The organism is Tsukamurella asaccharolytica, from assembly GCF_007858435.1.
GTDB lineage: Bacteria > Actinomycetota > Actinomycetes > Mycobacteriales > Mycobacteriaceae > Tsukamurella > Tsukamurella asaccharolytica.
The window spans coordinates 225624-339253 of sequence record NZ_VIGW01000001.1 but is presented as its reverse complement, the minus strand read 5'-3'; the positions used below and the strand labels follow the sequence as shown (position 1 = coordinate 339253).

The 113630-nt window shown below is 70.3% G+C and carries 103 protein-coding genes, 1 tRNA gene, 2 pseudogenes and 1 riboswitch (2 of these 107 cut by a window edge); of the genes and pseudogenes, 37 read left to right on the top strand and 69 right to left on the bottom strand.

Annotated elements, in window-relative coordinates; genetic code table 11:
- Positions 1-1698 carry the 5' portion of a DEAD/DEAH box helicase gene (locus tag FK529_RS01595; RefSeq protein WP_146558933.1) on the bottom strand. It extends 618 nt beyond the left edge of the window, so only the first 1698 of its 2316 coding nucleotides appear in the window; its start codon is at positions 1696-1698; its stop codon lies off the left edge, out of view.
- A gap of 369 nt (positions 1699-2067) precedes the next feature.
- On the opposite strand from FK529_RS01595, the gene FK529_RS01590 reads away from it, so the two are divergent.
- The 3 genes from FK529_RS01590 (at position 2068) to topA (ending at position 6111) form a co-directional block, all read left to right on the top strand.
- Positions 2068-2271 (top strand): cold-shock protein, encoded by a 204-nt coding sequence (locus FK529_RS01590; protein ID WP_068523077.1) that lies wholly within the window; start codon positions 2068-2070, stop codon positions 2269-2271.
- Positions 2272-2405: 134 nt separating this feature from the next.
- The gene (locus FK529_RS01585) at positions 2406-2984 is read left to right on the top strand and encodes a hypothetical protein (protein WP_146558931.1); all 579 of its coding nucleotides are present in this window, start codon (positions 2406-2408) and stop codon (positions 2982-2984) included.
- Between the two features lie 172 nt (positions 2985-3156).
- A complete protein-coding gene (gene topA, locus FK529_RS01580) occupies positions 3157-6111 on the top strand; it encodes a type I DNA topoisomerase (RefSeq protein WP_146558929.1) in 2955 nt (984 codons plus the stop codon).
- Here the strand turns inward: topA and FK529_RS01575 are convergent, their stop codons facing one another.
- Positions 6112-7641: an adenylate/guanylate cyclase domain-containing protein gene (locus FK529_RS01575; protein ID WP_231702867.1), complete on the bottom strand. Its 1530-nt coding sequence runs from the start codon at positions 7639-7641 to the stop codon at positions 6112-6114.
- Between the two features lie 52 nt (positions 7642-7693).
- On the opposite strand from FK529_RS01575, the gene FK529_RS01570 reads away from it, so the two are divergent.
- Entirely contained in the window at positions 7694-8914 is a 1221-nt protein-coding gene (locus FK529_RS01570) for a DNA polymerase III subunit delta' (protein WP_146558927.1), read from the top strand.
- Between the two features lie 17 nt (positions 8915-8931).
- Here the strand turns inward: FK529_RS01570 and FK529_RS20240 are convergent, their stop codons facing one another.
- From FK529_RS20240 to FK529_RS01555, 3 genes are all read right to left on the bottom strand, one after another.
- Entirely contained in the window at positions 8932-10551 is a 1620-nt protein-coding gene (locus tag FK529_RS20240; RefSeq protein WP_193559647.1) for a serine/threonine-protein kinase, read from the bottom strand.
- Positions 10552-10633: 82 nt separating this feature from the next.
- Positions 10634-12127, bottom strand: coding sequence for a flavin-containing monooxygenase (locus tag FK529_RS01560; protein ID WP_146558925.1), 1494 nt, complete (start codon positions 12125-12127; stop codon positions 10634-10636).
- Positions 12128-12245: 118 nt separating this feature from the next.
- Positions 12246-13481 carry a PucR family transcriptional regulator gene (locus FK529_RS01555; protein WP_146558923.1) on the bottom strand — a complete coding sequence of 412 codons (1236 nt, stop codon included), beginning with the start codon at positions 13479-13481 and terminating at the stop codon, positions 12246-12248.
- Positions 13482-13532: 51 nt separating this feature from the next.
- Here FK529_RS01555 and FK529_RS01550 point away from each other — a divergent pair, with 51 nt between their 5' ends.
- On the top strand, positions 13533-14489 hold the full coding sequence (locus FK529_RS01550) for an arsenic resistance protein (RefSeq protein ID WP_146559511.1): 957 nt from the start codon (positions 13533-13535) through the stop codon (positions 14487-14489).
- Between the two features lie 22 nt (positions 14490-14511).
- Positions 14512-14593, top strand: a riboswitch (ZMP/ZTP riboswitch).
- Positions 14594-14610: 17 nt separating this feature from the next.
- Complete coding sequence (locus tag FK529_RS01545; RefSeq protein WP_146558921.1) at positions 14611-15474, top strand: bifunctional 5,10-methylenetetrahydrofolate dehydrogenase/5,10-methenyltetrahydrofolate cyclohydrolase; 864 nt, start codon at positions 14611-14613, stop codon at positions 15472-15474.
- A 41-nt stretch (positions 15475-15515) separates the two neighbouring features.
- On the opposite strand, the pseudogene FK529_RS01540 reads toward FK529_RS01545, so the two are convergent.
- Positions 15516-16884: pseudogene (locus FK529_RS01540) on the bottom strand (MFS transporter).
- A 106-nt stretch (positions 16885-16990) separates the two neighbouring features.
- On the opposite strand from FK529_RS01540, the gene FK529_RS01530 reads away from it, so the two are divergent.
- Complete coding sequence (locus tag FK529_RS01530; RefSeq protein ID WP_146558917.1) at positions 16991-17398, top strand: MarR family winged helix-turn-helix transcriptional regulator; 408 nt, start codon at positions 16991-16993, stop codon at positions 17396-17398.
- Between the two features lie 217 nt (positions 17399-17615).
- On the opposite strand, the gene FK529_RS01525 is transcribed toward FK529_RS01530, so the two are convergent.
- The 5 genes from FK529_RS01525 to FK529_RS01505 all read right to left on the bottom strand — a co-directional run bounded on the left by FK529_RS01525 (position 17616) and on the right by FK529_RS01505 (position 20563).
- Positions 17616-17691 (bottom strand) — tRNA-Thr (locus FK529_RS01525).
- A gap of 70 nt (positions 17692-17761) precedes the next feature.
- The gene (locus tag FK529_RS01520; protein ID WP_146558915.1) at positions 17762-18262 is read right to left on the bottom strand and encodes a DinB family protein; all 501 of its coding nucleotides are present in this window, start codon (positions 18260-18262) and stop codon (positions 17762-17764) included.
- 48 nt (positions 18263-18310) lie between these two features.
- Entirely contained in the window at positions 18311-19303 is a 993-nt protein-coding gene (locus tag FK529_RS01515; RefSeq protein WP_146558913.1) for an ABC transporter substrate-binding protein, read from the bottom strand.
- Positions 19304-19367: 64 nt separating this feature from the next.
- Entirely contained in the window at positions 19368-19643 is a 276-nt protein-coding gene (locus FK529_RS01510) for a type II toxin-antitoxin system antitoxin (RefSeq protein ID WP_146558911.1), read from the bottom strand.
- Entirely contained in the window at positions 19643-20563 is a 921-nt protein-coding gene (locus FK529_RS01505; protein WP_146558909.1) for an SPFH domain-containing protein, read from the bottom strand. The genes FK529_RS01510 and FK529_RS01505 overlap by 1 nt, the downstream gene beginning before the upstream one ends.
- Positions 20564-20837: 274 nt before the next feature.
- Between FK529_RS01505 and FK529_RS01500 the strand changes: the two genes are divergently transcribed.
- Together FK529_RS01500 and FK529_RS19920 are read left to right on the top strand one after the other, a co-directional pair.
- Complete coding sequence (locus FK529_RS01500) at positions 20838-21320, top strand: SgcJ/EcaC family oxidoreductase (protein ID WP_146558907.1); 483 nt, start codon at positions 20838-20840, stop codon at positions 21318-21320.
- A gap of 162 nt (positions 21321-21482) precedes the next feature.
- The gene (locus tag FK529_RS19920; RefSeq protein ID WP_158635016.1) at positions 21483-22223 is read left to right on the top strand and encodes a hypothetical protein; all 741 of its coding nucleotides are present in this window, start codon (positions 21483-21485) and stop codon (positions 22221-22223) included.
- 66 nt (positions 22224-22289) lie between these two features.
- On the opposite strand, the gene FK529_RS01490 is transcribed toward FK529_RS19920, so the two are convergent.
- The 5 genes from FK529_RS01490 to FK529_RS01470 are packed head-to-tail and all read right to left on the bottom strand — an operon-like array spanning position 22290 to position 27797.
- Positions 22290-22916, bottom strand: a complete 627-nt coding sequence (locus FK529_RS01490) for a PaaI family thioesterase (protein ID WP_146558905.1) — start codon at positions 22914-22916, stop codon at positions 22290-22292.
- A gap of 3 nt (positions 22917-22919) precedes the next feature.
- Positions 22920-24092, bottom strand: a complete 1173-nt coding sequence (locus FK529_RS01485) for a lipid-transfer protein (RefSeq protein WP_146558903.1) — start codon at positions 24090-24092, stop codon at positions 22920-22922.
- Positions 24089-24505, bottom strand: a complete 417-nt coding sequence (locus FK529_RS01480; protein ID WP_146558901.1) for a MaoC family dehydratase — start codon at positions 24503-24505, stop codon at positions 24089-24091. The genes FK529_RS01485 and FK529_RS01480 overlap by 4 nt, the downstream gene beginning before the upstream one ends.
- Positions 24502-25521, bottom strand: coding sequence for a bifunctional MaoC family dehydratase N-terminal/OB-fold nucleic acid binding domain-containing protein (locus FK529_RS01475; RefSeq protein ID WP_205124345.1), 1020 nt, complete (start codon positions 25519-25521; stop codon positions 24502-24504). Before FK529_RS01475 ends, FK529_RS01480 begins: the two co-directional genes overlap by 4 nt.
- Positions 25518-27797, bottom strand: coding sequence for an acyl-CoA dehydrogenase family protein (locus tag FK529_RS01470; RefSeq protein ID WP_146558899.1), 2280 nt, complete (start codon positions 27795-27797; stop codon positions 25518-25520). The genes FK529_RS01475 and FK529_RS01470 overlap by 4 nt, the downstream gene beginning before the upstream one ends.
- 99 nt (positions 27798-27896) lie before the next feature.
- Between FK529_RS01470 and FK529_RS01465 the strand changes: the two genes are divergently transcribed.
- Together FK529_RS01465 and FK529_RS01460 are read left to right on the top strand one after the other, a co-directional pair.
- Entirely contained in the window at positions 27897-28763 is an 867-nt protein-coding gene (locus FK529_RS01465) for a TIGR03619 family F420-dependent LLM class oxidoreductase (protein WP_146558897.1), read from the top strand.
- Between the two features lie 9 nt (positions 28764-28772).
- Positions 28773-29183, top strand: a complete 411-nt coding sequence (locus tag FK529_RS01460; protein ID WP_146558895.1) for a nuclear transport factor 2 family protein — start codon at positions 28773-28775, stop codon at positions 29181-29183.
- A gap of 145 nt (positions 29184-29328) precedes the next feature.
- On the opposite strand, the gene chsH3 is transcribed toward FK529_RS01460, so the two are convergent.
- The 7 genes from chsH3 to FK529_RS01425 all read right to left on the bottom strand — a co-directional run bounded on the left by chsH3 (position 29329) and on the right by FK529_RS01425 (position 36860).
- Positions 29329-30186, bottom strand: a complete 858-nt coding sequence (gene chsH3 / locus FK529_RS01455; RefSeq protein WP_146558893.1) for an enoyl-CoA hydratase ChsH3 — start codon at positions 30184-30186, stop codon at positions 29329-29331.
- 35 nt (positions 30187-30221) lie between these two features.
- A complete protein-coding gene (locus tag FK529_RS01450) occupies positions 30222-31310 on the bottom strand; it encodes a ferredoxin--NADP reductase (protein WP_146558891.1) in 1089 nt (362 codons plus the stop codon).
- A complete protein-coding gene (locus FK529_RS01445; protein WP_205124344.1) occupies positions 31307-31645 on the bottom strand; it encodes a hypothetical protein in 339 nt (112 codons plus the stop codon). The genes FK529_RS01450 and FK529_RS01445 overlap by 4 nt, the downstream gene beginning before the upstream one ends.
- A gap of 4 nt (positions 31646-31649) precedes the next feature.
- On the bottom strand, positions 31650-32825 hold the full coding sequence (locus FK529_RS01440) for a 3-ketosteroid-9-alpha-monooxygenase, oxygenase component (RefSeq protein ID WP_146558889.1): 1176 nt from the start codon (positions 32823-32825) through the stop codon (positions 31650-31652).
- Complete coding sequence (gene kstD / locus FK529_RS01435) at positions 32822-34543, bottom strand: 3-oxosteroid 1-dehydrogenase (RefSeq protein WP_146558887.1); 1722 nt, start codon at positions 34541-34543, stop codon at positions 32822-32824. Before kstD ends, FK529_RS01440 begins: the two co-directional genes overlap by 4 nt.
- A gap of 174 nt (positions 34544-34717) precedes the next feature.
- Entirely contained in the window at positions 34718-35158 is a 441-nt protein-coding gene (locus tag FK529_RS01430) for a hypothetical protein (RefSeq protein ID WP_146558885.1), read from the bottom strand.
- A 238-nt stretch (positions 35159-35396) separates the two neighbouring features.
- Entirely contained in the window at positions 35397-36860 is a 1464-nt protein-coding gene (locus FK529_RS01425; RefSeq protein WP_146558883.1) for an FAD-dependent oxidoreductase, read from the bottom strand.
- 160 nt (positions 36861-37020) lie between these two features.
- Here FK529_RS01425 and hsaA point away from each other — a divergent pair, with 160 nt between their 5' ends.
- Genes hsaA through hsaB form a run of 4 tightly spaced genes read left to right on the top strand, consistent with a single transcriptional unit; the run spans position 37021 to position 40563 of the window.
- A complete protein-coding gene (hsaA, locus tag FK529_RS01420) occupies positions 37021-38196 on the top strand; it encodes a 3-hydroxy-9,10-secoandrosta-1,3,5(10)-triene-9,17-dione monooxygenase oxygenase subunit (RefSeq protein WP_146558880.1) in 1176 nt (391 codons plus the stop codon).
- 2 nt (positions 38197-38198) lie between these two features.
- Positions 38199-39068 (top strand): 4,5:9,10-diseco-3-hydroxy-5,9,17-trioxoandrosta-1(10),2-diene-4-oate hydrolase, encoded by an 870-nt coding sequence (hsaD, locus tag FK529_RS01415; protein ID WP_146558878.1) that lies wholly within the window; start codon positions 38199-38201, stop codon positions 39066-39068.
- Positions 39069-39085: 17 nt separating this feature from the next.
- Positions 39086-39991 carry an iron-dependent extradiol dioxygenase HsaC gene (gene hsaC / locus FK529_RS01410; RefSeq protein WP_146558876.1) on the top strand — a complete coding sequence of 302 codons (906 nt, stop codon included), beginning with the start codon at positions 39086-39088 and terminating at the stop codon, positions 39989-39991.
- Positions 39991-40563: a 3-hydroxy-9,10-secoandrosta-1,3,5(10)-triene-9,17-dione monooxygenase reductase subunit gene (gene hsaB, locus FK529_RS01405; protein ID WP_146558874.1), complete on the top strand. Its 573-nt coding sequence runs from the start codon at positions 39991-39993 to the stop codon at positions 40561-40563. Before hsaC ends, hsaB begins: the two co-directional genes overlap by 1 nt.
- A 77-nt stretch (positions 40564-40640) precedes the next feature.
- Here hsaB and FK529_RS01400 read toward each other — a convergent pair whose 3' ends face one another.
- The 6 genes from FK529_RS01400 to FK529_RS01375 form a co-directional block, all read right to left on the bottom strand.
- Positions 40641-41555 carry an SAM-dependent methyltransferase gene (locus FK529_RS01400; RefSeq protein ID WP_146558873.1) on the bottom strand — a complete coding sequence of 305 codons (915 nt, stop codon included), beginning with the start codon at positions 41553-41555 and terminating at the stop codon, positions 40641-40643.
- Between the two features lie 71 nt (positions 41556-41626).
- The gene (locus tag FK529_RS01395; protein WP_146558871.1) at positions 41627-42667 is read right to left on the bottom strand and encodes an acyl-CoA dehydrogenase family protein; all 1041 of its coding nucleotides are present in this window, start codon (positions 42665-42667) and stop codon (positions 41627-41629) included.
- Complete coding sequence (locus FK529_RS01390; RefSeq protein WP_146558869.1) at positions 42664-43677, bottom strand: acyl-CoA dehydrogenase family protein; 1014 nt, start codon at positions 43675-43677, stop codon at positions 42664-42666. The genes FK529_RS01395 and FK529_RS01390 overlap by 4 nt, the downstream gene beginning before the upstream one ends.
- Positions 43674-44834 (bottom strand): acyl-CoA dehydrogenase family protein, encoded by a 1161-nt coding sequence (locus FK529_RS01385; protein WP_146558867.1) that lies wholly within the window; start codon positions 44832-44834, stop codon positions 43674-43676. Before FK529_RS01385 ends, FK529_RS01390 begins: the two co-directional genes overlap by 4 nt.
- A complete protein-coding gene (locus FK529_RS01380) occupies positions 44834-45745 on the bottom strand; it encodes an enoyl-CoA hydratase (RefSeq protein ID WP_193559646.1) in 912 nt (303 codons plus the stop codon). The genes FK529_RS01385 and FK529_RS01380 overlap by 1 nt, the downstream gene beginning before the upstream one ends.
- Positions 45742-47268 carry a FadD3 family acyl-CoA ligase gene (locus tag FK529_RS01375; RefSeq protein ID WP_146558865.1) on the bottom strand — a complete coding sequence of 509 codons (1527 nt, stop codon included), beginning with the start codon at positions 47266-47268 and terminating at the stop codon, positions 45742-45744. The genes FK529_RS01380 and FK529_RS01375 overlap by 4 nt, the downstream gene beginning before the upstream one ends.
- 113 nt (positions 47269-47381) lie before the next feature.
- Here FK529_RS01375 and FK529_RS01370 point away from each other — a divergent pair, with 113 nt between their 5' ends.
- Genes FK529_RS01370 through FK529_RS01355 form a run of 4 tightly spaced genes read left to right on the top strand, consistent with a single transcriptional unit; the run spans position 47382 to position 51112 of the window.
- The gene (locus tag FK529_RS01370) at positions 47382-48569 is read left to right on the top strand and encodes an acyl-CoA dehydrogenase family protein (protein WP_146558863.1); all 1188 of its coding nucleotides are present in this window, start codon (positions 47382-47384) and stop codon (positions 48567-48569) included.
- On the top strand, positions 48566-49354 hold the full coding sequence (locus FK529_RS01365) for an SDR family oxidoreductase (RefSeq protein WP_193559645.1): 789 nt from the start codon (positions 48566-48568) through the stop codon (positions 49352-49354). The genes FK529_RS01370 and FK529_RS01365 overlap by 4 nt, the downstream gene beginning before the upstream one ends.
- Entirely contained in the window at positions 49347-49952 is a 606-nt protein-coding gene (locus tag FK529_RS01360) for a TetR/AcrR family transcriptional regulator (protein ID WP_146558861.1), read from the top strand. Before FK529_RS01365 ends, FK529_RS01360 begins: the two co-directional genes overlap by 8 nt.
- Entirely contained in the window at positions 49949-51112 is a 1164-nt protein-coding gene (locus FK529_RS01355; RefSeq protein WP_146558859.1) for an acetyl-CoA C-acetyltransferase, read from the top strand. The genes FK529_RS01360 and FK529_RS01355 overlap by 4 nt, the downstream gene beginning before the upstream one ends.
- A 30-nt stretch (positions 51113-51142) precedes the next feature.
- Here the strand turns inward: FK529_RS01355 and FK529_RS01350 are convergent, their stop codons facing one another.
- Genes FK529_RS01350 through FK529_RS01335 form a run of 4 tightly spaced genes read right to left on the bottom strand, consistent with a single transcriptional unit; the run spans position 51143 to position 54646 of the window.
- Entirely contained in the window at positions 51143-52201 is a 1059-nt protein-coding gene (locus FK529_RS01350) for an NAD(P)H-dependent flavin oxidoreductase (RefSeq protein ID WP_146558857.1), read from the bottom strand.
- Positions 52198-52941 (bottom strand): CoA-transferase subunit beta, encoded by a 744-nt coding sequence (locus tag FK529_RS01345; protein WP_146558855.1) that lies wholly within the window; start codon positions 52939-52941, stop codon positions 52198-52200. Before FK529_RS01345 ends, FK529_RS01350 begins: the two co-directional genes overlap by 4 nt.
- A complete protein-coding gene (locus FK529_RS01340) occupies positions 52938-53807 on the bottom strand; it encodes a CoA transferase subunit A (RefSeq protein WP_146558853.1) in 870 nt (289 codons plus the stop codon). The genes FK529_RS01345 and FK529_RS01340 overlap by 4 nt, the downstream gene beginning before the upstream one ends.
- Positions 53804-54646 carry an enoyl-CoA hydratase family protein gene (locus FK529_RS01335; protein WP_146558851.1) on the bottom strand — a complete coding sequence of 281 codons (843 nt, stop codon included), beginning with the start codon at positions 54644-54646 and terminating at the stop codon, positions 53804-53806. The genes FK529_RS01340 and FK529_RS01335 overlap by 4 nt, the downstream gene beginning before the upstream one ends.
- 105 nt (positions 54647-54751) lie before the next feature.
- Between FK529_RS01335 and FK529_RS01330 the strand changes: the two genes are divergently transcribed.
- Both FK529_RS01330 and FK529_RS01325 read left to right on the top strand, forming a co-directional pair.
- Positions 54752-55549 (top strand): SDR family oxidoreductase, encoded by a 798-nt coding sequence (locus tag FK529_RS01330; RefSeq protein WP_146558849.1) that lies wholly within the window; start codon positions 54752-54754, stop codon positions 55547-55549.
- A 29-nt stretch (positions 55550-55578) separates the two neighbouring features.
- Positions 55579-56484, top strand: coding sequence for an SDR family oxidoreductase (locus tag FK529_RS01325; protein ID WP_146558847.1), 906 nt, complete (start codon positions 55579-55581; stop codon positions 56482-56484).
- An 83-nt stretch (positions 56485-56567) separates the two neighbouring features.
- Here FK529_RS01325 and FK529_RS01320 read toward each other — a convergent pair whose 3' ends face one another.
- A complete protein-coding gene (locus FK529_RS01320) occupies positions 56568-57554 on the bottom strand; it encodes an NAD-dependent epimerase/dehydratase family protein (protein ID WP_146558845.1) in 987 nt (328 codons plus the stop codon).
- 4 nt (positions 57555-57558) lie between these two features.
- A complete protein-coding gene (locus FK529_RS01315) occupies positions 57559-58719 on the bottom strand; it encodes a steroid 3-ketoacyl-CoA thiolase (protein ID WP_146558843.1) in 1161 nt (386 codons plus the stop codon).
- Between the two features lie 244 nt (positions 58720-58963).
- Between FK529_RS01315 and FK529_RS01310 the strand changes: the two genes are divergently transcribed.
- Both FK529_RS01310 and FK529_RS01305 read left to right on the top strand, forming a co-directional pair.
- The gene (locus FK529_RS01310) at positions 58964-60187 is read left to right on the top strand and encodes a cytochrome P450 (protein WP_146558841.1); all 1224 of its coding nucleotides are present in this window, start codon (positions 58964-58966) and stop codon (positions 60185-60187) included.
- A 254-nt stretch (positions 60188-60441) separates the two neighbouring features.
- Entirely contained in the window at positions 60442-61581 is a 1140-nt protein-coding gene (locus tag FK529_RS01305; protein ID WP_231702866.1) for an MFS transporter, read from the top strand.
- Positions 61582-61599: 18 nt separating this feature from the next.
- Here the strand turns inward: FK529_RS01305 and FK529_RS01300 are convergent, their stop codons facing one another.
- The 7 genes from FK529_RS01300 to FK529_RS01270 form a co-directional block, all read right to left on the bottom strand.
- Entirely contained in the window at positions 61600-63084 is a 1485-nt protein-coding gene (locus FK529_RS01300; protein ID WP_146558839.1) for an AbgT family transporter, read from the bottom strand.
- Between the two features lie 64 nt (positions 63085-63148).
- Entirely contained in the window at positions 63149-64120 is a 972-nt protein-coding gene (locus FK529_RS01295; protein ID WP_146558837.1) for a CE1 family esterase, read from the bottom strand.
- Positions 64121-64212: 92 nt separating this feature from the next.
- Positions 64213-64968: a creatininase family protein gene (locus tag FK529_RS01290; protein ID WP_205124343.1), complete on the bottom strand. Its 756-nt coding sequence runs from the start codon at positions 64966-64968 to the stop codon at positions 64213-64215.
- Positions 64965-65657 carry a FadR/GntR family transcriptional regulator gene (locus FK529_RS01285; RefSeq protein WP_146558835.1) on the bottom strand — a complete coding sequence of 231 codons (693 nt, stop codon included), beginning with the start codon at positions 65655-65657 and terminating at the stop codon, positions 64965-64967. The genes FK529_RS01290 and FK529_RS01285 overlap by 4 nt, the downstream gene beginning before the upstream one ends.
- Before the next feature lie 80 nt (positions 65658-65737).
- Positions 65738-66910, bottom strand: coding sequence for a thiolase family protein (locus FK529_RS01280; protein ID WP_146558833.1), 1173 nt, complete (start codon positions 66908-66910; stop codon positions 65738-65740).
- Positions 66910-67989, bottom strand: coding sequence for a thiolase family protein (locus FK529_RS01275; RefSeq protein WP_146558831.1), 1080 nt, complete (start codon positions 67987-67989; stop codon positions 66910-66912). The genes FK529_RS01280 and FK529_RS01275 overlap by 1 nt, the downstream gene beginning before the upstream one ends.
- Positions 67986-68915 (bottom strand): Zn-ribbon domain-containing OB-fold protein, encoded by a 930-nt coding sequence (locus FK529_RS01270; RefSeq protein ID WP_146559497.1) that lies wholly within the window; start codon positions 68913-68915, stop codon positions 67986-67988. Before FK529_RS01270 ends, FK529_RS01275 begins: the two co-directional genes overlap by 4 nt.
- Positions 68916-69077: 162 nt before the next feature.
- Between FK529_RS01270 and FK529_RS01265 the strand changes: the two genes are divergently transcribed.
- Positions 69078-70631 (top strand): AMP-binding protein, encoded by a 1554-nt coding sequence (locus FK529_RS01265; protein WP_146558829.1) that lies wholly within the window; start codon positions 69078-69080, stop codon positions 70629-70631.
- Between the two features lie 71 nt (positions 70632-70702).
- Here FK529_RS01265 and FK529_RS01260 read toward each other — a convergent pair whose 3' ends face one another.
- Positions 70703-71497, bottom strand: a complete 795-nt coding sequence (locus tag FK529_RS01260) for a crotonase/enoyl-CoA hydratase family protein (protein ID WP_146558827.1) — start codon at positions 71495-71497, stop codon at positions 70703-70705.
- A gap of 118 nt (positions 71498-71615) precedes the next feature.
- Here FK529_RS01260 and FK529_RS01255 point away from each other — a divergent pair, with 118 nt between their 5' ends.
- From FK529_RS01255 to FK529_RS01245, 3 genes are read left to right on the top strand one after another with little or no spacing between them, the layout of a single operon-like run.
- The gene (locus FK529_RS01255) at positions 71616-72719 is read left to right on the top strand and encodes an NAD(P)H-dependent flavin oxidoreductase (protein ID WP_146558825.1); all 1104 of its coding nucleotides are present in this window, start codon (positions 71616-71618) and stop codon (positions 72717-72719) included.
- A gap of 4 nt (positions 72720-72723) precedes the next feature.
- Positions 72724-73221 (top strand): pyridoxamine 5'-phosphate oxidase family protein, encoded by a 498-nt coding sequence (locus FK529_RS01250; RefSeq protein WP_146558823.1) that lies wholly within the window; start codon positions 72724-72726, stop codon positions 73219-73221.
- Between the two features lie 47 nt (positions 73222-73268).
- Positions 73269-73916 (top strand): hypothetical protein, encoded by a 648-nt coding sequence (locus FK529_RS01245; protein ID WP_146558821.1) that lies wholly within the window; start codon positions 73269-73271, stop codon positions 73914-73916.
- A 3-nt stretch (positions 73917-73919) separates the two neighbouring features.
- On the opposite strand, the gene FK529_RS01240 is transcribed toward FK529_RS01245, so the two are convergent.
- Positions 73920-74927 carry an LLM class F420-dependent oxidoreductase gene (locus FK529_RS01240; protein ID WP_205124351.1) on the bottom strand — a complete coding sequence of 336 codons (1008 nt, stop codon included), beginning with the start codon at positions 74925-74927 and terminating at the stop codon, positions 73920-73922.
- Positions 74928-74984: 57 nt separating this feature from the next.
- Here FK529_RS01240 and FK529_RS01235 point away from each other — a divergent pair, with 57 nt between their 5' ends.
- Together FK529_RS01235 and FK529_RS01230 are read left to right on the top strand one after the other, a co-directional pair.
- Positions 74985-76565 (top strand): succinic semialdehyde dehydrogenase, encoded by a 1581-nt coding sequence (locus FK529_RS01235; protein WP_146558817.1) that lies wholly within the window; start codon positions 74985-74987, stop codon positions 76563-76565.
- Positions 76566-76666: 101 nt separating this feature from the next.
- The gene (locus tag FK529_RS01230) at positions 76667-78184 is read left to right on the top strand and encodes an ATP-dependent DNA ligase (protein ID WP_146559495.1); all 1518 of its coding nucleotides are present in this window, start codon (positions 76667-76669) and stop codon (positions 78182-78184) included.
- On the opposite strand, the gene FK529_RS01225 is transcribed toward FK529_RS01230, so the two are convergent.
- The 4 genes from FK529_RS01225 to FK529_RS01210 are packed head-to-tail and all read right to left on the bottom strand — an operon-like array spanning position 78170 to position 83692.
- Complete coding sequence (locus tag FK529_RS01225) at positions 78170-79771, bottom strand: AMP-binding protein (RefSeq protein ID WP_146558815.1); 1602 nt, start codon at positions 79769-79771, stop codon at positions 78170-78172. The genes FK529_RS01230 and FK529_RS01225 overlap by 15 nt on opposite strands.
- 1 nt (position 79772) lies before the next feature.
- A complete protein-coding gene (locus FK529_RS01220) occupies positions 79773-81416 on the bottom strand; it encodes a GMC family oxidoreductase (protein WP_146558813.1) in 1644 nt (547 codons plus the stop codon).
- On the bottom strand, positions 81413-82495 hold the full coding sequence (locus FK529_RS01215; RefSeq protein WP_146558811.1) for an acyl-CoA dehydrogenase family protein: 1083 nt from the start codon (positions 82493-82495) through the stop codon (positions 81413-81415). Before FK529_RS01215 ends, FK529_RS01220 begins: the two co-directional genes overlap by 4 nt.
- A 15-nt stretch (positions 82496-82510) precedes the next feature.
- The gene (locus tag FK529_RS01210; protein ID WP_146558809.1) at positions 82511-83692 is read right to left on the bottom strand and encodes an acyl-CoA dehydrogenase family protein; all 1182 of its coding nucleotides are present in this window, start codon (positions 83690-83692) and stop codon (positions 82511-82513) included.
- A 120-nt stretch (positions 83693-83812) separates the two neighbouring features.
- On the opposite strand from FK529_RS01210, the gene FK529_RS01205 reads away from it, so the two are divergent.
- Genes FK529_RS01205 through FK529_RS01195 form a run of 3 tightly spaced genes read left to right on the top strand, consistent with a single transcriptional unit; the run spans position 83813 to position 86169 of the window.
- Positions 83813-84703, top strand: coding sequence for a 3-oxoacyl-ACP reductase (locus FK529_RS01205; RefSeq protein ID WP_146558807.1), 891 nt, complete (start codon positions 83813-83815; stop codon positions 84701-84703).
- A gap of 2 nt (positions 84704-84705) precedes the next feature.
- Positions 84706-85479 carry a glucose 1-dehydrogenase gene (locus tag FK529_RS01200; RefSeq protein ID WP_146558805.1) on the top strand — a complete coding sequence of 258 codons (774 nt, stop codon included), beginning with the start codon at positions 84706-84708 and terminating at the stop codon, positions 85477-85479.
- Positions 85480-86169 carry a nuclear transport factor 2 family protein gene (locus tag FK529_RS01195; RefSeq protein WP_146558803.1) on the top strand — a complete coding sequence of 230 codons (690 nt, stop codon included), beginning with the start codon at positions 85480-85482 and terminating at the stop codon, positions 86167-86169. It begins immediately after the preceding gene.
- A gap of 49 nt (positions 86170-86218) precedes the next feature.
- Here the strand turns inward: FK529_RS01195 and FK529_RS01190 are convergent, their stop codons facing one another.
- Positions 86219-86971, bottom strand: coding sequence for an IclR family transcriptional regulator (locus FK529_RS01190; protein WP_146558800.1), 753 nt, complete (start codon positions 86969-86971; stop codon positions 86219-86221).
- 174 nt (positions 86972-87145) lie between these two features.
- On the opposite strand from FK529_RS01190, the gene FK529_RS01185 reads away from it, so the two are divergent.
- Together FK529_RS01185 and dmpG are read left to right on the top strand one after the other, a co-directional pair.
- On the top strand, positions 87146-88054 hold the full coding sequence (locus FK529_RS01185; RefSeq protein ID WP_146558798.1) for an acetaldehyde dehydrogenase (acetylating): 909 nt from the start codon (positions 87146-87148) through the stop codon (positions 88052-88054).
- Positions 88051-89100, top strand: a complete 1050-nt coding sequence (dmpG, locus tag FK529_RS01180; RefSeq protein WP_146558796.1) for a 4-hydroxy-2-oxovalerate aldolase — start codon at positions 88051-88053, stop codon at positions 89098-89100. The genes FK529_RS01185 and dmpG overlap by 4 nt, the downstream gene beginning before the upstream one ends.
- A 119-nt stretch (positions 89101-89219) precedes the next feature.
- On the opposite strand, the gene FK529_RS01175 is transcribed toward dmpG, so the two are convergent.
- The 13 genes from FK529_RS01175 to rfbB form a co-directional block, all read right to left on the bottom strand.
- A complete protein-coding gene (locus FK529_RS01175; RefSeq protein WP_146558794.1) occupies positions 89220-89408 on the bottom strand; it encodes a ferredoxin in 189 nt (62 codons plus the stop codon).
- A 23-nt stretch (positions 89409-89431) separates the two neighbouring features.
- Positions 89432-90217, bottom strand: coding sequence for a 2-keto-4-pentenoate hydratase (locus FK529_RS01170; protein WP_146558792.1), 786 nt, complete (start codon positions 90215-90217; stop codon positions 89432-89434).
- 45 nt (positions 90218-90262) lie between these two features.
- Positions 90263-92353 carry an acyl-CoA dehydrogenase family protein gene (locus FK529_RS01165; protein ID WP_146558790.1) on the bottom strand — a complete coding sequence of 697 codons (2091 nt, stop codon included), beginning with the start codon at positions 92351-92353 and terminating at the stop codon, positions 90263-90265.
- Positions 92354-92372: 19 nt separating this feature from the next.
- Positions 92373-93455, bottom strand: coding sequence for an MlaD family protein (locus FK529_RS01160; protein ID WP_146558788.1), 1083 nt, complete (start codon positions 93453-93455; stop codon positions 92373-92375).
- Positions 93452-94477 carry an MlaD family protein gene (locus FK529_RS01155; protein WP_158635015.1) on the bottom strand — a complete coding sequence of 342 codons (1026 nt, stop codon included), beginning with the start codon at positions 94475-94477 and terminating at the stop codon, positions 93452-93454. Before FK529_RS01155 ends, FK529_RS01160 begins: the two co-directional genes overlap by 4 nt.
- The gene (locus tag FK529_RS01150; RefSeq protein WP_146558784.1) at positions 94474-95562 is read right to left on the bottom strand and encodes an MlaD family protein; all 1089 of its coding nucleotides are present in this window, start codon (positions 95560-95562) and stop codon (positions 94474-94476) included. The genes FK529_RS01155 and FK529_RS01150 overlap by 4 nt, the downstream gene beginning before the upstream one ends.
- On the bottom strand, positions 95562-96554 hold the full coding sequence (locus tag FK529_RS01145; protein ID WP_146558782.1) for an MlaD family protein: 993 nt from the start codon (positions 96552-96554) through the stop codon (positions 95562-95564). The genes FK529_RS01150 and FK529_RS01145 overlap by 1 nt, the downstream gene beginning before the upstream one ends.
- Entirely contained in the window at positions 96551-97555 is a 1005-nt protein-coding gene (locus tag FK529_RS01140; protein WP_146558780.1) for an MlaD family protein, read from the bottom strand. Before FK529_RS01140 ends, FK529_RS01145 begins: the two co-directional genes overlap by 4 nt.
- A gap of 1 nt (position 97556) precedes the next feature.
- Positions 97557-98588 (bottom strand): MlaD family protein, encoded by a 1032-nt coding sequence (locus FK529_RS01135; RefSeq protein ID WP_146558779.1) that lies wholly within the window; start codon positions 98586-98588, stop codon positions 97557-97559.
- Positions 98589-98596: 8 nt separating this feature from the next.
- Positions 98597-99454, bottom strand: a complete 858-nt coding sequence (locus FK529_RS01130; protein WP_231702865.1) for an MlaE family ABC transporter permease — start codon at positions 99452-99454, stop codon at positions 98597-98599.
- A complete protein-coding gene (locus FK529_RS01125) occupies positions 99454-100272 on the bottom strand; it encodes an MlaE family ABC transporter permease (RefSeq protein ID WP_146558777.1) in 819 nt (272 codons plus the stop codon). The genes FK529_RS01130 and FK529_RS01125 overlap by 1 nt, the downstream gene beginning before the upstream one ends.
- Positions 100273-100400: 128 nt before the next feature.
- The gene (gene kstR, locus FK529_RS01120) at positions 100401-101018 is read right to left on the bottom strand and encodes a cholesterol catabolism transcriptional regulator KstR (RefSeq protein ID WP_146558775.1); all 618 of its coding nucleotides are present in this window, start codon (positions 101016-101018) and stop codon (positions 100401-100403) included.
- Between the two features lie 148 nt (positions 101019-101166).
- Complete coding sequence (gene rfbB, locus FK529_RS01115; protein ID WP_146558773.1) at positions 101167-102168, bottom strand: dTDP-glucose 4,6-dehydratase; 1002 nt, start codon at positions 102166-102168, stop codon at positions 101167-101169.
- A 145-nt stretch (positions 102169-102313) separates the two neighbouring features.
- Here rfbB and rfbA point away from each other — a divergent pair, with 145 nt between their 5' ends.
- Complete coding sequence (rfbA, locus tag FK529_RS01110; RefSeq protein WP_146558771.1) at positions 102314-103183, top strand: glucose-1-phosphate thymidylyltransferase RfbA; 870 nt, start codon at positions 102314-102316, stop codon at positions 103181-103183.
- Positions 103180-103752 (top strand): dTDP-4-dehydrorhamnose 3,5-epimerase, encoded by a 573-nt coding sequence (gene rfbC / locus FK529_RS01105; protein ID WP_146558769.1) that lies wholly within the window; start codon positions 103180-103182, stop codon positions 103750-103752. Before rfbA ends, rfbC begins: the two co-directional genes overlap by 4 nt.
- 61 nt (positions 103753-103813) lie before the next feature.
- On the opposite strand, the gene FK529_RS01100 is transcribed toward rfbC, so the two are convergent.
- The 5 genes from FK529_RS01100 to FK529_RS01080 all read right to left on the bottom strand — a co-directional run bounded on the left by FK529_RS01100 (position 103814) and on the right by FK529_RS01080 (position 111460).
- Positions 103814-105076 carry an RNA polymerase sigma factor gene (locus FK529_RS01100; protein ID WP_146558767.1) on the bottom strand — a complete coding sequence of 421 codons (1263 nt, stop codon included), beginning with the start codon at positions 105074-105076 and terminating at the stop codon, positions 103814-103816.
- A 34-nt stretch (positions 105077-105110) separates the two neighbouring features.
- Entirely contained in the window at positions 105111-105482 is a 372-nt protein-coding gene (locus FK529_RS01095; protein ID WP_231702864.1) for a YciI family protein, read from the bottom strand.
- 136 nt (positions 105483-105618) lie between these two features.
- Positions 105619-106923, bottom strand: a complete 1305-nt coding sequence (locus FK529_RS01090; protein WP_166436365.1) for a M1 family metallopeptidase — start codon at positions 106921-106923, stop codon at positions 105619-105621.
- A 96-nt stretch (positions 106924-107019) separates the two neighbouring features.
- Positions 107020-107496, bottom strand: a complete 477-nt coding sequence (locus FK529_RS01085; protein WP_146558761.1) for a GNAT family N-acetyltransferase — start codon at positions 107494-107496, stop codon at positions 107020-107022.
- 55 nt (positions 107497-107551) lie between these two features.
- Positions 107552-111460: a Pls/PosA family non-ribosomal peptide synthetase gene (locus FK529_RS01080; RefSeq protein WP_193559644.1), complete on the bottom strand. Its 3909-nt coding sequence runs from the start codon at positions 111458-111460 to the stop codon at positions 107552-107554.
- A gap of 151 nt (positions 111461-111611) precedes the next feature.
- Between FK529_RS01080 and FK529_RS01075 the strand changes: the two genes are divergently transcribed.
- A complete protein-coding gene (locus tag FK529_RS01075) occupies positions 111612-112574 on the top strand; it encodes an alpha/beta hydrolase (RefSeq protein ID WP_146558759.1) in 963 nt (320 codons plus the stop codon).
- Between the two features lie 8 nt (positions 112575-112582).
- On the opposite strand, the gene FK529_RS01070 is transcribed toward FK529_RS01075, so the two are convergent.
- Together FK529_RS01070 and FK529_RS01065 are read right to left on the bottom strand one after the other, a co-directional pair.
- Positions 112583-113338 carry an ankyrin repeat domain-containing protein gene (locus FK529_RS01070; RefSeq protein WP_146558757.1) on the bottom strand — a complete coding sequence of 252 codons (756 nt, stop codon included), beginning with the start codon at positions 113336-113338 and terminating at the stop codon, positions 112583-112585.
- Positions 113335-113630: pseudogene (locus FK529_RS01065) on the bottom strand (nucleoside deaminase); it runs 195 nt beyond the window's last position. Before FK529_RS01065 ends, FK529_RS01070 begins: the two are co-directional and overlap by 4 nt.

Sequence of the window (113630 nt, the reverse complement as noted above, 5' to 3'; positions counted from 1 at the left end):
GGGCTCCTCCGCGTGCACCAGCGCCAGCCCGTCGTCGAGGTCCAGCTCGTCGACGACGTAGGACTCGCCCTGATGCACGTGCACCGCGCCCTCGTGCACCGTCGACAGCGCCCGGGTGAAATCGACGGTGCCGAGCAGTCGCCCGGACTCCTCCTCGACGATGAGGATCTCGCTCCCCGCCCCACCCCGGATGTTCACGCCCGCATGGGGATCGATCCCGGCCGCCAGGAAGTAGCCGGCGGGCCGCTCGCGGAGCAGGCCGTCGGCCACCAGCCGGCCCACGACGTCGACGGCGCCGAGATCGGCGACTTCGGCACGGGTGAGGGGGATCTCGCTCGCGGCGCACAGGAGCTGCGGGCCCAGCACGTACGGATTCCAGGGGTCGGTGATCGTCGCCTCCACGGGTCGCCCGAGCAGCGACTCCGGGTGGTGCACCAGGTAGGTGTCCAGCGGGTCGTCGCGCGCGATCAGCAGGATCAGCGAGCCCTGCCCGCGCCGCCCGCTGCGCCCCGCCTGCTGCCAGAACGAGGCGACGGTGCCGGGGAAGCCCGCCATGAGCACGGCGTCGAGGCCCGCGATGTCCACCCCCAGCTCCAGCGCGTTCGTCGTGGCGACCCCCAGGAGCGCGCCGTCGTTCAGCCCGCGCTCCAGCGCGCGCCGGTCGTCCGCGAGATACCCCGCGCGGTAGGCCGCGATCCGTTCCGCCAGTTCGGGTGTGGCCTCGGCGAGTATTCGTCGCGCCGAGAGCGCGACGGTCTCGGCGGACCGTCGGGAACGGACGAAGGCCAGGGTTCGTGCGCCTTCGACCACGAGATCGGCGAGCATCCGCGCGGCCTCGGTGGTGGCGGGCCGGCGTACGGGCGCACCGTTCTCACCCTCCAGGTCCGGCAGGAGCGGCGGCTCCCACAGCGCGACGGTCCGCGGCCCGTGCGGCGACGAATCCTCCGTGACGGCAACGCAGTCCGCGCCGATCAACCGGGTGGCCGCGCCGGCGGGGTCGGACGTCGTCGCCGACGCGCAGATCACCGTCGGGGTGGCGCCGTACTTCGCCGCGACGCGCAGCAGCCGCCGCAGGACCAGGGCGGTGTGCGAGCCGAAGACGCCGCGGTAGTGGTGGCACTCGTCGACCACGACGTACCGCAGACCGCGCAGGAAGCGTCCCCATTTCGCATGCCGCGGAAGGAGTCCCACGTGCAGCATATCCGGGTTGGTGAACACCCAGCGGCTGTCGGAACGCGCCCATCGACGCATCTCCTGGGAGGTGTCACCGTCGTACATGGCGGGGGAGGCGTCGGCGGGGCCGTACGCGGTGGTGAGACGGACCGCGGCCCGGTGCTGGTCGGTGCCGAGCGCCTTCGTCGGGGACAGGTACAGCACCGTCGCCCGCGGGTCCTCCGCGAGCGCCGCGAGCACCGGCATCTGGTAGGCGAGTGACTTACCGGAGGCGGTTCCCGTCGAAATCACGACGTGTCGCCCCGCGTGCGCGTGCTCGGCGGCCTCCGCCTGGTGCCGCCACGGTTCCCGCACGCCCTCGTCGATGAGCCCGTCCCGCACGCGGGGCGGGACCCATGCCGGCCAGGGGGCGAATTCCGCTCGGCGTGAGGGGATGTCCGCCACGTGGGTCAGGCACTCGGCGGCAGGGCCGGAGCCCGCCTGGACGCGGGCCAGCAGTTCTCTGCCGAAGGTGTTGTGCTCCAACGTGATAGCCCCCGCTTCCACCCGGCGTACGTGCGGCCGGAACGGGCCGTGGACCCGCCGATCATCCAGTCTAGCGGCGGATCGGGAAGGCTGACGCGCGGTAGGACGGAGGGTGAACGGAAGACGAAATCGCTCTGCCCGCTGTCGCTCGACCGGAAATCGTGCTTCACTGTATGCGGTCGCAGCTCCCGCCGGGGGTCCGAGAAGGACCATCGGGGGATCGATGTTGCGGGCGTGGTACTGAAGGTTTTTGTGTGCGGGCTCCGCAAACGGCTCCAGAAAGTATGGCGGCCGGAACCGGCCAGGAGTCGCGCCCCACTCGGGGAACGGTTCCTACACCGGTAGGTAGACAAGTTAGGAAACATCTCAATGGCACAGGGAACTGTGAAGTGGTTCAACGCGGAGAAGGGCTTCGGCTTCATCGCACCCGCCGACGGCTCGGATGACGTGTTCGTCCACTACTCGGAGATCCAGGGCAACGGCTTCCGTACCCTCGAGGAGAACCAGCTCGTGGAGTTCGAGGTCGGCCAGGGCACCAAGGGCCCGCAGGCCACCGGCGTCCGCGCTCTCTAAGAAACCCCGCACCACGCGATAAGAGTTTCTCGCAGCACCCCTCCGTCTTTCAGGTGGAGGGGTGCTGTGCATTTCCCGGGTCGTTCGACGTGTCGGCGATACCCATCCGCACCACGGCCCACTAGGCTCATATCGTGTCCCAACTGTCACTCTTCTCCGCGGAGCAGACCGAGCCGTCGCCCCGCGACCTGGCGGGCCTGCTCGCGTCGACGGGGCAGATCGTGCAGTTGGGTGGCAGCGCGCGCGTCTCGGTGGTCGTCGCCGACCAGTGGCGGGCCGACGCGATCGCCGTGCTGATCGAGGAGGCCGGGCTACGCGCGCAGTTCGACACCTCGGAGGAGGGGAATCCTCTGGTCCGGACCCTCGCGGCGCCGGAACTGCAGCCGATGGCCATCGCCTGGACGCGCGGCGCGGCGAAGACGGCTCCGTCGACCTGGGTACCCGGCCCGCGGGCCCTGCGCGCCTGGGCGTTGGCCGGCGGCGACGTCGACGGCGTGCACTACCTCCTCGCGCTCGACCCGCACGCCCCCGAGAGTGCCCCCGTCCTCGCGACCGCCCTCATGCGCGCCGGCGTCGCGCCCACCCTGGTGGGCACCCGCGGGACGAAACCCGCGCTGCGGGTCTCCGGGCACCGTCGGCTCCTGCGTCTGCGGGAGAGCATCGGCGACCCGCCCGCGCACCCGGACGCGGCCGCGCACTGGCCGCGACCATGATCCCCCGGATCGGGCGCTTCCCGCATAATCCGTGAGCCGTGCAGTGGACCCTGTATATAAGGTGGGGCGAACGGTGCGGCAGAATGAGCACCGGAGTGACCACCGACGTCGCAAGTGACGCGAGGGGTCGAGGTGGTGACGCAGGCGCCACCGGAGCAGATCAGGAGGGTCGATGGCGGCACGAGGGAAGGCAGCAGCCGGAGACGGTCTGCACCGTCTGGTGATCGTGGAGTCCCCCGCCAAGGGCAAGAAGATCGGCGACTTCCTCGGCCCGGACTACACCGTCCGCGCGTCGATGGGACACATCCGCGACCTGCCGAGCCGCGACAACCCGCTGCCCGAGTCCGACCAGGGCAAGCCCTGGGCGCGGCTCGGTGTCGACGTCGACCACGAGTTCGAGGCCCACTACGTCACCTCCGCCAGCAAGCGCTCCACCGTCTCCGAGCTCAAGTCCCTGCTCAAGCAGGCCGACGAGCTCTACCTCGCGACGGACGGTGACCGCGAGGGCGAGGCCATCGCGTGGCACCTGCAGGAGGTGCTCAAGCCCAAGGTCCCGGTCAAGCGGATGGTCTTCCACGAGATCACCCAGCAGGCGATCCAGGCCGCCGCGGAGGAGCCGCGCGAGATCGACATGAACCTCGTCGACGCGCAGGAGACCCGGCGCATTCTCGACCGCCTCTACGGCTACGAGGTCAGCCCCGTGCTGTGGCGCAAGGTCAACCAGGGACTTTCCGCCGGTCGCGTCCAGTCGGTGGCGACGCGCATCATCGTCGACCGGGAGCGCGAGCGCATCGCCTTCCGCACCGCCGGGTACTGGGACATCGCCGCGCAGCTCGACGCCGGTGCCGAGGCGACCCCGCGCACCTTCGGCGCGCGCCTGGTGACCGTCGACGGCGATCGCGTCGCCACCGGCCGCGACTTCGACGCGCAGGGACAGCTCAAGAAGCCGGCCGGCATCACCGTGCTCGACGGCGCCCGGGCGAACGCCCTGGTCGAGGGCCTGCAGGGTGCCAACCTGACGGTGACCTCCGTCGAGGAGAAGCCCTACACGCGCAAGCCCTACGCGCCCTTCATGACCTCCACCCTGCAGCAGGAGGCGAGCCGCAAGCTGCGGTTCAACACCGACCGCACCATGCAGATCGCCCAGCGGCTCTACGAGGGCGGCTACATCACCTACATGCGTACCGACTCGACCACGCTGTCGGAGACCGCCATCGCCGCGGCCCGCGAGCAGGCGCGGCAGCTGTACGGCCCCGAGTTCGTGCACGCCACGCCGCGGCAGTACACCCGCAAGGTCAAGAACGCGCAGGAGGCGCACGAGGCGATCCGGCCCGCGGGCGAGACCTTCCAGACCCCGGGCGCGCTCGCGTCGGTGCTGGGCAGCGACGAGTTCCGGCTGTACGAGCTGATCTGGCAGCGGACCGTCGCCTCGCAGATGGCCGACGTCAAGGGCACGACGCTGAGCCTGCGGATCGGCGGCGCCGCCTCGACGGGCGAGAGCGTCGAGTTCGCCGCCTCGGGCCGCACCATCACCTTCCCCGGCTTCCTCTCCGCCTACGTGGAGACCGTCGACGACCAGGCCGGCGGCGAGGCCGACGACGCCGAGTCGCGGCTCCCGCAGCTCACCAAGGGCCAGGCGATCACCGCGGCCGAGCTCAGCGCGGCCGACCACGTGACCAGCCCGCCCGCGCGGTACACCGAGGCCTCGCTGGTCAAGACCCTCGAAGAGCTGGGCATCGGCCGACCGTCGACCTACGCCTCGATCATCAAGACCATCCAGGACCGCGGCTACGTCGTGAAGAAGGGCAACGCCCTCGTCCCGCAGTGGGTGGCCTTCGCGGTGATCGGCCTGCTCGAGGGCCACTTCGGCGGCCTCGTCGACTACAACTTCACCGCGTCGATGGAGGACGATCTCGACGAGATCGCCGGCGGGCGGGAGGGCCGCGTCGACTGGCTCACGCGGTTCTACTTCGGCGACGGCGGGCCCGACGGTGACGGCGCCGCGGTCTCCGGCGCCGACGGCCCGGGCCCCGACAGCCCCGGCCTGAAGAACCTCGTCGCCGCGAACCTGGACGCGATCGACGCCCGCGCGGTCAACTCGATCCCCCTCTACACCGACCCCGACGGCAACGTCGTCTACGTGCGCGTGGGCCGCTACGGCCCGTACCTCGAGCGCACCGTCGCACCCGCCGACGGTGCCGGGGAACCGCAGGTCCAGCGCGCCAACATCCTGGCGGCGATGACCCCCGACGAGCTCACTGAGGAGGTCGCGGAGAAGCTCTTCGCGACCCCGCAGGACGGCCGCCCGCTGGGTATCGACCCCGCGACCGGCAACGAGATCGTCGCCAAGGAGGGCCGCTTCGGCCCCTACGTCACCGAGATCCTGCCAGAGCCCGAGAAGGACTCCGAGGCCGAGGACCTGGACGCGGAGGCAGCGAAGCCGAAGACCCGCAAGAAGAAGGCCGACGCGCCGAAGCCGCGCACCGGCTCGCTGCTCAAGACCATGGACATCGAGACCGTGACCCTCGAGGACGCGCTGCGCCTGCTGTCGCTGCCGCGCGTCGTGGGCGTCGATCCGGAGTCCCAGGAGGAGATCACCGCCCAGAACGGCCGCTACGGGCCGTACCTGAAGAAGGGCACCGACTCGCGCTCGCTGGCCACCGAGGAGCAGATGTTCACGGTGACCCTCGAGGAGGCGCTCAAGCTGTACGCGGAGCCCAAGCGACGGGGCCGCGGTGCGGCCGCCGCGCCGCCGCTGCGCGAGCTGGGCAACGACCCGGTCTCCGGCACCGCGATGGTGATCAAGGACGGCCGGTTCGGGCCGTACGTCACCGACGGCGAGACCAACGCCTCGCTCCGCAAGGGCGACGAGGTCGCGACCATCACCGACGAGCGCGCCTCCGAGCTGCTCGCGGACCGCCGCGCGCGGGGCCCGGTGAAGAAGAAGGCCACGAAGAAGGCGGCGGCCAAGAAGGCGCCCGCCAAGAAGACGGCGGCGAAGAAGGCACCGGCCAAGAAGGCGGCGGCCAAGAAAACCACCGCGAAGAAGACGGTTGCGAAGAAGACCACGGCGGCGAAGAAGGCTCCCGCGAAGGCCGTCGAGGCGCCCGCGGACGAGACCGTCTGATCAGTCGTCGATGGGGCGCGCCAGCCGCGTGAGCTGGCCGCGCCCGCGCAACTCGATCGCCTCGCCGAGCACCCACAGGGCCTGTTCGGCGGGCGTCGCGGCCTCGACGGCCCGCCCGGCCGCCAGCAGCGACGAGGGCTCCGACTTCGCGATCTCGGTGATCCGCGCCGCCTCGTTCACCGGGTCACCGATCACGGTGTACTCGAAGCGCGCCTTCGCGCCTATGTGCCCGGCCACCACCTGACCGGCGGAGACGCCGATACCGAAGCCGGTGCCGCCGAGCACGTCGCCGAGCTGGATCCGCATCTCCCGGGCCGCGGCCAGCGCGGCGCCCGCGGCGTCCGGGTGGGGCAACGGGGCGCCGAAGATCGCCAGCGCCGCGTCGCCCTGGAACTTGTTGACGAAGCCGCCGTGCAGATCGACGAGGTCGACGACCACCTTGAAGAAGTCGTTGAGCAGGTCCACGACCGCCGCGGGCTCCTCGGTGACCGCGATCTTCGTCGACCCCACGAGGTCGACGAACAGCACGCTGACCTCGTTGATCTCGCCGCCCAGGTGCGTGCCGTGCTCGAGGGCCTGGCGCGCGACGTCCTGCCCCACGTACCGGCCGAACATGTCGCGCATCCGCTGCCGCTCGGCCAGGTCGTGCACCATGTCGTTGAAGCCGGCCTGCAGCAGCCCCAGCTCGCTGGAGTCGTAGATCTTCACGGAGGCGGTGAAGTCGCCGCCACGGACCTTGCGCTGCGCCTGGAACAGGTCGCGGATCGGGTCGCCGATCGACTTCGCCACCCGCACCGTGCCGAGCAGTCCCGCGCCGAGCGCGACGACCGACAGCAGCAGCACCGGATTGACCAGCGTCGGGGCGTTCGGGTCGATGACGCCCGACTCCTGCGAGATGACGACCATGATGATGCCGAAGATCGGCGTGGCCGTGCCCAGCACCCAGCTGAGCAGGATGCGGGTGGTCACGGACAGGCCCGCGGAACCCTGCGGCTCCTGAGCCAGCGCGGCGACCGTGATGGGCCGCAGCACCCGTTCCGTCTGCATGTAGCTGAGCGCGCACGTCGTGATGGCGCCCAGCAGCACCGTCACCGCCACGACCACCCGGATGCCGCCGGGAGAGTTGTAGTTGATGACGACGAAGATCGCGCCGCCGATGAGCCAGAAGATCGCCTGCATGAGCGCCATCCGCGGCGGAATGGCGAGGGCCCGACGGGAGATGTCGGGGTCGTACGGGGCGCTGCGCCGGTGCCAGCGCAGCACGGGCAGCACCAGTCGCAGCCCGATCAGCATGCCGAGGACGCTGGCCGCCACGAGGTAGGTGATGAAGACGAGCAGGTTGACGCCGCTGATCTCCTGGAGCTGCACGGATTGCTGCACGGGCAGCGCGAACCGGAGGAAACCGAAGACGAAGACCGCGCCCAGGATGTTCGACCGCAGGATGTCCAGCGCGAAAATCGGCCAGGGGGTCTTGGCGAGCCACCGCGCCAGTCGCAGTGCACGACTGAGTCCGCTCCTCGCTGCTGCCACTGCTCCAACTTAGCTTGCACTCGCCGTCGGACGGGAGGGCTAGGGTGTGGGGGTGAGCTCAGTGTTCGATCGCCTGGTGGGCCAGGAAGCGGTGGTGGTGGGCCTGCGGGCCGCCGCGGCCGCCGCGCGGGAGGTCGTCGCGAGCGGGGGCACCGTGGCCGATCTGGCGGGCTCGTCGATGACGCACGCCTGGCTGTTCACGGGTCCGCCCGGCTCGGGGCGGTCCGTCGCGGCCCGGGCGCTCGCCGCGGCACTGCAGTGCGACGATGCCGAGGAGGCCGGGTGCGGCCGCTGCCGCGCCTGTACGACGGTGCTGGCCGGCACCCACGCCGACGTGCGGTCCATCGCTCCCGACGGTCTGTCGATCGCCGTCAAACAGATGCGTGAAGTGGTGGCAGACGCGTCGCGGCGGCCGTCCGTCGGGCACTGGCAGATCGTGCTCATCGAGGACGCCGATCGGCTCACGGAGCAGGCCGGCAACGCCCTGCTGAAGATGGTCGAGGAGCCGCCGGCGCAGACGATCGTGCTGCTGTGCGCACCCACGGTCGATCCGGAGGACATCTCCGTCACCCTGAAATCCCGGTGCCGGTACGTGCCGCTCGTCACACCCTCGGCGCCCGCGATCGCGGCGGTGCTGGAGAAGGACGGGATCGACGCCGAGCGGGCCGCCTGGGCCGCGGGCGTCTCGGGCGGCCACGTCGGGCGGGCCAAGCGCCTGGCCACCGACCCCGAGGCGCAGAAGCAGCGCAAGCAGGCGCTGGGCGTGGCGCGGGCGGCCACGTCGGAGGGGGTCTACGGCGTCGTCGAGCAGCTGCTGCGCGACGCGGAGAACACGGCGAAGGAACTCAACGCCGACCTCAACGAGCGGGAGACCGAGGACCTCAAGACCGCGCTCGGGGCCGGCGGCGTGGGCCGCGGCACCGCGGGCGTGATGCGCGGCTCCGCGGGGCAGCTCAAGGACTTGGAGAAGCGGCAGAAGGCGCGCGGCACCCGCGCGGTGCGCGACGCACTCGACCGGGCCCTCATCGACCTCGCCGCGCTGTTCCGGGACGCCCTGGTGCAGGGCGCGGGCGCGCAGGTCACGCTCATGCATCCCGACGAGGCCGAGCAGACCCGCCGCCTCGCCGGGTACGCCCGGCCGGAGGGGCTGCTGCGCTGCGTCGAGTCGGTGCTGGAGTGCCGCGAGGCGATCGACCTCAACGTCAAGCCCGTCGTCGCGCTGGACGCGATGGCGGCGGGCGTCTCGTCGGCACTGCGCGACCACCGTCGCTAGCAGCTAGCAGCTTGCAGCTAGCTGCCGTTGAGCTGCACGCGCTCGAGGGTCGTGGACCACTGACCGTTGCCGACCTGGACGAGCCCGGTGATCCACACCAGCACGTACTTCGACGACGGTGCTCCCTCGGCCGAGAAGGCCGTTGCGCCGTTGCCCAGCGTGCCGCCCCAGACCTTCGTCGTGGCGTCGACGGAACCGGGCGACGCGGAATCGGCGATCCGGATCTCGACCGTCGAGCCGGAGCTCGGTGACGTGATGGTGCCCGAGGTGATCTTCGTGGCCTTGTCGAGCGTGATGAGTAGCCCCGTGCCCTGCTTGAGGCCACCGAAGCCGGGGCCGGACTTGTAGTAGTCCGTGCGCCAGGACGGCTTGTCCCCGGTGAGCACGTTCTCCGCCGACTTCGATGCCTCCGCACCGCCCTGGAAGTACACCTGCTGGACAGAGGAGGCGGTCACCGTCGAACCGCCACTCGACCCGCCCAGGCCGCCGACCGACGGCGTGATCAGGTAGACGACGATTGCGGCCAGGGCGACGATCACGACGGCGGCGAGCGCGGCCACGGCCCGGCCCCGCCTGCGCGGCTTCTCCGGCGCGGGCGCGGCCGGAGCCTCCTGCCGCGCCGAGGCGGGGAGATGCTCCGCGCGGGTGGGTGCCGGACGGGCCGCGGTGTGCGGGCCGGGGTACTCGCCGGTCGGGACGTACTGCCCCGTCGGCGGCCCCGGGTAGGTCGCGGTGCCGGGACCGGCGTGGGCGCCCGTGTGCTCGCCCGGGTACACGGGCTGCTGGGCCGTGCCGGCCGGCAGCGATGACGGTGCCTCTCCGCGCAGTCCGGCGACGAAATCCGCGCAGGTCGCGTACCGGTCCTCGGGCCGCTTCGCGAGGGCCGTGCGGAAGACCGCGTCGAGGTGACCGGGGAGCGACGGGTTGCGCGCGGTGATCTTCGGCGCGGGCTGGTTCAGGTGCGCGGAGATGACGGCCGCGGGGGAGTCGCCCGGGAAGGGCGGCTCGCCCGTGAGCAGCTCGAAGACGGTGCAGCCGAGCGAGTAGAGGTCGGCCCGGTTGTCGAGGATCTTGTTGTCGAAGGCCTCCGGCGACATGTACGCCATGGTCCCGACGGTGATGCCGGTCGACGTGACGCCCACCGCGTCGCCGGCGGCCTTGGCGATGCCGAAGTCGGCGAGCTTGACCTGCGGCGCACCGTCGGAGTCGAAGGCGACGAGGATGTTGGCGGGCTTGACGTCGCGGTGGGTGATGTTCGCGTGCCGGTAGGCGTAGTCGAGGGCGGTCCCGGCACCGTCGGCGATGTCGATCGCGAGCGACAGCGGCATCGGGCCGCGCTCGGCGACGATGCGCGCCGTGTCCGGTCCGGCGACGTACTCCATCGTGATCCAGAGCCGTCCGTCGACCTCGCCGCGGTCGTAGAGGTGGATGATGTTGCGGTGATTGAGCTGCGCGAGTACGTAGGCTTCGCGGTCGAACCGGGCCTTGTACTGCGGATTGCTGCTGACGGAGGTGTGCAGCAGCTTCAACGCGTCCTGCCGGGGTAGGCGCGGATGCTGGACGAGGTAGACCTCGCCCATGCCGCCACCGCCGAGCTTGCGGACCACCCGGTAGCCCGCGATCTGCTGCTCGATCATCCGCTCCTTCAACCGCGACCGCCCGTCGGCCGCACCGAGTCAACGGTAGCGGTAGACGGGCGGGCGCGGCGATCGTTGCAGGTCAGACGGTGACTTTCGCCTGCTTGCTGGAGCTCAGGCGCAGGCCGGACTCCTCGCCGAAGGAGAGCTCGCTGCTCAGGCGCTTGGCGTCCTCGAAATAGCTCATGGACATGCGCCAGTCGTCGGCCACGCCCTGGCGGGGAAGCTCGTGCAGGGCGCGCGTGACGTAGCCGGCCTCGAAGTCGAGGGCGGGGCGGGTCTCCATGTCGGGATCGGCGACCGCGACCGCGGTGTCCACGCCCTGCGCGTCCATGGTCGCGATCAGCTTGGTGATGTACGTCCACAGCATGCCGACCTTGAGCGTCCACGACGAGTTCGTGTAGCCGATGGCCAGGGCGGCGTTCGGGACGCCGGAGAGCATCGCGCCGCGGTGGATGACGGAGTTCGGCAGGTCCACGTCCCGGCCGTCGACCGACAGGGTCACGCCGCCGAGCAGCTTGAGCTTGAGGCCGGTCGCGGTGACGATGATGTCGGCGTCGAGGTGCTCGCCGCTCGCGAGTTCGATGCCGGTGGCGTCGAAGGTCGCGATCTTGTCCGTCGCGACGTCCGCCTTGCCGGACCGGATGGCCTTGAACAGGTCGCCATCGGGGACGGCGCAGAGGCGCTGGTCCCACGGGTTGTACGGCGGATTGAAGTGCACGTCGACGGGGAAGTCCTTCGGCAGGGCCTTGGCGTTGACGGTGCGGATGATCTTGCGGGCGAGGCCCGGGAAGCGCTGGGCGAAGACGTACACGCCGCGCTGCTGCCAGATGAAGCGCTTGCGGGCGAGCTCGTGGCCCCTCTTGTGGCCGAGGAGCCGGTGGCCCAGGATCGTCAGCGGGTCCTGCTTGGGCACCGGCATGATGTACGTCGGCGTGCGCTGCAGCATGGTGACGTGCGCGGCGGGCTTGTCGCTGGTCAACAGCGACGGGACCAGGGTCACCGCGGTCGCGCCGGAGCCGATCACGACGACCTTCTTCCCGCTGTAGTCCAGGTCCTCGGGCCAGAACTGCGGGTGGATGATCTGCCCGGCGAAGGTCTCCCGGCCCGCGAACTCGGGCGTGAAGCCCTGCTCGTAGTCGTAGTAGCCGCTGCCGAAGAGGAGCCAGTTCGCGGTGAGGGTGATGCGCTCGCCGGCGTGGTCGACCTGCACGGTCCACCGGCCGTCCTCGCTCGACCAGTCCGCGGAGACCACCCGGTGGTCGTAGCGCACCTTGTCGACGAGGTCGTTCTCGACCATCGTCTCCTGGAGGTAGTCGATGATCTTCTGGGCGTCGGCGATGGAGTCCTTGGACTCCCACGGCTTGAACTCGTAGCCGAAGGTGTGCAGGTCGGAGTCCGAGCGGATGCCGGGGTACTTGAACAGGTCCCACGTGCCGCCGAAGGTCGCGCGCCCCTCGAGGATCGTGAAGGTCTTCCCGGGCAGCGCCGTGGTGACGTAGTGGCCGGCGCCGATACCGGAAATGCCGGCACCGACGATGATGATGTCGAGGTGCTCGGGTGTGGTGCTCGTCATGCGTGTTTCTCCTGGTCCAAGGGTTCAGTGGTAGAACCGATGCTTTACTCTCTCGCTCGGTGGGCCCTCGCGGCCAGCGCAGAGTGCACCTGGTTGCCGCCCGTTCTGGTGCAGATCGTCACGCGTCCCCGAGCCAGCGCAGCACGTCGAGCGCCACGGCCACCCCGGTCGGGTTGTCCGCGAGCGGGCGGGGCAGCAGCTCGTCGGCCCTGGCCAGCCGTCGGATCACGGTGTTGCGGTGGGTGTACAGGCGCTCGGCGGTACGCGAGGTGTTGAACTGCTCCTCGACGTACGCCGCGACGGTCTGGCGGGTCTCCTGATCGGCGGTCAGTAGGTCGCCCAGGGTGTCGCGGACGAACTCGTCGGCCTTCCCGGTGTCGCTGGTGACCAGCGAGATCAGCGCGATGTCGTCGTACCGCGCCACCCGCCGGCGGGTGCGCAGGCGCGTCATCAGGCGTTGTGCGGTGCCCGCGTCGAGGTGGCTGCGCCGGAACCCGTCGAGGTCCGCGCCCGGCCGCCCGATGGCGACGCGCACCTCGGGGTGGTCGGCGAGTTCGCGGGCCAGGTCCCCGGAATCGAGCACGACGGTGCCCGGCAGCCACAGCCACAGTGCCGACGCGCTGGCGACGACGGTCAGTGGCCGCGGGGTACCGGCGTGCCGGGCCAGCGCGTGGGCGGCGGCGTCGAGGTCGCCGACAGCGCCGGTGGTCCAGATGACCGCGGCGGTGTGCGGCCCGGTCAGCCGGTAGCCGAGCTGCTGTTCGGCACGGGCCCGGGGGATCGGCGCGCCCTCGAGGATCAGCGAGACCGCCGCCAGACGGTCCGCGTTCGTCCCGGTGGTCAGCTGCTCACGTTCGCCGGCCATGCGGAGGGTGAAGGCGTCGATGGTGTCGTCGACGTAGGTCGACATCGACGCCCACGTCACTGCGAGGAGTTCGCGCAGTTCGGCGGGGTCGTCGGTCAGCTCGAAGCAGACGTTCATCCACAGCGTCCAGGCGGCGTTGAGGCCCTTGCGGTAGGTGTCGATGCCATGCAGCTCGAGGCCCCGTCGGACGAGGTCGCGCGCGACGGCGAGGGCGTCCGCGGAGTCGATGTTCGGCGGCACCCGTCGGCCCGGGTGCGTGACGTTATGCGCGGCCCAGTGCAGCATGACGGCGGTGTCGGAGGTGCGGACCAGGGCGGCGAGCGTCGGGTCCGCAGCGATCGGAGCGAGGATGATGCCCGTCAGCGTGGCGTCCTGCAGCTCGGTCACCCACTCCTCAGGGGGGTCGCTCGCGAACTCCGCGGCGCGCCTGATCAGGTCCTTCACCCGGTCCGAGGGCTCGGGCCAGCTCTGCTCCGTCGGCGCACCCATGGCTGGAACCTTACTGACCGCGGTGCGAACTAAGGTGTGCGCGTGACGGGAATGCGGTCGGCGGCCGACTGGGCGGAGGCCCGGCAGGTCCCGCTGTACTTGGCCGGGCTGGGGCTTGGGGCCGTGCTCGGGCTCGGGGTCCCGACGGTGGCGGGCCCCGCCGAGGCCGTCATCAACCCGGTGCTCGCGCTGCTGCTGTACGCCACCTTCCTGGGGATCCCGTTCGCGCGGATGGGCGAGGCGCTGCGGGATGTGCGCTTCGTGGTCACGGTGCTGGCGGTGAACTTCGTGGCGGTGCCGGTCGTGGTGCTGCTGCTGTCGCGGATCGTCGCGCACGACCGGGTCCTGCTCGTGGGCGTCCTGTTCGTGCTGCTCACGCCGTGCGTCGACTACGTGATCGTGTTCAGCGGCCTCGCCGGCGGTGCGAAGGACCGGCTGCTCGCCGCCGCGCCCCTGCTCATGCTGGTGCAAATGGCGATGCTGCCGCTGTACCTGTGGGTGTTCGTCGGGGCGGACGTGGTGCGGACCATCGACTACGGGCCGTTCCTCGCGGCCTTCGCGTGGGTGATCGCGGTGCCGCTGCTGCTCGCGGGGGTGACGCAGTGGGCGGCGGCCCGGACTCGGTGGGGTGCCGTGCTCGCCGACGGGGTGGTCGGCGCGATGGTGCCGATCATGGTGCTGACGCTGGCCGTCGTGGTGGCGTCGCAGATCGCGGGCGTGCGTGACCAGCTCTCGTCGCTGCTGCTCACGATCCCGGTCTATGTGCTGTTCGCGGCGGTGATGACGCCGATCGGCGCCGCCGCGGGCCGGCTCGCCCGGTTGGACGTGCCGAGCCGTCGGAGTGTGGTGTTCAGCGGCGTCACGCGGAACTCGCTGGTGATCCTTCCGCTTGTCCTCGCCCTCCCGATGGAGTACGAGCTGGCGCCGCTCGTGGTGGTCACCCAGACCCTCGTTGAGCTCGTGGTGATGGTGCTGTTCGTCCGCCTGATCCCGCGGCTGATCCGCTGAGCCGCAGTTCGCGGTATCGTGACGATCAGGTCGTGACTGGCGCGGAAGGTGGAGCACCACCGTGGAACGGCCTCACCGTTCGGCCGTGCGCCTGGGCATATGAGTTGCACCAGGAGGTCACATGTCCCGTTCCCCTATATTGATGCGCGGTATCGAGCTTGCCGCCCGCACCAACGCTGATACCGCTGAGCGAGCGGCGCGACTGTGCGCGCAGGAGGGTGTTCGCCCGACGCTCGCTACAGTCCTCGTGGGCGACGATCCCGCGTCGGTGACGTACGTGCGGATGAAGACCCGAAAGTGTGAACAGCTCGGTCTCGGCGCTCGACACGTCGGACTTCCGGGAGGAACAACGACGAGCGAGCTGGTTGACACAATCGGCGGTCTGTCGAACGATCCCGAGGTGCACGGCATTCTGGTGCAGCATCCAATGGGAACTGGTGTCGACGAACGAGCAGTCTTCGACGCGATCGCTCCTGCCAAGGATGTCGACGGGGTGACCTCAGCCTCCTTCGCAGCGATGGCGCTGGGGCATCCAGGCTTCCGCTCCTGCACGCCAGGGGGCATCATCCGACTGCTCGATCACCATGAAGTCGACCTTGCAGGCAAGAACGCTGTGGTGGTGGGGCGCAGCGCGATTCTCGGCAAACCGATGGCTGCGCTCCTGTTGGGCCGCGGCGCGACGGTGACGGTATGTCACTCACGGACCCGTGACCTGGACGTTCATCTGGCTACCGCGGACGTGGTCATCGCCGCCGCCGGTCGCCCGCTTCTCATCCGAGGCGACGCACTCGAGGACGGCGTGATCGTCGTGGATGCGGGCTACAACGTGGGTAACGTCGGCGATGTCGATTTCGAGAGCGTGGCAAATCGGGCGTCGATGATCACGCCTGTTCCAGGAGGAGTAGGGCCGATGACGATCGCAGTTCTACTCGCACAGACCGTCGACGCCGCCTCCGCCCAGGCGGGCGCGGCTGAGCATCGTTGACGGACTTTCTCGGCCTTGTCTGATCGGGGGTCGTAGCGGTCTCATCGGGCTGTGACCTGAGACGGGGGTCGAGGGATGAATAGCCCGATGGCGAGTCCCAGGCCGATGATGGCAGCGATTGCGGTCATGGCCGTCGTGAGCGCAGGCCCGCTAGTGGCCGCGGTGATGTTCACGAGTACTGCGAGTCCGATTGCGCCCCCGAGTTGCTGGCCGGCGGTCGCGATGCCGCTGGCGGTCCCTTGCTCGGTGTCAGGGGTGTTTGTCGTGGCGGTGGCGAACATAGTGGTGAACACGATGCCCTGGCCGATACTGAAGACGGCGGCCAGCGCGAGGACGATCCCCCAGTCCGTCCTGGTGTCGACGATGATTGCGAACGCGGCGACGCCGATCAGTCCAATGGTTTGGCCGGTCGTCATCGCGGCGCGCAGGCCTGCGCTGGTTGCTAGTCGCGCTCCGACGGTGGTGCCGAGAAGTACACCGATGCAGGGAATCACGAAAGCGAGGCCGGTGACAATTGGGCTTAGTGAACGCGTCTGCTGGAAATACAGGGTCAGGAAGTACGCGGTAGCTCCAAAGCTGGCCATGAATAGGAACGTTGAGGCGGTACCTGTAGCCAGGTGTCGGTTGCGGAAGCGGTGAATGTCGAGCAGCGGGTCTCGGGTGCGTCCCTCCACGAACAGAAGCGCCGCTGCGCTGACGATGCCGGAGCCGAGGGCAGTCAGAGTCGTCGGTGAGTTCCAGCCATTCTCTGCGGCGAACGTGAAGCCCATGACGATGAGGATGGCGGTGGCGGTAGTCAGGACGGCGCCTGGAATGTCGATGCGATCGAGGATTGGACGGCTGTCGTCGGCCGGCACGGCGCGCAGGGTCAACAGGATGATGACGAGCACGATCGGGAGGTTGATCGCGAACACCGACCGCCATCCCAACGCGTCGGTGAGTACTCCGCCGAGGATGGATCCGAGGACCATGCCGGATGACCCTGCAGCTGCCGAGCGCCTTGTTGCGTGCCGCTCCTTCGGCGAAACCGGCGCTGAGGAGTGCCAACGTCGACGGGGCGAGGGCGGCGCCGCCGAGACCCTGAATGCCCCGGCCGACGACGAGCATCCACTCCGAAGTGGCGAACGCGCCCAGGATCGAACCGAGCGCGAACAGAGCCAGTCCGGCAAGGAACATCCTCCTTCGTCCTAGCGCGTCTGTCATCTTGCCGCACAGCAGCAGGAATCCGCCGAACATGATCGCGTAGGCACTGACAACCCACTGGAGTGTCTCCCCCGAAAAGCCCAGGTCTGCGATCTCCGGCAAAGCTACGAACACGATGTTGTAGTCCAGGCCGATGAGCAACTGTGCTGTTGCGAGGGCTGCCAGGAGCAGGGGCGAGGTGGCGACGCGTCGTTGCGGGTCAACCATGAGAGAGCCTCCCGGAAATTATTCGAACTGTAATGATCCGAGTTAGGACTATATACACCGAACTCGGATTGCATCAACTCAAAGTGTCGCGAGGTATGATGTGACCATGAAGCCTGCAGAGAAGAATGTGGAGCTCTGTCGTCTGCTGGCTCGCATGAACCAGCAGATGGATGCGCACGTCAGGGGTGTGGCCGACGAACTCGGAATCACTGCGTCGCAAGCGGTTGCACTCCGGGAGTTGTCGGGGCCGATCACGCTGAAGGAACTCGCCGAACGCATGTGCTGTGAGGCGTCCAATGCTGGCTACGTTGTCGACCGTATGGAAGCTCAGGGCCTCGTCGAGCGTCAGCCGCACCCTTCGGACCGCCGTGCAAAGCTTCTTGCACTCACCGACGCAGGCCTCGGGTGTCGCCGCAATGTTCTCGACGCCTTGCTCCGGGACGCCCCGATCGACGCCCTGTCCGAGGTTGAGCAGCGTGCGCTAGGCGAACTGCTCCGGAAGGCGACCTCCTGACCTGCGTGGTGCGGTCGTCGCATCACCTCGGCCAGCTTCGGGCAGGCAGTACGTCGACGAGCCGTGCAGCGAGGTGACCGAATCCGAATCTACGTCGGTCGGGATGGCGTGGTTCCGGACTCCACGGCGTCCCGACGAGATTTCGACCCGTATCCGTCCCTTGGAGGGGCCGGACACGGCTGAGGCCAGGTCAGAAAGCTATTCTGACCTGGCCTGATGGAGCTGCCTGCGAGAATCGAACTCGCGACCTTTTCATTACGAGTGAAGCGCTCTACCGACTGAGCTAAGGCAGCGTGGTCCCACGCGAACGCCGGACCGAGGACCAAGTGTACTGACCGCCCCGTCGACCACCAAATGCACCGCTCAACTGGGCCGTCTCGCCAGCACCTGCTCCCGCAGGATGTCTGCGTGCCCGAGGTGTTGTGCCAGCTCGCGCAGGACGTGGAGGTAGGCCCATCGGAGGGGGAGGGGGCCGAGCCGGTGTCCGGGGAGGACATGGTTGAGGGCGAGGCCCGCGGTCGCCCGGCGCGATGCGGCGCACGCCTCGGCGTAGGTGGCGCGCACCGAGGCGATGTCGTCGGCGTCGACGAGGACGAACGACTCGTCCGGGGTCTCGGGGATGCCGATCTCGGCGCGCGACCGGCCGCGGAGTGCGGAGTCGAACCACACCTTCTCGACGAACACGCCGTGCTTCACCAGGCCGAGGAGCGTCGTGCGCGACGGCACGAGCGAGACCCGCGCCTCTTCCTCGGTGAGTCCGTCGAGCGTCGCAGCGAGCCTGGCGCGGTGCTCGTCGAGGAAGATCTCGAACTGTTCCGCTATCGGTGCTTCGAGCGTGCTCGGCTCGATCGTGGGCTGGGTCATGCCGTGGAATCTATCGCCCGCAGGGCCGGCCGACCCGGCAGCGTCGACCTACTTCCCCGAGATCCAGGACGGAATCACGGGGCCGGGCACGTCGAAGGCCTTCGCGAGGTCCGCGAGGATGTGGTACGCGCCCTGCACGCTCACGGCGCTCATCCATTCGGCGTCCTTGACCTCCACGGTCCGCGGTTCGAGCGGCGCCCACAGCGGGTTCTGCCGGTAGGTGGTGAGCGAATCGACGCCCTTGCCGCCGTTGGTCGTCACGAAGATCTTCGTGCCGTCGGCCGAGGGGATGCGCTCGGCGCTGATCTCGGTCATGAACTCGTCGATGTTCTGCGAGGCCGGCCGCGCGAGGCCGGCGTCCTGGAGCACGATGCCGGAGAAGGATTTCTTCCCGTACATGCGCGTGGGACCGTCGAGGAAGCGGACCACCGAGATGGTGGTGTCGGGTCCGGACTTGGCCTTCACGGCGTCACCGACGCGACGTGCCTGCGCCTCGTACTCGGACAGGCGCTGCTCGGCCAGGCTCTCCTTGCCGAGGGCCTTCGCGAGCAGGCGGATGTTGTCCTTCCACGTCGGCCCGGTGGTTTCGCTGAAGACCGTCGGCGCGATGCCGGTGAGCTGCGCGTACTCCTTGGCGTGCCGCACCTTGGCGCTCACGATGAGGTCGGGCTTCACCGCGACGATCTTCTCCAGCGACGGGGCCGCTAGCTTGCCGACGCTCTGCGCCTGGGCGCCGTAGTTCGTCGCGGACGCCCCGAGGTAGTCAGGGAGCTTGTCGCCCAAGGTGTTGTACTCGGTGAACGCGACCACCTGGGTGTCGAGCATGAGCGTCGCGTCGGTGAAGGAGGCGTCCAGCGCGGCGACGCGCTGCGGCTGGCTCGGGATGGTCGTGCTGCCCATCGCGTGCTCGACGGTCCGCGGGAACGCGCCGCCGGCGGCGCTGCTGCTGGCCGTCGTGTCCGACGGTGCGCCGCTGCCGCACGCCGTGAGCGCGCCGATCGTGAGCGCGGCGAGCGTCACGCGCGCCAGGGAGAGCTTCATGGGTTCCGGGCTTCCTTCCTCCCCGCGTGCTTCACGAGGATCGGGAAGGAAGGTTACGCTCGCCTTACTCCTCGGGCAACGGTGATGAGCGCTGGTCAGGGTTTGCAGGCGGCCGCCCGGGGCCGCGCATCGGCTGCGCTTTCCGTGGCATCCGCCCGGCATCGTCGAGCGCCCGGCGCAGCAGGACCTCGATCTGCGCGTTGACGCTGCGTAGATCGTCCGCGGCCCATTTCGCCAGAGCCCGGTACACCTCGGGGTCGATCCGGAGCGGGACCGCCTTGCGGCCCCGCTCCGGTCGGTCGTCCGCGGCAGGGCGCTCGGAGGAGTCGGTCGAGCCCACTAGCTGTACAGGCTCCCCGTGTTCACGACGGGCGTGGTGCGGCTGTCGGAGCACAGGACCACCAGCAGGTTCGAGACCATCGCCGCGCGCCGGTCGTCGTCGAGCTCGACGGTGCCGTTGTCCTCGAGCCGCGTGAGCGCGTTCTCGACGATGCCCACCGCGCCCTCGACGATCTTCTCCCGCGCCGCGAGCAGCGCCGAGGCCTGCTGCCGCTGCAGCATCGCCTGGGCGATCTCGGGGGCGTAGGCCAGCGACGAGATGCGGGCCTCGAGGATCTCCAGGCCGGCCAGCTCGACGCGGGCGGCGACCTGCTCGGCCAGCTCCGCGGCCACCTGGTCGGTGGATCCGCGCAGCGACGTCGCGCCGGCGACCGCGTCGTCGGCGTCGTACGGGTGGCTCGTGGTCACGTGCCGGAGCGCGGACTCCGCCTGCGAGACGATGAACTCCTCGTAGTCCTCCACCGCGAACGTGGCCCGCGCGGTGTCCGCGACCTGCCACACGATGATCGACGCGATGTTCACGGGGTTGCCCGTGAAGTCGTTGACCTTGAGCTCGGCGGTCTCGAAGTTGTGCACGCGCACCGAGACCCGCTGCCGGGTGGTCAGCGGCAGCACGAGGCCGAGTCCCTGGCTGCGCACGGTGCCGACGTACCGGCCGAAGAGTTGCACCACGAGAGTGTGGCCGGGCGCGACGACCACGACCATGCTGATGAGCAGCAGCGCTGCGATGACGAGCAGTACGCTCACCGCGATCAGGGCGGGTGTCTTCGTCGAGATCGCCAGCACGACCAGGCCGGCGGCACCTGCGGCCAGCGCCAGGAAGCCGAAGAACGCGGCGACCGCGGCGCCGGCCCCGGCGTGCCACGCCGGCCGCTCCGTGATGGCCACCTGGGTGTCCTCGGGTTGAACGATGCCTGTCATCACCCTCCTTAAACTGATATCACTTATCTAAGTGATATCAGTTTTTCGGCTGCGACGTCAAGGACGCGTCAGGGTCGCATCAACGACCCTTCCGGGCGGAACGGCTCGGCAATAGCGTTTCGAACCATGACCTTCCTGCTGATCGTGATGGGCGTGCTACTGCTGTTGCGCCTGGTCAACGAGCTGTACTACCGCCATTCCGATCGTCTTCCGATCGAATCGCGCTGAACCGAAGGCTTGACCTGAACCGGGGTTGATACGCGAGCCTGGAAGCATGGCTGACGACCTCGCGCGCGATCCCTCCCGCGACCTTCCGGACATCCTCGGCGACGGCGCGCCCGCCGACGCCTCGGCGATCGTGGACTTCGTCGTCGAGGTGCTCGAGGCGCAGCGCGCCGGCAGCGTTCCACGCGTGCGTTCCCTGTTCCGCGACGACGCCGTCTGGACCACGGCGCACGGCCGGCGCCTGCACGGCCGCGCCGCGATCGACGCCTTCCTCGCGCGCACGGTGAACGGCTCGATGGCGCGCGGCGCCGCCGATTACATCGTGGAGCGGGTCCTGTTCATCCGCCCCGACGTCGCCGCGGTCAGCGTCCGCGTGCGGCCCCTCGGTCCCGACGGTGCGCCGCACCCCGCGGTCCCCGACGCCGCGCCGCTGTACGTCCTGTCCAAGGATGACGGTGTGTGGCGCATCGCGGCCGCCCAGTCCACGGCTGTCTTCGACGATCCGGCGGCGCAGCACCGGCGCGCCGGGTAGCCTTCGCTCCGCGCCCCCTGCGGTGGCGTGCCGCACGGGCAATCGTGCGCGAACCGCTCCCGCCAAAAAATGGAACGTGTTACAGTTCTGCCCACGAGACCGTGAGCGTCGAGTTGTCCTACCTGGGCTTTTCCGGCGACGCTGCGCGAGAGGGGTAGCACCATGGCGGCATCACAGCCCGAGATCGACGACGCGACGGACGCGACCGACGAGGCCGTCACGGAGTCCGGCACCGGCGCGGACGAGTCCGCGGCCACCGAGACCACGACCGAGATCACCACCGCGAAGGCTCGGAAGCCCGCGGCGAAGGCGACGCAGACACGCCCGGCGGCGGAGAAGACCGAGAACCAGGCCGCGAGCCGCGGCATCGTCGTCACGCCGCTCATGTTGGTCCTCTCGGCCGTGGTGGTACTGCTCGCGGTGGCCGCCACCGCCTTCGGCTTCCTCTGGCAGTCGGCGGCGTCCGGCCGCGACGACGCGCGGGACCAGCTCGCCGCCGCCACCGCGGCGCAGGAGACCAACGCGCGCGCCGAGGACATCGCGAAGAAGTACGCGATCGGCGCTGCGACCATCGACTACCAGAACCTCGCCGCGTGGCGCACCGCGCTCACCGCCGGCACCACGGACGAGCTCGCGAACCAGCTCCGCGAGGCCTCCACGCAGTTCGAGCAGGTCGTCGTACCGCTCCAGTGGCAATCCACCGCGACCCCCCTCGGCACCATCGTCGCGGACAACAAGGACGGCCTGATCACGCTCAACGTCTTCGTGAACATGATCACCAAGAGCACGCAGCGCCCCGAGGGCATCCCGTCGACGGCCACCTACACGCTGACGATCGATACCAAACAGGACTGGAAGATCAGCGACGTGCGCGGCATGGATGCCGCCCTGTCCGGTAAGTAGCGAGCTCCCACGCGGAACGGCGCGGACCCGAAGGTCCGCGCCGTTTCGTCGTGTCGGGGCCGCAGGTCAGGGCTGGCCGGGCAGAAGCTGCACCATGAGGCCCTCGCCGTCGGCGAGCAATGTGCCGTCCGCGTCGGTGAGGCGGGCGGTGACGAACGTCTTCCGCCCGTCCACACGGTCGACCTTGCCCTCGATGACGAGCGGCACGTCCAGCGGCGTCACCTTGCGGTAGTTGACGTGCAGGTAGGCGGTGCGGCTGATGGGCCGCTTCGCCGCGTAGACGACGTTGCCGAAGTTGTCGTCGAAGATCAGCGGGAGCACGCCGCCGTGCGCGACGCCGCCGCCGCCCAGGTGGTAGCGCCGCAGCATGCCGCGGGAGACGACGGAGTCCGCGTCGAACTTCTCGACGTAGAAGGGAGGGATCAGCAGACTGCCGCGCCCGGGCAGCGACATGCTGCGGTTCGCAGGCCCCTTGCCCTCGCCGGCAGCATGGGGCGCGAGCAACTCGACGAGCTCGGCGGCCCTGTCGCGTGCGGCGGCGTACACCTCCTCGGGGGCGTCGACGCACACCGCAAGGTCCTGCAGGCGACGCATGTTCTCGACGAACTCGCCGAACGAGGGCGGGGGTGTGGCCTCCCGGAATCGCGGAATCTCGCTCCGCAGGTCCAGCTTGTCCGGATCCGAGTCATTCATTCATCAGACTTTACTCAGTATCAATCCGCTGGTCGGAACCCCGGTCCCGGCAGTGACCACGGCCCGCTCGGCGTCCGGGATCTGGTTGGCCGCCGTCCCACGAAGCTGCCGCACCGCCTCGGCGATGCCGTTCATCCCGTGGATGTACGCCTCGCCCAGCTGTCCGCCGTGCGGGTTGAGCGGCAGGGCCCCGTCGAGCTCGCAGGTCCCGACCGCCAGGAAGGCTGGTGCCTCGCCCCGCCCGCAGAAGCCGAGCTCCTCGAGCTGCATGAGCACGTAGGGGGTGAAGTGGTCGTAGAGCACGGCCAGGTCCATGTCCGACGGTGCCATCCCCGCCTGCGCCCACAGCTGCCCGCCGACGACGCCCATTTCCGGCAGGCCGGTGAGCCCGTCGCGGTAGTAGCTGGTCATCACGTACTGGTCGGGACCGCTGCCCTGGGCCGCGGCGGCGATCACCGCGGGCGTCGCCTTCAGGTCGCGGGCGCGCTCGACGCTCGTGATCACCAGCGCCACCCCGCCGTCCGACTCCTGACAGCAGTCCAGTAGGTGCAGCGGCTCGGCGACGAACCGCGACGCCTGGTGCTCCTCGAGCGTGATCGGCTTGCCGAAGAACCACGCCTTCGGATTGGTCGCGGCCCGCGCGCGGTCGAGCACGGCGACGCGGCCGAAGTCCTCGCTGGTGGCGCCGAAGTCATGCAGGTACCGGCGCGCAGCCATCGCGACGGTGGCCGCCGGAGTGGCGATACCGGCGGGGTAGTGGAAGGCGTTGTCGATGCCGTTCGTGTTCACCTGTTGCGCAGCGGCGTTCGAGACCTGCCCGAATCGGTGGCCGGACCGCTCGTTGAAGGCGCGGTAGGCCACCACCACGTCGGCGACGCCGGTCGCGACGGCCATCGCCGCTTGCTGCACGGTCGCCGCCGCGGCGCCGCCTCCGAAGTTGATGCGGCTGAAGAACTTCAGCTCGGGGATCCGCAGCTCGCGGGCCACCGCGATCTCCGAGTTGGTGTCCATGGTGAAGGTCACCAGCCCGTCGACGTCCTGCGGAGTGAGGCCGGCATCGTCCAGCGCCGCCCGGACGCACTCCACGGCCAGGCGCAACTCGCTGCGCCCGGAGTCCTTGGAGAACTCGGTGGCGCCGATCCCGGCGATCGCGGCCTTTCCGCTCAGCCCGCTCATGCCGGCAGCACCACGGTCGCGGTGCCCGAGATGTGTTCGCCCAGGCCGCCCTTCGCGGTCACGGCGATGGTGACGGCGTCCCCCTCGACCGCGGTGACCGCGCCCGAGAAGTGCAGGGTGTCGCCGGCGTAGCAGGGCGCGCCGAGCCGGATGGAGATGGTGCGCACGAAGGCCTCCGGGCCCGCCCAGTCGGTCACGTACTTCTGGACCAGGCCGTTGTCGGTGAGGATGTTGACGAAGATGTCCTTGCTGCCCCGCGTGTGTGCCGCGTCGCGGTCGTGATGCACGTCCTGGAAGTCGCGGGTCGCGATGGCAGTGGTCGCCACGAAGGTCGTGCTCGCGTGGACGGTCATGGGCGGCAGGGCGGTGCCGACGGTGACCGCCGCGGAACGCAGCGTGGTGGGGTACGTCATCGAACCTCCCAGGCGGGCAGGGTCAGGTCGTCATCGACCCGGAGAAACACACTACGGACGGGCATGCCGATCTCGACGGTCGCGGGGTCCACGTCGATCAGCTCGCCGAGCACGCGCACGCCCTCGTCGAGCTCCACCAGTGCCACGACGAAGGGCAGGCGCTTGCCGGGGACCTTGGGGTGGTGGTGCACCACGAAGCTGAAGACGGTGCCGGTGCCGGGGGAGACCACGTAGTCGGGGACGAGGCCCAGGTCGCCGCCCGGGTCCATCGGTCCCGGCGGGTGCCGGAGCGTCTCGCCCCAGCGCTGGATCCGCAGCTCGCCGACCTTCGCGCCCTCCCAGTAGAAGGCGGTGTCGCGCGAGATCACCGGCCGCAGCACGCCGCCGGCGTAGGCGGACGCGTCCACGATGCGGCCGCTCGGCCCGGCATCGGGTACGACGGCGTCGGGGGCAGCGGGCTGTTCCGCGGCGGGGGGACGGAACTTGAGGATGCGGAAGACCATCTCCGCCACCACCTCGTCGCCCACGCGCCACAGCGTGCGCGTGGTGAAGAACCACCCCTCGCCGAGGGCGGTCTTCTTGGGCCCCACTACGTCCTCGAGCCGCGATGACGCGGTGATCTCCTCACCCGGCCGCAAGTGCCGGTGGTAGGTCTGGTCCGAATTGGTGGCGACGACGGAGGTGAAGCCCAGCTCGTCGAGAGCTTCGGTCATGAGGCCCAGCGGGTCGTCGCCCGCGCGCGCACCGTGCAGGCCGCGCATCGACCACACCTGCGCCATCGCGGGCGGCGCCACGGGCCCGCCGAAAACCGACTGCTCCGCGAACGCGGCGTCGGAGTAGAGCGGGTTGGTGTCGCCGATGGCCTCGGTCCAGTTGTTGATCATCGGCTGGTTCACCGGGTCCCGCCCCGCGCGCGGCGCGGAATCACCGAGCGCGCGGATCCGCTCCGCCGCGGCAAGCACGGCCGCCGTCGTCTCCGCGTCCGTCGTCTCCGGGCCCGCGCCCGAGGCGGTCACCGGGGCACCCGCGGCAGCTGCAGGCCCATGAGGGCGATGAGTTCGCGCTGGATCTCGTTGACCCCGCCGCCGAAGGTGAGTACCAGGTTGCGCTTGGCCTGCACATCGAGCCACTGCAGCACCTCCGCCGTCGAGGACTCCGCCGGGTCGCCGTGGGTTCCGACGGTCTCCTCGAGCAGCGCGGTCAGGCCCTGGATCCGGTCGGAGCCGAAGACCTTGGTGGCGGAGGCGTCCGCCACGTCGACGGGCCCGCCCGCCTCCGCGGCGGCGACCTGCCAGTTGAGCAGCTCGTTGATGAGTTCCGCCGCGCGCACCCGGGCGAGCGCCTCGACGACGTCGGGCTCGCCGAGTAGCTTCTGCTCGCTCGCCCAGGCGTGTACGCGGTCGTACAGCGCGCCGATCCGGCCCGACGGGCCGAGCATGACCCGCTCGTGGTTGAGCTGGGTCGTGATCAGCTTCCACCCCTCGTTCTCCACCCCGACGAGCATGTCGACCGGCACTCGGACGTCGTTGTAGTAGGTGGCGTTCACGTGGTGCGCGCCGTCGGCGGTGATGATCGGCGTCCAGCTGTAGCCCGGGTCCTTGGTGTCGAGGATCAGGATCGAGATGCCCTTGTGCTTGGGTGCGTCGGGGTCGGTGCGGACGGCTAGCCACACGTAGTCGGCGTCGTGGCCGCCGGTGGTGAAGATCTTCTGGCCGTTCACCACGTAGTGGTCGCCGTCGCGGACCGCCGTGGTGCGTAGCGAGGCGAGATCGGTGCCTGCGTCGGGCTCGGTGTAGCCGATCGCGAAGTGCACCTCGCCCGAGAGGATCTTCGGCAGGAACTTCGCCTTCTGCTCGTCCGTGCCGTAGGCCTGCAGCGTCGGCCCCACGGTCTGCAGCGTCACCGAGGGCAGTTGCACGTCGGCGCGGGAGGCCTCGTTGACGAACAGGTACTGCTCGATCGGTCCGAAGCCCTTGCCGCCGAACTCGGCGGGCCATCCCACGCCGAGTCGGTCGTCGCTGCCCATACGCAGGACGACGTCCCGGAAGACCTCGCCGTGCCGCTGCACCAGCATCGCGGTGCGCTCCTCCGGCGTCATCAGAGTGGAGAAGTAGGCCCGCAGCTCGGCCTGCAGCGCGCGCTGCGCGCCGTTCAGCGCGAGGAACCGGCCGGCCTCGTCCGCGCTCGTCGTGTCGTCGCGGTGCGCGGTCGCCAATGCACGCACGGTCTGCGGGACACCGCCCACGAACCGGGCCAGGTCCTTGATCGTGGAGTAGAACCGGTGCAGCGGGTACGTCGCGTCCACGCCGATACCGCCGTGCAGGTGATGGCAGGTCCGTACCGCCGATGGTGCCTCCGCGGCCAGCCAGTGCGCGGCCAGCGCGGTGGCCTCGTCGGCGGGGGAGCCCGTGCCCACGCGCCAGGTCGCGGAGAGGGCGGCCAGGTGCAGCGTGCGAGAGGCGATGTAGACGTCGGCGATCTGCTGCGCCACCGCCTGGAAGGCGCCCAGCGGCCGCCCGAACTGCTCACGCTTGCGCAGGTGGTCGACGGTGAGCGCCAGGGCACCGGCGAGCGCACCGTCGGCGACGGCCGCCGCACCCGCCAGGCCGCACTCCCGCACGAACTGCGCGACGGTCCCGTCGGTGGAGTCGCCCAGCACGGCGTCGGCCGGCACCTCGACGCCCGCCAGTTCGACGGTGCCTTCCGGCGCCCCCGTCGACGTCGGGCTGGGGGCGACGGTGACCCCCGCTGCGGCGGCGGGCACCACGAAGACGGCGGCACCGTCGTCGGTGGCTGCGCTGACCAGCAGGTGCGCAGCGTGCTGCGCGTAGCCGACGGCCACCTTCCGGCCGGTCAGCGACCAACCGCTCGCGGTCCGCACCGCGCGGGTGGACGGGGCCACGGGCACGGCGTCTCCGGCCTCGTTGAGTGCGCCCACGATCAGCTCGTCGCCGGTCAGGGCGGAGGGCAGCAACTGCTCGCGCTGCCCGGGTGTGCCGTGCGTCGCGACGGGCAGGATCCCCAGGGCGAGCGCGGGCAGCACGGGGGCGGCGATCGCGAGCCGGCCGGCCTCTGTGAGTAGCGCGGCCACCTCCTCTGCGCCGAGCCCGGCGCCGCCGAGGCTCTCGGGGGCCGAGAGGCCGAGGAGGTCGGCGCGGGCGAGATCCGCCCACGTCGCGCGCCAGCCGTCCTCGCCGTCGGCACCTCGGGTATCGCGCGCGGCGGCGTGGCCGAGCACGTCGGCGGCGAGGCCGGCGACGGCCACCTGGTTCTCGTCCGGACGGAAGTCCACGCGCACTCCTGATCTCGATACCGCGTACAAACGGTGAAACGTGTTCTATTTTTAGCAAGTGGGATGAAGGCTCGCAAGCAGTTCGACGAAAGGGTGACCATGCGATTCACGTACGCCGAGGCGATGACGGATCCGTCGTACTACGTCCCGCTCGCGCAGGCGGCGGAGGAGGCCGGCTACCACAGCATGTGCATCGCGGACAGCATCGCGTATCCCGAGGTCTCGGACTCGACGTATCCGTACACCCCCGACGGCAGCCGGGAGTTCCTCGACGGCAAGGAGTTCATCGAGACCTTCGTACTGGCGTCGGCGCTGGCCGCGTCCACGACCACGTTGCGGTTCACGCCCTTCGTGCTCAAGCTGCCGATTCGGCCGCCGGTGCTCGTCGCCAAGCAGGCCACCTCGCTGGCCTCCCTCAGCGGCAACCGCTTCGCGCTCGGCGTGGGCATCAGCCCGTGGCCGGAGGACTTCGAGATCATGGGGGTGCCCTTCGCGCGCCGCGGCAAGCGGATGGACGAGTGCATCGAGATCATCAAGGGCCTCTCGACCGGCGAGTACTTCGAGTACCACGGCGAGTTCTTCGACATCCCGTCCATCAAGATCGCCCCGGTGCCGACACAGCCGTTGCCGATCCTGGTCGGCGGTCATGCGGACGCGGCGCTGCGCCGGGCCGTGCGGCTGTGCGACGGCTGGATGCACGCCGGCGGCGACGGCGAGGAGCTCGACCGCATGCTCGCCCGGATCGACGAGCTGCGCGCAGAGCACGGCAAGAAGGAGTTCGAGATCCACGTGATCTCGCTGGACGCCTACACCGTGGACGGCATCAAGCGGCTCGAGGACAAGGGCGTCACCGACGTGATCGTCGGCTTCCGCCTGCCGTACCAGGTGGGCCCGGATACCGAGCCGCTGCAGCCCAAGATCGACCACCTGCGCCGTTATGCCGATTCCGTCATCAGCAAGTTCTAGGAGTTCGCCATGAAAGACGACCACCCCGCCGTCCTGGCCGGGCGGGCCTCCCAGGCCGCCGCGAGCGGCCGCCGCAAGGAGGAGTGGCTCGACCTGTTCGCCGCCGACGGCGTGGTCGAGGACCCGGTCGGGCCGTCGGGCTTCGACCCCGAGGGCAAGGGGCACCACGGCCGCCAGGAGATCGCGGCGTTCTACGACAAGACCATCGGTGCGGCGGAGTCCCTGGAATTCCGCTTCGGCGACGGCTTCGCCTGCGGCAACGAGGTGGCCTTCACCGGCCTCATCCGCACCGTCATCGGCGGGCACGTCATCGACGCCGAGGGCGTCTTCACCTACAAGGTCGACGACGCGGGGAAGATCGTGGCGCTCCGTGCCTACTGGGAGGTCGACCGCGCCATGGCCACCGCCCGCCCCGTGTGAACACCGGTCCCCGGTCTGTGAATCCACGGCTCAGCTCGACACGAGGTCAGATCTTGTCTTCTGTTCACCTCAGCCGTGGATTCACGGAGCCGGTCATGGCACGGGATGGAGCACTTGCCCTCGTCCGCAGCCGCGGCCGGCGGACTCAGCGCGCGGTGAACACCGCGTCCGCGAGCACCGGGGCGCCGCGCTCGACCGACTCCGCGGTCACGAGCTGACGGTCACCGTCGTGCCAGATCCGCACGCGCAGCGTCTCGCCCGGCAGCATGATCCCGGCGAACTTCGCCGACCACGAGCCCACCGCGGCGGCGTCGCCGTCGAGCACGGCGTCGGTGACGGCCTTGGCGACGATTCCGTAGGTGCACAGCCCGTGCAGGATCGGCGCGTCGAAGCCGGCGGCCCGAGCGAAGGCGGGGTCCGAGTGGAGCGGGTTGCGGTCGCCGCACAGCCGGTAGAGCAGCGCCTGCTGGGGCAGGGTCGGCACCTCGACGGTCACGTCGGCGTCCCGCGTGGGCAGCTCGACCTTCTCCGACGGCCCGCGCTCGCCGCCGAAGCCGCCCTCGCCGCGCGCGAAGATGGACGATCGCGCGGTCCACAGCGGCTCGCCGGCGTCGTCGACGACCTCGGTCTCCTGCCAGATCACCGCGGCCTTGCCCTTGTCGTGCACGTCGCTGATCCGCGTGCGGGCGACCGCCGTGCCGGACACGGGCAGCGGACGGTGCGCCGTGACCGACTGGCTGCCGTGCACCACCTTGGCCAGATCGATCTCGACGCCGGGGAAGGAGACCCGGGGAGCCTCGGTCGCGTGGAAGTTCTGCGCGACGGTGGCGAAGGTCGGCAGCACGACGGTGTCCTGCTCCGTGGAGTACCTCAGCTCGCGGGCGGAGAGCGGGTCGGCGCCCGCGCCCAGCGCCAGCTGGTACAGCAGCACGTCGGAGGTGCTCCAGGAGAACTCGGCGGTGCCGAGCTCGGCACCGATCGCGACCGACGGGTCGATGGGCATGGGACTCCCTCAGCAATGGGGCCGTCGTGGACGGTCTATTCGTAAGTGATGTGCACGGCGGGTGAGCGCCGCAGGGACTGGCAGGCCAGGATGAGGCCGTCGTCGAGGTCCTCCTGATCGAGTACCTCGTTGTGTGCCAGGTCCACCTCGCCCGAGGTGATGCGGCACGCGCACGCGCTGCACGCGCCCTCACGGCACGAGTACGGCGCGTCGAGGCCGGCATCGAGCATCACGTCCAGCAGCTTCTTCTCGGCGGGCCAGGCGAGCTCGGTCGTCGTCCCGTCCAGTTCGACGGTGACGGTGCCCCCGTCGGCCGCGGGTGCGGGTGCGTTCGCGGTGGGCTCGGGCAGGTCCTCCGCCTCGGCGATCGCGGCCTTCTCCTCCGCCTCCTCCTGGGCGGCCTCCACCTCGAAGGGGTTGCGTGGCAGGGAGCGGAACTTCTCGATGTGTACCTCGCGGCGACCTTTGCCGAGCGAGGTCATGGCCTCGGAGACCGCGTCCATGAACGGTCCGGGGCCGCAGACGAAGACCTCGCGGGAGGCATAGGGTGCGGCCAGTGCGGCGAGGTTCGCGGCGCTGGGCAGGCCCTGCACCGATTCGAGCCAGTGCACCACGACGAGCCGCTCCGGGTAGGTCCGCGTGAGCTCGGCCAGTGCCGAGGAGAAGATCACCGATTGTGCGTCGCGGTTGGCGTAGACCAGGGCCACGGATCCGGTGCCGGTCTCGAGTACCGAACGCAGGATCGACAGGATGGGCGTGATACCGCTGCCGCCCGCGAAGAGCAGCATGTCGATATCCACCGACTTCGGGGTGAAGATGCCCGCTGGCACCAGGACGTCGATCTCCATCCCGGGTGTCGCGTTGTCGCACAGCCAGTTCGAGGCGTAGCCATCGGCGGTGCGCTTGACCGCCACGCGCAGCGGACCGTCGTCGTGCGGCGCGCTGCACAGCGAGTAGCACCGCGCCACCGACCCGGTCTGCTCGCTCGGCACGCGCAGAGTCAGGAACTGGCCCGGCTTGTAGGTGAACCGGTCCGCCAGGGCGTCGGGCACCTCGAACTCGATGGAGTGCGCGTCGTGCGTCTCCGCGACCACCTTGGCGACGAGTAGTCGGTGGATGCTCACTTCTTCTGCTTCTCCTGGTCGGTGTCCGGCGGCGCAACGTCCGTCGGGACGGGCACCTCGCCGAGTTTGGCGGCGCGCGCGATCGATGCCATGAGCCGCGGGCAGGTGGCGCGCAGGGCGGACCCGGCACCGTCCGTGGCGAAGACCGTGCACTCGAGCGCAGAGCCGCACCACTGGATCGAGGTGTGCTCCCGGCTGTTCTTGCGGACCTGTACCGCGACGCCGCAGGTGCCGCAGTTCAGCGGTGTGAAGCCGTCCGTGAGGAAGCCCTCGCGGTCGGCCACCGTCGCCGGCTGGGTCACCGGCTCACCGAACATCGTCACCGTGGGGGACATGGGATCAGGCCCCCGGGCCGGAACCGTCGGCGGCGGTGGCCTTCTCGGCCTCCTGCCGGGCGATGTTCTCCGCGACCTCGGCCTCCCACGCCTCCACGGCGTGGGTGGTGTCGATCTCGAACTCGAAGCGCTGCGTCATGTCCTCCGAGACGTCCGCCGCGTCGACGTAGAACTGCTCGTACCACCGGCGGAGCTGGTAGACGGGGCCGTCCTCCTCGCACAGCAGTGGATTGTCGATGCGGGTCTTGTTCTTCCAGATCTCCACGTCCTGCAGGAAGCCCAGGCCCACGTTCTTGGCGAACTTCCCGGCCAGGTAGTCGGACTTCTCGTCGTCGAAGCCGGGCAGCTTCTTGACCTTCACGCCGTACATCAGCTTGAACGAGTTCTGATCGATGGGGTAGTGGCAGTTGATCAGGACGTTCTCGATCTGGAAGCCCTTGTAGTCGTTGTGCAGGTAGTTGATCATGTACGACGGCCCGAAGTAGTGGGCCTCGGACTTGAGCAGCACGTCGTCGCCGCCGGAGAGCCCGATGTCGGTGACGTCGTTGCGGCCCTTGGTGTCCAGGTACTGCGAGGCGATGTGTCCGTCGAAGACGTTCTTGAAGTACGTGGGCAGGCCGTAGTGGATGTAGAAGAAGTGCGGCATGTCGACCACGTTGTCGACGATCTCGCGGCAGTTGCTGTTCTCGATGACGATCTCGTTCCACACCCAGTTGGACCACTCCGGCCCGTCGATGTCGCCGTCGATCTTGGGAATGTCCAGTTCCGCAGGCGGCGTGGAGTTCTCCACGTCGTGCCAGATGAAGAGCTGATCGTTCTCGATCATGGTGGGCCAGGTGCGGGTCCGGGCCCGCAGCGGCACGCGCTTGGCGTACGGGATGGCCTTGCACTTGCCGTCGCCGCCCCAGCGCCAGTCGTGGAACGGGCAGGCGATCTCGTTGCCCTTGACGGTGCCCTGCGTCAGGTCGCCGCCCATGTGCCGGCAGTAGCCGTCGAGGACGTTGACCTTCCCGTCCTCGCCCGCGAAGACCACGAGCTTGGTGCCGAAGGCCTCGACCGAGTGGGGCTCGCCATCGGCGAAGTCCTTGAGCAAGCCGATGCAGTGCCAGCCTCGGGCGTACCGGGTGGGCGCGGTGCCGCTGTCGATGAGACGGGCCGCCGTCTCGGTGTTGGTGCTCATCCGACCTCCTCTTCCGCGCGAGCGGGGGCTGCCGCCGCGGGGGCTGATTCCTGTTTGGCCATGTCCTCGACGGCGAGGTAGGCGAAGACCATCGCGGGGCCGATGGTGGCGCCGGGCCCCGCGTAGGTGTGGCCCATGACGGGCGAACTGGTGTTGCCGGCGGCGTACAGGCCGTCGATCACAGTGCCGTCGGCGCGCTGGACCCGGCCCGCGACGTCGGTGCGCAGGCCACCCTTCGTGCCGAGATCGCCGGGAACCATACGTGCAGCGTAGAACGGCCCGGTCGCCAATTCGGCGAGACTGGGGTTCGGCTTGTTCCGCGGATCCCCGTAGTAGTGGTCGTAGGCGCTCTCGCCGCGGTGGAAATCCTCGTCGCGTCCCGCACGTGCGAAACCGTTGAACTTCTCGACGGTGGCCGTCAGCGCCGCCGGAGGCACGTCCATCTTCTCGGCGAGCTCGGCCAGGCTGTTCGCGCGGACCATGTTTCCGGACTCGTACCAGCGCTTGGGCAGTGGCTGACGCGGCGGCTGGCCCGCGAACATGTACCGGTTCCGGTAGCGCTGGTCGAACACCAGCCAGCACGGCACGTTTTCGCCGGGGCCCTCGCCCTGGCCGTACTCGCCGCCGTACATGGCGTGCACGGCCTCGACGTAGGGCGCGGACTCGTTGACGAATCGCTCGCCGGCGGTGTTCACCATGACGCTGCCTGGCAGGGAGCGCTCGGACAGGGCGAACCACGCCATCTTCGGCAACTGGATGGACGGGCCCCACCAGGCGTCGTCCATGAACTCGAGGGCTCCGCCCGCGGCCGCGCCCGCGCGGATGGCGTCGCCGGTGTTGGCGGGCACGCCGTTGGTCCACTCGGTGCCGATGGGCTGACGCTGGTACTGCGAGCGCATCTGCGCGTTCGACTCGAAGCCGCCGGCGGCCAGGATCACGCCGCGCCGGGCGGTCAGCCGCAGCTGTGCGCCGCCGCGCTCGACGGTGACGCCGGTGATCCGGCCGTCCTCCTCGGTGAGCCCGACGAGGGCGGTGTTCAGCCACAGCGGCACGTTCGCCCGCTGCAGGCCGACGCGCAGCGCGGCGATGAGTGCCTGGCCGCGGCCGAGGAGGTGCTTGCCGCGCGCCCGGGCACTGTAGTAGCGGCCGGCCACTCGCAGCGCGCGCAGGGGCCCCTTGGGGTGGCGCATGATCAGGTTCAGCCACTTGAAGTCGGCCTGGGTGACCACCAGGTTCATGGGGGCCTTCGTGTAGTCGGGCTCGAGGTTCTCGAGCTCGTCGCCCAGCTGCTTGCCGTCGAAGGGCTTGGGCTCGCAGGAGCGCCCGTGTGCCCGCCCGCCCGGCGCCTCCGGGTAGTAATCGGAGTAGCCCGGCACCCACGTCAGCTCCAGCGGACTCATGCGGTGCACCATCGAGATGACCTCGGGGCCGCGGTCGATGTAGGTGTCGATCCGCTCCGCCGGCACCACGTCGCCGATGATGGCGTGCAGGTACTTGCGAGCCTCGTCGGGGGTGTCCTTGACGCCGGCCTTGACCAGCGACTCGTTGCCGGGCACCCAGACCCCGCCGCCCGAGCGGGCCGTGGACCCGCCGTAGTGCGCCGCCTTCTCCACGACCAGGACGCTGAGCCCGGTGTCCGCAGCCTTGAGCGCCGCGGTCATTCCCGCTGCGCCGCTTCCCACCACGATCACGTCGTACTCGGTGGTCTCCGCCGTCATCGACTCTCCTCGCTGATGAAACAAGTTCTCGAGCCTCACCTGCGCGAATAGGCAGCAGGTACGTGCCACATCTGCAGCATAGACTAGAACAGGTTTCACTTGCCAGGGTTCGGCCGGGTTCGGTCCACGGCGCCGCGCGGTCGCGGCGGGCCGGGGAGGCCGGGCGTCACGCGGTCAGCAGGGGAGGGTGATGCGCTCGTAGGCCCCGGTGCTGGGCCGGAAGACCCACTTCGGTTGCGGCGTGCAGCTCGGCACGGTCGTCGTGATCCGCGGCGCGGTCCGTACCGCGGCGGGGGAGGTCGTCGGTGCGGGAGGCTCCACCGTCGTCGTCCGCGGCGGGACGGGGCTCGGCGGCGTGGCCCCGGCGGCGTCGGACGGTGTCGCGCTGCTCGGGGCGATCTCTCTCGACCGGCTCGATCCAGCCGGGATCGAACCCGTCGGGCTCGATCCCGACGGCGCCACGATCGGCTGCGGGTCGGTCGACGGGCCGCTGCACATGCTCGCGCTGACGGCGATCGCGGCGACGCAGAGCGTCATGGCGGCGGCGATGGCGAGAACGCGGACTGTGATGCCGCCGATCCGCGTGGAGCTCGATCTGTCCGCACGGTGGGTCATGCGGAGCACCCACTCCGGTCGGTTGCGGAAGCGGCGGGCGCGGTTGCAGTCATGCCCTCATCTTCGCAGTAGAGGGCTGCTTTCGGGAGGTCCGGTGCCGGTCCGAGTATGTTTGTTGCACAAAGGATTTGATCTTGTGTCCGTGGTCCGCGAGCGTGGATCGACGGATTCGTTCACGATCGCGATAACGGCCAGTTCAGAGCCCACTGGAGCAGGCTGGCTATTGTAAAACCAACACCTACTCGGTCGCGGCGGCAGCGCCGGCGCGACGGCCGAAGAAGCTTCCGTCGCCGAGGCTGGTCCCACTCGCGTAGCCGCCCGCGCACACCCCGGAGGTGCATCGCCCGGCGGCGAAGAGGCCGGGGATCGGCGCCCCGTCGACGTGCAGCACCCGCGCGTGGACGTCGGTGCGCAATCCACCCAGGGTGAAGCCGGCGGTGAATCCGCGCATGTCCCACGCCGCGACGGGTCCCTCGAGCGGCCGGACCCACTGCGGCTTCTTGTGCAGCAGGGGGTCGGCACCCTCGGCGGCGTGCCGGTTGTACGTGTCGACGGTGCCCGTCAGCGCCCCGACCGGCAGGCCCATGTCGGATTCGAGCTCCGCCACGGTCTCCGCCGCCCACGTCGGCGGCTGCCGGAAGAACGGCGTCGAGGTCTCGGTGGCGAGAGCCTCCTCGTGCGCGTCCATGTCCATGACCAGGTAGGCGGCGTTGTCCTGCTGGATCAGCACGGCCTGGCCGATCCGTCCGCCGTAGGTGTCCTCGGCGATGAACCGCTGACCGCGGCCGTTGACCAGAATGCCGCGGGCCATCATCTGCGGGTCGCCGAAGAAGGCGACCTCCGTGGCGTCCATGTGGGCCAGGGCCGCGCCCGCGGCCTGCGCCATGAGGATCCCGGCCCCGTCGTGCTCCTCGATCGCGGCGGCCGGCCGGCCGATCAGCCGCGGCGCGTACGACTCGATCATCGCGGCGTTGTACGCGAAGCTGCCGGTAGCGAGGACCACGCCCCGTCGGGCCCGCACGTGGACGTCCTTGCCGAACCGCCGGGCGACGAGGCCCTCGACGCGCCGGTCCGGACCGGACACCAGAGACTGTGCGCGGACGTCGTACTCGGCGCGCACCCCGAGCTCCTCCGCGGTCTCGACCAGCGGTTTCATCAGCATGTACCCGGCGCCGCGCACGCCGGTCCGCTTGTCGGCCATCTGCGGGACGTGCCCGCGCGGCGCCGGCGTGGCGATCGCGTTGAAGGGGGCGGCGTTCTCGCCGCCGGAGTAGCCGAGGCCCTCGTCGTGCGGCACCTCCCAGCCGGGCTCGCCCCAGAACTCCTCCTTGAAGACCACGCCGCAGCCCGTCAGCCAGTCGTAGTGCTCCGTGCTGCCGTGGGCGTACGCGTGGATCTTCGCCGCGTCGACGCCCGGCCCGAGCGCGGCGGTCATGAAGGCCTCCATGTTCTCGGCGGTGTCCTCAAAGCCGAGCGCGCGTTGGAGTGGGGTGCCGCCCCCGAGGTAGATCCATCCGCCGGAGAGGGCCGCCGCGCCCCCCCACCCGCCGGTGCGGTCGAGCACCAGCACGTCGGCTCCTGCTCGGGCGGCCTCGATCGCGGCGCACACCCCCGCGATGCCGTACCCGGCGATCACTACGTCGGCCTCCAGATCCCAGGTCGGGATGTCGGCGACGGCGACGGGGCGACGACTCTCGGGCATGGCACTCCTCGAACGGTCTCGTAACCGGTGACAACAGCAAGATAGGCGGGTCCGAACCATTGATGTAGCGTTTCGCGCCAGAAAATGAGAACGTGTTCTAGTATCGATCCCAACGGCGGACTTCGGTGTCCGTCGGGGGCTCTCCAGGAGGCGAGGAAAGATGAGCGATCAGAGCGTGGCCGCGGTGCTGGCCGAGGTGGCGGAGCTGCTGCCGACCCTTCGGGACCGGGCGCAGGAGACGGAGGATGCGCGCCGGATCCCGGCGGAATCCATCAAGGAACTGCAGAAGAGCGGCTTCTTCCGTCTGCTGCAGCCCAAGCGCTACGGGGGCTTCGAGGCCGATCCGGTCGAGTTCTACACCGCGGTCAAGATGCTGGCGAGCGCCTGCGGCTCCACCGGCTGGGTCTCCTCGATCCTCGGCATCCATCCGTGGAACGTGGCGCTCTTCGACGACCGCGCGCAGCAGGAGGTGTGGGGCGAGGATCAGGACACGCTGATCTCTTCGTCCTACGCCCCGATGGGTAAGTCGGAGGTGGTCGAGGGCGGCTACCGGCTGTCGGGCAAGTGGAGCTTCTCCTCCGGCTGCGACCACGGCACCTGGGCGCTGCTCGGTGGGCCCGCCTTCAAGGACGGTAAGCCGGTCGATTTCCTGACCTACCTCGTGCCGATCAGCGACTACACGATCAACGACGTGTGGCGCACCGTCGGCCTGCGCGGCACCGGCAGCAACGACATCGTGGTCGAGGACGTCTTCGTCCCGGAGCACCGCGCCCTCAGCTTCCAGCTGGTCAGCAAGTGCAAGGGCCCGGGCCAGGAGGTCAACACCAGCCCGCTCTACAAGCTGCCCTTCGGCTCGGTGCACCCGTCCACGATCACCGCCCCGATCATCGGTATGGCGCAGGGCGCCTACGACGCCCACGTCGAGCACCAGCGCAACCGTGTGCGTGCCGCCTACGCGGGCGAGACGGCGAAGGAGGACCCGTTCGCGATGGTCCGCGTCGCCGAGGCGGGCAGCGAGATCGACGCCGCCTGGCTCCAGCTGATCTCCAACATCAACGAGGAGCACGCGCTGGTCAAGGCCGGCGAGAAGATCCCCTTCAACCTGCGCCTGAAGGTCCGTCGCGACCAGGTGCGCGGCACCGAGCGTGCGATCTTCGCCGTGGACCGCATGTTCGAGAACTCTGGCGGTCGCGCGCTGGCCGAGGGAACGCCGATCCAGCGGTTCTGGCGCGACGCCCACGCGGGCCGCGTGCACGCCGCGAACGATCCCGAGCGTGCCTACAAGATGTTCGGCACCGGCGAGTTCGGTCTGCCCGTGATGGACGGGATGGTCTAGTCGTGACAGGCGCCGATGTGGACGTCCTCAAGGAGGGAAAGTTCGCCACCACCGCAGCCGGTCTCACGTTGCACTATCACGAGGCCGGCGAGGAGAACCGGGCCAACGGCACCGTCGTGCTGCTGCACGGCAGCGGCCCGGGTGTCTCCTCGTGGAGCAACTTCGGGCGCAACATCCCGGTGCTGGCGCAGCGGTTCCACGTGCTGGCCGTCGACCAGCCGGGATTCGGTCGGTCCGACAAGCCGACCGAGCACCCGCAGTACTTCGTGCACAGCGCGACGGCGCTCGCGGGCCTGCTCGACGCGCTCGGCATCACCGAACGCGTGCACCTGGTGGGCAACTCACTCGGCGGCGGCACCTCGGTGCGGTTCGCCCTCGACTTCCCGGAGCGGGCGGGCCGGCTCGTGCTGATGGGCCCGGGCGGGCTCAGCGTGAACACCTTCGCGCCGGACCCCACGGAGGGGCTGCGCACGCTCCAGAAGTTCTATGCAGCGCCCAGCAAGGAGCGGCTGGAGGACTTCCTGCGGATCATGGTCTTCGACCAGAAGATGATCACCCCCGAGCTCATCGAGGAGCGCTTCGAGCTCGCGCTCGATCCCGAGGCGATCGCCGCGTTCAAGGCCATGGGCAAGTCCTTCGCCTCCGCGGACTACGAGAAGGGAATGCTCTGGCGCGACGCCTACACGCTGCGCCAGCCCGTGCTCATGATCTGGGGCCGCGAAGACCGGGTCAACCCGCTCGACGGTGCGCTCCTCGCACTCAAGCAGATCCCGCGCGCCCAACTGCACGTCTTCGGGCAGTGCGGCCACTGGGCGCAGCTGGAGAAGTTCGACGAGTTCAACCGGCTCACGGCCGATTTCCTGGCCGGCTGACAGAGGGATATACGGACATGGCGATCAAGGCGCTCGGGTACATGCGCATCGAGGCCACCGACATGGCGGCCTGGCGCGAGTACGGGCTGAAGGTGCTCGGGATGATGGAGGGGACGGGTAACGACCCCGAGTCGCTCTACCTGCGCATGGACGACTTCGCGGCCCGCCTGGTGATCGTGCCCGGCGAGCGCGACCGTCTCCTGGTCTCCGGCTGGGAGGTCACCGACGCCCTTGGGCTGCAGGAGCTCCGGGACACCCTCACGGCGGCGGGTGTCGCCTTCGAGGAGGGCACCAAGGACGAGAAGGCCGAGCGCCGCGTCGAGGGGCTGATCCGCTTCCAGGACCCGTCGGGGAACACGCTCGAGGCCTTCCACGGGGCGCAGTACCTCGGTTGCCGCTTCGTCAGCCCCTACGGCCACAGGTTCGTGACCGGCGAGCAGGGGCTCGGGCACGTCGTGCTCACCTGCACGGATGACGCTGCGGCGCAGTCCTTCTATCAGGGGGTCCTCGGCTTCCGCCTGCGCGACTCGATGCGCCTTCCCCCGCAGATGGTGGGCCGGCCCGCCGACGGCGATCCGGCGTGGCTGCGCTTCTACGGCTGCAACCCGCGTCATCACGCGCTCGCCTTCCTGCCCCTGCCCAACCCGACGGGGATCGTCCACCTCATGGTGGAGGTGGAGAACTCCGACGACGTCGGCCTGGCCCTCGACCGCGCGAATCGCAAGAAGGTCAAGATGTCCGCCACCCTCGGCCGGCACATCAACGACAAGATGCTGTCCTTCTACATGAAGACGCCGGGCGGCTTCGACATCGAGTTCGGCTGCGAGGGTCTGGAAGTCGAGAACGACGACTGGATCGCGCGGGAGTCCACCGCGGTGAGCCTCTGGGGCCACGACTTCTCCATCGGCTTCAAGGAGCAGTGATGACCGCGGCAGAGGTGGCGGGACCGATCGAACCCATTGAGTACCGCACCGCGATGGGGCACTTCTGCACCGGCGTCACGGTGATCACCGCCGCCGACGAGGAGGGCCCGGCCGGCTTCGCCTGCCAGTCCTTCTCGGCGCTGTCGCTGGATCCCCCCTTGGTCCTGTTCTGCCCGATGAAGACCTCGGGTGCGTGGCGCACCATCGAGCGATCCGGGCGGTTCGCGGTCAACGTGCTCGGCGAGGGTCAGCAGGATGTCAGCTCGGTCTTCGGCTCGCGGCACCCGGACAAGTTCGGGGCGGTCGGGTGGAAGCTCTCCCGCATCGGGTCTCCGCTGCTCGACGGCGCGCTCAGTTGGATCGACTGTGCCGTCGAGACGGTGCACGACGGCGGCGACCACCACATCGTGATCGGGCGGGTGCTCGAGCTCAGCCCGCCGAACGCGGGCCGTCCACTGCTGTTCTACAAGGGCCGGTACACGCAGACGGTGACCGATCCCGGCGAGGCGATCCCGCGCGCCCTGTCGCTGGATTCGTTCCTCACCTGGCCCGTCGGCGACGACTGGATCTGACCTCCGCTCTCGGCACAAGACCGACGACCGACCGTCGGCGCCTCCGCGAAGCGGGTTCACTACCTGGCCACGCCGACTCAGTCGGCGGGGAGCGTCGCGGTGAAATAGCCGATGGTCCCGGAGAGCAGTTCCGCGTCCTCGGGGACAGCGTCCTGGACTCCGTACTTCCGTCCCAGCCCGGCGGGGTTTCCGGCCCGATTCACGACCCACCCGTGCGCGATCAGATCCTCGGCGGGGTCCGCGCGGTCCTCGTCGGCGACGAACAGCGACGTCACGTCGAAATCGCCGAGCGGATTCGCCTCCTGCGAGTACTTGTCGATGATCGCCCGGAAGCCGTCGAGATCGAGCGGGCCGATCTGACCCTCCACCGCGACCCGGCTCCCCGGCACCGAGAGCTCCACGATCCGCTCGAAGAGCAGCGCCTGCGCCGCGGCGGGCAGGTAGGGGAGCAGGCCCTCCACGAGCCACGCCGTGGGGGCCGCCCCGTCGAATCCGGACGACCGCAGCGCGGCCGGCCAGTCCTCGCGCAGGTCGACGGGGACGTGCCGGAGCCCGGCCGCAGGCGTCGCGCCGTGCGCGGCGAGCGTCTCCTCCTTGAACGCCAGGACCTCCGGCTGATCCAGCTCGTAGACGACGGTGCCGGCAGGCAGGTCGATCCGGTAGGCACGGGAATCCAGGCCGGCCGCGAGGATGACCACCTGCCGGACGCCCGCGGCGACGGCGCCCCGGACGAAGTCGTCGAAGTACCGGGTGCGCACGCCGAGGTGGCGGGTCGCGGTCATGGGGTTCCCGGCTCCGTCACCCGCCTCGGCAAGGGCGATGGCGCGGGCATCGCCCGCGGCCTCCAGGAAGACCCGCGCGTACGGGTCGTGGGCGAGCGCGTCGGGACGTTCGTTCTCCACGGCCCGCGCCGCGGCGACCAGGAGTGCGGTGAAGCCCACGCTGGTGGTGATCGTCCAGGTGTCGCCGTCCGTGCGCGTCGTCTCCGTCATACGGGATTCCCTCCGTGAGTAGTTCGTCTACGAAAGTACCGCCTGGGACCGGCAGCCGACAAGAACCTGTTTCAGGAGTGCGTGAGCTCCCGGCGGGAGAGGTGGTGCGCCGGGTCGCCGAACAGCTGCGACGACGAGTGCGCACGCTTGAAGTACAGGTGCGCGTCGTGCTCCCACGTGATGCCGATGCCGCCGTGCAGCTGGATCATCTCCGCCGCCACAGCGCTGAACGCCTCGGAGCAGTACGTCTTCGCCGTCGCGACCGCGAGGGGCGCCCCCGCGTCGCCGCGGTCCAGCGCCTCGCCCGCGGCGAGCGCCGCCGAGCGGGCGGACTCCACCAGGACGAACAGGTCCGCCATCCGGTGCTTGAGCGCCTGGAATGAACCGATCGGCCGGCCGAACTGCACACGGGAGCCCGCGTAGTCGACGGTGATCGCCAGGGCCTGCGCCGCCGCGCCCGCCTGTTCGGCGGCGAGGACCGCGCACGCCCTATCGAGCGCGCGCTGCAGCGCCGCCCCCGCGCCGTCGCCGATCCGGCGGGCCGGCGCACCGTCGACGACGACCTCGGCGAATCGCCGGGTCGGATCCATCGACGGGGTGGGGCGACGGCCCGCGGCACCGCTGTCGACGAGGTACAGCTCCTCCCCGGCGACGACGATCAGGTCGTCCGCGAGGTCGCCGTCGAGGACGAAGCGCGCGGTCCCGGTGAGCGCGCCGCCGGCCGCAGTGATCGGGCGGTCGGCGAAGTCTTCGCCGGCGAAGGCGACCGCGCCGATGCGCTCGCCGCTCGCGAGGCCGGCCAGCAGTTCCGCCTCGCCGGTCTCCGCGAGCAGGGTCGTCGTCAGCACCGCGGAGCCGAGGAAGGGCGACGGGATCAGGTGCCGCCCCAGTTCTTCGGCGACCACCTGGAGCGCGCGCACTCCCGCGCCCACGCCGTCGTGCTCCTCGGGGACGGCCAGCGCGGCGATCCCGACCTGCTCGCACAGCACCGACCACAGGTCGGCGTCGTAGCCCGTGGGGGCCTCGATCGCGGCGCGCAGCGCGGCCGGCGACCAGCGCCGATCGATGACGCTGCGGACCGCGGCCGCCAGATCGTCCAGTTCCGACGTCATCGTGCCGCCTTCCGGATCGCGTCGAGCACCGTCGCGCGATGCTCGGCCTGGGTGCCCCACGCCGACTGCAGCGCCCGGACCTTCGTGATCCACAGGCCCAGGTCGTACTCCGCGGTGTAGCCGATGGCGCCGTGTACCTGCAGCGCCGTCCGCGCCGCCAGGTAGGCCGCGTCCGCGGCCGCGACCCGCGCCGCCGCCACGTCGCGCACGGGATCGAGATCGACTCCCCTCGAGTCGCCTCCGGTGAGCGCCACGGCCGCCCCGCTCAACAGTGGCGCCGCCAGCTCGAGTCGGGTCGCGACGTCGGCGAGCAGGTGCTTGATCGCCTGGTACTCGCCGATCGCCTTCCCGTACTGAGCGCGCGCCTTCGCGTACTCGACGGTGTCGTCCAGCAGGCGTCGTCCCGCGCCGAGCAACTGCCCCGCCACCGCGAACGCCCCGGCCCCCTCCGCCGATTGAACGATGTTTTGGAGAGTCCCACCTGGGGTTTCTTCCTCCGAAACGTCGTTCAATTCCACGGGGAAGAGGCGCCGGGTCCGGTCGACGGACCCGAGCGGGCCCGACGACGGTGCGCCGGCCTCGGCTACGGCGCCGTCGGAACCGACGACGAAGCGCAGGTCGGCGGCGTCGGCGTCCAGCAGGAACGGGGTGCGGGGCGGCAGGGCGACGGTGCCGATCGCCCCCTCCGCGAGGGCCCGCAGCGGTGCGGCCTCGCCGAGTAGGGCGGGCAGCACCGCGATCGACTCCACGACCGGCCCGGGCACGCCGTGGTAGCCCAGTGCCTGGAAGGCGACAGCCAGGTCCACGGCGTCGCCGCCGACGCCGCCGTGCTCCTCGGCGATAGCGAGGCCGGTCACCCCGAGGTCGGCGAGCGCCGCCCAGACCTTCCGGCCGGGCCCGCTGTCACCGTCGGCCCACGCGCGTGCGGCGGCCACGACGCCGGCACCCGAGAGCAGATCGTCGAGCGACTCCGCGAAGGCCTCGTTCTCCTGCGACGGTGCGAATCTCATCGGGCTCCCCGGGGTAGGCCGAGGAGACGCTCGGCGATGGTGTTGCGCTGGATCTGGTCGGTGCCGCCGTAGATGGGACCCGCCAGCGAGAACAGGTAGCCGGCCGGCCAGCGGCCCGCGTCGGGTGCGTCGCCGCCGGTGAGCTCGGCCCGGGGGCCGAGCAGGTCGAGGGCCGTCTCGTGGAGCTCCACATCAAGATGGCTCCAGAACAGCTTGTTCACACTGGATTCCGGCCCGAGCTCGCCGCCGTCCTGAAGGCGGGTGACGGTGCCGAAGGTGTACAGCTGGTAGGCGCGGGCGCCGATCCAGGCGTCGGCGACGCGCTGCGCGGCGGCGGTCGCGGTGTCACCGTCCTCGCGCTCCCACAGCTCGACGAGGGCGTCGGCGGCCGAGAGGAACCGGCCGGGGCTGCGGAGCGAGAGCCCGCGCTCGTTGTTGGCCGTCGTCATCGCTACGCGCCAGCCCTGGCCGGGCTCGCCGATCACGTCGGCGTCGGGCACGAACACCTCGTCGAGGAAGATCTCCGCGAAACCGGGCTCGCCGTCGAGCTGCGGGATGGGGCGCACCGTGACTCCGGGCGCACGCAGGTCGAACATCAGGTAGGTCAGGCCGCGATGCCGCTCCGACCCCGGCTCGCTGCGGAACAGGCCGAAGGCCCCATCGGCGTAGGCGGCGCGGGAGCTCCAGGTCTTCTGGCCGGAGAGCCGCCAGCCGCCCTCGACGCGGGTCGCGGTCGAGCGCAGCGAGGCGATGTCGCTGCCCGCCTCCGGTTCGGACCAGGCCTGCGCCCACACCCGCTCCGAGCGCGCCATCGCGGGCAGGATCCGCTCGCGCTGCTCGTCGGTACCGTGGCTGAAGAGCGTGGGCGCCAGCATGAACAGGCCGTTCTGGTTCACGCGCAGCGGCGCGCCGGCGGCGTAGTACTCCTCCTCGAACACGACCCACTGGAGCAGCGTCGCGTCGCGGCCGCCGAACTCCGCGGGCCACGAGACCGCGGCGAGGCCGGCGTCGGCGAGCTCCGCCTCCCACGCGCGGTGCGCGGCGAAGCCCTCGGCGGTGTCGAACGAGGGGAGGGGCTCGGCCGGTACGTTCGCCGTCAGCCAGGCGCGCACCTCGTCGCGGAAGGCCACTGTCGCGTCGTCGAACTCGAGGTCCACTACTCCGCCTTCCGCGTGGCGCCACCGTCGGTCGCGCTCCGCGCTCCGGACGCCATGGACTTGGCGCTCTGCCCGCCCAGGGAGTCGCCGCCGGAGACCTCGGCGTTGTGCGCGTGCGCGAAATGGTGCAAGCCGAAGACCGAGTCCATGCCCGCCCGCAGACCCATGAGGTCCTCGCACTGGTTGACGGCCTTCTTGGTCAGCGCCAGGCCGAAACTCGGCATCTCCGCGATCCGCTCGGCCAGTGCGAGGGTCTGCTCCTCGAGCTCGTTGCGCGGCACCACGCGGTTGACCATGCCCCACTCCTGAGCCTGCTGTGCCGAGAAGCGGTCGCCCGTGAACAGGAACTCCTTGGCCGCACGCGGACCCATCACCCACGGGTGCGCGAAGTATTCGACACCGGGAATGCCCATGCGCACCACTGGGTCCGAGAAGAAGGCATCGTCCGAGGCGACGATGAGGTCGCAGCTCCACGCCAGCATCAGGGCTCCGGCGATACAGGCGCCCTGCACCGATGCGATCACCGGCTTCGGGATCTCCCGCCATCGGCGGCACATGCCGAGGTACACCTCGGACTCGCGGGCGAAGCGCTGGTCGCCGCCCTCACGTCCCACGTGGTCCCACCAGAGGACGGCCTTGTTCTCGAAGTGCTGATCCACGTCCCGGCCCGGGGTGCCGATGTCGTGACCGGCGGAGAAGTGCTTTCCGTTGCCCGCCAGCACGATCACTTTGACCGTTGGATCCTCCACGGCGCGCACGAAGGCGGCGTCGAGAGCGTAGGTCATCGCCGAGTTCTGCGCGTTGCGGTATTCGGGCCGGTTCATGGTGACCACGGCAACGGGGCCGCGGACCTCGTAGGTCACCACCTCCGCCTCGGGTGTCGCGTCGGACGCGGGCGTGGTGTCTGTCATCGTTTCTCTCCTGCTGCAGGGTCGGGCTCGCCGCGCAGGACGCGCTTGAGCACCTTTCCGGTCGCGTTGCGCGGTAGCTCGCTCACGAAATCGACGCTCCGGGGGACTTTGAAATTGGCCAGGAACTCCCGGCAGTGCTCGATCACGGCGTCCTCGGTCAGGTCGTAGCCGGCTTTGAGTACGACGAAGGCCTTGCCGACCTCGCCGAGGCGAGGCTCGGTCACCCCGACCACGGCGCTCTCCGCGACGCCGGGGATCCGCGCGATCACCTGCTCGATCTCCGCGGGGTAGACGTTGAAGCCGCCATTGGTGAACATGTCCTTGATGCGGTCGGTGATCCGCAGGTTCCCGGCCTCGTCCATCGATCCGGCATCGCCGGTGTGGAACCATCCGTCGGAGTCGAAGGCCTTGGCCGTCGCCTCGGGATCCTCGAAGTACTCGGCGATCACGTTGGGTCCGCGCACCAGGATCTCGCCGTCGTCCGCGATCCGCACCTCCATGTCGCGCACAGCGCGCCCGGAGGTCGTGGCGATCACCTCGGGGTCGTCCTCCGCCCGGCACATCGTGACGACAGGGGCCTCCGACAGGCCGTAGGCGGTGAGCACCCGTTCGTACAGTTCGGCCCGCATCCTCTCGATCAGGACGACGGGGATCGTCGCGGCCCCGGTGGTCGCGGCGCGCAGGCTCGACAGGTCGTACCGGCCGCGATCCGGGTGGTCGAGCATCATCTGATGCACCGTGGGCACCCCGGGGAGGACGGAGATCCGTTCCCGCTGGATGAGCTCGAAGGTCTGGATCACGTCGAAGGTCTGCGCCGGATGGATCGTGGCGCCGGACTGGAGGGCCGCCAGGATCCCGGCTTTGAAGCCGAAGATGTGGAAGAACGGACTCAGGATCAGGTAGCGGTCCGCCTCGGTGAGACCCACCAGCTCGGCCCAGTTGGCGGCGTTCGCGAGGGTCTGGGCGTGGGTGCTCATCGCGCCCTTGCTGCGGCCGGAGGTGCCGGAGGTGAAGAAGATGTCCGACGGGTCGTCGGGCGTCACCGCGGCGGCCGCCCCGTCGAGCTCGGCGTCGGTGATCCGCGCGCCACGCGCAGCGACCCCGTCCCACTCCGGCAGGCGAAGAACCGAGACGATCTCGGGCGGCAGGCCGCCGGCGGTCTCGACGACGAGCTCGAGCCGGTCGATGCCGAGGAACGGGCCGGCCACGACGAAGGCCCGCGTGCGGGTCCGCACGAGCAGGTCGACGATCTCGGGGCCGGTGTATCGGGTGTTCACGGGGACGAGGACGGCGCCGAGGTAGGCGGCGGCGAGCGCCGCCTCGATCCACTCGTGCCCGTTCGGCGCGCAGATGGCGACCCTGTCGCCCCGGCGGATTCCCTCCGCGAGCAGCGCTCGGGCGACATCGCGGGCGCGGTCGTGCAGGTCGGCGTAGCTGATCCGCAGATCGCCGTCGACCACGGCGAGGTGCTCGCCGAACCGGTCCGCGCCGTCGCGCAGAGCCGCTGCGATGGTGCGTGACATGCGCAAACCCTTCCGCCTAGCAAGTGCTTGGTAGAACACGTTACAGTGCGAGTCGAGTCTGTGTAACCTGATTCCACCAAGCAATTGCTTGGTGGAATGGCGAAGGGAGTGCCGTGGCCACGGCGAGCGGCGAGACGGACGCGGAATTCCGGGCGCGGATCCGCGACTGGCTCGAGACCAACCTGTCCGGCGAGTTCGCCGGGCTCCGTGGCGCTGGCGGCCCCGGGCGCGAGCACGAGTTCTTCGACGAACGGATCGCCTGGGAGCGGCACCTGGCCGCCGCCGGACTGAACTGCATCGGCTGGCCGGCGGAGAACGGCGGCGGCGGGGCCGGCATCGCGCAGCAGGTGATCTTTCACGAGGAGTACGCCCGCGCCGGCGCGCCGGCGAAGGTTTCGCACCTCGGCCAGGAGCTGCTCGGCCCCACTCTCATCGCGTTCGGCACCGACAAGCAGAAGGCACGCTTCCTGCCTCCCATCCGCGACGTCCGCGAGCTGTGGTGCCAGGGCTACTCCGAACCCGGCGCCGGCTCGGACCTCGCGAACGTCAGCACCACGGCGCGCCTCGAGGGCGACGACTGGGTCATCTCCGGGCAGAAGGTCTGGACCTCCCTCGCGCACGTCGCCGACTGGTGCTTCGTGGTAGCCCGCACCGAGCCCGGCTCCGCACGGCACAAGGGCCTGTCGTACCTGCTCGTCCCCATGGACCAGCCGGGCGTCGAAGTCCGGCCGATCGTGCAGCTCACCGGCACCTCGGAGTTCAACGAGGTGTTCTTCGACGGTGCCCGCACCTCCGCCGCCAACGTGGTCGGGGAGCCCGGCGAGGGCTGGCGGGTCGCCATGGGGACACTCGCCTTCGAGCGCGGCGTCGCCACCCTCGGCCAGCAGATCGGCTTCCGCCGCGAACTGCAGACCCTTACCGACCTCGCCCTCGATACCGGCGCGGCCGACCGCCCCGAGGTGGCCGACGCGCTTCGACGCGCGTGGACCGAACTCGACGTCATGCGGGCACACGCCCTCCGCACGCTCGGCTCCGCCGAGACCGGCACTGCGGAGGTCGCGAAGCTGCTGTGGGCCAACTGGCATCGCCGGCTCGGCGAGATCGCGATGACGGTGCGCGGCGCCGCCGGCCTGCTCGCCGACAGTCCCGGATCGGGCGCCTCCGGCACCGTTGAACTCGACGACTGGCAGCGCCTCTACCTGTTCACCCGAGCCGACACGATCTACGGCGGCTCCAATGAGATCCAGCGCAACATCATCGCCGAGCGCGTGCTCGGCCTGCCGAGAGAGGCCCGCCCGTGAGCGCCATACCCGCACCCTCGTACCCACAGGGACGCAACCTCGTCGACGACAAGGTCGTCGTCGTGACGGCCGCCGCCGGCACCGGCATCGGCTCCGCGACCGCGCGGCGCTGCCTCGAGGAGGGCGCCCGCGTGGTGATCTCCGACTGGCACGAGCGGCGCCTGGGGGAGAAGCGGGACGAGCTCGCCGCGGAGTTCGGCGACCGGGTGTACGCGATCACCTGCGACGTCACCGTCGAGGAGCAGGTTCAGGCCCTGCTCGACGGTGCCGCCGAGCGCTACGGGCGAATCGATGTGCTGGTCAACAACGCCGGTCTCGGCGGCAGCGTCGCCGTGCAGGACATGACCGACGAGCAGTGGTCCCGCGTGCTCGACGTGACCCTCACCGGCACCTTCCGTGCCACCCGCGCCGTCATCAACCGATTCATCGCGCAGGGTGGCGGCGGTGTGATCGTCAACAACGCCTCGGTGATCGGCTGGCGCGCGCAGGCGGAACAGGCGCATTACGCCGCCGCCAAGGCGGGTGTCATGGCGCTCACGCGCTGTTCTGCCGTCGACGCGGCACCGCACGGCGTGCGGATCAACGCCGTCTCGCCGAGCATCGCCATGCACGCCTTCCTGGCGAAGGTCACCTCCGACGAACTCCTCGACGAGCTCTCGCGCCGCGAGGTCTTCGGCCGGGCCGCCGAGCCCTGGGAGGTCGCGAACGTGATCGTCTTCCTGGCCTCCGACTACAGTTCCTATATGACCGGAGAGGTGGTCTCGGTGAGCAGTCAGCATGCCTAAGCCGGACCCGTCCGCGCGCCGCGCGGAGGTCCTCGCCCTGAGCGCGAAGCTGTTCGCCGAGAACGGCTACCGTGCGACGACGGTGCGCGACATCGCCGACGCCGCGGGCATCCTCTCGGGGAGTCTCTACCACCACTTCGACTCCAAGGAGTCGATGCTCGACGAGGTCCTGCAGGACTTCCTCGACCGGCTCTTCGGCGAGTATCGCGCCGTCCTCGCCGCGGCCGACGGGCCGCGGGACCAGCTGCGCGGCTGCGTCATCGCCTCGTTCGCCGCGATCGACGCGAGCCCCGACGCCGTCGCGATCTACCAGGCGGAGGCGCGCGGACTCGCCCAGCAGACGCGTTTCGGCTACCTCGCCGACTTCGTGCAGGAGTTCCGTTCCATGTGGCGCGGCATCATCACGCGCGGCATCGAATCCGGCGACTTCCGTGCGGATCTCGACGTGGACGTCACCTATCGCTTTCTCCGCGACACCGTCTGGGTCGCGGTCCGGTGGTACCGGCCCGGCGGGCAACTGTCCGTCGACACGGTCGCCGATCAGTACCTCACGATCCTCGAGCACGGGATCGCCAGCCCCCAGAAGGAGCATCCATGACCGACCTCGCCCCCGGCGCCTACATCCTCGACGCCGTCCGCACACCGACCGGCAAGCGCGGCGGTTCCCTGTCGACGGTGCACTCCGCCGACCTCGGCGCGCACGTCCTGCGCGCCTCGGTCCAGCGATCCGGCGTCGACCCGGAACTCGTCGACGACGTGATCATGGGCTGTTGCGACACGATCGGCCCGCAGTCGGGCAACATCGCCCGCACGTCCTGGCTCGCCGCCGGCCTGCCGGAGCAGGTCCCCGGAGTCACCGTCGATCGGCAATGCGGCTCGAGCCAGCAATCCGTCCACTTCGCGGCGCAAGCCATCCTCTCCGGCACCGCGGATGCGGTCGTCGCCGCCGGCGTGCAGAACATGAGCGCGATTCCGATCAGCGCCGCCATGCTGGCCGGCCGTGAGTACGGCTTCGACGACCCGTTCTCCGGCTCGGTAGGCTGGCGCGAGCGCTACGGCGACGTCGAGGTCTCCCAGTTCACGAGCGCCGACATGATCGCCGCCAAGTGGGGCGTCTCCCGCGCCCGGATGGAGGAGTTCGCGCTCGCGAGCCACGAACGGGCGATCGCCGCGATCGACGAGGGCCGGTTCGAGGCCGAGATCGCACCGGTGGAGGACTTCGCTGTCGACGAGACGCCCCGGCGCGGTACGACTCTGGAGAAGATGGCCGGACTCGCCCCGCTCGCCGAGGGCTCCGCCATCACCGCCGCCGTCGCCAGCCAGATCGCCGACGGCGCGGCCGCGGTCATGCTGGCGTCGGCGGACTTCGTGCAGCGCCACGGGCTGCGGCCCCGGGCGCGTGTCCATCACATCTCCGTACGCGCCGCGGACCCGGTGTGGATGCTCACAGGCCCGATTCCCGCGACGCAGTACGCCCTGCAGAAGACGGGGCTGACGGTCGCCGACATCGACCTGTTCGAGTGCAACGAGGCATTCGCCTCGGTGCCGCTCGCGTGGATGGACGAGCTGGGATTCCCGCACGAGAAGGTCAATGTCAACGGCGGTGGCATCGCCCTCGGGCATCCGCTAGGCGCCACGGGGGCCAAGCTGATGACGACCCTGCTGCACGAACTCGAGCGACGCGGCGGCCGCTACGGCCTGCAGACGATGTGCGAGGGCGGGGGCACCGCCAACGTCACGATCATCGAGCGGATCTGACAGGTGGGTCGTCGCGGCGGCCCGTGCGGATCACGCGCGCAATCGGGCGAGTTCGTCGATCCGTGACTCCGCGTCGGCGACGATCCGCTCGATCAGGTCGGCCACGCTCGGCAGGTCGTCGATGATTCCGGCCACTTGGCCCGAGGCGAGGACGCCTGCGTCGGTGTTGCCCTCAACGAGGCCGGCGCGCAGCAGCATCGGCGTGTTCGCCGACATCATGAGCTGACTCCACGTGCGGTCGCCGCCCTTCTTCATGGCCAGTCCCTCGCTCACGAGGCCCTTCCAGGACACCCCCGTGAGCGCCTGGAAGCGGACGGTGTTCACCGCCGCGTGGGCTAGCGTCGCCACACCGTGGGAGCGTTCCAGCGCGTCCACCAGCGCGGTGCGCAGGACGCGGTGCGGCATCCCGTCGACCTTGGTGGTGACCACCGTGTCGCCGAGGCCGCGCTGCAGGTACTCCGCCTTCACGGAGTCGGGGACCCGACTGTCGCGGGTGAGCAGGAAGCGGGTGCCCATGGCGACCCCCGACGCGCCGTAGGCGAGCGCCGCAGCGAGGCCGCGACCGTCGAAGAAGCCACCCGCGGCGACGACGGGGATGTCCACGGCGTCGAGCACCGAGGGCAGCAGCAGCGTGGTGGCGACCCCGCCGGTGTGGCCGCCGCCCTCGCCGCCCTGCACGATCACGGCGTCCGCGCCCCACGAGGCGACCTTCTCCGCATGCCGTGCCGCACCGACCGACGGGATCACCACGAGTCCGGCGTCCTTGAGCTTGGCGATCATGTCCGGCTTCGGTGCAAGCGCGAACGAAGCGACCTTCACTCCCTCGCGGATGAGCAGGTCCACGCGCTGTTGCGCGTCCTCCGCGTCGGCCCGCAGGTTCACTCCGAAGGGCTTGTCGGTCCGCTCCTTGGTCCTGCGGATCGCCGCCTCGAGTTCGGGGTAGGTCATCGTGGCGGAGGCCAGGATCCCCAGGCCGCCCGCGTTCGCGGTGGCCGCCGTCAGGTGGGCGCCGGACACCCAGCCCATGCCGGTCTGAACGACGGGGTGCTCCACCCCGACGAGCTCGGTGAAGCGGGTCCGCAGGGTCATGCCGGTACTTCCTTGCTGCGCAGGTTCTTCGGATCGACCACCGTGCGGATCAGGTCGAGCTCCTCGGGGTCGGGCACCCGGGTCTCGGGCACACCGGTGCCGGCCAGGACGAAGCCGGTGGCCTCGCGGACCTGGTCCTCGGTGACGCCCGGGTGCACGGACAGGAGCCTCATCGCGCCGTCGTCGCCGAAGCCGAGCACGGCGAGATCGGTGACCACGCGATGGATGTCGTGGAACCGCGAGGCCGACGGTCCCGCCGCAGCGGCGCGGTCGTAGCCGACGCCGCTGACCACGTCGACCGACTCCACGAAGACGCGCGTGGAGTGCTTCGGGATCCAGTACGACGTCCGGTTGTTCACGGTGTTCCCGGGCCCGCCGCGCACGCCCAGTAACTGGCGCGTCGGTGCGCGGTGCTCACCGATCGCGGAGATGTTCTGGTTGCCGTACCGGTCGATCTGGCTGGCGCCCATGATCACGTGACGCTTGCCGTTCGGAACCACCACGTCGAGCACCTTCTTGAAGGGCTGCCACCCCTCGATGCCCGCGGACGGGTTCGCGGCGTCGGCGACGAGGTAGGCCTCGCCGTCGGAGAGCAGGAGATCGGGGGCGCTCGTGAGGCGGGCGAGGCGCCCGCCCAGCGACGGGATCAGGCCCATCGGGCTCGCGGTGATCTCGCCGTCGCCGCGGAACAGGTCGGCGATCGCGGTCACGCAGACCTCGGCGCGGGTGATGTCTGTCATTTGGTCGTCTCCTCCGCCGCCCACGCGGCCACTTCAGCCTGGTAGTGCGCCTCGTCGCCGGAGAGGAAGCGCTGCTCGAACGCGGCCCACGCCGCAGGGTCCTTTGCGCTCGCGGCGTAGTAGCGCTGGAACTTCTCGTCGCGCCCGTAGTCGGGCGCGGCGGTGGTGAAGTGCGCGCCGTTCGGCGTCTCCACCACGCCGGTCACGGCGCTGCGGTTGATGAGCAGCGACTGCACGGGTCCGCCCGCTGCCAACTCCTCGGTCGAGACGATCCGCTCGCACGAGACGTAGCAGCGATCGGCGGCGAGGGCGAAGTCGTCGTCGAAGTACGGATCGGGTCCCAGGTACTGGGCGTTGCCACGCGCGTCGGCGCGGTTCAGGTGGACCAGTGCGGCGTCGAGGCGCAGCGCCGGCACGGCCACCAGCTCCTCGCCGTCGGCGTAGGGCGAGGCGACGGTGCGCAGGTCGGGATTGACGTCCATCACCGTCGAACCGAGGCCCGCGCGGATCGGCAGGAAGGGCAGGCGCTGCACCGCGGCCTTGAGGCCCGCGGCGAACATGCCCTCGTCCCACTCGGCGACCTCGATGGCGCCGGATTGCCGGGCGCGCGCGAAGTTCGGGTCGATGGGCACGGTGTCCAGGGTGACGAAGCCGAAGACGAGCTTACGGATCTTCCCCGCCGCGGCCAGCAGGCCGACATCGGGCCCGCCGTAGGAGACCACGGTGAGGTCCTTCAGGTCCGAACGCAGGATCGCGCGCACCAGGGCCATCGGCTTGCGCCGCGAGCCCCACCCGCCGATGCCCAGCGTCATGCCGTCCTCGAGTTCGGCGACCACCTGCTCGGCGGTCATGATCTTGTCGGTCATGCGTTCTCCTGTGCTGCGTCGTCGGATACGGGTCGCTCGCTCGCTCCGCTCCCGGCGCTGGACGCGTCACCGACGGTGCGGCCGGTGGCGACGAACTCCCGCCGGTGCTCGTCCGAGTAGCCCGCGAGGTTGAGTTCGAAGGTGAAGCCCTGCTCGAACCGGTAACTCGTGTGGACGTTCACCGGGTCGATCCCGTTGATCGCCTCCTTGGCTTTGCGGATCACGCGGGTGTCCTTGGCGGCGATGGCCCGCGCCACCTCCAGCGCGGCGTCGTCGAGCTCGGCGCGCGGCACCACGCGGTACACGGATCCGAAGTGGTGCAACTGCTGAGCGGTCACCGTGCCGGCCGTGAAGTACAGCGTGCGCATGAGGTGCTGTGGCACTAGTCGGGCGAGGTGGGTGGCGGCGCCCAGCGCCCCGCGGTCCACCTCGGGCAGGCCGAAGGTCGCGTCGTCGGACGCGACGACCACGTCCGCATTGCCGACGAGGCCGATACCGCCGCCCAGGCAGAAGCCGTTCACCGCGACGATCACGGGCACGGCGCAGTCGTACACCGCGGAGAAGGCCGCGGCGCATCCCTGATTGGCGCCGATGAGCGCGCCGTAGCCGTCGCCGGCTGCCTGCGCGGCGTCGATCTCCTTGATGTCGACGCCGGCGTTGAAGCCCCGGCCGGCCGCGCGCACCACGACGACGTGGCACGAGGGGTCGCGGCCGGCCTCCGCGATCGCGTTCGCGAGGTCGAACCAGCCCTGCACGGTGAGTGCGTTGACGGGCGGCGCGTCGACGGTGACCATGTGGATCCCGGGCTCGTCAACGGTAGTAGTGATCGGTGAAGGCACACCGACTCCTTCGAGGTAGACAGGTAGAACGTGATCTAAACCTAGCAATTGCTTGGTACGCTACCACTGAAGCCCGGTCAGCCGGAATGGGAAGTGGTGATTCTTGTGTCGAACGCACCCGCGGGGCGTGATCTCGGACTCGACGGCGCGGTGGTGCTGGTCACCGGCGGCGTTCGGGGGATCGGTGCCGGCATCGCCCGTGTCTTCCTCCGGCAGGGCGCCACGGTGGTCGTGTGCGCACGCCGGGCGCCGGCGAATGCGGTGGAGGCCGACGGTGCCGTTGCCGAGTTCGTTGCCGCCGATGTTCGCGCGCCGGAGCAGGTCGAAGCGCTCATCGCGGGCATCGTCGAGCGGCACGGCCGGCTCGACGTGCTGGTCAACAATGCCGGCGGCGCGCCGTTCTCGGACGCGGCGACCGCATCGCCTCGCTTCCACGAGAAGGTGGTCGGGCTCAATCTGCTCTCGCCGTTGCTGGTCGCGCAGCACGCGAACGCCGTGATGCAGGAGGTGGGCGGCGGCGCGATCATCAACGTCTCGAGCGTCAGCGCCACCCGGCCGTCGCCCGGCACCGCCGCCTACGGGGCCGCGAAGGCCGGACTCGATTCGCTCACCGGGTCTCTCGCGGTGGAGTGGGCGCCCGCCGTGCGGGTGAATGCGCTCGACGTGGGCATGGTGCGCACCGAAGCGGCGGAGCAGCACTACGGCGACGACGCCGGGATCGCCGCGATCGGCGCGACCGTGCCCCTCGGCCGGCTGGCCGAGCCGGAGGAGGTGGGTGCCTGTGCCGCGTTCCTCGCCTCGCCGCTCGCGTCGTACGTCACCGGCGCGACCCTGCTCGTCCACGGCGGCGGCGAGCGCCCCGCCTTCCTGTCCGCGGCGAACGCCGACCGCGACGCCCGATAGATCCGAATCACCAACAAGGAGAACGAATAATGTCAGGAATCGTCGACGGTCGCGTCGTGATCGTCACCGGCGCGGGGCGCGGCATCGGCCGCGCACACGCGCTCGCCTTTGCCGCGGAGGGCGCGTCAGTCGTGGTCAACGACTACGGCGTCGGACTCGACGGTGCGGACGCCTCGTCAGGCCCGGCGCAGCAGGTCGTGGACGAGATCCGTGCCGCGGGCGGCCGCGCGATCGCGAACGCCTCTGACGTCGCGGACTGGGACGGCGCACAGGCGCTGGTGCGCAGCGCCGTCGACGAGTTCGGGCGGCTCGACGTGCTCGTGAACAATGCCGGCTTCCTGCGCGACCGGATGCTGGTGAACATGTCCGAGGCGGAGTGGGATGCGGTGACCCGCGTGCACCTCAAGGGGCACTTCGCGATGCTGCGGCACGCGGCGGGCTACTGGCGCGACGAGTCCAAGGCCGGGCGGCAACCCGACGCTCGGGTGATCAACACCAGCTCAGGTGCGGGGCTGCTGGGCAGCATCGGCCAGGGCAATTACGCCGCCGCGAAGGCGGGGATCGCCGAGATGACGATCCAGGCCGCCGCCGAGATGGGCCGCTACGGGATCACGGTCAATGCCATCGCGCCCGCCGCTCGGACCCGCATGACCGAGGTGACCTTCGCTGACGACATGGCCGCACCCGAGGGCGGCTTCGACGCGATGGCGCCCGAGAACATCTCGCCGCTGGTGGTGTGGCTCGGCAGCACCGAGTCCGCCGATGTCACGGGCCGCGTCTTCGAGGTCGAGGGTGGCAAGATCTCGGTGGCACAGGGTTGGCGACACGGCCCGCAGCGCGACAAGGGAGCGCGGTGGGACCCGGCGGAGCTGGGTGGCGTGGTGCGGACGCTCCTCGACGAGGCGCAGACACCGGAGCCCGTCTACGGAGCCTGATGGCGAACACGACGACGCCGGCCGCGCAGGGATGCGGCACCTTGTGCGGCAGGCGGCGTCGTCAGAGGAAGTGCGGAGTCGGCTCAGGACGGATCGCCGAGACGGCCGGACTCCGCGAAGAAGCGCACCAGGTCGGTGGCGGTCGTCGCCATGGAGCGCGGCGCGTAGCCGAGCTCGTTGCGCGCCTTGCTGATGTCGACCAGGGGGGACGCGAAGAGGGGCCCGAGCGCCGCCTTCGAGAGCACGTCCGAGCCGAGCCGGGCACTGATGGGCTCGAGCAACGGCATGATCGCGGCGAGCGCGCCGATCGGCACGGCGATCCGTGGCCCAGCCTTCCCCGCGGCCTGCGCGGAGAGCCGCATGGCGTCGATGATCGGCGCGAACTCACCGCCGAGCAGGTAGTTCTCGCCCGTACGCCCCTTCTCCGCCGCGAGCATCACTCCTGTCGCCACGTCGCGCACGTCGACCAGGTCGAAGCCGGCCTTGGAGACGAATGCCGGCATCCGGCCGCGGGCAGCGGTGTATGCGAGCCGGTTCAGTCGCGAGAGTGCGGCGCCGTGGTCGACGGGGCCCCACACGCCGGTGGGGTTGCAGATCGTGGCGTCCAGGCCGTCGTCGACGACCTTGCGCAGCTCCTGTTCGCCCGCCCACTTGGACCGGTCGTAGACCGGGATCTCGGTTCGGACCGATCGCGGCGCGGTTTCGTCGATGACGTCGACGAGGTCCTGGTCGAAGGCATGGATAGAGCTGAGGTGCACCATCTTCCGCACGCCCGCGTCCAGCGCCGCGCGCGCCACGACGCGCACGCCCTCCGTATTGAGCCGCCACGCGGCCTCGTCCTGCATCCGCAGTGTGATCATGGCGACCAGGTGATAGACCACCTCGACGCCCTCGAGTGCCGATCGCATCTCGGCCGGTTCGAGCACGCTGGCCTGCACCCAGCGCACGCCTTCGGGGGCGTGCGGCGACGAGGTGCGGTCGATGGCGACCACCTCGTGGCCGTGCTCGGTGAGCTGCTCCAGGAGGTTCCCGCCGACGAATCCGGCCGCGCCGGTGACTGCTACACGCATCCGGTCAGATCCGCTCGATGATGGTGCCGGTCGCCATCGCGCCGCCGCAGCACATCGCGATGAGGGCCGTCGATGCGTCGCGGCGCTCCAGCTCGTGCAGCGCGGTGGTGATGAGGCGCGCGCCGGTGGAGCCCACCGGGTGGCCCAGCGCGATGGCGCCGCCGTTGACGTTGACCTTGTCCGGGTCGGGGCCGATCACCTGCTGCCAGGACAGCACGACGGAGGCGAAGGCCTCGTTGACCTCGAACAGGTCGATGTCGCTCAGTGAGCGGCCGGAGCGCTCGAGAACGCGTTCCGTGGCGCGGATCGGGCCGTCGAGGTGGTAGTAGGGCTCGCCTCCGACGAGGGCCTGCGAGACGATGCGGGCCCGCGGCTTGAGGCCGAGCGCGGCGGCGCGATCGGAGTCCATGAGTAGGACGGCGGCGGCACCGTCGGACACCTGGGAGGAGGTTCCCGCGGTGTGTCGGCCCTCGTCGAGCATGGGCTTGAGCTTGGCGAGCCCCTCCGCGGTGCTCTCGCGCGGGCCCTGGTCCCGGGAGACCTCGATCGTCTCGCCGGTAGGCGCACCGTCGGCCATCGCGGGTGCCTTGAGCGAGACGACCTCGCGATCGAACCTGCCCTCCGCCCACGCCTGCAGGGCCTTGCGCTGCGAGGCGAGGCCGAAGGCGTCGATGTCCTCGCGGGTCAGGCCGCGGCGCTCGGCGATCCGCTCGGCGGCGAGGAACTGGTTGGGCATGTCGATGGTCCACGACGGGGGCCGGGAGTTACCGAGGCCCTCCGGCCGGTTCGCGCCCAGTGGGATGCGGCTCATGGACTCGACGCCGCACGAGACGCCGACCTCGATCGCGTCGGTCGCGATGAGGCCAGCGATCAGGCCGGTAGCCTGCTGCGCGGAGCCGCACTGCGCGTCGATCGTGGTGGCTCCGGTCAGCTCGGGCAGGCCGGCGTTGAGCCACGCCGTGCGCGTGACGTTGCCGGCCTGTTCGCCGGCCTGGGTGACGTTGCCGCCGATGACCTGCTCGACCTGCGCGGGGTCGAGGCCCGCGTGCTCGAGGAGTGCCGTGACGGTGCCTCCGAGGAGCTCGGCGGGATGCAGTCCGCTGAGCCAGCCGCCCCGCTTGCCGATGGGACTGCGGACGGCGTCGACGATGACGGGGATGCCCATATCGATCGTTCCTCACATTCTCGGCTCGACCCAGCGGGTAGAGCGCGTTCTCGATTGTGGCGCGCAACTCCGGCCTTGTCGAGCCTCATGCGGTGGCGCCGCGACGGATTCGTCCTGTGTAACTGCTGTGCAACGAGCGTCCTTCGCAATCTAGCTCACGGGCGGACAGTCTGTGCTTCAATGAGTAGAACATGTTTCAGATACGCCTGGCCAGGGGTCGGGTGGAGACGCTTGAGGAGGCGGCGTGAGCGTGCACTTCCCCGCGGGGTTCGATTTCACCAGCCCCGATCTGTGGTCGGAGCGGCGACCGGAGGCCGAGTTCGCCGAGCTGCGGCGATCGGCGCCGGTGTGGTGGCAGGACATTCCGCCCGGCACCACGGGGTTCGACGACGGCGGCTTCTGGGTGGTGTCCAAGCTGGAGGACATCAAGGCCGTCTCCCGGAACCCGAAGCAGTACTCGAACTGGGAGAACGGCGCCATCGTCCGGTTCGGCCCCGAGATCGAGCGCGAGCAGATCGACATGCAGCGCATGCTGCTGCTCAACATGGACCCGCCGCAGCACACCAAGACGCGACGCATCATCTCGCGCGGTTTCACGCCGAAGGCGGTGCAGTCCCTGCACGACGCGCTGGCGGAGCGGGCCGAACAGATCGTGCACGAGGCCCGCAAGGCCGGCGGCGGTGACTTCGTCGAGCAGGTCGCCAGTGAGCTGCCGCTGCAGGCGATCGCCGAACTCCTGGGCGTGCCCCAGGAGGACCGCAAGAAGCTCTTCGACTGGTCGAACTCGATGATGGCGTACGACGATCCCGAATTCGAGGGCGACTACCTCACGGCGATGACCGAGTTCACGGGGTACTCGTGGAACCTCGCGGAGGAGCGGCGGAAGTGTCCGATGGACGACATCGTGACCACCCTCGTGCAGGCGGACATCGACGGCGACGGGCTCGGCAGCGACGAGTTCGCGTTCTTCGTGCTCCTGCTGGCAGTGGCCGGCAACGAGACCACGCGCAACGCGATCAGCCACGGCATGAAGGCCTTCGTCGACTACCCCGAGCAGTGGGAGATCTACAAGGAGCAGCGGCCGCGCACCGCACCCGACGAGATCGTGCGCTGGGCGACGCCGGTGTCGGTGTTCCAGAGGACCGCGCTCGAGGACGTCCAACTGGGTGAGCAGACGATCAAGAAGGGCCAGCGCGTGGCGCTGTTCTACGCCTCGGCCAACTTCGACGAGGACGCCTTCGAGGATCCCTACACCTTCAACATCCTGCGCGACCCGAACCCGCACGTCGGCTTCGGCGGCTCGGGCACGCACCACTGCGTCGGCGCGAACCTCGCCCGTCTCGAGATGGACCTGATGTTCAAGGCCATCGCGGACGTCATGCCGAACCTGCGCGAACTCGAGCCCCCGCAGCGCCTGCGGTCCGGCTGGCTCAACGGCATCAAGCACTGGAAGGTCGCCTACGAGTAGGCGCTCACCTCTGCGAAGCCCCCGGACGTCCCGGGGGCTTCGTCGTTGCCGGGCGCTGCGTATTCCGGTGGCGCTCGTCGGCGGCCGGGGGCTAGCCTGAGCGACGTGAGCACACCGGAATCGCATGAGGTCGGGGTCGCCGGTCCCGCCGTCGGCCCCGTGCAGAGCCGCGCCGTCGTGCGCTGATCCGCCGGTCCGAGTCGGCCGTGGCGACCGGAGACGATGCCCTCGTTTCCTCGTCCCAGGAGTCCCCCGTGCCTCGGCTCGTCCTGTTCCTCGCCCTCGCGGTCTTCGCGATGGGTACCTCCGAATTCATGCTCGCCGGCGTGCTGCCGGCACTCGCCGCGGACCTGGCGGTCGCTCCGTCCGCCGCGGGGAGCCTCGTCTCCGCGTTCGCGGTCGGGATGGTCCTCGGTGCCCCCGCGACGGCCGCCCTCGCCCGACGGTGGCCGCCCCGCACCGCCCTGCTCGGCTTCCTTGCGGTGTTCGCGGCGGCGCACGTCGTCGGTGCACTGGCCGCGTCCCTCCCCGTGCTGCTCGGGACCCGCGTGGTGGCCGCCGTCGCCAACGCCGGCTTCCTCGCCGTCGCGTTCACCGCCGCGGCCGCGGCCGTCGGTCCCGAGCGGCGGGCGCGGGCGCTGTCGCTGCTTCTCGCGGGCACCACCGTCGCCATGGTCGCGGGCGTCCCCGCGGGCGCTCTCGTCGGCGCCGCCGCGGGGTGGCGGGTCCTGTTCTGGTCGGTCGCGGCACTGTGCGTGCCGCCGTTCCTCGCGATCCTCGCCGCCGGCCCGATCGATTCCGGCGGCGGCGAGCGACCCGCTCTCCGTGCCGAGCTGGTCGCGCTGCGCGGCCGGCGGACGGCGACGCTGCTCGTCCTCACCGCACTCGTGAACGCGGGCACCTTCGGGGCCGTGACCTTCCTCGCCGTCCCGGTGGAGGAGGTGCTGTCAGCGGCGTGGATCCCGCTGGTGCTGATGCTCTTCGGTGCCGGAGCATGCGTCGGCGTGGCGCTCGTCGGTCGGGTCGCCGACGCGAGCCCGTGGGCCCTCCTCGTCGTGTACGCCCCGCTCCTGCTGAGCGCGTGGACGGTGCTCGCCGTCGGTGGTCGGGACTGGCTCGTCCTGCCGGTGATCGTGCCCGTCGCCGGCCTGCTCGCGTTCGCGGTCGGCGGGGCGTTGATCACCCTCGCGATCGGGTCCGCGGCGGAACGTGCGCCCACCATGGCCGGGTCCTACGCCACCGCGGCCCTCAACGTGGGCGCGGTGGCGGGGCCCGTCGGCGCCGGCGTGGCCCTCGACCGGTTCGGTGGGACCGCGGGTCCCGCCGGGTTCGCCGCGGCCGTCGTGGCCGCGGCGATCGTGGGCGGCGGGGTGCTCGGCCGACCGCGGGCCTGAGTGCTCGCCCGCCGCCGGTCAGCGGACGGGAGCGCCCGGGCCGAGCGGGATGCCGAGCCCCCACCACACGAAGAACAATGCGGTCCAGGACACCGTCATGGCGATGGCGAGGGGCAGGGTGTACGACGCGAGGGTGCCGATGCCCGCCTTCTTGCGGTACTGCTGCAGAAAGCCAAGCGCCATGATGAAGTAAGGGCTCATCGGCGTCACCGCGGTCGATCCCGAGTCGGCTATGCGGAACAACGCCTGGGTGGTCTCCGCGGGGATCGAGACCAGCATGAGCATGGGAACCAGGACAGGCGCGGCGATGGACCACATCGCGGAGCCACTCGTGACCATGATGTTGACGACGGTCAGGAGGCCGAGGACGAGAAGGAAGACGACCGCCACGGGGACGCCGCTGTTCTTGATGAGCTCCGCCGCCTCGACGGCCAGCACGTCGCCGATGTGCGTCCAGTCGAAGTACGCCAGGAACTGGGCGATCGCGAAGAACAGCACCAGGACCGGGGCCATCTGCTTGACGCCCTGCGCCATCAGGGCGGGGACGTCGGCGGGCGTGCGGATCGTGCCCGCGACGACGCCGTAGACCACGCCGGTGGCGCCGAAGAGGACCGCCACGAAGCCGGCGATGCCCTCCATGAAGGGCGAGTCGGTGATGGAGCCGTTGTCGCCGCGCAGCGGGGACCCCTCGGGCAGCATGATCAGCGCGGTGATCAGGAGGATGCCGAGAAGGGTGGCTCCCGCCAGGCGCAAAGCCCGCCGCTCGGCGGGTGCGAGCGTGAGCGTGCCCATGTCGCTGAGGTCCGCGTCCGGATCGGCGTCCAGGTCGGGGCGCTTGGCCAGGACGAGCTTGGTGACCAGGGTGATCACGATTGCCAGTAGTAGCGAGGAGCCGATGTTGAAGTACCAGTTGCTCACCGGCGTGACCACGGCGTCGGGGTCGATGACCCGCGCCGCCGCCTGCGTGATGCCCGCGAAGATCGCGTCGTTCGGAGTCGGCACCGGGCTGGCGTCGTAGCCGGAGGCGATTGACGTGTACGCGACGACGATGCCCAGGATCGGGGACTTGCCGACGGCGCGGAAGGCCAGGCCGCCCAACGGCACCAGGATCACGTACGCCGCCGCCGACGCGACGTGCGAGACCGTGCCCGTGAACGCGACGGCGAAGATGACCCACGAGGCGGGGACGCGGGAGACGCCCGCCTTCATCCCGGTGGCGAGGAAGCCGCTCCGCTCCGCGATCGCCACACCCATGATGACCACGACGATCGTCGCCATCGGCGGGAAGCCGGCGAAGTTCTCGACCATCGTCGACGCGGCCATGGCGAGGCCGTCTCCCGAGAAGAGGTTGCGGACCACCACCTCCTTGCCGTCGGCGGGGGAGACGACGCTGACGTCCATCGACGCCATCACGGCGCTGACCACGCCGAGAATCGCGGCGAGGATCCAGAACAACCAGAAGGGGTGCGGCAGTGCGTTGCCCACGCGCTCGATGACACCCATCGCCCGGATGATCCGGGGGAGGCGTTCCGGCGCGACGGGCGGTTGCTCGAGGAGTCGGGCACGGTCATCGGATTCCTCCGTTCGACGGTGCGAGGCGCTTGTTCTCGAAGAACGACCAGGCGAGGGTGGTGGCCCGGACGGACTGGGTGACGTAGCCACCGCCGCTGTAGGCGAGGGCGCCGGGCCAGGTGTGGCCCCCACCGCGCACGGTGATCATCTCGACGGGGGTGTTCCCGCATCCGCGGTACCGGGTGAGCAGGACGTCCTCCGAGAGATCCTCGGACCGGGGCTCCGCTGCGCAGGTGGCCCGCGCGGCCCACTGGCCGGCCCAGGCGTCGATCGCCGGGAGGCCCCGATCGGCATCGCCACCGTACGGGATCGTGGCATCGGCATCACCGTGCATGATGAGGACGGGTTTCGGCGCCGCCCGGTCGCATCCGGCGTTCGCTCCGGGGTACACAGCGGCGGAGACGGGCGCGATCGCGGCGAGCCGGTCGGGCAGTCGGCACGCGAGCAGGTTGACGAGGCCCGCGCCGTTGGACTTACCGGTGGCGTAGATCCGGTCGCGGTCGACGCACGCGCGCCGCTCGATGTCGTCGAGCAGGTCCCGGGTGAAGGCCACGTCGTCGACGCCCGGCGCCGCGTACGGCGCGCCCTGCCAGGCCTGGCGCTCGCCGCCCCCGGTGCCCACGACGCCCTCGGGGAACACGGTGATCGCGGGGAGAGCGGAGAGGCCGGAGTACTCCTGGAGCTCGGCCCCGGTGCTGCCGCGGCCGTGGTAGGCGATCACGACGGGCAGCGGGGTGCGGCCGTCGGAGCCCCGCGGGACGTGGATCCGGTAACTGCGCGTTCGGTCCCCGCTCGCGACGGTCCGCACGGCGGTGTCGCCGGGCCGGACGTCGCCGGCACCGTCGCATCGCGGCGGGTGCGGGGTGCGCGGTGCAGCGGCGGGCTGCGCTCCGGCGGGCGCGGATACACTTGCGAGCGCGGCCGCGGCGAGGAGGGCGGCCCAGCGTGTGGCTCGACGGTTCTGCATGGTCTTCCGTTCCGCGCGACCGGGTCTCGGGCGCGCTCGTCCGACGTCCGGCGGCGGTCGCCGGGCGTGTGGGTGGCTGATCTGGGGGAGGGCTAGGCGCGCCACTCCCGGACGAGACGGGCGAGGGTCGTGACGGACTCGTCGATGATGCGTCGTCCGTCCTCGGCGCTGACGCGGGTCGGGTCCCCGAGGACGCCGTTGGGCGTCAACCTCTCCCAGGCGAGTGCGAGGTTGAATCCGGGCGTGCGGGACAGGCGCGCGACGGGCTCCATCTGGGCGAGGGTCGTGGTGCCGGGCTCGAGGAGTTCGGACCGGACGAGATCGGGTGCCACGTGGAGCATCTGCGCCGTCTCGGACTCGCCGCAGTGGCCGTGGACCTCGCTCACTCCGAGGCGCGCGACCGCGTCCTTCGCCAGAGCGGACACGCCGACCCAGGCGAGTTCGACGTCCGGATGGGTGCCGAGCAGGTCCTGGGCGGTCGTGCCGAGGACGGCGTTGTTGCCGCCGTGCCCGTTGACCACGAGGAATCGGCGGAATCCGTGGTGGGCGAGGCTGCCGACGTACTCCGTGAGGACCGCGGCGAAGGTCGTCGTGGACAGCGTCATGGTGCCGGGGAACCCGCGATGGTGCGGCGAGACGCCGACCGGGATCGTGGGTCCGACGACGACGGCATCGCCCAGGTCGTCCGCCACGCGCGCGGTGACGGCCTCGGCGCGGATCGTGTCCGTGCCGAGGGGCATGGCCGGCCCGTGTTGCTCGAGCGCGCCCGCGGCGAGGAGGACGACGGGGTCGCCGGCCGCCGCGCTGCCCGCCTCGGCGGACGTCATGGAGGCGAGTCGGTTGCTCATCGGCCGGCCTCCTGCGCGGCGAGGGCGTCGGCCACCGCGTCGCGGATGTGCTGCAGGTGGTCCCGGGTGAGGCTCTCCGCGAGCCGCTCGTCGCGGTCCCCGACGGCGTCGACGAGGCCGAGGTGTTCGGCGTGATCCCGGGGACGGTCGGCGTACCGATGGCGGATCTCGACCTGGTCGAGGCGGCGGCTCTCGAGGAGCGACTCGATGGTCTCGCCGAGGAGGCGGTTGCCCGAAGCCTGCGCGAGGACGACATGGAAATGCAGGTCGGGCGAGGCGACGCCGTCCGGGGGGCGGAGAGCGTTGTCGGTCGCCGCGGCCAGTCGCGCGAGATCGGCGTCGGATCGGTGCCGGGCTGCGAGGGCCGCGATCGACGGCTCCAGTGCCAGCCGGGCGTCGGCGAGTTCGAGAGCGGCGCGGAGGTCACCGCGCGGGGCGTGCGGGTTCCCGATCACACGGCGGCGGACGCCGTCGCCGACGTACGTCCCCGATCCGTGCCGGAAGCGCACCACGTCGATGGCCTCGAGCCGCCGTAGCGCCTCGCGCACCGTCGGCGTGGTGACGCCGAAGCGCTCGGCGAGCTGCCGAGAGGACGCGAGCGCGTCGCCCGGTTGGAGCTCCTCCGTGCGGACGATCTCCACGATGCCGTCCGCGATCCGCTCGGACAGGGAACCCGTCGTCTGATTCATAAAGTGACTAAATCACTTAGTCAGATGATGTGTCAAGAGTCACATCGACGAGCTCCGCGCGCGATGGTGGCGCTGGGGTGTCAGACGGGCTTGTCCGCGCCCACCAGCCACATGGAGAAGTACTGTGAGCCGCCGCCGTAGGCGTGACCGAGTGCCTTTCGGGCACCGTCGACCTGGTAGTCCCCGGCGCGGCCCATGACCTGCTTGGCGGCCTCGGCGAACCGGATCATCCCGGACGCGCCGATGGGGTTGGACGAGAGGACGCCACCGGACGGATTCACGGGCAGTTCCCCGCCGATCTCGGTGCCGCCGGATTCCGTGAGTTTCCAGCCCTGCCCCTCGGGGACGAACCCCAGGTTCTCCAGCCACATCGGCTCGAACCAGGAGAAGGGCACGTAGATCTCGGCGGCGTCGACCTCGCGCAGGGGATCGGTGATCCCGGCGTCGCGCCACAGCGCCGCGGCGGCGTCTTGCCCCGCACGGGGGCTGACGTGCTCGCGGCCGGCATAGGCGAGGGGCTCGGTGCGCATGGCAGTGGCGAGGACCCAGCCGACGCGATTCCCGGTCGCCGACTCCGATGCGGCCGCGGCCTCCTCGTCGCCGAGGACGATCGCGCACGCGCCGTCGGACGACGGGCACGTCTCGTCGAAGCGGATGGGGTCCCAGAGCATTCGGGACGCCTGCACGGACTCGAGCGTGATGTCGGGCTGGTGCAGGTGCGCCAGCGGGTTCCGTGCGCCGTTGCGCCGGTCCTTCACCGCGACCATCGCGCCCACGTGATCGGGCGCACCGGAGCGCCGGATGTAGGAGCGGACGTGCGGGGCGAAGTAGCCGCCGGCACCGGCACCGACGGGCACCGTGAACGGGACCGGGATCGACAGCGCCCACATGGCGTTCGACTCCGACTGCTTCTCCCACGCCACGGTGAGCACACGTCGGTGCACACCCGACTTGACCAGGGCGGCGGCGACTGCGGCGGTGGAGCCGCCGACCGAGCCCGCGGTATGCACCCGCAGCAGCGGCTTGCCCACGGCACCGAGCGCGTCGGCGAGGAACAGCTCGGGCATCATGACGCCCTCGAACATGTCCGGTGCCTTGCCGATCACGATGGCGTCGATGTCGGCCATGGTGGTGCCGGCGTCGAGTAGCGCGGCGTCGACGGCCTCGCGGATCATGCCGGCCATCGAGACGTCGGTGCGCTTGGCGCGGTGCCGGGTCTGGCCCGTTCCGAGCACGGCGGTGGGCTGAGCCATCACTTAGCCTCCATCACGGCGATCAGGTTCTGCTGCAGGGCGTGTCCGCCGGTGGCGTGTGCCAGCACGCGGTCGGCGTCGCCGTTCCACACGGCGCGGGCGGCCTCGCCGATCCGGGCGAGACCGGCGGAGAACATCGGGTTCCCCACGAGCGCCCCGCCGGACGGGTTGATCCGGACGTCGTCGCCGAGCCCGATCGCCCTGCGCAGGATGAGTTCCTGGTGCGTGAACGGGGCGTGCAGCTCGGCGACCTGCACGCCGTCCGTTCCGGCGGCGCGCGCCGCGGCGGTGGTCGACGGCGATAGGGTGAGGTCGCGCGAGCCCATGGCGGGGGAGTCGATCCGATGCTCGAGGCCGGTGATGAACGCGGGGTTCTCCCGTATCTCGCGGGCGCGTTCGGCGGAGGCGAGGATCGCGACCGCGGCACCGTCGGTGACGGGCGCGATATCGTGCCGGCGCAGCGGATCTGCCCAGAGCGGCTCGGCCAGGAGTGTCTCGGCGTCGACGGTGCGCGAGACCTGCGCCGAGGGATTCGCGGTGGCGTCGGAGAGGCTGCGGGCGGCGACGGCCGCCATGTCGGCCTCTGTCCACGCGCCGGAATCGATGCCCGCGCGGGCCTGCAGGGCGGCGACGGAGACCGAGTCGGGCCACAGCGGCGCGACGGTGTACGGGTCGAGCTGCATGGTGAGCGTGCGGCGCAGGACGCCGGCGGAGGACTTGCCGAAGCCGTAGACGAGGGCGGTGTCGACCTCGCCGGTGCGGATCTTCACCCATGCCTCGTACAGCGCCCACGCGGCGTCCATCTCCACGTGCGACTCGTTGATCGGCGGCACCGCACCGATGGAGTCGATCGCCGCGATGAAGGAGAACGCACGGCCCGCAAGGTAGTCCGACGAACCGGAGCACCAGAAGCCGATGTCGGACTTGGTGAGTCCGGTCTGGGCGAAGACGTCGGCGAACAGCGGGATCAGCATCTCCACGCCGTTGGTGGTGGTCTGCGCGGCGCGAAGCCACGGGGTGGCGGCATAGCCGACGACGGCGACGGAGCCGTCCGGATCGGTGCAGGTGCGTGTGCTCACAGGTGCTTCTCGTAACTGGAGTAGGGGGCGTCCGGCTCACCGGTCGGTTCGAAATGCGAGATGTTGCCGGGACTCTCGGTCCACTCCTCGCGCGGCTTCCACACCGCCCGCACGCGCATGCCCATCCGCACCTCGGACGGGTCGCAGCCGAGGACGAGGTGCAGGAACGGGATGTCGGCACCGTCGATCAGGACGTAGGCGGCGACGTACGGAGGCTTGATCCGCTGCCCCTGGAAGGGCACGTTGACCACGCAGAAGGTGGTGATCACGCCGGTGTCCGGGAGGTCCACTTCCTCCGTCGTGGGGACGCCGTCGATCGGGCAGGCGTTGCGGGGCGGGACGTAGACATTGCCGCACGTCCCGCACTGCTGACCCAGCAGCCGGCCCTCCGCGAGAGCCCGCAGGTACCGGGTCTCCGGCACGGAGGCCGAGTGCTCGAGCCGCAGCGCGACGGGGGTGGTGAGGATCTCGATCGGCTCGCCCGGCGGTAAGGCGACCTCGGGCACCCCGTCGCCCTCGCCCGGGACGAAGTGCGTGATGTCGCCGATGGCACCGGTCGTCTCCGCGGCCCAGCGGGCGTGCACCCGCATGCCGGTCGTGATGTCCTCGGGACCCGCGACGTCGACGGCGTGCAGGAGGGAGGTGTCGGCACCGTCGAGCCTGATGAGGGCGTAGGCGAAGGGTCGGTCGAAGGGCTGCCCGTCGACGGGGTGCGCGTTCCAGGTCCAACTGGTCACCGTGCCGGAGTCGGAGACCGGAACGATCTCGGTGAGAGCGGCGGTGGTGTCGGGATCGAACTCCAGCGGCGGGACGTGCACCCGTCCGGCCGCGTCCCGGGTACCGACGATGCGGCGCTCCCGGAGGTTCGTCATGAACGCACCCAGGACTGGTCCGAGTGACCTGGTGTAGTCGAAGGACAGGTGCATCGGCGCCGAGAGAGTCTGCGGATCTGCGGTCACCTCACGAGTGAAACATGTTCTAACTTTTTGGCGCAAGGATATCTCGGAATCGGCGCTCAGCCCTTACCGTGGGACGAGTTCGTACAGCGTTCCGCGCCGATACTCCCGTCACGATCCACGAGGTGTTCCATGGACGATCTGCATCGCGAGCCGCTCGCCGGCGACATCCTGCTCGGCTCCCTCGCCGCCTTCCCCGACCGTGTCGCCGTGCACGTCGCGGGGCCCGACGGGGACTCCGCGCTGACCTACGCGCAGGTGCGCGACGAGGTCAGTCGCTACACGCAGGCCTACGCGTCCGTCGGCCTCGGGGTGGGCAGCCCGGTGGCGATGCTCTCGGGCAACCGGCATGAGGTGCTGATCGCCCAGTCCGCCAACCTCATCACCGGCGTTCGCTTCGCGGCGCTGCACCCGATGGGCTCGCTCGACGACCACGTCTACGTCATGGAGGACGCGGGGATCGAGACCCTGATCTACGACCCGCGACTGTACGAGCAGCGCGCCGCGGATCTGCGGGAGCGCGTGCCGGGGCTGAAGACGCTGCTGTCGCTCGGGCCCACGGAGGCCGGCGTCGACCTGACCGCGGTCGCGGCCGGGTTCGAGCCAGGACCTCTCGCGGCGCACACGGCCGACCCGTCGTCGACCGCGAGTCTGGCGTACACCGGCGGGACCACCGGCAAGAGCAAGGGCGTCATGCTCAGCTACTCCGGCGGCGCGGCGTTGCTGCGCATCCAGCGCACGGAATGGGAGTGGCCGGAGGAGATCCGGTTCCTGGTGTGCGCCCCGCTGAGCCACGCGGGCGGCGCGTTCTGGAACCCGACGTCCATGTCCGGCGGCTCGATGGTGGTGCTGCCCAGGTTCGAGCCGGAGGCCGTGCTCGCCGCGATCGAGAAATACCGGATCACCGCGACGATGTTGGTTCCCACGATGATCTACGCGCTGCTCGACCATCCGAAGTTCGGCGACTACGACCTCTCCAGCCTCGAGACCGTCTTCTACGGCGCGTCGGCGATCTCGCCGACCAGGTTGGCCGAGGCGATCGAGCGCATCGGCCCCGTGTTCTTCCAGTTCTACGGCCAGGCCAAGTGCCCCATGACCATCTCCGTGCTCCGCCGCGGCGATCACGACCCGTCGAAGCCGGAGCGGTTGGCGAGCTGCGGCAAGCCGGTCCCCTGGGTGACCGTCGCCCTGCTCGACGATGCCGGCCGCCCCGTCGAACCCGGTGCGCCGGGGGAGATCTGCGTTCGCGGACCGCTGGTGATGCAGGGCTACCTGAACAAGCCGGAGCAGACCGCCGAGGCCACCGCGCACGGCTGGCTGCACACCGGCGACGTGGGGCGGTTCGACGACGAGGGCTACCTCTACATCGTGGACCGGAAGAAGGACATGGTGGTGACGGGCGGCTTCAACGTCTTCCCGCGCGAGGTCGAGGATGTGATTTCGACGCACCCGTCCGTCGCGTCCGTCGCGGTGATCGGAGTGCCCGACGAGAAGTGGGGCGAGGCCGTCAAGGCCGTCGTGGTGCCACGGGCCGGCGCGACAGTCGACGTCGACGAGCTCCGCGAACTGGTCCGCGAACGTAAGGGCGCCGTCTACACCCCTAAGACTGTCGACCTCGTCGAATCCATTCCCGTCAGCCCCCTCGGCAAGCCGGACAAGAAGGCCCTCCGCGCTCTGTACGCCTGATCACCGCAATTGAACGACGTTATGGAGAGAAAAACCGCAGGTCGGATTCTCCATAACATCGTTCAATCGGGTCAGCGGCCCTCGAAGACCGGGGTTCGCTTCTCCGCGAAGGCGCGGGGGCCCTCCTTGGCGTCGCGGGAGAGGAAGACGGGCAGACCCTCCTTCGCGTCGATCGCGAAGGCCTCTTCCTCGTGCATGCCCTCGGTCGCGCGCATGGTGCGCAGCATTGCCTGCACGGCCAGGGGGCCATTGGCGTTGATGAGTTCTGCGAGTTCGAGGGCCTTGTCCAGCGCACCGCCGTCGGGCACGACGTGGCCGATCAGCCCGTACTCCTTGGCCTCGGCGGCCGTAATGTGTCGGCCCGTGAGCAGCAGATCCGCGGCGACCGTGTACGGGATCTGCCGCGGCAGCCGGACGGCGGAGCCGCCCATCGGGTAGAGGCTCCACTTCGCCTCCGAGACGCCGAACTTCGCGCTCTCGCCGGCGACGCGGATATCGGTGCCCTGCAGGATCTCCGTGCCGCCGGCGATCGCGGCGCCCTCGACCGCGGCGACCAGCGGTTTTCCGGGCCTGCGCCCCTTGATGAGGCCGGGGATCCGGGCCGGATCGAAGGCGCTGCCCTCCTTCATCGCCTCGCCGGGGTTCGACTTCGCCATGTTCTTCAGGTCCGCACCGGCGCAGAAGGCGCCGCCCGCGCCCGTCAGAACGGCGCTGCGGATCTCGGGGTCGGCGTCGATGCGGTCCCAGGCGTCGCTGAGGATCTCCAGCATCTCTCCCGTGAGCGCGTTCTTGCGCTCGGGCCGGTTCATCGTGATGAGCAGAGTGTGGCCACGCTGCTCGACGAGGGCGTGCGGGGCGTCGGTCATGCCGGGGGCTCCTTCAGTCGAGGATCCTCGCCGGAACGAGGATCGGCAATTGCGGGAATCCGCTTCCCCGGACAGTAACAGGTTCTAATTTGGAGGAAAGAAGTCTTCAGGAGGATTCATGCACACACCCCTGTGCGAGGACCTGGGCATCAACCACCCGGTCATCGCCTTCACCCCGTCGGAGCACGTCGCCGCGGCGGTCTCCCGGGCCGGTGGCCTCGGCGTCCTCGGCTGCGTGCGGTTCAACGACCCCGACGAGCTCGACGCCGTCCTCGACTGGATGGACGCCAACACCGACGGCCGGCCCTACGGCGTGGACATCGTCATGCCCAGCAAGGTGCCCACGGAGGGCAGCGCCGGCGATCTCACCGAGCTCATCCCTGCCGAGCACCGCGCCTTCGTGGAGCGCACCCTGCGGGAGCTCGGCGTGCCGGAGCTGCCCGACGGTGCCGCCGGCGCCGGGGTGCTCGGCTGGCTGCACTCGGTGGCCCGATCGCACGTCGACGTCGCGCTCAAGCATCGGATCTCGTTGATCGCCAACGCCCTCGGCTCGCCACCGAAGGACGTCATCGACGCCGCGCACGAACACGGCGTCAAGGTCGCCGCGCTCGCCGGCCGCGCCAAACACGCCCGCGCCCACGTCGACAACGGCGTCGACATCGTCATCGCGCAGGGCTCCGAGGCGGGCGGCCACACCGGCGAGATCGGCTCGATGGTGCTGCTCCCGGAGATCGTCGACGAGGTGGGCGACGACGCGACCGTCGTCGCCGCGGGCGGCATCGGCTCCGGCCGGCAGATCGCCGCGGCCCTGGCCCTCGGCGCCGAGGGCGTGTGGATGGGCTCGTACTGGCTCACCACCACCGAGTACCTCGAGACGCATACGCAATCGCAGACCATGCAGGACGCCCTGGTCGCCGCGACGAGCGCCGACACCGTGCGCACCAGGATCTTCTCCGGTAAGCCCGCCCGGCTGCTCAAAACCCGGTGGACGGACGCCTGGGAGCAGCCCGGCGCCCCGTCGGCCCTGCCCATGCCCCTACAGAACCTCCTGGTGGGGGAGGCGCACAGCCGGATCCACGCCTCCGGGGATCCCTCCGTCGTCGCTATGCCGGTCGGCCAGATCGTCGGTCGAATGAACGCGGTGCGGCCCGTCGCCGAGATCATGGCCGAGCTGGTCGGCGAGTTCGAGGATGCCGTCGACCGCCTGAACCTGGCACGCTGACCCCATGGGAAACAACCAGCGCGGCCAGATCCGGATGTCCGAGGCGGAGGTCGAGGAGTTCATCGAGCGCAGCCGGACCGCGACCGTCGCCACCGTAGGCATCAGCGGGGTGCCCCACCTCGTTGCCATGTGGTACGCCGTGATCGACGGGGACCTGTGGATCGAGACCAAGGCCAAATCGCAGAAGGTCGTGAACCTGCGCCGCAACCCGGCGATGAGCGCGTCGATCGAGTCGGGCCAGTCCTACGATCAGCTCCGCGGCGTGACCTTCGAGGGCACGGCCGAGATCGTCGAAGACGACGCGACCGTGCGCGCGGTGTGTGAACAGGTCTACGAGCGCTACTTCGGCCCGTACTCGGCGGAACTCAAGCCCGCCATCGACGCGATGATGAACAAGCGCGTCGCGGTGCGCCTGCGCGCCGACCGAGTGCGCAGCTGGGACCATCGCAAGCTCGGCATGCCCGAGATGCCGGTGAGTGGATCGACCGCGGCGTTCCTGTAGGGTCAACGATGCCCGAATCGCATGCACAGCAAGATGATTACCTGAGCATGGTCGAACTCAGCCCGTGCGTCGGGGGCCTGGTGCGCACCTGGTCGGACGACGGTGCCTCCCGCCTCTGGTCGGTACCGGGGGACGCCTGGCTCCGCGAGGCCCAGGCGACCGGCCGGATAGGCCGCGTCTCGCGGAAGGAGGGCCGCTACCGTGAGGCGGCGCGCCTCTCCGAGTCCGACGGTGCGCTGCTCGTCCGCCCTCGGGGTCCGATGCGGGACGCCGACGGGAACGTGACGATGGCCGAGCAGGTCGTCGCGCTGGGGCCGGAGAAGCGGCCCTCTCGCTCCACTTTTGAGGACTTCCGGGAGGTGCTCACGCGCGCGGTCGAGCACTGCGCCGCCACCGACGAGTACCTCGTCGTGGAGCGGGGCGCGCGAGACGCGGGGCGCGAGCCCTTCTGCCTGTTCGCCGTGCTTCCCGCCGGCGTCGAGCCCGGTGTCTTCGTCACCGTCGTCGAGACCTCGCCGCCGCCCCGGGACTCGGACCTGTGGGCGCCTTACGTCGACGAATGGGACCGGACCGCCACGATCAGCGCACCGGCGGGCCCCGAGACGGTGGCGACCGCCCCGACCGTGATGATCGAGGCGATCAGCCGGTGGGACGCCGACCCGTGGGACCTCGCGTTCACTTTCGGCCAGCGGTGACGGTCAGCCCCGGGCCGCGTCGGCCAGGGCGCGCAGCGTGGGCTCGTCCCGGACGCCGCTGAACAGCACCGTCGTGACGGGGGAGTCGCGCCAGAGCGCGAGGCGCTCGGCGATCCGGTCGATCGGCCCCAGCAGGGCGATGGAATCGGCGAGTTCGTCGGGGACGGCGGCGATGGCGCCCGCGCGGTCGCCGGCGAGGAACTTCTCCTGCACGGCCACCGCCGCGTCGGCGAAACCGAGCCGCCCGATGAGGTCGAGGTGGAAGTTCGTGGATTTGTGGCCCATGCCGCCGATGTAGAAGGCCAGCGGGACCTTCGCCTGGGTGAGCGCCGCCTCGAGATCGTCGGAGACGATGACGGAGACCGTCGCCGCTATCTCGAAGTCCGCGGAGCGACCCGCGAGCGATTCGCCGAAGACCGCCTCGACCTGCTGCGGATCGACGAACAGCGGAAGCCAGCCGTCGGCGATCTCGGTCGAGAGCGCGACGTTCTTCGGTCCCTCCGCGCCGAGGAAGATCGGGATCCGCGGCCGCACGGGCAGCGCGATGGACTTGAGCGGCTTTCCGAGGCCGGTCCCGCCGGGCAGCGGCAGCGGGTAGTGCGGCCCGGCGCTGGTGACCGGATCTTCGCGGGCGATCACCTGCCGCACGATGTCCACGTACTCGCGGGTGCGGGCGAGCGGCTTGGGGAACGGGGTGCCGTACCAGCCCTCGGCGACCTGGGGCCCGGAGGCGCCGAGGCCGAGCACCATGCGGCCGCCGGAGAGGCCGTCGATGGTCAGGGCGTGCATCGCGGTCGCGGTGGGGGTGCGTGCGGGGATCTGCGCGACGGCTGTGCCCAGCTTGATCCGTTGCGTACGGGATCCGTACCACGCCAGCGTCGAGAAGGCGTCAGAGCCGTAGGCCTCAGCGGTGAAGACGTAGTCGTAGCCGAGGTCGTCGGCGGCGATCACCGCCGCGGTGTGGTCCTCCGGCCCACGGGTCCAGTAGCCGAGGTTGATGCCCAGATTCAGATCGTCGACCATTCGCCAAATCTAGAACAAGTTCTATGATCTGGGTTACAGTTCGGTATGGCTTCGCCCACGCAGATTCAGCACACCCTGCCCGCGCGCGTCACGGACGAGCTCATAAGGCGTCTCACCGGGCTCGTGGTGGCCGACGGCAGTCGTGACCCGTTCACCATGAGTGAGGTCTTCACGGGGGCCTCCATCGGCGCGCTCCCGCAGTCCGCCCCGAGCGACGTGGTCGCGGCTTTCGGCGCCGCGCGCGAGGCGCAGCGGGAGTGGGCGCAGCGTCCCCTCGAGGAGCGACTGGCGGTGTTCCGGCGGCTGCACGAGCTGATCCTCGAGAACAATGAGCTGCTCGTCGACCTCATCCAGAGCGGCACCGGTAAGAATCGGCGAATGGCCTTCGAGGAGTCCTGCGACGTCCCGATGGTCATCAGCCACTATCTCAAGTCCGCGCCGAGGTTGCTCCGCTCGCGCCGCCGCGGCGGCCCGGTCCCCGTGGTGAGCAACTCCGTGGAGCTGCACCGGCCCAAGGGCGTCATCGGCGTCATCGCGCCGTGGAACTTCCCCTTCGCGATGGCGCTGTCGGACGCGATCCCCGCGCTCATCGCCGGCAACGGCGTGGTCCTCAAGCCCGATAACAAGACCGCGCTCGCCGCGCTCTACGGCGTCGAGCTGCTGCGCCGCGCCGGCGCGCCCGAAGGTCTGTTCCAGGTGGTCTGCGGGCAGGGGCCGGACGTCGGCCCCGCCCTCATCGACGAGTCGGACTTCGTCATGTTCACCGGCTCCAGTGCCACGGGCGTCACGGTCGGCGAGCGGGCCGGGCGGAACCTCATCGGCTGTAGTCTCGAGCTCGGCGGCAAGAACCCGATGATCGTGCTCGACGACGTGGATCTCGACGAAGCGATCCCGTCGGCGATCTTCGCGGTATTCGCCAACGCGGGCCAGGCGTGCATGCACATCGAGCGGCTGTATGTGCACGAGAGGATCTACGACGAGTTCTCCCGGCGGTTTGTCGCCGCCGCGGGCGCCCTCACACTGGGCGCGACCTACGACTTCGAGCCGGACATGGGCTCACTCGTCTCGCCCGACCAGCTGCGGCGCGTCTCGGCGCACGTCGAGGACGCCCGGGCCAAGGGCGCCACCGTGCTGTGCGGGGGGCGCGAGCGCACCGACATCGGTCCCGCCTTCTACGCGCCGACGATCCTCACCGGCGTCACCCCGGACATGCATCTCGCCTCTGCCGAGACCTTCGGCCCCGTGGTCGCCCTGTTCCGCTACTCCAGCGATGAGGAGGCGATCCGCCTCGCCAACGACACGCGCTACGGCCTCAACGCCAGCGTGTGGGGCAAGGACCTGCGCCGTGCGGCGCGGATCGGCGCGCAGCTGGAGGCGGGCAACGTCAACGTCAACGACGGTTTCGCGGCCTCCTTCGCGAGCAAGGACACCCCGTCGGGCGGGTGGAAGGCGTCGGGCGTGGGCGTGCGGCACGGCGACGCGGGCCTGCTCAAGTACACCGACACCACCAACCTCGCGACGCTGAAACAGCAGGTGTACAACCCCCGTCCGGGGCAGAGCTACGAGCAGTACGCCCAGCAGACCAAGCAGGTGCTGCGCTGGATGCGCAAGCTGCGTATTCGCTGACTCGTCCGCCGCGACGGCGCGTCGCCGTGTCGGCGCCGTCGGGCTTCCCGCCCAGAGCATGCCACTCCGCAGCTGTCGGGGGTGTGCGCCACAATGACGAGGTGCTGTTCTCCGAGGTCGTCGCCGTGTCCGCCGAGGTCGCGAGCACGCGCTCGCGCACCGCGAAGATCGCTGCGCTGGCCGCCGTGATCCGTGCCGCCGGGCCCGGGGACGTGCGCCCCGTGGTCGCCTGGCTGTCCGGCGAACTGTTGCAGGGTCGGCTCGGCGCCGGGTGGCGCACCGTCGCGCGCGCCGTCGACGCCCTCGCGCCCGCCGTGGAACCGGTCCTGACGGTGGAGGAGGTCACCGCGGCGCTCGACGAGCTGGCGGTGACCTCGGGCGCGGGCTCTCTCGCCCGACGGGAAGCCGTCCTCACCGGGCTGTTCGGGCGCGCGACCGCGGCGGAGCAGCGGTTCCTCGTCGGGCTCATCACCGGTGAGCTGCGCCAAGGGGCCCTCGCGGGCGTCGTGACCGATGCGGTGGCCCGCGCCGCCGAGGTGCCGCTCGAGACGGTGCGCCGCGCCGCGATGCTGTCCGGCTCCCTGTCCGACACTGCCGCGGCCGCACTGCGCGGCGGTGCCGACGAGCTCGCGGGCTTCGGACTGGAAGTGCTGCGCGGCGTCTCGCCGATGCTCGCCTCGCCGGCGGACGACGTCGATTCCGCGCTGGCCGACCTGGGTCCGGACGTGAGCGTCGAATTCAAGCTCGACGGCGCCCGGATCCAGGTCCACCGGCTCGGCGACGAGGTGCGCATCTACACCCGCACGCTCCGCGACATCACCGCCGCGGTGCCCGAGATCGTCGCGCTGGCACGAGAACTGCCGTGTCGGTCCGTCGTGCTCGACGGGGAGTCGCTCGCCCTCACCGACGCCGGCCGGCCACGGCCCTTCCAGGAGACGATGAGCCGATTCGGGTCGACCGAGTCCGGGGAGACGGTGCTGCGGCCCTACTTCTTCGACTGCCTGCACCTCGACGGCCGCGACCTGCTCGACGAGCCGCTGTCGGTGCGGCTCGACGCGCTCCAGGCGGTGGCGGGTGCGCTGCGCATCCCCGCGCTCGTCCGCCCCACCCCGGACGAGGCCGCGGCCCACTACGCCGCAGCCCTCGCCGCCGGGCACGAGGGCGTCATGGTCAAGGCGCTGGCTTCGCCGTACGCGGCGGGCCGCCGGGGCCGCGCGTGGCAGAAGGTCAAGCAGACCCACACGCTGGACCTGGTGGTGCTGGGCGCCGAGTGGGGCTACGGACGCCGCACCGGCATGTTGTCGAACCTGCACCTCGGCGCCCGCGATCCGGGCGGCGGTGACCCGGTGATGGTGGGTAAGACCTTCAAGGGGCTCACGGACGCGCTCCTGCGCTGGCAGACGGAGGAGTTCCCTCGGCACGAGGCGCACCGGGACGAGCACACCGTGTACCTGCGGCCCGAGATCGTGGTCGAGATCGAGCTCGACGGGGCGCAGGTCTCGCGCCGCTACCCCGGCGGCGTCGCTCTGCGGTTCGCCCGCGTGTTGCGCTACCGCCCGGACAAGACCGCCGCGGAGGCGGACACGATCGACGCGGTGCGGGCGCTACTCCCCGGGTAGCGGCGCGGTGGCGTCGATCCCATCGGCGACCAGGGCGCGCCGGAGCACCTTGAACGACGGGGTTCGCGGCAGCTCGTCCACGACCCGCCAGCGGCGAGGGTACTGCCGCGGGCCGAGGTCCGGCTGCGCGCGGAGGAACGCGGCGATGTCCGCCGGGTCGAGTTCTGCGCCGGGTGCGGGGACGAGCGCCGCCGCCACCTGGTCTCCGACGCGGTCCGGTAGTCCGTAGACCGCGGCCTCCGCGACTGCGGGGTGGCGCAGCAGCGCGCGCTCGATCGGCGCGACGCCCAGGTTCTCCCCACCCACCCGCATCCAGTCGCCGGTGCGCCCGGCGAAGTGGACGAATCCGGCCCGGTCGACGTAGGCCAGGTCGCCCGTGCGGTAGACGCCGCCCTCCGCGCGCGCCGCGTCCGCGCCGGGATCGTTGTAGTAGCCGGAGAACCCGCCGGTTCCGGCGGTGTTCACGAGCTCGCCGACGGCTTCGTCGGCGTTGAGCAGCGTGCCGTCCGGGGCGGTCTCGGCGCGCGGGCACTCGATCGTGGTGCCGGGCCGCCACACGGCGACTCCGTCGGGCAGGGGGCCGAGTGCATCGGGCGGAGTGTCCGGCGTGCGGGCGATCGCGACGCCGTTCTCCGACGATCCGTAGCCGTCTTGAACGTGGCAGCCGAAGCGCCGGGCGAACGCTGCGATGTCGTCGGCGCGGCCCTCGTTGCCGTACAGGACCCGCAGCGGATTGTCCGCGTCGTCGGCCCGCTCCTCGGTGGCGAGGATGTACGACAGGGGCGTGCCGACGTAGTTGGCGTAGGTCGCGCCGTACCGCCGCACGTCGGTGAGGAACTTCGAGGCCGAGAACCGCTCGGCGAGTGCGATGGTCGCGCCGGCGGCCACCGCCACCGACCAGCCGGCGAGGAGCGCGTTGGAGTGGAACAGCGGCATCGCGATGTAGGCGGTGTCGGCGCCGTTGAGCCCGAAGCGCTGCGCCAGCATGGTTCCCGCACCGGCGAACTTCCCGTGGGTGGCCTGCACGGCCTTCGGCTCGCCGCTGGTGCCGGAGGTGAAGACGAGCGCGAGCAGGCTATCGGTGGCCACATCGGCGATCGGCGGCGGGGCGCCTGCGTGCGCCTCGAGGAGCGCGGACCACCGCGGGCCGTCGAGGTCGATGACCGGGACGCCCACGTCGAGGCCGTCGAGGAGCGCGGCGTGCCGGCCCTGCGTGAGGACGACGCCGCAGTCGGCGAGAGCGACGTCCCGCGCGAGCGCCGGACCGCGGCGGGTGGGGTTGAGCCCCACGACGACCGCGCCCGACAGCGCGGCCGCGCCGAGAAGTAGCGAGTACTCGGGGACGTTGTCCGCGAGCACTCCGACGTGCCGGGGAGCGGCCCTCGCTCCGACATCGACACCGACGCCGGCTCCGGCGTCGTCGGGCAGCAGCTCCCGCAGGACGGAAGCCCGGACCGCCGACGCCGCGACGTGCTCCGCCCAGCTCCACGTGCGGTCGCCGGCCCGCAGGCCCGCGCCGGGGTCGTCGGCGCGGGCGAGGAGCAGCTCGGCGACCGTCGGAAGCGGCTGCGAGCGTGCGCCGCTCATCTCACGCGCCGAGGAACCGCGCGCACATCTCGCCGATCATGTACGCCGGCGCGTTCGTGTTGCCGCCCGTGATCGACGGCATGATCGAGGCGTCCGCCACGCGCAGGCCCTCGACGCCGACGACCTTGAGCTCCGGGTCGACGACGGCCCGCTCGTCGGTGCCCATCCGGCACGTGCCCACGGGGTGGTACACCGAGTGCACGCGATTCGGGAGCTCGCGGCGCAGAGCCGTCTCGTCCAGGTAGGCGGCGCCCGGCGTGAACTCCTCGCTGACCTTGCCGCGCACCGCCGGGTGCTGCATGACCTCGCGGATCATGCCGATGCCCTCCATGAGGACCTCGGTGTCCTGCGGTTCGCTGAGGTAGCCGGGATCGATCGACGGTTGGTCCAGCGGGTTCGCGGAGTTCAGGCGCAATTCGCCGCGACTCTGGGGGTAGATCAGCGTGGGCAGGATCGTCAGGCCGGGGCGCGGATCGACCATGTGCAGCTTGTCGGCGTCCTGGTTGGGTACGGGGTAGTTCCACGGGAGACAGTGGATTTGCAAGTCCGGGATGTCCTTGGCGTAGGACGTGCGGACGAACGCGGCCGCGTCGAAGACGGTGCGCGCCATCCACGTCGTGCCGGGCCTGCGGACCTCGGCCGCCAGGCCCTTCGCGAAGTACGCCGGGGTGCCCTTGTTGACCGCGTCCTTCATGAGGAAGGTCATCGGGACGAAAAGATGATCGTGCAGGTTCTGGCCGACGGGCAGATCCGCGGTGACGTGGATCCCCTTCTCCCGCAAATGGGCCGCAGGACCGACCCCCGAGAGCATGAGGATCTGCGGGGTGCCTATGACGCCGGCGGAGACGATGACCTCCTGTTTGGCGCGGATCGTGGTGACGGAGTTCCCGTCGAGCACCTCGACACCCGTGGCGCGGCCGTTCTCGATGACGACGCGCTTGACATGCGCGTTCACGTGTACACGCAGATTGGGTCGGGCCTCCCGCAGGTAGCCTTGCGCGGAGCTGAAGCGAGTGCCGCCCGCGGCGCTCTGCTGAAAGATGCTGACGCCCTCCTGCGACGGGCCGTTGTAGTCCTCGATGATCGGCGTGTTCAGAGTGCCGGACAGGGCGTCCATGTAGGACTTCGTGGCCTCCGTGAGATCGCGCTGGCGGGTCACCTCGATGGGGCCGCCGGTGCCGCGCAGGTCGTTCGCCCCGCCCTCCCAGTTCTCGAGCCGTTTGAACGCGGGCAGCACGCCCTCGTAGTCCCAGCCGGTGGCGCCCTCGGCGGCCCACGAGTCGTAGTTGGCGCGGTTGCCTCGGACGAAGAGCATGCCGTTGATGGAGCTGGAGCCACCGAGGATCTTGCCGCGCGTCATGGGAATCCGGCGGTCGTTGGCGAACTTCTGCGGGACCGACGTCTGCTTCCACGCGACCCGCGACTTCATCTGGGGCACCGTGTGCACCATCGTGATCATGCCGGGCACCTGCGTCATGCGGGTGTTGTCGGCCTTGCCTGCCTCGAGCAGCGCGACCGATGCCCCGGTATCGGCGAGTCGACCCGCCACCACGGAACCCGCACTGCCCGAGCCGATCACGATGTAGTCGACGGACTCGTTCGGCGACAGGGGGGTTGTCGCGGTCTGGTACAGCTTGCGGATCATGCGGGATTCCTTCCGGCGAGGGTTGCGCCGAGGGCGCGGAGGTGGGCCGTCGCGCCGCCGAGCGCGAATTCCGCGCGCTTGGCCGCCACGAAGTAGCGATGGGTGGGGTGATCGGTGTCGATACCGACGCCGCCGTGCACGTGGACAGTGGTGTGCGCCACCCGATGCCCGGCCTCGGCCGCCCAGAACTTGGCGGTGGCGATCTCGGCGGTCGCGTCGAGTCCTTCGGACTCGCGCCACGCGGCTTCGAGTGCGGTGAGGCGCACGGCCTCGACGTCGATGTAGGCGTCCGCCAGGCGTTGCCGCACGGCCTGGAAGCTGCCGATCGGCTTGCCGAACTGCTCGCGAGTGCGGGCGTAATCGGCGGTCAGTTCGAGGGCCCGCTCGGTGATACCGGCCTGCAGCGCGCACCAGCCGATGGTCGCGAGACGGCGGGCGCGGGCGGGCGCGCCTTCGCCGGCGAGCCGGGATTCGCGCGGGAGCTGCACGTCTGTTGCCTCCACGAGTGCGGCGTCGGAGCCGTTCACCACGTGCTGCTGGGTGACGCTGATGCCCTCGGCGTCCTTGGGCAACAGGAACAGTGCGGGCCCCTCCGGCGTGGCGGCCTCGATCAGCAGGGTGTCGGCGAAGGCGGCCGACGAGACCGCGGTCTGGGCGCCGTCGAGCGCCCACCCGTCGTGGGAGCTCGTGGCCGTGAAGCCCGTGTGCTCGTCGCCGAAGACGACTGCGACGGTGTCCTCGCCCCGAAGAACGGGGACAAGCCACTTCTCGATCTGCTCGGGGGTGCCGTACTCGGCGATCGCCTCGGCGCCGACCAGGACCGTGTCCAGGTACGGCGCGGGGGCGACCGTGCGGCCGAGCTCGGTGAGCACCGCGGAATGCGCGGTGATGCCGAGTCCGCCGCCGCCGACCGACGTGGGCAGCGCAGCGTCGAGAACGCCGGAGCGGGCGAGTACTGCCCACAGCTCACGCGAAAAGCCCGAGTCACCGGGACTCGGATTCTTGGCGGACCAGTCCTCCGCGATGCGCCGTGCGAGGGTGGCGAGGTCGGTCTGTGCCTCGGGAACGGTGAAGTCCATGGGTGCCTCCTTCGCTCAGCGGCTCACGGGCAGGTGCAGTCCCGCACCGGCGATCAGGTCGCGTTGGATCTCGTTGGTGCCGCCGCCGAACGTGAGGATCAGCGAGCTGCGATGCAACCGTTCGATCCTTCCCCGCAGAAGCGTGCCCGGCGACGACGACCGGACGATGCCCGCGCTGCCCAGCACCTCCATCAGCAGGCGGTAGCCCTCGGTGGCGTACTCGGTGCCGAAGACCTTGGTGGCGGAGGCGTCGGCGGGGCCGAGCTCACTGTGGTCGGCGGCCCACGCGATCTGCCAGTTCCGCAGTTTGAGGTACTGGGCGTGGGAGTAGACGCGGGCGAGGTGGGTCTGCACCCACTCGGCGTCGATCACGCGCGTGCCGTCGGCCAGCTTGGTGTTCTGCGCCCAGTGCCGGACCTGCCGCTCCGAGTCGAGCAAGGGCGCGGCGGAGGTGAGAGCGACCCGTTCGTGGTTGAGCTGGTTGGTGATGAGCTTCCAGCCGCCATGCAGCTCGCCCACGACTGAGGCCGCGGGCACGCGGACGTCCTGGTAGTAGGTCGCCGACGTTCCGGGTCCCGCGACGGTGTGCACCTTCGTCCAGGAGAAGCCCTCGGCATCGGTGGGGACGACCAGGATCGAGATCCCGCGGTGTCGCTGTGCCTCGGGGTCGGTCCGCGCTGCGAGCCAGACGTAGTCCGCGTACTCGATGAGCGAGGTCCACATCTTCTGGCCGTTGATGACGAAGTCGTCGCCGTCACGGACAGCGCGCGTCCGCAGCGCGGCCAGGTCGGTGCCGGCCTCGGGCTCGGAGTAGCCGATGGAGAAGTGGGTCTCGCCGGCGGCGATGCCCGGCAGCAGCTCCGCCTTCTGCTCCTCGGTACCGCCGGCCATGATCGCGGGGCCCACGGTGTTCACTGTGAGGAAGGGGACGGGCACGCCGGCGACGGCGGCCTCGTCGGTGAAGATCAGCTGATCGAGCATGGGCCGAGCCTGGCCGCCGAACTCCTCGGGCCAGCCGATCGCGAGCCAGCCGTCCTTGCCGAGGGTGCGGGTGATCTCCTTGTACACCTCGCCGTCGCCGTACTCGCCGCCCGGCCCGAGCAGCGCCTCGCGGCGCTCGGGAGTCATCAGCTGGGCGAAGTACGCTCGCAACTCCGCGCGCAGCTCTTGCTGTTCCGGCGCATAGTCGATCCGCATGGCGTCACTGTAGAACAAGTTCTAGAAAAGCGGAACGGAACCGCGCTCTTGGCAGTATTTTCCTGTGGAGAGGGAGCGGAAGCTCCGCAGTGAACAGGTTCTTACCTCGGAGGGTGGCACATGACGCAGGCACAGGTGGCGAACCTGGACGGCAAGGTGGCGATCGTGACCGGCGCGGGGGCCGGCCTGGGGCGCGCCGAGGCGCTGTCGCTCGCGCGCGGCGGCGCCGCGGTCGTGGTCGGTGACGTCTCGCCCGCGGCCGAGGAGGTCGTCGCCCAGATCCGGGCCGACGGTGGCCGGGCCGAACTCGTGCTCGGCGACTCGGGCGACAGTGAGACGGCCGACGCGCTGATGGCCGCGGCCGAGGGGCTGGGTGGCCTGCACATCGTGGTCAACAACGCCGGCTTCTGTCGCGACAAGATGATCTTCTCGATGACCGACGACGAGTTCGACTCCGTCGTTCGGGTGCACCTGCGCGGGCACTTCCTGCTCTCCCGCAACGCGTCGGCGTACTGGCGCGGCGCGGCCAAGGCGTCGGGCGGCGAGGTCTACGGCCGCGTGATCAACACATCCTCGGAGGCGTTCCTCTTCGGCTCCGTCGGGCAACCCAACTACGCGGCCGCGAAGGCGGGCATCGCCGCGCTCACCATCGCCACCGCGCGCGGCCTCGGCCGCTACGGCGTTCGTGCCAATGCGATCTGCCCTCGCGCCCGGACCGCGATGACGGAGGGCGTCTTCGGCGACGCCCCCGACGGTGCCGTCGACCCGCTGTCCGTCGACCATGTGGCGCGCTTCGTGCGCTTCCTCGCCGGACCGGAGGCCGAACGCGTCAACGGGCAGATCTTCGTCGTGCACGGCGGCATGGTGGCGCTCATGGCCCCGCCCTCGCTCGAGCAGCGGTTCGACGCCGAGGGTGGGCAGTGGGACGAGGCCGGGCTCGCCGCCGCGGTCGGGGGCTACTTCGCGGACCGCGACGACCGCATGTTCGTCGCAGCACAGTTGGAAGGATGAGCATGGCGAGCACGACCGGGAGACTCAGTGGAAAGCGGGCGCTCGTCACGGGCGCCGCGCGCGGGCAGGGCGCCGCGGTCGCGCGGCGGTTCGTCGCGGAGGGCGCGCAGGTGCTGCTCGGCGACGTCCTGGATGAGCAGGGCGAGGCGCTCGCCGCCGAGCTCGGAGACGCCGCGGTGTATCGCCACCTCGACGTCACTGCGGAGGACGACTGGTCGGATGCGATCACGGAGGTGCAGGAGCGTTTCGGAGGACTCGACGTGCTGGTGAACAACGCGGGGGTGCTGTTCTTCTCGGCGCTCGAGCAGACCGCCCTCGCCGATTACGAGCGCGTGATCCGGATCAACCAGTTCGGCTGTTTCCTCGGCATGCGGGCCGCCGTGGAGCCGATGAAGGCCGCGGGCGGCGGATCGATCGTCAACACCTCCTCCGTCGAGGGGCTGGGCGGCATGCCGTACTTGACCGCCTACACGGCGAGCAAGTTCGCGATCCGGGGGATGACGAAATCCGCCGCGATGGAGCTCGGGCAGTACGGCATCCGCGTGAACTCGGTGCATCCGGGGATGATCGACACCGCCATGGTGGCCGACGCTCTCGGCGGCAACGAGCCGCCCACCGACTGGCTCAAGCAGCGGCTGCCCATCGGTCGGCAGGGCACCGCGGGCGAGATCGCGGCCCTGGTGCTCTTCGTCGCCTCCGACGAAGCGAGCTACAGCACCGGCGCCGAGTTCGTGGCCGACGGCGGCGCGACCGCGACGCATGCACTGAAACTCTGAATGCTCGGCACGGAAGCGATCCGGCGGGTGGTCGAGGCCTCGCCCTCCGCGGTCGCGGCGCATGACAAGGCTGCCTGGACCGCACTGTTCGCCCCCGGCGGAGCCGTCCACGACCCGGTGGGGCCGCCCCCGCAGACGAACCCGGCGGCGATCGCACGGTTCTACGACATGTTCATCGCCCCCAACCGGATCGTCTTCGAGGTCGACCACGATCTGATCCTCCCGGGTGAGCGAGAGGGCCTGATGATCCGTGACCTCACGGTGCACACGACGATGAGCACGGGCGTCACGCTGCACATCCCGATGCACCTGCGGTACACCGTGACCGACGGTCCGGACGGCGCCGCCATCACCGGGCTCTACGCGCACTGGGAACTGCGCGGGATGATCGCGGCGCTCCTGTTCTCGGGTCCCCGCGGCCTTGCCGCGGGGGCACTGCTCGGGCCCCGGCTGTTCCGCACCCTCGGCCCGCGTGCCGCGCTGGGCTTCCTGGGCGGGGTGCGCGGCGTCGGCGGCCGGGGTCGTCGAAGGGCAGCCGACCTGCTGCACCTGCGCGGCCTGCAGGTGGGCAAGGTGCTCGCCTCGGGGCGGACCGTCACCGCCACGGTGTACGACGGTGACCGCCGCGGCCTCGCCGTCGTCGATTTCAGCGGCACCGAACCGGCACTCGCCCTCCACCTCCCCGATTGAACGACGTTTTGGAGAACGTGACCTGCGGAAACGCTCTCCAGAACGTCGTTCAATTGCGGGGGGTGACGCGGGAGAGGGTGAGGGCGGCGGCGCGGACGGCGGGTGCGACGCGCTCCGGGTGCATGCGGTTACTCCATCCGGCGACGGAGATGGCGGCGACGGGGGCACCGTCGGCGTCGAGGATCGGGCAGGCGACGCAGACGGTGCCGTTGCCGGACTCCTCGCGCTCGTAGGCCACACCTTCGTCATGGATCCGCTGCAGTTGCCGGCGCAGGATCGCGGGCGAGGTGATGGTGCGGGTGCTCAGCCGGGGCAGTCCCGTGGCGATCACGCCGTCGACGATGGCATCGTCCGCGTACGCGAGGATCGCCTTGCCCACGCCCGTGGCGTGGGCCGGCATCCGGCCGCCAACCCGCGACGGCAGATCCGGCGCGTCCGGCCCGGGTAGGACCTCGAAGTAGACCACCTCCGTGCCCTCGAGACGAGCGAGGTGGACGGTGTTGCGGGTGGCCGAGCGGAGGTCGGCGAGCACCGGCCGCGCAGCGTCGACGAGGTCACGATGGCCCGTCGCGAGCTGGCCGATCTCGAAGAGGCGCAGGCCGAGCCGGAGCGCGCTACCGGATCGTTCGAGGAGCCCCGCGGCAACGAGGTGCCCGGTGAGTCGGTGCACCGTCGACTTGGGCAGGCCCGTGCGTCGCGCCAGCTCGGACACCCCGAGCCCGCCGTCGCCGGGCCGATAGGCCGACAGCAGCGAGGAGATCCGGTCGACGGTGGCGCCGTCGTTCCGCTCAGCGGGACACATGTCCCCAGTGTGCCAGCCCGGGCAGGCAGTCGGACGGCGTCGGTCGCTGGGGTGACGAACAGGCCCGCATCGTCGACGGTCGAAGAGATCGAAGTGCGTCCCAGATCGAACCGTGTCCCGCTCAGCGGAACACGGTCGTGGACGTGCCGGCGTGCTGCGACCGACGATGACGGTATGACGGAGAAAGTGACTGCGGCCATCGTCGGGCCCGGCAATATCGGCACGGACCTGCTGGCCAAACTGCGACGGAGCGAGCATGTGGACGTGCGCTACATGGTGGGCGTCGACCCCGAATCGGACGGCCTCAAGCGCGCCGCCGAGCTCGGGCTGGAGACCTCGGCGGAGGGAGTGGACTGGCTGCTCGCCCGGCCGGAGCCGCCGCGGCTCGTGTTCGAGGCCACGTCCGCGAAGGCGCACCGCGCCAACGCTCCCCGGTACGCGGACGCGGGCATCGTCGCGGTCGACCTCACCCCTGCGGCCGTGGGACCCCTGGCCTGCCCGGTGGTGAACCTCGAGTCCCAGTTGGACGCCCCCAACGTCAACATGATCACCTGCGGCGGGCAGGCGACGATCCCGATCGTGCACGCCGTCAGCCGCATCACACCGGTCAGCTACGCGGAGATCGTCGCATCGGTGTCGTCTCGCTCCGCCGGGCCCGGCACGCGCGCCAACATCGACGAGTTCACCGAGACCACCGCACGCGCGATCGAGGAGGTCGGCGGCGCGGCCAAGGGCAAGGCGATCATCATCATCAATCCGGTTGAGCCTCCGATGATCATGCGCGACACGGTGTTCTGCGCGATCGATCCGGACGCCGACCGGGAAGCCGTCACCGCCTCGATCGAACAGATGGTGGCGGATGTCCAGGTGTACGTCCCGGGCTACACGCTCACGGCGCCGCCGCAGTACGACGAGCCCCGGCCCGGCTGGGAGGGCAAGGCGCGCGTCGCGGTCTTCCTGGAGGTCGCGGGTAACGGCGACTACCTGCCCACGTACGCGGGCAACCTCGACATCATGACCGCCGCGGCCGCGCGGGCGGGCGAGCTGCTGGCGCAGCGCATCCTGGACGGAGTGAAGGCATGACCGGCATCAACGGCGACCTGTGGAGCGATCCCAACCGCGATGTGCGCATCGTCGACACGTCGCTGCGCGACGGCAGCCACGCAATGGCGCACCAGTTCACCGAGCAGAACGTACGGGACACGGTGCGTGCACTCGACGATGCGGGCGTCTCGCTCATCGAGGTGACCCACGGCGACGGCCTCGGCGGCAGCACCTTCAACTACGGCTTCTCGCTGGTCGACGAGCGCAAGCTCATCGCCGCCGCCGTTGACGAGGCGCAGCAGGCGAAGATCGCCGTGCTCATGCTCCCGGGCCTCGGCACCGTCGAGGACATCCGCGTGGCGGCCGACCTCGGCGCCGGCGCGCTGCGCATCGCGACCCACTGCACCGAGGCGGACGTCTCGATCCAGCACTTCGGTGCCGCAAGGAAACTCGGGCTGGAGACCGTCGGCTTCCTCATGCTCTCGCACATGTCCACGCCCGAGGCGCTGGCGAAGCAGGCGCGGATCATGGCCGACGCCGGCTGCCAGTGCGTCTACGTCGTCGACTCCGCGGGAGCGCTGATCCTCGAGGACGCTGGCGACCGCGTCGCCGCACTGGTCGCGGAGCTGGGGGAGGACGCACAGGTGGGCTACCACGGGCATCAGAACCTCAGCTTCGGCGTGGCCAACTCGGTGCTGGCGTACCGCGCGGGCGCGAAGCAGATCGACGGTTCGCTGCTGGCGCTCGGTGCCGGCGCGGGCAATTCGCCGACCGAGGTGCTTTCGGCAGCCTTCGAGAAGTTGGGCGTGCGCACCGGCACCGACAAGGACGCGCTCATGGCCGCCGCGGAGGACGTGGTGAAGCCGTACATCACCCGGCTGCCGGTCATGGACCGCAGTTCGATCGTCCAGGGCGCCGCGGGCGTGTACTCCAGCTTCCTGCTGCACGCGGAGCGCGCGGCGGAGCGCTACGGAGTCCCCGCGTACGAGATCCTCTACGAGTGCGGCCGCCGCGGCTACGTGGGCGGTCAGGAGGACATGATCATCGCCATCGCCGTGGAGATGTCCGCAGCCCAGAAGGTCTGACGGGCGGCCCGACGGTGCCCGCGCGGGAACGTCGGGCCACTACCCCTGACTTAACAGCGTTAGCCCATACCGAACCCGCAGGTGACGGCATGGGCTAACGCTGTTAAGTCGGCGGTGGGTCAGTGCTCGATGCGAATGGCCTGTGTGGGGCACTGGCTGGCCGCGTACTCGATGTCCTCGCGGTCGGCGTCGGTGAGGCCCTCGTCGGTGGCCTCGGCGAATCCTTCGTCATTGACCTCGAAGACGTCCGGGCGAATGCCCTCGCAGACGCCGAATCCGGTGCACGCATCGCCGATGATGATCTTCATGTTCTTCTCCGTTCGGGGGGCGGTCAGGGTGCGAGGACGGCCGTCACGGAGCCCAGCGGGCCCATGTCGGCGACGACGATGTCTCCGGCGCGGACCGGCTCGGCGCGCGTCATTGAGCCGGGCAGCACGACGTGGCCGGGCTCGAGGGCGGTGCCGAGCGGGCCGACGGTGTTCGCGAGCCAGACGAGGGCGTTGATGGGCGAGCCGAGCACGGCGCCGCCCGACCCCGTGCCTACCTGCTCGCCGCCGATGCGGAAGGTGCAGCCGACGGTCCGCAGGTCGACGTCGGTCAGGCGGGTGGGCCTGCTGCCCAGGACCACGCCGCCGGACGAGGCGTTGTCGGCCACGGTGTCGACGATCGAGATGTTCCAGTCCTTGATCCGCGAGTCGACGACCTCGAGCGCCGGGACTACGAAGTCGACGGCGCGGATCGCGTCGGCGACGGTGACGCCCGGGCCACGGAGCTCGCGGCCGAGGACGAAGGCGATCTCGGGTTCGATCCGCGGCTGCATCCACGACGAGGCGTCGATCGGCAGTTGTTCAAGGTGGAACATCGATGCGGTGAGATGGCCGAAATCGGGCTCGTAGACGTTCATCTGACGCTGCATCGCGAGTGAGGCGAGGCCCACCTTGTGGCCCTTCACGACGTCGCCCGAGGCTTCCCAGCGGCGGACCTGCTCCTGCTGGATCCGGTACGCGTCGGTGATCGTGGCTTCGGGGAACGTGCCGATCAACGGGTCGATCGGCGCGCACGCGGCATAGGCGCCCAGCAGGGCGTCGGCGGCGGAGGAGACAGCGGAATCGTCCATGCACGAATACTAGAACACGTTTCAGTCGTACGGTGTGAAACGAGGTCAGGAGCGGGGCAGGCCGAGCAGCTGCTCCGCCGCGACGTTCCGGAGGATCTGCGAGGTCCCGCCCGCGATGGACAGACACCGGCTGAGCAGGAACTCGTATCGGGCGTCGGCCGGATCCTCAGGGCCGGCGACGGCGCCGTCGGCTCCGAGACGCCGGAGGCAGGCCTCGGCGACCGCCTGGCGGTGTTGCACCCCGACGAGCTTGCGCACGCTCGACGCCGCGCCCGGATCCTGCCCGCCGACGCTCGCGATGACGGCGCGCAGATCGAGCAGCGTGCACGACGCCGCATCGACGACGAGTTCCCCGAGCGCTGCCAGGTCGGGTTCCGGCCCGGGGTCGGCGAGCAGTCCCTCGAGGCGAGCTCCGAGGCCGGCGCCGCTCATCGCGACCCGTTCGTTCGCAAGGGTCGTGCGGGCCAGACGCCAGCCGCCGTTGATCGTGCCCACGACGCAGTCGTCGGGCACGAAGACGCTCTCGAGGAAGACCTCGTTGAACCGCACGTCGCCGGTGATCTCCCGGAGCGGCCGCACGTCGATGCCGTCGGAGAGCATGTCGACGAGAAAGTAGGTGATGCCCTTGTGTTTCGGTGCGTCCGGGTCCGTGCGCGCAAGGCAGATCGCCCAGTCCGCCTCGTGCGCGAGGGAGGTCCACACCTTTTGTCCGGTGAGTGACCACCCGCCCTCGACGCGCGTCGCCTTCGTCCGTAGCGAGGCCAGGTCGGATCCCGCCTCGGGTTCGCTGAAGAGCTGGCACCAGCTGATCTCCCCGAGCAGCGTCGGCCAAACGAACCGCTCGGCCTGCTCCGGGGTCCCGTGCTCCAGGATCGTCGGCGCGGCCCAGGCGCCGATCACCAGCGTCGGGCGTTCGACGCCCGCCGCCTCCAGTGCGCCGTCGAGAACGAGCTGCTCCGCGGGCCCGGCGCCCCGGCCGTACGGCGGATCCCAGTGCGGCACCAAAAGCCCGGATTCGGCGAGGGTACGGCGCTGCTCGTCCGCGCCCATGGCGGCGATGCGCTCGGCCTCCGCAGAGGCGGCGCGGTGATCGCCCTCGACCTCGTAGTCGAGGCCACGGCGTACACCGGAGATGGCGAGTTCCGCGGCGCGCGTGCGCCATCCGGGAGTGTCTCCGAGCAGGAGGCGCAGCGCGGTCGCGCGCCGCAGGTACAGGTGCGCGTCGTGTTCGAAGGTGAAGCCGATGCCGCCGAGGACCTGGATCGCGTCCTTCGCGTTCTGCACGGCGGCGTCGAGGGCGCCCGCCGCGGCGACCGCCGCGGCCAGGTGGTGCTCGGTCCCGGCGCCGACCGACCGTGCCGCGTCCCAGGCCAACGCCGCGGATTGCTCGGCACGGCACAGCATGTCGGCGACGATCTGCTTGATCGCCTGGAAGGCGCCGATCGGCCGACCGAACTGGACCCGCACCTTCGAATACTCGGCCGCAGTACGCAGCGCCCACGAGGCGATGCCGGCGGCCTCGGCGGCGGCGAAGGCCGCGAGCGCCGCGCGGGCGTCGGCGGCGGTGAGCGAGGGGATCTCGGTGGCCGCGTCGAACTCGGGGCCGTCCAAGTGGATCCGGCCCAGGGGACGCGAGGCGTCCAGGCCGGGCAGCGGCTCGACGGTGACGCCCGCGTGCCCCGGCGGGAGCAGGTGCCAGGCGCCGGAGGGGGACTCGACCAACAGGTGCGACTGCGGGGTGGCGTCCGGCGCGAGCGAGCCGTCGCCGTCCACCACGAGCGCGGCGCGCGTCTCCCCGGCGGCGAGCTCCGCACGCACCGTGCCGAGCCGGTCCGTACCGCCGAGGTAGCGCTCGAGCAGCACGCCCACCGCGACCGTGCCCGCGATGGGGCCGGGCGCGAGGACCGCGGCGGCGGCCTCGACTGCGGCGGCTGCGTCGTCGGCACTGCCGCCGAACCCGCCGAGGTCCTCGCTCAGTGTGATACCGAAGACACCGATGTCGGCCAGTCCGCGCCAAGCCTTCTCGACGGCGCCGGAGTCGCCGGAGCGGACGGCGTCGATCGGGTGGGCGCGCTCCGCCCAGTCGTGGATCGACTCGGCGAGTGCGGTCTGGACATCGGTGATCGCGAGGGCCACGATTCTCCTTCGGCGTGCGTCAGCGGGGCTGCGCAGTGGTGCTGGACGGTGCGGTGCGCGCGGACGGGGCGGCGGGCGTGGAGCTCGACGACGGCGCGCCGGAGCGATTCGCAGTGGAGGGCGTAGTCGACGACGGGCTCGCGGGACGGGTGTCCGGCGATGCCATCCGCAGGGTGGCGGCGCCCGAGCCGCCGCGGACCGACGCCAGCGCTGTGTCGAGCAACTGACCGCCGTTGATGGTGGACAGCGGCTCGGCGATCGCCCGGACCGAGGGAAGCATCAGCTCGGACAGGTACTGCACGCTCGGGGCGGCGTCGTCTTCGAAGCCCTGGATCACTTTGAACAGCTCCAACATGCCGTCCCGGATCACGTTCGGGTAATCGCCCTGACTGATGTACGAGACGGAGTAGGGCGCCATCTCGCCGTACCCCTTACCGAAGGTGCGGAGCGGCTGTTCGAGGCTGAGCAGCAGCGCGCCCACGTCGCCGGCGCGGGGAGTGATCGAGTTGAAGGACTGCATGAGGTCGCCGATGTCGGGCAGCTGACGCAGGATCGACGTGGCGGTGAGGACCGCGCCGGCGTCGATGGTGGGAACCGTCTGCGCGCCGTCGGGCAGGGCGCCGTCGACGCGGGCCAGGAGGCGCTGCACTGTCGCGGGATCGAGCTGCTTCATCAGGCGCGACAGGGAACTCGACAGCGCACCGACGGTGGAGTCCGCCGTGTCCACGACGCCCTCGAGGCGCGCACCGTCGGGGACCGCGGCCCCGTCGCCCTGGGCGATCGTCAGATAGGTCTCGCCCAGGCCCGAGAGGTTCTGCACGCGGACCTTCGCGCCCTGGGTGATCCGGGTGTCCTTGGCGTAGCCGACCTCGACCTCGACGCGATCGGCGTCGACGGTGAGGCCCCGGACCGTGCCGACCTCGACGCCGCGGTCGAGAACCCGTGAGCCCTCCTGCAGGCCGTTGGCGTCGGTGAGGCGGATGTACGCGGTGCGCTCGTCGGACGGCGAGAACCACTGCACGCCCTGGGTGCCGAGCAGCAGCATCGACACCACGACGAGCGCGATGAGGCCGAGCGTGGAGGCGATTCCGGATCGGGTCATCGTGCCTGTCCGATCAGTCGCAGCACTTTGAGTGCACCGGGGGAGACGTCCTGCCCGGCGGCATTCGTGACCGAGCCGATCTCGACCACCGGCTTCTTCAGGAACGGGACGAGGTTCTTGTTCACCAGGATCGAGCCGCCGTGAATGGCGGAGCCCAGCGAGACCATGTCGGCGGTGAGGAGCTCGAACAGGTCGGACGACGAGTTCATCAGCGGGATCAGCCAGGAGCCCTGCTGCAGCATGCCGCCGACAGCGGGGAGCAGCACGCCGATGTTCGACATGAGCTTGCCCTGGTTCGACCAGTACTTGAGGTGATACGGGGACAGTGTGTCCTTGAAGTTCGCCTCCTGTTTGGCGATCCGATCGGCCATCTCGGATGCGGAGTCGAGGAGACGGTTCACCTCGGGGGTGTTGGCGGCGATACCGGTGACGTCGCGGCTCAGCTGCCTGGAGAGCAGGTCGAACTGCGGGCGGTCTTTGGGGAGCGCCGTGTTCAGGCGCGTGATCGTCTTACTGACATCCTGCACCGAGCCGCTGCCGAAGTAGTCGGCGAGGATCGTGAGAGTGCTCTCCACGGAGCGGGGTGGGCTGGTCTGGCTCAGGGGCAGCACAGCGCCGGCGCGCAGCGGCGCCGCTGTGCCGGTGGACTTCTCGGGTGTCTCGAGCCGGACATAGGCCTCACCGAGGAGTGTGTCCTGCAGAACGGAAGCATGGATGTCCGAGGGCAGCGAGACGTCCTTATCGACGCGGACGGTGACCGTCGCGGCGTCCTCCCCGAGGGCGACGGCCTTCACCCGGCCGACGGTCAGGCCGCCGAGCGAGATCCGGGCGCCGATGGGCAGGTTCAGTACGTCGGCGAACTGGAGGCGCAACTCGTACTGGTCGCCGTCCCCGAGAGGATTGCGCATGTCCATGTTGGCGGGACTCACGCCGCAGCCGGCGAGGACGACGGCGGCGCCGATCACGATCGCGGCGGAAACGCGCCGCGGCAGCCAGCGCACGGCGCTGCGGGTGCGGGTCATCGGCGGCCTCCCTGGAAGGGCAGTTGCATGAGGTCGACGGTGGCGGTCTGAGCCTTGCCGGCGACCACCGTGCAGGCGCCCGGCGCCTGAGCGTTGATCTGCGCGCACAGCGCGTTCGGGTCGCCCGTGGCGACCGTCGTGACGGGCACGCCCGCGATGGCAGCGGGCGTCTCCACGCCGCCCCGGGGGAGGTAGGGGGCGATCTGCGACCCGAAGACGGGCAGCATGCGCTCGAGTGCCGCGTTGGACTTCACACCGGTCGCCGCGAGCTTGACCGCGTCCGCCGCGACTGCGCCGCCGGGCCGCAGGATGTGGCCGTAGCGGCGCATCATGTCGTCGCCGACGAGGAAGAACACGGGCAGCGTCTGGAAGATCTCGGAGACCGCCGGGAAGGTGATCTTCCCGTACTGGTCGAGGACGTTGCCCACGTGCTGCAGGGTGAGCAGGAGCTCTCCCCATTGCTGGTCCATGCTCTGCATCAGCGGCCGGACGTTGCTGACCACCGTCGTCACGTCGCCGAGGAAACCGGCCGGATCGCTGAGCAGCGTCGAAAGGTTCGTCAGCGAGCGCGCAGCCTGCGGCGGCACTGACGGCCCTACCTCGGTGTCGAGCCGCGTGAGCAGTTTGCCGAGGTCCGCCGAAGCGCCGCCCTCGGTAACGGAGTCGACGAGGCGGGTCGCGGCGGAGGTGGTCTCGGAGATCGACTTCGGTGTCGCCGAATTCGCACGGGTGATGCAGGTGCCCGGTGTGAGGGTAGCGCCCGTCGAGTAGTTGCCCACGAGCTCGAGCGAGCGGTCCGCGAGAATCGACGTCGAGCGGGTCACGGCCTTCACCGTGGCGGGCAGCGTGCGGCCGGAGACGTCGAAGGTGACCTTCACTCCGTCGCCGGACGGCTCGACCGTGCGGACGGTGCCGATCTTGACGCCCATTTGGGTCACGTCGTTGTCCGGGTACAGGCCGATGCCGTCCGCGAGGTACGCGCACTGCGTGCTGGATGCGGCTGCGGCCGTGCCGATCGCAGTCGGGACGAGCGGTGCCAGCAGCGCGACGGTCGCCGCGATCAGGGAGATCTTCGTGGGGCGCATCAGCAGCTCACCGTCGCTGTCGGGAAGCAGAGGCGGCTCGCGAGAACCGTGTCGGGCGGCATGGGCTTGCCCTGCTTCTCCAGGCCTGCCTGCATGGTGTCGATGCCCTTCTGCAGCTCGCCGATCATGGCGGGGATCGTCACGTTGGTCGTCTTCAGCGCGGCCTCCATCTTGGCGAAGGCGTCGCCGAGGGTGTCGCGGTACTTCCAGTAGAGATCGAGGAAGGGCTTGATCTTGCCGAACATCCCGGCGAGACCCTGGTAGGCGATGCCGAAGTTGGTGGCGGTCTGATCGAGCGTGACGATCGCCAGGGACGCCTTGTGGATCATGTTCATGATCGTCTCGCGCTGCTCGGCGAAACCGGTCGCGTACTGCGTGCTGATGTTGATGATGCGGCCGACCTGATCCCGCTGCTCAGTGAGCTGGCCGAGCAGCGAGTTGACGCCCTCGACGATGTTGTCGACGGAGCCGGGATTGGAGTCGAGGCCGGTGCTCAGCGCCTTGATCGACGCGGCGAGCTGGGTGCGATCGACGGGCTCGAGCTTCTCCGGGGTGTCCTGCAGTAGGTCGCCGATGTTGTACGGCAGGCTCACGCGGTTTCGGGGGATCGGCTTGTCGCCCAGGGAGGCCCGCCCGGCGGAGGACACCGCCACGTAGAAACCTCCCGCGACGGTGAGCATGCGGACCGCGACGGAGGTCTGGTCGCCGACGAACACCGAGTCGTCGATGCGGGTGGTCACCTGTACGTCGTCCTTGCGCAGTTCCACCGAGGAGACTGAGCCGATCCGCACGCCGGAGGCGCGCACTTCCACGCCGGGCTTGATCAGTGCGGCGTCCTGCGTGACGAAGGTCAGTTCCTTCTGGCCCGGCGGGCGCAGGTACACGAACGCCAGCCCGGCGGTGATGAGCAGCGCCACCGCGACGGCGATCGCGCCGAGCTTGGTGCTGCGGTTGACGAGTCCGCGCCAGGGCGGACGTCCAGTGAAGATCATTTCAGGCACACCGTCACATTCGTTCCGCCGGTCAGCACTGTCACTTTGTTCGGCAGCGGCGCCGCGCCCTTCGAACAGGGGGTGGGCGGCGCCCCCAGGAGAGCGGCGACTCCGGTGAACAGGCCGGGCAGCTTGCTCATCGCCTGTACCGCGGCGCCGGGGTCCTGGAAGGCCGTGCGCACGAGCTTTTCCACATCGAGATCCTTGGACAGCCCGAGCGCGGTGAGCACCCGGTTGGTGGCGGCGCCGAATCCGGGGCCGTAGGTGGCGGTGCGCCGGAACTCGTCGAGGTTCTCGAGCACCTTCGTCAGCAGCAGGTCGAAGTTGAGGATGAATTCGATGACCTGCGGTGAGTAGTCGTTGATCATGTTGGCGACGCGGGTGACGTTGTCGATCAGCGTCTTGATCACGGTCTGCCGGTCCGCCAGGTTCGACGTGATCCGGTCGATCGCGCCGAAAGTCTGCGCGGCCGTCGTGTCGTCGCCCTGCAGCAAACCCAACAGGTTTCGGGTCAGTTCGTTGACGTCCTCGGGGCTGAGCGTACGGAGCACTGGTGCGAGCCCGTTGAACAGGGTGGTGATGTCGAACGACGGGGTGGTGCGCGACATCGGGATCGACGTGACGGGCGTTCCGCCCGCGGAGCTACCGGGCTGGATCTCGATGAACCGTTCGCCCGTGAGGTTGCGGTACTTCACCGCGACCCGGGTGGTCGAGGTGACGGGATGGTCGTTCTGGGCGGAGAAGCCGATGACGGCCTCGTTGCCGTTTCCGTCCGCGGTGCCACGGACGTCGACCGCGGTGACCTTCCCGATGAGCACGCCGCGTAGTCGCACGTCGCTGCCAACCCGGAGGCCGGAGGCATCCGAGAGGTGCGCCTCGTAATCGCGGGTCTCGCCGCCGGCGGGGTTGCGCAGCGCGGCGAAGATCCCCACCGCGATGACGAGCGTGACGATCAGCGCAAGCGCGAGGGTGATGGCGGCGCGGGTGTTCTTGGCACGCATGTCATCTCCCCCTTTCCAGGACGGATGCGGCGCCAGGGAGACGGTCGGCGACGACGTTCATGCGCAGTGCGGTGCCCTCCGGAGCGGTGATGAAGGCGCTGTTGACGCCGTTGATGAGGGGGACGATCTGGCGGGGGACGCTCACGGTGCGCAGCACCTTGGTGGTGCTGTCCATGATGACCCGCAACATGACGGTGCCCGGCGTGAACTCGGCCTCGTGGGAGCCGAACATGTCGGCCAGCGGCGTGAAGAAGCCGGTGCCCAGCAGGGTGGTCGTCCTGTCGACCTTGTCGTAGTTGTTCACGGTGTAGTCGAGCGTGCCCGCGGCCTCGCCGCCGCGCATCTGCGGTACGAACCAGCCCTCGAACGCGCCCTCCACCAGGCCGGGCGCCCCGTCGAGCGTGGTGCGGACGGTCCGCAGCGTGGTCCCGATCGGCACTTTCACCGACCGTGCGTTCTGCTGCTCGACGGCGAACGCCACCTGCAGCAGCGGCGTGATCGCCTGGGTGTAGTCGGTCGCCTTCTTGGTCACCTCGATCAGTTTCGGGGTGATGACGCCGGACACGGAGACTGCGCTGCGGGTGAGCAGGTCGGAGATCGTGTCGTTGCTCGAGCGAGGGCGCAGGGTGCTGCCCGAGCGGAGGTCGCCGCCGCCCTGGCCGGGAACGAGCGCCATCTCGGTGACGCCGAAGTAGTTGCCGGGCTGGTACCGCACCGACAGGGCGTCGGTGAGGCCGCGGAGGCTCCCGCGATCCAGGCGGACCCCGACGCGGGCCTGGCCCGCGCGCGGGATCACGACGGACTCGACCTCGCCGACCGGCACGCCGCGCAGCGTGACCCGGGTGCCGGTTTTGACGCCCGGGCCCACGTCGGTGGACTCGACGGTGAGGGCGAGCCGGGGATCGGACGCGGGAATGCGGGAGGAGACGATGCCGGCGAGGACGGCGATCAGGATCACGGCGACCGTCGCGGCGCCGACGGTGAAGAAGATGCGCTGTTGGCGGCCGGGTGTGCCACCGAGCAGTTCGTACATCGGTCCCCCTAGCCTTTGAAGATGATCGTGGGGGTGATGCCCCAGAAGATGATGGTCAGGATGAAGTCGAGCGTGAGCACCGTGACCAGGCTGGCGCGCACGGCCCGGCCGCTCGCGAGACCCACGCCCTCCGGGCCGCCCTTGGCGAAGAACCCGTAGTAGCAGTGGATGATCGTGACGGCAGCGCAGAAGACCACGGCCTTGAGCGTCGACAGCGCGATGTCGCCCGGGCTGAGGAACTGCTCGAAGTAGTGGTTGTACGTGCCGAGCGCCTGGCCGTGGAAGACGACCACGATCAGCTTGCAAGTGAGGAAGGCCAGTAGCAGTGTCAGCATGTACGCCGGGATCACCACGATGATGCCGGCGATGAGGCGGGTACTGACGACGTAGGGGATCGAGCGGATGCCGAGGGCCTCGACGGCGTCGATCTCCTCCGCGATCCGCATGGAGCCGATCTGCGCCGTCATACGGCACCCGGCCTGCGCCGCGAAGCCGATACCGGCTGAGATGGGGATCATCTCGCGGATGTTGGCGAGGCCGCCGATCACGCCGGTCAGCGGTCCGAAACCGATGAGGTTAAGACCGGCGTAGGCCTCGATGGCGACGGCCGCGCCGCTCGCGGCGCCCAGGATGACCATCATGACGACCACGCCACCGTCGACCACGACGGACCCGCGGCCCCATGCGAGCTGCTTGAGCACCCGGGAGGTCTCGCCGCGGTACTTCATCAGCGCGACGGGGATGAGGTAGATGGACTGGGCGACGAAGACGACGGCCTCGCCGATCCGAGCGATGAGACCCGCCGGCTTGGAATCCAGCGCGCTCTTCTGCGTTTTCGTCGGCGGGGGCGGGCTCGTGGTGGTCATCAGGCCACCTGACTCGGGAAGAACATCGTCTGCAGCTGGGTGAGGCCGAGGAAGGCAAGGAAGATCAGCGTGATCGACAGGACCACCGAGGAGTTCACGCCGTCGGCGACGCCGCGCGGGCCGCCCGAGGCCTCGAGCCCGCGCAGCCCGGCGACGAGGCCGACGATCATCGCGCCGGTCTCGGCCTTGAGCACCGCGAAGGCCAGGTCCGACGGTGCCGAGAAGGCGCCGAAGGAGGACCAGAAGCCGCCGGAGCTGAGCCCGAACTGCCACACGGAGACGGTGAGCGCGACGATCATGGCGACGGCCACGATCACGACCAGGAGCATCGGCGCGATGATCATCAGTGCGAGCATGCGGGGCGCGATCAGGCGGGCGATCGGATCGACGCCCATGACCTGCATCGCCTGCAGCTCCTCGCGGACCGTCCGGGAACCGAGGTCGGCGGCGATGGCCGCGGCGCAGACGCCGCCGAGTAGCACGCCCGTGGCGAGCGGCGCCCCCTGCCGGATGATGCCGATGCCCGACGCGGCGCCGACCAGGGAGTTCGCTCCCACTGTGTCGACGAGGGCTCCGACCTGGACGGAGACGACCGCACCGAACGGGATCGCCACCAGGATGGCGGGCAGCGTGGTGACCCGCAGCAACGTCACCGCCTGAGTGATCGTCTCGCCGACCGCGAAGTTCCGCTTCAGGACCCCGCGGACGGTCCACGCGATGATCTCGCCGGCGAGCACCACGGAGCGTCCGATGGTGGACAGGGTCTTGGTGACGATCGCGGCCAACCGGTACAACCGGTACAGCGCCGCCGCCCTCACGCCCGGCCTCCGAATGTCGCCATCGGGGTGTCCTCTCCTCAATTTCGAGAGGAGCGTATCAACTGTCGGGCAAAACTAGTACGTGTTTCAGTTTTTCCTTGGCTTACCCGACATGAACTGCGGTGTTGTCAGTCCTTGATGAGGAGGTCGACGGCCACGGAGAGCCGCTTCTGCACCTCGGTGGCCGAGGCGCGATGGGTCACCCAGGCGACCAGATTAGCCATCCAGACATCGGCGATCAGGTGGAACGTATCGCGCTGACGCTCGTCCGGATCCGCCACGCCGAGCGCATGCGCGAACATGTCCTCGAGGAGGCGGCCCACCCGCTCGACCTCGGCCGCCGCCGTGGCGTCGGCGAACATGAAGGCGCGCACCATCGCCTCGGTGAGCAAGGGGGCCCGTTGCAGCGCCTCGGTGTTGCGGTCCAGCACGAACATCAAACGCTCCGCCGCGGTGTCGCCCGGGATCTGCGCCTTCCCGATCCGCTCGCCCGCGCGCTCGAACTGGCTCACCAGGCCGGCGACCAGCAGATGCACCTTCGACGGGAAGTACCGGTACAGGGTGCCCAGCGCCACGTCGGCCTTCTTCGCCACCGCGCGCATCTGGACCGCGTCGTAGCCGCCCTTGCGGGCGAGCGCCAACGTGGCGTCGATGATGCGCTTGCGCCGCTCGCGCTGGCCCGCGGTGTCGAGGTCCTCCCGGGACGGGGCGGGTGCGGTGGCGGCGGGGGTGCCTTCGGGCGGCATGGGTGGTCACCTCGGGATCTGTTCGGCCGTCGGCGGGTGCCCCGGGACGGTCGGGTCGCATGTTGATGTCGCGACAATTGAAACAGGTTTTCGTGCCGGACCTGTGCGTTCCGCTCCGGATCGGACGAAGATCACACGATCCGGTGGGTCAGCACGCTCCCTCGCGCCGCGCGTACGCCGCCTCGACGCCGGCCTTGGCGGGCTCCCACCAATCCCGGTTGTCCCGGTACCAGTCGACGGTGGCGCGCAGGCCCGCATCGAGGTCGGCGTGCGCGGGCGTCCAGCCCAGCTCGCGCCGGAGCTTGCTCGAGTCGATCGCGTAGCGCAGGTCGTGGCCGGGGCGATCGGGGACGGTGTCGAAGTCATCCGCAGGGCGGCCCATCACCGCGAGCAGAGTGCGGAGCACCTCCCGGTTCGATCGCTCGCCGTCGGCGCCGATCAGATAGGTCTCGCCGATCGCGCCCCGGTCGAGGATCGCCCAGACGGCGTCGTTGTGGTCGTCGACGTGGATCCAGTCCCGGACGTTCGCGCCCGCGCCGTAGAGCTTCGCCCGCCCACCCGCGAGGATGTTGGTGATCTGCCGCGGGATGAACTTCTCGACGTGCTGATACGGGCCGTAGTTGTTGGAGCAGTTGGAGATCGTGGCCCGGACGCCGAAGCTGCGGGCCCATGCCCGCACCAGGTGGTCGGACGAGGCCTTCGACGCCGAGTACGGGCTCGACGGCCGGTACGGGGTGTCCTCGGTGAACCGTTCGGGTGTGTCCAGTGGCAGGTCGCCGAAGACCTCGTCGGTGGAGATGTGGTGCAGGCGCACGTCGTGTCGGCGCACCGCGTCGAGGAGGACGGCCGTGCCACGGATGTTGGTGTCCAGGAAGGGCCACGGATCGCTCAGCGAGTTGTCGTTGTGCGTGTCCGCGGCGAAATTCACCACCGCGTCGGCGCCCGCGACCACCTCGTCCACCACCGAGGGATCGGCGATCGAGCCCTTGACGAAGTCGATCCGGTCGCGCAGGTCGTCAAGCGAGGACTCGTTCGCGGCGTAGGTCAGCGCGTCGAGCACGGTGATCCGCACGTCCGGTCGGGTCCGGGCGGTGCGCCGGACGAAGTTCGCGCCGATGAAGCCGGCGCCGCCGGTGACCACGATGTGCATGGGAACAGATTAGTGGGGTTGCAAGGACGCGTCGAACCAGCGCGGACGACGCGGGGGCGAGCCTGCCTCCGCGCGACGGTGGAGCCCGCGCAGGGTGGACGACCGGTTGCGAGGCGTCGGCGTTGCATTCCGATAGAGTCGCAGCATGCGAGGGATCATCCTGGCCGGCGGCACGGGCAGCAGGCTCCATCCGATCACCGTCGGCGTGAGTAAGCAGCTGCTCCCGGTCTACGACAAGCCGATGATCTACTACCCCCTCTCCACCCTGATGCTCGCGGGCATCCGCGAGGTGCTGGTGGTGACCACGCCGGGCGACGCGGAGCAGTTCCGGCGGCTCCTCGGCGACGGATCGCAGTTCGGCGTGCGCATCGACTACGTGGTGCAGCCGCGACCCGAGGGGCTCGCGCAGGCCTTCGTCCTCGGCGCGGACTTCATCGGCGATCAGACGGTGTCGCTGATCCTGGGCGACAACATCTTCTACGGTCCGGGACTGGGCTCGCAACTGCGACGATTCGACGGGATCGACGGCGGCGCGGTCTTCGCCTACCGGGTCGCCGATCCCCGCGCCTACGGCGTCATCGAGTTCGACGATGCCGGGCGCGCGGTCGGCTTCGAGGAGAAGCCGGAGCGGCCCCGGTCGCCGTACGCGGTGCCCGGCCTGTACTTCTACGACCCGTCGGTGGTCGAGGTCGCGCGGAACCTGAAGCCCTCGCCGCGAGGGGAACTCGAGATCACGGACGTCAATCGGCACTACCTGGACGAGGGTCGGCTGACCGTTGAGGTGCTGCCGCGCGGTACCGCCTGGCTGGACACCGGCACCTTCGACGCCCTCGCCGACGCGACCGGCTACGTGCGCGCCGTCGAGCAGCGGCAGGGCACCAAGATCGGGGCCCCCGAGGAGGTGGCGTGGCGATCCGGTTTCATCGACGACGCTCAACTGCGCGAGCACGCCGACCGGTTCGTCAAGTCCGGCTACGGCGCCTACCTGCACGGGCTTCTGGAGGAGGGCCGGTGAACGTCCACCCTCTGCCCATCGCCGGTGCGTTCGTCCTGGACCCGCGGGTCTTCCCCGACGAGCGTGGCGAGTTCTTCGAGCTGTTCAAGGCGTCCGCCTTCCGCGAGGCCACCGGCCAGGAGCTGTCCGTCGCGCAGACCAACGTCTCGGTGAGCCGCCGCGGCGCGATCCGCGGCATCCACTACGCGGACGTGCCCCCGGGACAGGCGAAGCTGGTGGCGTGTCTGCACGGCGCGGTCCTCGACGTGATCGTGGACCTGCGGGTCGGCTCGCCGACCTTCGGCGCGGTCGAGACGGTCCGCCTGGACAGCGCGACGCGGCGCACCGTCTACCTCGCGGAGGGGCTGGGACACGGCTTCTGCGCCCTGACCGACGATGCGGTCGTGGCCTATCACGTCTCGTCCGAGTACAACCCGTCGGCCGAACACGGAGTGGACCCGCTGGATCAGGAGCTGAACATCGCGTGGCCCGACGAGGTGCCCCCGATCCTGTCGGAGAAGGACACGGGCGCACCGTCGCTGGCGGAGGCGCGCGCCGCGGGGTCCCTGCCGGTGTGGTGCGAGCCGTGACGGTTCGACACGTCTGACGGCGGGCGAGCCACTCTCGCGGCGTGTCGGGCCCGAGCGGTGTTCACTCGGTGCGGTTCGCCGCGGCACGTCCCTGCAGGAGGGTGCGCTCCGCTTCGTTGCGGGTGCGCTGCGCCGCCTCGTCGAACTGCGCGGCGGCCTCGGCGCGGCGTCCCGCCCGCTCCAGGAGATCACCGCGGACGCTGGGCACGAGCGGTGCGTCGCCGAGTGCGGCCGGACCGACGGCGTCGAGCACCGTCAGGCCCGCGTCGGGACCGAACGCCCGCCCGTGCGCGACAGCACGATTGACCTCGACGACCGGGCCGGGCGCCGCCTTGGCCAGCGCGTCGTAGAGGCGGGCGATGCGGGGCCAGTCCGTGTCGGTGGACGTCGCAGCGCACGCGTGCTGCGCGGCTATCGCTGCCTGCAGGTAGTACCGGCCCACAGGGATCCCGCGGGCGGCGAGTTCCTCGGCCCGGTGGAGCGCGGTCACGCCCCGTCGGATGAGGAGCCGGTCCCAACGGTCCCGGGCCTGATCGTCGAGGAGTACGGGCGCGCCGGCGGAGTCCGTGCGGGCGTCGATCCGGGAGCCCTGCAGCTCGACCAGCGCCTGCAGGCCGTGGGTCTCGGGCTCGTCGGGCGCGAGGTCGGCGAGCATCCGGGCCAGCCGGATGCCCTCGCGGGCGAGGTCGGGGCGCATCCAGTCCTCGCCCGCGGCGGCGGAGTAGCCCTCGGTGAAGATCAGGTAGATGACGGCCATCACGTCGTCGAGGCGGCGCGTGCGGTCGTCGCCGACGGGCAGCTCGAACTCGGCGCGAGCGGTGGTGAGCGTCTTCTTCGCGCGGGAGATGCGTTGGCCCATCGTCTTCTCCGGGACCAGGAAACCGCGGGCGATCTCGGCCGTGGAGAGTCCGCCGACGACGCGGAGGGTGAGGGCCGCCCGCGACTCGGGCGTGAGCGCGGGGTGGCAGGACAGGAAGATTAGGCGCAGCGCGTCGTCGAAGATGAAGTCGACCTGCGCGTCGAGTTCGGGCATACCGTCGTCCTCCCGCAGGCCGCGACCGATCTCCTCGGTCTTGCGGCGCAGGGTCTCGGCGCGGCGGATCGCGTCGACGCCGCGGCGCTTCGCGGTGGTCATGAGCCACGCGGCCGGATTGTTCGGGACACCCGTCTGCGGCCACTGCTCCAGTGCGGCGAGAAGCGCGTCCTGCGCGAGGTCCTCCGCGAGCTGGATGCTGCGGGTCATACGGGTGAGCGCGCCGACGAGGCGCGTGGATTCGGCCCGCCAGGTGGCGGTGATCGCTTCGGCGGTGGTCCCGGCTGGCACGTCGACCAGCGTAGGCGGGACCACCGCCCGCGCGTCAGTCGTCCGCCGGAGTGGGCGGCTCGTCGGCGATCTGCCGCAGCGTCGAGACCATGTTCAGCTCGGGCCAATGGGTGGCGTGCAGCTGCGCGAACTCCTCCGACGCGGCGATCGCCTCCTCGACGGTGTCGTACTGCAGCAGCGACCAGCCGCCCACGATCTCCTTCGACTCGGCGTACGGCCCGTCGACCCGGGTGATCTCGCCCTTGCGGACGACGAAGTTGATGGCGTCCTCCGAGCCGTAGAGGCCGCCGCCGTCGAGGAAGTGGCCCTTCGCGGCCTGCTCGCCGACGTAGACGTCCATCGCGTCGAAGAGCGCCTTGGGCGGCGCGCCGACCTCGGGTCCCTCGGCCATCCGTACGAATCCCATGAAACGAGGCATATCGATCAGTCCTTCTTCTGTGGTGTGAGCGTGTCTCGTACAGGCGTCGAACGGGACGACCCCGTTTCGACATCGTCCCCACAATGAGTTTCCGCCGTTCCTACCGCGGACGGGCCGGATCGCGTCAGAGAGCGGTGAGCACCGGGAGCGGCGGCAGCGCGGTTTCGTAGAGCCACGCGCGCCACAGATCGCGCAGCGGCTCCGGGCTGTGCTTCGCGACGAGGGTCACGAAGTCGTCGGTCGAGACGGACTGGTGCACGAACTCGGACGTCCACTCGTGGAGCATCGCGAAGAAGGCCGGATCGCCGAGCGCCACCCGCACCGCGTGCACCGTGAGCGCCCCGCGCTTGTAGACGCGGTCGTCGAACATCAGGGCCGGGCCCGGATCGCCCACCACGATGTCGGTCGCCGAGGACGCGAGCTTGGCGTAGTAGCGCGACGCCATCTGCTGGGTGGTCGCCTGGCCGCACTCCTGCGCCCACATCCACTCGGAGTAGCAGGCGAAGCCCTCGTGCAGCCAGATGTCCTTCCACCGGCTCAGCGTCAGGGAGTTGCCGAACCACTGGTGCGCCAGCTCGTGCGCGACGAGGCGCTCGGCGTGCCGGGTGCCGTCGCAGTGGTTGGCACCGAAGATCGACACGGTCTGCGCCTCGACGGGGATCTCCAGGGTGTCGTCGGTGACGACCACGGTGTATTCGGGGAACGGGTACGGACCGAACCAGCGGGTGAAGGCGCGCATGATGCGTTCCTGATTGCCGAAGCTGCGCTGGAAGTCGGAGGCCAGCCGCGTGGGGACGGCGGCCCTGATGGGCACGGGCTTCTCCGCGACCTTGAGCAGGTCGTAGCGGCCGATCTGGATCGTGGCGAGGTACGAGGCCATCGGGGCGGTCTGCTCGTAGACCCAGGTGGTGTGCGCCGCCGAGGCCTTGCGGGAGACGAGTCGGCCGTTCGAGACCACCCGGTACGGCGAGTCGGTGGTGATCGCGATCCGGTACGAGGCCTTGGAGGCGGGATGGTCGTCGCACGGGAACCACGACGGTGCGCCGCTCGGCTGCGAGGCGACGATGACGCCCTCGGAGAGTTCCTCCCAGCCCACCTCGCCCCACGTCGAACGGATCGGCTTCGGCGTGCCCGCGTACCGGATGGAGATCGTCATCGCCGCGCCGGCGGGAATTTCGGCGGCGAGGGTGAGTTCCAGCTTGCCGCCGCGGTGGGAGTAGCGCTGGGGGCGGCGGCCGTTGATCGTGATCTTGGACGCGGTCAACGCGACGGAGAGGTCGACCGCGAACCGCTTGAGCGGCTCGCTCGCCGTCGCCGTGATTTCGGCCTTGCCGTCGAGGCGATTGCTCTCGACCTTGTAGTTGAGGTCGAGGTCGTACCTCGAGACCCGGTAGCCGGGGTTGCCGTGACCGGGGATGTACGGATCCATTGCGCGGGCGTGCTGCGGATTCAGTGCTGCGACGAGCTTCGGCCTGGCCGACTTGCGCACCACTGATCCACTTCCTTCTCGCTCGGGGTCGGGGGATTACCTTACCGGCTTGCGCAGGGTCACCGTCGCGACACCGCCGTGCGGCGCGGGCTCGGGATCGGAGGCCACGTACCCGGCGCGTTCGTATGTCCGGATGTTGCGTTCGCTGCCGGCCCCGGTGAACATGATGAACTCCTCGGTTTCCCGCGGTGCGAGGGACTCCATGAGGGCGATCAGCTCGGTGCCGAGGCCGCGTCCCGCGAGGTCCGGCGCCACCATGACCCGCCCGATGTGCCACCGGTGATCCTGCTCGGCCCGGCCGCGAACAGCACCGATCAGCCGACCGTCGAGCCGCATGACGAAGGTCGCCCACTGCGACGCCCACTGCAGGATGTCGTCGTGGGTCTCGGTCAGGGGCGGGATCGCGAGGCTGTCGTTCGCGAGGGCCTCCTGCACCCAGCAGCACCGCTGCAGGACGAGCAGTTCCGCCACATCGCTCGGTTGGAACGGGGTGATCTCGAGCCCGTCGCTCACGGGAGGCCTTTCGTCGGGGATGTCCGTTCCGACCGTCGTGGCCGGTGCCGTCGAGTCAGTCGCGCTTGCGCTTGCCCTGGTTGAAGATCCACGGAGAGATGGGGTTGCCCTGCCACTTGGTGTTGGCGGGCACCGAATCGCCGCGCATCACGAGCGACGCCGGGCCGACGGTGGCGCCGTCGCCCACGGACGAGGCGGGGAGTGCGACGCAGTGCGGGCCCAGGGTGGCGCCCTTGCCGAGCACCACGGTGTCCATCGCCATGATCCGGTCGTGGAACAGGTGCGTCTGGACGACGCAGCCGCGCGAGACGGTGGCGGCGTCGCCGAGGGTCACCAGATCGGCCTCGGGCAGCCAGTAGGTCTCGCACCAGACACCGCGGCCGATCTTGGCGCCCAACATCCGCAGCCAGAGGTTGAGGATCGGGGTTCCCGTGGCGGCGTGCGCGAACCACGGCGCGGCGACGCACTCGACGAAGGCGTCCGAGAGCTCGTTCCGCCAGACGAACGACGACCACAGCGGATGCTCCTCGCGCCCGATCCGCCCGACGACGAGCCACTTCGCGGCGGCGGCGACGCAGCAGGCGATCGCGCCCGCGACGAGCAGGGTGACGCCCGACAGTAGCGCCGCCAGCCACCAGCCCACGTTGATCACGAAGTAGTTCAGCGCGACCAGGGTCGCCAGGCCCAGCCCGAAGCTGACGAAGACCGCCAACAGGCGTGCCGTCTCGACGGCGCCGCGCGCCACGCGCAGGGCGAACGACGGGTTGTACGTGAACGTCGAATCCGTGTTGCCGGCGGTGCGGCGCAGGCGGACCGGGGGAGAGCCGAGCCAGGAGCTACCGCTCTTCGCCTTCGACGGGGTCGCGCTCAGCACGGCCACCAGGCCGTCCTTCGGGACGCGGCGGCCCGGCCCCGTCATCCCCGAGTTGCCGAGGAAGGCACGCTTGCCGATCTTCGCCTCGTCGATGCGCATCCAGCCGCCGCCGAGTTCGTAGCTGCCGACCATCGTGTCGTCGGCGAGGAAGGAGCCCTCGCCGATCGTCGTGAACTTCGGGATGACCATCGCGGTGGAGATCTCGGCGTCCTTGCCCACCTTTGTGCCCAGCATCCGGAACCAGATCGGCGTCAGGAGCGAGGCGTACAGCGGGAACAGGAAGGTGCGCGCGGCGTCCATCAGCCGCTCGGTGGCCCACACCTGCCAGCCGACGCGGCTGCGGACCGCGTGATAGCCGGGCGTGAGGCCGATCGCGAGCAATCGGACCGCGATGAGCGTGAGCAGCGCGTACACCGTGAGCGAGACGATGACGGCGATCGGCAGCGCCGGCAGGGCGTGCAGCGCCATTTCCTTGAGGTTCGTGTCGTCGCGCACGATCCAGGGGAGCAGGACGAGACCGGCGGCGATGGCCACCATCGGCAGGCCCGCGAGGAGCACCGAGCTGACGCCGTAGATCCACACCCAGTAGGGCTTGCGCGGCGGGCGATCGGCGGGCCACGGGTGCTCGGCCTTGCCGATCTTCTCCGCCGGGGAGCCGGCCCAGTGCTGCTTCGCCTTGACCTTGCCGAAGACCGCTGAGCCGGGGCCGATCTCGGCTCGACGGCCCACCTTCGCGCCGGGCAGCAGCGTGGACCGTGCCCCGATCGAGGCCTCCTCGCCGATGCTGATCGCGCCGATGTGCAGCTCGTCGCCGTCGAGGTAGTGCCCGGCGAGGTCGACCTCGGGCTCCACGGAGGCGTGATCGCCCAGTTCGAGCATGCCCGTGACGGGCGGCAGCGCGTGCAGGTCGACGCCGCGCCCGATCGTGGCGCCCAGGGCGCGGGCGTAGTAGATCATCCACGGAGCGCCGGAGAGGTTCTCGGCGCCGGACGCGGCGGTGAACCGCTCGGCGATCCAGAGTCGCAGGTGCTCCGGGCCGCCGCGGCGGTAGACACCCGGCTTCAGCCCGCCCAGCAACAGGCGGCACGCGATCACCGACAACGCCATGCGCCCGATCGGCGTGATGAAGACCAAGAACAGCGCGAGCACGATCCACCAGTCGAGCGTGGGCAGGACTGTCGAGCCGGTGGCCCACGCGAAGACGTTGTTGGCGATCGCCGCCCACGTGAGCCACTGCATGCCGGTGAGCGTGGTGAGCGGCACGGAGAGCAGGATCTGCGCGACCCCCGTCGACCGCGGCGTGGGCCGTACCTCCCGCGGTTCGGCGACCTCGGCGGGCCGCAGCGAGTCCAGATGCGCGGCGAGCGAGCCGAGCCGGGGGTGGTCGTACAGGTCGGCGACGGTGACCGACGGGTACTGCTCGCGGAGCGCGGTCACGAGCTGGGCCGCGCTGAGCGAGCCGCCGCCCTCGGCGAAGAAGTCGGCGTCCTCGCTGGTGATCGAGGCGCCGAGGATGCCCGACCAGCGCTCTGCGACCCACGCGGCGGTGCCTGCGAGATCGCCGGTGTCGGCCTCGTCGGCCCCGGGCAGGGGCCACGGCAGCGCGTTGCGGTCGACCTTGCCGGAGGTGCGCGTGGGCAGCTCGTCCATCAGCGCGAGGCGCGGGACCAGGGCGGCCGGTAGCTGCTCGGCGAGCGTCTCGCGGGCGGCCTTGAGGTCGAAGTCGGGGTCCGTCGAGGCGAGATAGCCGACCAGCATCGACGTGCCCGCCGAGTTCTTCCGCACCGCCGCGGCCGCGGCGGAGACGCCGGGCAGGTTCTGCAGCGCGTTGTCCACCTCGCCGAGTTCGATCCGGCGCCCACCGACCTTGACCTGGTCGTCGGCGCGGCCCTCGAACAGCAGGCCTTCGAGTTCCAGGCGCACCAGGTCGCCCGAGCGATAGGCGCGCTCCCACCCGAGGGTCTCCATCGGCGCGTACTTCTCGGCGTCCTTGGCCGGGTCGAGGTAGCGCGCCAGGCCCACGCCGCCGATCACCAGCTCGCCGGACTGGCCGACCGCGACGGGCAGCGAGGTGGCGGGGTCTACGACCGCGAGGTCCCAGCCCTGGAGCGGCAGGCCGATCCGCACCGGCCCGGTGCCGTCGAGGGGCGCGGCGCACGCGACGACGGTGGCCTCGGTGGGGCCGTAGGTGTTCCACACTTCGCGGCCGTCGACGGCGAGCCGCTGTGCCAGCTCCGGCGGGCAGGCCTCGCCACCGAAGATGAGCAGGCGCACCGCTTCCAGGGCCTCGGCGGGCCACATGGCCGCGAGGGTCGGCACCGTCGACACCACGGAGATGTCGCGGGAGACCAGCCAGGGCCCGAGGTCCATGCCGGACCGCACCAAGGAGCGCGGCGCGGGCACGAGGCAGGCGCCGTGGCGCCACGCGAGCCACATCTCCTCGCAGGAGGCGTCGAAAGCGACGGACAGGCCCGCGAGCACGCGGTCACCGGGGCGCAGCGGCTCGTCCTGCAGGAACAGGCGCGCCTCCGCGTCGACGAAGGCCGCCGCGTTGCGGTTCGTGACGGCCACGCCCTTCGGGGTGCCCGTGGAGCCGGAGGTGAAGATGATCCAGGAGTCGTCATAGGGCACGGGCAGCCGGTGACCGGGCTCGACGGTGCCGGCCTCGATCGCGGCCGCCCGCTCCTTGGTCGACGGTGCGCGCCACAGCCCGTCGCCGGTGAAGATCGCGGCGGCGTGCGCCTCGCCGAAGACGAGGTCGGCGCGCTCCTGCGGATCGTCCGCATCGACGGGCACGTACGCGGCGCCCGCGGCGAGGGTGGAGAGGATCGCCACGTACAGCGACCGGTGTCCCGACGGCATGCGGATGCCGACGCGGTCGCCGGCCTGTACCCCGCTCCGGCCCAGGAAATCGGCGCCCTCGAGCACCTCCTCCCACAGCTCGGAGTAGGTGAGCACGACGTCACCGTCGTCGATCGCTGGTACCTCGGGGTAGGCGTCGACGGTGGCCTTGAGGATGTCGATCAGGGTCCGCGGCTCGGGTGCCGAGGCGGACAGCAGATACTGCGGTGGGATCTCGTTCGGGACCACGGTGGCCGACTTCCTCCGGTTATGCAGACGGGCACGACAGAGCACACAGAACTTCGCGTTGATTGTGTCAGGTCACAGAACCACCGCAGCACCGACTGGCAGGGCTAGGCTGGAGGCAGAGATTACTGGCCAGTAACAAGGAGTGCTCGACATGGCCGTCATCGTCCATCGGGGCCGTAGTGTGCGTGCCCTGACCGTGCTGTGGTTCGTCCGGATCGTGATGAAGACCGTCTTCCGCGCCTTTCCGATGAGCGATCGGACCCTGCCGATCCTCCGTGCCGCGGAACCCTACCTCAGCCGTGTGCCGCAGTCGGTGCGCGGTGTCAGGGTGGACAAGATCACTCTCGGCGGCGTTCCCACCGAGCGCATCGTCCCTGACGGTGACGCCGACCCGCACCCGCGCGCAGCCCTCGTCTACTACCACGGCGGCGCCTTCATCGGTGGCAACCTCGACACGCACCGCCGCATCGCGGTGCTGCTGGCCCGCGGCCTGCGGGTGCCCGTCTACAACGTCGAGTACCGGCAGTACCCGGACGGCGGCGTCGGGACGTCCGTCGCCGATGGCTTCGCCGCCTACCGCGAGCTGCTGGAGGGGGGCGACTTCGACCGGATCCTCGTGGCGGGCGACTCCGCCGGCGGTTTCGTGTGCGCCAAGGTGATCGAGTACGCCGCCGAGGCGGACATCCAGGGGCCGACGGCCTTCGCCGGCTTCTCCCCGTTCCTGGACATCAGCGCCGGGCTGCCCCGGACCTCGCGGCACGACGCAATGCTCCCGCTCTCCAAGATCCGCCAGCTGCGCACCGTGCTGGGCCGGGGCCCGGAGGAGCTGCGCGGACCCGAGGACATGACCACCGACGCCACCGCGCGTCACTTCCCGCCGAGCATCCTGTTCGTCGCGAGCCGCGAGGCGCTGGAGCTGGATTCGTTGGAGCTGCACGCCGCGCTCGATCGCGCGGGCGTCGAGAACGAGGTGCACGTCTACGAAGGTCAGGTGCACGCCTTCGTCGTGACCGCGGGCCTCACGCCGGAGTCCTGGGCGGCGTACAAGACGGCCGTCGCCTTCCTCTCCAAACACCTCACCGAGGCAGAGGGGACGCGGAGCGCCGCGGCCTGACCGCGACGTCAACGGTGGCGGTCGATCTCCGCGACGACCGCGCCCTGCCCGCGCGCGACGGCGTGCTCGCGCGCGGTGACGCCCTGGCGGTCTGCGAGGTCCGGGCGAGCACCCGCATCGAGCACGAGGCGGACCGTCTCGACGTGGTTCGCATCGCCGTTGCCGAGGATCACAGCCTCCAGCAGGCAGGTCCATCCCGAGTTGTTCACGTGGTCCACATCGACCCCGGCTGCGATGAGCAGCTTCACGTTCTCGACGTGTCCGTGCTCGCAGGCCGGGATCAGCGCGGTCCCGCGGTAACGGTTGAGGCTGCGCACGTCGGCACCGTGGCGCAGCGTCGACGCGAGGACGTCGGTCATGCCCTCGGCTCCGGCGTACAGGTAGGCCGAGTCCTGGAGGTCGTCCTTGGCGTTCGGGTCCGCGCCGGCGTCCAGCAGTGCCAGCGCGATCTGGGAGTGCCCGGCCTTCGTCGCCGCGACCACCGCCGTCCGGGCGCGGGTGAGGCGGACCTCGAGGTCGGCGCCATCGGCGATGGCGGTGCGGGTCGCCGCGAGGTCACCGTCGGTCACGGCGCGCACCAGCGCGCGCGTCGCCTCGGGGGTGGGGGCGGGTCGCACCGTCGCCGACGGTGCCGCGACCGGGCCCGAGGGTGCCGCGACCGTGCCCGAGGGTGCCGCCGACGTGCTCGAGGGGGTCGACGGGAGGGGCTCGACCGAGCAGCCGGCGAGGAGGACCGCGGCGCCGACCGCGGCGAGGCGCCTCACGACGCGAACCCAGCGGCGCGGGCGTGCAGGGCCCGCAACTCGTCGGCGAGGGAAGGCTCCAGCCCGGACACCGGCACCGTCGGCGCGACGGCGTGGATCGGTAGCGGTGCGACCGGGGACGGGGCAAGGCCCCACTCCGCACGCCAGGCGACGAGCTGTTCCGTGCTCCCCGCGTAGACGATGCGGCCCAGGCCGACCCAGGCGTGCGCCGCGCTGCACATCGCGCAGTGCTCGCCCGACGTGTAGGTCACCGCGGCGGCGCGCTCCCCGGGCGCGAGGTGTTCGGTGGCCC

Excerpts from the sequence above, each read along its gene's own strand:
- FK529_RS01590 (WP_068523077.1), top strand. The coding sequence starts at position 2,068 with ATGGCACAGGGAACTGTGAAGTGGTTCAACGCGGAGAAGGGCTTCGGC.
- topA (WP_146558929.1), top strand. The coding sequence starts at position 3,157 with ATGGCGGCACGAGGGAAGGCAGCAGCCGGAGACGGTCTGCACCGTCTG.
- FK529_RS20240 (WP_193559647.1), bottom strand. The coding sequence starts at position 10,551 with ATGATCGAGCAGCAGATCGCGGGCTACCGGGTGGTCCGCAAGCTCGGC.
- FK529_RS01560 (WP_146558925.1), bottom strand. The coding sequence starts at position 12,127 with ATGACGAGCACCACACCCGAGCACCTCGACATCATCATCGTCGGTGCC.
- FK529_RS01555 (WP_146558923.1), bottom strand. The coding sequence starts at position 13,481 with ATGGGTGCGCCGACGGAGCAGAGCTGGCCCGAGCCCTCGGACCGGGTG.
- FK529_RS01550 (WP_146559511.1), top strand. The coding sequence starts at position 13,533 with ATGCGGTCGGCGGCCGACTGGGCGGAGGCCCGGCAGGTCCCGCTGTAC.
- FK529_RS01545 (WP_146558921.1), top strand. The coding sequence starts at position 14,611 with ATGTCCCGTTCCCCTATATTGATGCGCGGTATCGAGCTTGCCGCCCGC.
- FK529_RS01530 (WP_146558917.1), top strand. The coding sequence starts at position 16,991 with ATGAAGCCTGCAGAGAAGAATGTGGAGCTCTGTCGTCTGCTGGCTCGC.
- FK529_RS01520 (WP_146558915.1), bottom strand. The coding sequence starts at position 18,262 with ATGACCCAGCCCACGATCGAGCCGAGCACGCTCGAAGCACCGATAGCG.
- FK529_RS01515 (WP_146558913.1), bottom strand. The coding sequence starts at position 19,303 with ATGAAGCTCTCCCTGGCGCGCGTGACGCTCGCCGCGCTCACGATCGGC.
- FK529_RS01505 (WP_146558909.1), bottom strand. The coding sequence starts at position 20,563 with ATGACAGGCATCGTTCAACCCGAGGACACCCAGGTGGCCATCACGGAG.
- FK529_RS01500 (WP_146558907.1), top strand. The coding sequence starts at position 20,838 with ATGGCTGACGACCTCGCGCGCGATCCCTCCCGCGACCTTCCGGACATC.
- FK529_RS19920 (WP_158635016.1), top strand. The coding sequence starts at position 21,483 with ATGGCGGCATCACAGCCCGAGATCGACGACGCGACGGACGCGACCGAC.
- FK529_RS01490 (WP_146558905.1), bottom strand. The coding sequence starts at position 22,916 with ATGAATGACTCGGATCCGGACAAGCTGGACCTGCGGAGCGAGATTCCG.
- FK529_RS01485 (WP_146558903.1), bottom strand. The coding sequence starts at position 24,092 with ATGAGCGGGCTGAGCGGAAAGGCCGCGATCGCCGGGATCGGCGCCACC.
- FK529_RS01480 (WP_146558901.1), bottom strand. The coding sequence starts at position 24,505 with ATGACGTACCCCACCACGCTGCGTTCCGCGGCGGTCACCGTCGGCACC.
- FK529_RS01465 (WP_146558897.1), top strand. The coding sequence starts at position 27,897 with ATGCGATTCACGTACGCCGAGGCGATGACGGATCCGTCGTACTACGTC.
- FK529_RS01460 (WP_146558895.1), top strand. The coding sequence starts at position 28,773 with ATGAAAGACGACCACCCCGCCGTCCTGGCCGGGCGGGCCTCCCAGGCC.
- chsH3 (WP_146558893.1), bottom strand. The coding sequence starts at position 30,186 with ATGCCCATCGACCCGTCGGTCGCGATCGGTGCCGAGCTCGGCACCGCC.
- FK529_RS01445 (WP_205124344.1), bottom strand. The coding sequence starts at position 31,645 with ATGTCCCCCACGGTGACGATGTTCGGTGAGCCGGTGACCCAGCCGGCG.
- FK529_RS01440 (WP_146558889.1), bottom strand. The coding sequence starts at position 32,825 with ATGAGCACCAACACCGAGACGGCGGCCCGTCTCATCGACAGCGGCACC.
- kstD (WP_146558887.1), bottom strand. The coding sequence starts at position 34,543 with ATGACGGCGGAGACCACCGAGTACGACGTGATCGTGGTGGGAAGCGGC.
- FK529_RS01430 (WP_146558885.1), bottom strand. The coding sequence starts at position 35,158 with ATGACCCACCGTGCGGACAGATCGAGCTCCACGCGGATCGGCGGCATC.
- FK529_RS01425 (WP_146558883.1), bottom strand. The coding sequence starts at position 36,860 with ATGCCCGAGAGTCGTCGCCCCGTCGCCGTCGCCGACATCCCGACCTGG.
- hsaA (WP_146558880.1), top strand. The coding sequence starts at position 37,021 with ATGAGCGATCAGAGCGTGGCCGCGGTGCTGGCCGAGGTGGCGGAGCTG.
- hsaC (WP_146558876.1), top strand. The coding sequence starts at position 39,086 with ATGGCGATCAAGGCGCTCGGGTACATGCGCATCGAGGCCACCGACATG.
- hsaB (WP_146558874.1), top strand. The coding sequence starts at position 39,991 with ATGACCGCGGCAGAGGTGGCGGGACCGATCGAACCCATTGAGTACCGC.
- FK529_RS01400 (WP_146558873.1), bottom strand. The coding sequence starts at position 41,555 with ATGACGGAGACGACGCGCACGGACGGCGACACCTGGACGATCACCACC.
- FK529_RS01395 (WP_146558871.1), bottom strand. The coding sequence starts at position 42,667 with ATGACGTCGGAACTGGACGATCTGGCGGCCGCGGTCCGCAGCGTCATC.
- FK529_RS01390 (WP_146558869.1), bottom strand. The coding sequence starts at position 43,677 with ATGAGATTCGCACCGTCGCAGGAGAACGAGGCCTTCGCGGAGTCGCTC.
- FK529_RS01380 (WP_193559646.1), bottom strand. The coding sequence starts at position 45,745 with ATGACAGACACCACGCCCGCGTCCGACGCGACACCCGAGGCGGAGGTG.
- FK529_RS01375 (WP_146558865.1), bottom strand. The coding sequence starts at position 47,268 with ATGTCACGCACCATCGCAGCGGCTCTGCGCGACGGCGCGGACCGGTTC.
- FK529_RS01360 (WP_146558861.1), top strand. The coding sequence starts at position 49,347 with ATGCCTAAGCCGGACCCGTCCGCGCGCCGCGCGGAGGTCCTCGCCCTG.
- FK529_RS01355 (WP_146558859.1), top strand. The coding sequence starts at position 49,949 with ATGACCGACCTCGCCCCCGGCGCCTACATCCTCGACGCCGTCCGCACA.
- FK529_RS01350 (WP_146558857.1), bottom strand. The coding sequence starts at position 52,201 with ATGACCCTGCGGACCCGCTTCACCGAGCTCGTCGGGGTGGAGCACCCC.
- FK529_RS01345 (WP_146558855.1), bottom strand. The coding sequence starts at position 52,941 with ATGACAGACATCACCCGCGCCGAGGTCTGCGTGACCGCGATCGCCGAC.
- FK529_RS01340 (WP_146558853.1), bottom strand. The coding sequence starts at position 53,807 with ATGACCGACAAGATCATGACCGCCGAGCAGGTGGTCGCCGAACTCGAG.
- FK529_RS01325 (WP_146558847.1), top strand. The coding sequence starts at position 55,579 with ATGTCAGGAATCGTCGACGGTCGCGTCGTGATCGTCACCGGCGCGGGG.
- FK529_RS01320 (WP_146558845.1), bottom strand. The coding sequence starts at position 57,554 with ATGCGTGTAGCAGTCACCGGCGCGGCCGGATTCGTCGGCGGGAACCTC.
- FK529_RS01315 (WP_146558843.1), bottom strand. The coding sequence starts at position 58,719 with ATGGGCATCCCCGTCATCGTCGACGCCGTCCGCAGTCCCATCGGCAAG.
- FK529_RS01300 (WP_146558839.1), bottom strand. The coding sequence starts at position 63,084 with ATGGGTGTCATCGAGCGCGTGGGCAACGCACTGCCGCACCCCTTCTGG.
- FK529_RS01295 (WP_146558837.1), bottom strand. The coding sequence starts at position 64,120 with ATGCAGAACCGTCGAGCCACACGCTGGGCCGCCCTCCTCGCCGCGGCC.
- FK529_RS01290 (WP_205124343.1), bottom strand. The coding sequence starts at position 64,968 with ATGAGCAACCGACTCGCCTCCATGACGTCCGCCGAGGCGGGCAGCGCG.
- FK529_RS01285 (WP_146558835.1), bottom strand. The coding sequence starts at position 65,657 with ATGAATCAGACGACGGGTTCCCTGTCCGAGCGGATCGCGGACGGCATC.
- FK529_RS01280 (WP_146558833.1), bottom strand. The coding sequence starts at position 66,910 with ATGGCTCAGCCCACCGCCGTGCTCGGAACGGGCCAGACCCGGCACCGC.
- FK529_RS01270 (WP_146559497.1), bottom strand. The coding sequence starts at position 68,915 with ATGCACCTGTCCTTCGACTACACCAGGTCACTCGGACCAGTCCTGGGT.
- FK529_RS01265 (WP_146558829.1), top strand. The coding sequence starts at position 69,078 with ATGGACGATCTGCATCGCGAGCCGCTCGCCGGCGACATCCTGCTCGGC.
- FK529_RS01260 (WP_146558827.1), bottom strand. The coding sequence starts at position 71,497 with ATGACCGACGCCCCGCACGCCCTCGTCGAGCAGCGTGGCCACACTCTG.
- FK529_RS01255 (WP_146558825.1), top strand. The coding sequence starts at position 71,616 with ATGCACACACCCCTGTGCGAGGACCTGGGCATCAACCACCCGGTCATC.
- FK529_RS01250 (WP_146558823.1), top strand. The coding sequence starts at position 72,724 with ATGGGAAACAACCAGCGCGGCCAGATCCGGATGTCCGAGGCGGAGGTC.
- FK529_RS01245 (WP_146558821.1), top strand. The coding sequence starts at position 73,269 with ATGGTCGAACTCAGCCCGTGCGTCGGGGGCCTGGTGCGCACCTGGTCG.
- FK529_RS01235 (WP_146558817.1), top strand. The coding sequence starts at position 74,985 with ATGGCTTCGCCCACGCAGATTCAGCACACCCTGCCCGCGCGCGTCACG.
- FK529_RS01225 (WP_146558815.1), bottom strand. The coding sequence starts at position 79,771 with ATGAGCGGCGCACGCTCGCAGCCGCTTCCGACGGTCGCCGAGCTGCTC.
- FK529_RS01220 (WP_146558813.1), bottom strand. The coding sequence starts at position 81,416 with ATGATCCGCAAGCTGTACCAGACCGCGACAACCCCCCTGTCGCCGAAC.
- FK529_RS01215 (WP_146558811.1), bottom strand. The coding sequence starts at position 82,495 with ATGGACTTCACCGTTCCCGAGGCACAGACCGACCTCGCCACCCTCGCA.
- FK529_RS01210 (WP_146558809.1), bottom strand. The coding sequence starts at position 83,692 with ATGCGGATCGACTATGCGCCGGAACAGCAAGAGCTGCGCGCGGAGTTG.
- FK529_RS01205 (WP_146558807.1), top strand. The coding sequence starts at position 83,813 with ATGACGCAGGCACAGGTGGCGAACCTGGACGGCAAGGTGGCGATCGTG.
- FK529_RS01200 (WP_146558805.1), top strand. The coding sequence starts at position 84,706 with ATGGCGAGCACGACCGGGAGACTCAGTGGAAAGCGGGCGCTCGTCACG.
- FK529_RS01195 (WP_146558803.1), top strand. The coding sequence starts at position 85,480 with ATGCTCGGCACGGAAGCGATCCGGCGGGTGGTCGAGGCCTCGCCCTCC.
- FK529_RS01190 (WP_146558800.1), bottom strand. The coding sequence starts at position 86,971 with ATGTGTCCCGCTGAGCGGAACGACGGCGCCACCGTCGACCGGATCTCC.
- FK529_RS01185 (WP_146558798.1), top strand. The coding sequence starts at position 87,146 with ATGACGGAGAAAGTGACTGCGGCCATCGTCGGGCCCGGCAATATCGGC.
- dmpG (WP_146558796.1), top strand. The coding sequence starts at position 88,051 with ATGACCGGCATCAACGGCGACCTGTGGAGCGATCCCAACCGCGATGTG.
- FK529_RS01175 (WP_146558794.1), bottom strand. The coding sequence starts at position 89,408 with ATGAAGATCATCATCGGCGATGCGTGCACCGGATTCGGCGTCTGCGAG.
- FK529_RS01170 (WP_146558792.1), bottom strand. The coding sequence starts at position 90,217 with ATGGACGATTCCGCTGTCTCCTCCGCCGCCGACGCCCTGCTGGGCGCC.
- FK529_RS01160 (WP_146558788.1), bottom strand. The coding sequence starts at position 93,455 with ATGACCCGATCCGGAATCGCCTCCACGCTCGGCCTCATCGCGCTCGTC.
- FK529_RS01155 (WP_158635015.1), bottom strand. The coding sequence starts at position 94,477 with ATGACCCGCACCCGCAGCGCCGTGCGCTGGCTGCCGCGGCGCGTTTCC.
- FK529_RS01150 (WP_146558784.1), bottom strand. The coding sequence starts at position 95,562 with ATGCGCCCCACGAAGATCTCCCTGATCGCGGCGACCGTCGCGCTGCTG.
- FK529_RS01145 (WP_146558782.1), bottom strand. The coding sequence starts at position 96,554 with ATGATCTTCACTGGACGTCCGCCCTGGCGCGGACTCGTCAACCGCAGC.
- FK529_RS01140 (WP_146558780.1), bottom strand. The coding sequence starts at position 97,555 with ATGCGTGCCAAGAACACCCGCGCCGCCATCACCCTCGCGCTTGCGCTG.
- FK529_RS01135 (WP_146558779.1), bottom strand. The coding sequence starts at position 98,588 with ATGTACGAACTGCTCGGTGGCACACCCGGCCGCCAACAGCGCATCTTC.
- FK529_RS01130 (WP_231702865.1), bottom strand. The coding sequence starts at position 99,454 with ATGACCACCACGAGCCCGCCCCCGCCGACGAAAACGCAGAAGAGCGCG.
- kstR (WP_146558775.1), bottom strand. The coding sequence starts at position 101,018 with ATGCCGCCCGAAGGCACCCCCGCCGCCACCGCACCCGCCCCGTCCCGG.
- rfbB (WP_146558773.1), bottom strand. The coding sequence starts at position 102,168 with ATGCACATCGTGGTCACCGGCGGCGCCGGCTTCATCGGCGCGAACTTC.
- rfbA (WP_146558771.1), top strand. The coding sequence starts at position 102,314 with ATGCGAGGGATCATCCTGGCCGGCGGCACGGGCAGCAGGCTCCATCCG.
- FK529_RS01095 (WP_231702864.1), bottom strand. The coding sequence starts at position 105,482 with ATGGGATTCGTACGGATGGCCGAGGGACCCGAGGTCGGCGCGCCGCCC.
- FK529_RS01090 (WP_166436365.1), bottom strand. The coding sequence starts at position 106,923 with ATGGATCCGTACATCCCCGGTCACGGCAACCCCGGCTACCGGGTCTCG.
- FK529_RS01075 (WP_146558759.1), top strand. The coding sequence starts at position 111,612 with ATGGCCGTCATCGTCCATCGGGGCCGTAGTGTGCGTGCCCTGACCGTG.